Raw genomic sequence first — 102715 nt, 5'->3', positions numbered from 1 at the left:
CAAAGCCGAATTTAATGATGTTTCTTGTGATTTATGATACTTCTATGATACTTCTTGTAAAATAAACGAAAAAGTATCATTCTTGTATTGTGCAGTGTATCAGATGTTTATAAGGATATCGTACTAAATAATGATACTATGATACATTTTTCCGTAAAAAACATTTATGCGCAAGCAATTATTTTCAATTCATCTTTTCATGTTAAACAGAATTGTTCCACCCCCTCATCTATCCCTTGAAATCCCCTGTGTTTATCGGCGGTTCAGAGGATGAATGGCTCAAATCCACCCTTCATCATCCTTCAATTATGCAAGGTATAAACGCGGAGCCGCTTACCAAATCGGGTAAGCGGAACTCTGTATGGCTCTCATGTTAGAGCGAATCATTTTGTTTTTGATGAGATTAGGAGAAACTGTTTTTGCGTAATTTGCAGATAACTTGAAGGTTTCTTGCTGTTTTTTTTGTGTTTTCAAGAAAATAGCTTATTTTTGCATCACAATTCAGTTATACGTTTTAAAAGGAGATGGATATGAAACGGATAGAAGAACGATATATTAGCTTGCTTACCGATTTCGGTTTTAAGCGTATTTTTGGAACAAAGCCTAACAAGGATTTGCTCATCAATTTCTTGAATTCCCTGTTTGATGGTTTTCAGGTCATCAAGGATGTGAAGTACTTGAATAGTGAGCACGTTGGTGATGTCTTTGCCGAGCGTAAGGCCATCTTTGATGTATATTGCGAAAATGAACGTGGTGAAAAGTTCATCGTTGAGATGCAGAATGCTTATCAGAAGTACTTCAAGGATCGTTCTTTGTTCTATTCTACTTTTCCTATCCGTGAACAGGCTCCAAAGGGGGCAGAATGGAACTTCCAACTTGAACATGTATATACTGTTGCTCTGCTGAACTTCGACTTGGAAGAAGAGGCATTTGACAAGAATGATATCAATCATGATGTGGGCTTGCTTGACAAGAAGACTCTTAAGGTTTTTAATGACAAACTTTCTTTCAAGTATGTTGAGATAGCGAAGTTCAATAAGACAGAGGAGGAACTTGACACGCTTTATGATAAGTGGTTGTATGTGTTGAAAAACCTTTCCCGATTGGATGAGCGTCCTTCAGCCTTGAAAGAGAAAGTGTTTACTAAACTCTTTGAGGAGGCCGAGATTGCGAAGTTCACTCCAACAGAGTTGAAAGAATATGAGGATAGTTTGAAGGCTTATCGTGATATCAAGAACTCTATAGATACGGCTTTGGAAAAGGGGCGTGAGGAAGGTATGGCTAAAGGTATGGAAAAAGAAAAGATATCTACAGCCCGCCGCCTTCTGTCAATGGGCTTTTCTGAAGAGCAAGTATCAACAGCCACAGAACTTCCGCTGGAGGAAATCCAGAAATTGAGAAAATAAGTCTGAATCTGGTTGAACTTTTGGAAAACAATATAAAAATGAGGAATTCAAGTTTCTCAAGTAAGCCCCACACGCCCTGAACCAACGGTCACCGGCGCGTAGCGGAATTGAAAATCGCTGGCCGAAGGGTAAAGCAAAGGTAAATATTGATAATCAAGCCTTGAAATTCAAATTGAATCCCAAGGCTTTTTGTTTCTTATTCTCTGGCAGGGCTGTTGATGGGCATCAAACAGTCCTGTCTGTATTATTATTTGATAACCACCTTCTTGTTGTTGATGATGTAGATGCCATTGCTCAGGTGCAGCTCGCTCATTGAAGAGGCGGTTGCAATCTGGTTGCCTTGCAGGCTGTAAACCTTCACACCCTTGTTGCCGAATGATGTTGTGATGCTCTCAATACCAGCTAACTCACCATCGGTGTAGCCTAAAGAGAGAGTCTTTGCTTCGTAACCTTCAGGCAACTCCAAGTAGGCACCGAAAGCATTGGTAGTAGCTTCGGCATCGCCTTTCTTGAAGGTACAGTCGGAAGCAAGGTTATATTTACCTTCTACGTTGCCTGGAATGTAGGTTCCTACGAATGTTGTGCCAAGGCCATTGTTTGTGTTGACCACACCCTTGTCGGTGAAGGTGAACTCGGTGACAGCTTCGTTGTAGTTAGCGACGAATGGAACGTTGGCATCAACATGATCTGCTTTCTCGAAAGTAACGACAGAGTTATTGTCTTCTTTGTCTACGATTTCCTTATAGGTTGCGATGCTTGCAGCGTTCATGTCATCCTTGCTTACCCAGAAAGGCAGGCACATAGTGTTGTAGCCAGCGTTTACAGATCGTTTCAGGGTTACATTTGCTGCCTGAAAATCTTCATTGACCATGAAAGCCTTGGTGTCGTCGAGTACGAGTTTGGCGCATGTTCTGTCTTTCACCACGTTGTCAGCCTCGTAAGCTTCATCTGCATATACGAGAATATTGCTGTTGTCGCCTCGCATAGCATTAATATCAGCATCCTTTACGATGCAGCCTCGCATGTCAATATTGGCAGGCTTGCAGGAAAGTTTTGTTGCCAATGTGGCAAAGTCGTTGTATTCAACCCTTTGCCATTCGCCTTCAGTATTCTGACATTCTCCTTTCATCCAGGCACCCTCCAGCTTGATAACTCCCTCAAGCGAGTTGGGTTCTATCTTTGAGAGCAGCTGACCATTCACCGTAGTAGCTGGCTCTATCTGGATATTGTCGATATATACTTCTTGTTCTCCCACTACATCACCAGTCTGGGCAGTGATGGTCATGATGCCTGGATTGTCGAAGCTGCCGTTGTTGGTATAATCGAATATTACTTTCTGCCATTTTCCTGCCTCACTGTAATAAGATGCTACTTTCTTCCAGTAACCCTCTGAGCCATCAGTAGGGTCGGAGAGTTCTATCTGTATGTTTTCAGCCTGCGACTTCTTGATCATCAGAGAAACGCGGGTGCTGCCCTGTAAAGAGGGAGTCATCCACTCGCGGAAAGGCAGTTTCACAATCTTACGGTCGTTGGTCATCACAAACTTCAGACATTTCTCAGAAGTGTTGATGCCGTCCGTCTCTGGGTTAGCTACCACTTCGGGATCACCATCGGCCCAGAAGCCAATAGCCTCTTTACCCAATTCCTTGTCCTCACCATTCCAAAGAGTGGTTTGTGCGAATGTTGCTGCTGATGCCATGATGGCAACACATAGAGTAAATACTTTTTTCATTTTTGAATCTTTTAGTTTAACAATGTTCAGGTTTATTATTAAGAGAAGAGGAATATTGTTTTTTTGCTTTCCTCTAACTCTCAGCTTTTAGTTTTTTTTTATGATAATGCAAATGTACGATATTAAAGAAAAATTCAACACCAAAAATCGTTCTCTCTTTGAAAGATATGTTTCTTGCAATCATTTCATCCTATTTTGAAATGATATTTACTTAACTTTCTTGCAGTGTAAGTTGAGGGCGTTATGCGTCCTGTTACACTTATGACGCACCCTCACCTTCTGTCGTTATTGTTAAGTCTCAATAAAGCGCTTAAATCGTATCTGCCCATGGCTTTGGGCATCTTTGCCCATAACAATGGGCAAAGATGTTCATCGTTATGGGTAAACTTGCCCATCGTAGTGGGCAAGTTGTATAGTTGTACGTCAGTTTAGGCACTGATACTTATCCGAACTGTATAATATTTGAAGAAACGAAAAAAGAGGAGATATGTGTCTCCTCTTTTTTTGAATCCATCATACTGTTTTATATCTGCCAGTATAAATTCGATTTCTTATCTTCTTCGTCATCGTCTGCCCACAAATCAACGTCGTGGGGTTTGGAATGGAACTCTCCTTCGTATTCTCCTTCCACAATTTCTACCTTGATAGGTTCCGATCCTGCCAGCATCGTAGCTGTGGCACAATGACATATTGTGATAGCGGGGCTTATGTATGTTTGCTTTTTCATTTGATGATTACTTTTTTGTTGTTGATAATGTAGATGCCATTGTTCAGGTGCAGTTCGCTCATAGAAGAGGCGGTTGCAATCAGGTTGCCTTGCAAACTGTAAACCTTCACACCCTTGTTGCCGAATGATATTGTTGCGTCTTCAATACCTGTAGATTCACCATCAATGAAATCTAAAGAGAGAGTTTTAGCTCCGTTGCCTTCTGGCAACTCTAAGAAGGCACGAAAAGCTTTGGTTGTTGCACTAACGCCACCTTTTTGGAAAGTGTTGTTGGCTGTAAGACCATATTTACCTTTTGCGCTGCCTGGGGTATAGGTTCCTACGAAAGTTTTGCCAAGGCCTTCGGTTTTGGCAACTCCTTTGTTGGCGAAGGTGAACTTGGTGACAGCCTCGTTGTAGTTGGCGATGAATGGAACATTGGCTTCAACATGATCAACTTTCACAAATGTAACGACAGACTTATTCTCTGCTTTTTCCTTAAAGGTAGCGATGCTTTCAGCCTTCATGTCCTTCTTGTTTACCCAGAAAGGCAGACACATGGTGTTGTTGCCAGCATTTACAGTGCGATTTAGAGTGACATTTGTTGCCAGGAAGCCTTCGTTGGCCATGAATGACATGGATTCGTCGAGTACGAGATTGGCGCAAGTTCCGCCTTTCACCACATTTTCTGCATCATCGTTAGCTTCATCAGCATACACGAGAATATTTTTGTGGTCGCCTCGCATAGCGTTAATATCTTCAGCCTTAACGACGAAACCTCGTATGTCTATATTGGCTGGATTGTCGGAAATTTTGGATGCCAAAGTGGTAAAGTCATTGTATTCAACCCTTTTCCACTCGTCGTCAGCGTTTTGGCATACTCCCTTCAGCCAAGTACCCGATGGTTTGATAACTCCCTTAAGATTCTTGTCTGTTATTGTAGATAGTACAGTGCTGTTTACTTTCGGTGCTTCCTCTATCTGGATATCATCAAGGTAAATGGTCTGCTCTCCATCAACTGCGTCTGTGGTAGGGAAAATAGTGATTTCTGTTGGATTGCCTTCTACCCCATTGGTCGAAAAGTCGAAATAGAGTTTTTGCCATGTTCCATTTCCACCGTACCAAGCTGCCACTTTCTTTATGACGTCATTACATTTTATTTCAATCCTTACATTGCTGTTCTTGTCCTTCTTTATCATTAAGGATATACGCTTGCTTTCGAAAGAAGAAGTGCTGAGACCTATTGCGGCAGAACCATTATTCCACTCGTTGCCGGTAATCTTAAACTCAAGGCACTTGTCAGATGGGTTAACGTCGTTCTTTTGAGGGTTTACTACTACACTTCGATTACAACGTTCCCAGAAACCGCCATCGGTACCTTCGTTGCAATTCTCACCATCCCAAAGCGTGGTTTGTGCGAATGTTGCTACCGATGCCATGATGGCAACACATAGGGTAAATACTTTTTTCATTTTTGAATCTTTTAGTTTTATAGGTTTATTATATAAGAAGAGAAATGTCGGTTTTAGCATTTCTCGAACTCTTAGTTTTTTAGTTCTTTTGTAACTATAATGCAAATGTACGATATTGTAGAAAAGTGTACGACCAAAAATCGTTCTCTCTTTGAAAGATATGTTTCATGCAATCATTTCGTTCTATTTTGAAATGAAATTTACTGAACTTAATCTTTGTATGTACGGAAGTTATAGAAGATAAAGGAGTTAAGATGTATAGAAGTGTATCGCGCGTACCTTATTATATATGCTCTTTTACTTTTTCAGCTTCCGTATATGAGGAAACTAAAGTATATTTATACGGTATATTTATTCCATAATTGCCAAAAATCGGGCATCCAACTGGGAAATAGAATCCACCTAACTGGGAAATAAAAATTTCCTAACTGGGAAAAAATATTTCCATAGTTAACTCTTGTCCAGTAACGAATATATATGCATAAGGGTGAAAACTACATTTCTCGCTCTTTCCGACATGGCAGAAGGTAAAAAGTCATCTGGTCTTGTAGCGGCAATAGATAAGTCCTTTTTGTCTTCAAAGATGACTGCGTGCAGGAATCATTTTCTTCAAAAAACAGTTCCAAAGATGAGAAAAATGTTTCTTGTAACATATTTAGCATGTAATGAACGAATATTGCGTGGAAGAATCAGATATGTTTGATAATTTTGCAATCGAAAATACCAATAATGCATTTAAAAACAAAACCCAATAACAAAGTAATGAGAACAATCAGAAAAACTGTGTTGAGCATGATGCTCCTGTTGGCTGGTATGACAGCCTCAGCCCAGGAAACTCAATTCCTGAGTAACAACCATTGCCTCTATCGTATTCACCAGAGTGAGAAATATCTCCTGATACCTGTTCAGGAGAGTGCCGAACTGAGTCATGTCAAGGTGATAGCCAACAACCAGCAGTTGAAGACTTTTAATGTCCGCCTTGCCAATACGCACGTAGATTATTACGTGCCTCTCGACTTGGAGGCTTACAAGAGCCAGAAGGGACTGATGCTCGATATTCATGTCGACGGACAGGCTCGTAACGATGGCGGTATTGCCAACTTCGGATGCTGGAAGGGAATGAAGTTCTCCGACAGCTTCGACATGAAGAACCGTGAGCAGTATCGTCCTCTCTATCATCATACTCCTGCCTATGGCTGGATGAACGACCCTAATGGTATGTTCTATAAGGATGGCGTATGGCATCTTTATTTCCAGCACAATCCTTATGGGTCGCAGTGGGAAAATATGACATGGGGACATTCTACCTCTACCGATTTGGTAAATTGGAAGTTTGAGGGTGAAGCTATCGAGCCAGATGTGATAGGAACGATATTCAGCGGCTCTGCTGTTGTCGACAAGAAGAATACCGCTGGCTTCGGCGAGGGTGCTGTCGTAGCTCTCTATACCTCGGCTGGTGAGAACCAGACCCAGAGCATGGCCTACAGTACTGACAACGGAAAGACCTTCACCAAGTATGAGGGCAACCCTATCATCACAAGCAACGTGCCCGACTTCCGCGATCCTCACATGTTCTGGAACGAGGATATCAAGAAGTGGAACATGATTCTTGCTGCCGGTCAGCAGATGAACATCTATTCTTCTGACAACCTGAAAGACTGGACTTACGAGAGCTCTTTCGGTGCAGAGTACGGCAATCATGGCGGTGTGTGGGAATGCCCAGACCTGATGAAATTGAAGGTTCGCGGCACCGACAAGGAGAAGTGGATGCTTCTCTGCAACATCAATCCTGGCGGTCCTTTCGGCGGTTCTGCCACACAATACTTCATTGGTGAGTTCGACGGACACAAGTTTACTTGCGAGAGCAAGCCCGAGGTCACCAAGTGGATGGACTATGGTAAGGATCATTATGCCACCGTCACTTTCGACAATGCTCCCGACGGACGCCGTGTGGCAATAGCATGGATGAGCAACTGGCAGTATGCCAATCAGGTTCCTACCCTGCAGTACCGTTCTGCCAACTCTATAGCCCGTGACTTAGGACTCTTCGAGTACAAGGGCGAGACCTATTGCAGTGTGACTCCTTCTCCCGAGATGACAGCTGCACGCAGCAAGAAGACATCAAAGGCTCTCTCAGAGGCTTGCGAGGCTGTGGTCAATGTGAAGGGCAATGCCACTATCACCCTGAGCAACGACAAGGGCGAGAAGGTGGTGATGACCTATAATGCCAAGGCTGAGACCTTCGAGATGGACCGTACAAAGAGCGGCAAGACCGACTTCAGCAACGAGTTTGCTGCTGTCACTAAGGCTCCTACCTATGGAAAGATCAGCCAGTTCAGAATCTTCATCGACAAGAGCAGTATCGAGGTCTTGGATGCTGAGGGCAAGATGGCGATGACCAACCTCGTGTTCCCAAGCAAACCCTATAATAAGATTGTTGTGAAAGGAAAGAGAAAGGGTAAGTATCAAGTTTACAAACTTGGAAAATAACAGCTAATATTCACTTCAAAAAAATAACAAACAAGATATGAATAAGTCTATGAAATTGACCCTTATCCCTGTGATGCTTTGTTTCTTCGCAATGGGATTTGTGGATTTGGTGGGTATAGCCTCCAACTATGTGAAAGAAGACCTCAACCTGAATGATGCTACAGCCAACCTGTTCCCATCATTGGTTTTCTTCTGGTTCCTGATTTTCTCTGTGCCCACGGGCATGTTGATGAATAAGATAGGTCGTAAGAAGACCGTGCTGCTCTCACTCTTGGTGACAGTCATCTCTCTTCTTCTGCCTTTGTTTGGCGAAACCTTCGGCATCATGCTTGTATCGTTCTCCCTCTTGGGTATCGGTAATGCGCTGATGCAGACATCGCTCAATCCGCTGGTTTCTGCCGTCACATCCGGTAAGAATTTGGCTTCAACATTGACATTCGGTCAGTTTGTGAAGGCTATTGCTTCCTTTATGGCTCCATATATTGCCATGTGGGGTGCAGTGGCAAGCATTCCTGAGTTTGGATTGGGCTGGCGTGTGCTCTTCCCCATCTATATGATTATCGGTGTGTGCGCAACGCTGTTCCTGGCAGGAACTCCTATTGAGGAGGAGAAGACCGAGGGCAAGGCCTCTGGCTTTGTTGACTGTTTGGCTCTCTTGGGCAAGCCTATCGTGCTGCTTTCCTTCATCGGCATCATGTGTCATGTAGGTATCGACGTGGGCACCAACACCACCGCTCCAAAGATTCTGATGGAGCGTCTGGGCTGGACACTCAACGAGGCTGCCTTTGCTACATCGCTCTACTTCATCTTCCGTACCATCGGATGTTTCACAGGCACCGTCTTCCTTCGTATGATGAAGCCCCGTGTGTTCTTCACCATCAGCATCGTGATGATGGCGCTGAGTATGGCAGGTCTCTTCTTCGGCGAGAGCAAGATGATGCTTTATATCGCTATTGCCCTGGTGGGTTACGGCAACTCCAATGTGTTCTCCATCATCTTCTCGCAGGCTCTCCTCTCTGTACCTGAGAAGAAGAACGAGGTGAGCGGTCTGATGATCATGGGCTTGTTTGGCGGTACGGTGTTCCCGCTCATTATGGGTGTTGCCAGCGATGCCATCGGACAGATTGGTGCCGTGCTGGTGATGTCAGTAGGCGTGCTCTATCTGTTCTCTTATATTAATAAGGTTAAGATGTAAACTTCTGAACTTGCAAAACTTGAATTAAAAACACAAAGATTATGAAAATAGAAGATTTGGACAAGAAATATTGTGTAGGTTTGGGCGAGATCCTTTTCGATGTGCTGCCTACAGGTTCTCAGTTGGGCGGTGCTCCTGCCAATTTTGCCTATCACGCCGGTCAGCATGGCTTGCAGTCAGTAGCAGTCAGTGCTGTAGGCAGCGACTTGTTGGGCGATGAGGCTCTCCGCCTGTTGGACGAGAAGCACCTCAAGTACGTGATGCCACGTGTGGACTTCCCTACTGGAACCGTACAGGTGGAGCTTGATGCAGAGGGTGTGCCTACTTATGACATCAAGGAAGGTGTGGCATGGGACAACATCCCCTTCACCGACGACATCAAGGAGGTGGCTGCCAATGCTGGAGCTGTATGCTGGGGCTCTTTGGCTCAGCGCAACGAGGTAAGCCGTAAGTCTATCTATCAGTTCCTCGACCATACTCCCGAGGACTGCCTGAAGGTTTTCGACATCAACCTGCGTCAGAACTTCTATACCAAAGAAGTGATTTGTGAGAGTTTGAAGCGTTGCGATGTGTTGAAGATCAACGATGAGGAATTGATTACCATCGGCCGTCTCTTCGGTTATCCCGGTCTTGACATCGAGAACAAGTGCTGGCTCATCCTCGGTAAGTACAATCTCGACATGCTCGTGCTCACCTGTGGTGTGAACGGCAGCTATGTCTTTGCTCCAGGCTTCAAGTCGTTCCAGGAAACTCCAAAGGTAGAAGTTGCCGATACTGTAGGAGCAGGCGACAGCTTTACTGGTACTTTCTGTGCCAGCATTCTGAAGGGCAAGAGCATTGCCGAGGCTCACAAGCTGGCAGTAGAGGTAAGTGCATATGTGTGCACCCAGCATGGTGCTATGCCTGTGCTTCCTGAGAAATATACGAAGTAAGTTTCGTTTTTAGTATTTGGTAGTTGATATTTTGATAAAGGACTTCGCTTTACCTGGGCATGATTTCCAAGGGCGGCGAAGTCCTTTTTGTGTGTCTTTGCTATTAAAAGATATTAATTTTTATTTGTCTTATTTGTGGGTTTTCATTTTTGTTTATATTTTTGCATATTGCTACTGCGTAAACAAAAACGATACAAAAATGAAAACCGGAAAGAAGCACATTATATTATATGTAGTCCTTTTGTTGCTCGTCTTGGTGGTGGCTCCCAGTGATGTCAAGACTGTTGCGCCAGCGATAGAGCGTGCCTACCGTGCCGGTATTCCCGTCATTCTTTACGACCGCATGTTCTTGGAGCGGTTTAAGAAGGCAGCCAAGTTGCATATCGGTGACGCCAACCTTCGTATGGACGACTTGGGCTCAGAACTGAGTCTTAGCAAGGTGCAGATGTACCGCAAGGTGAAGGCGCTTACCGGCAAGACTCCTGCCGAGGTGCTCAGAGAGATGCGTATGCAAAAAGCCTATTCGCTCCTGAAGCAAACCGACAAGACCATCAGTGAGGTGGCTGCCGAGGTGGGCTTTGCCATTCCTGGTTACTTCTCAGCTTGTTTCAAGAAGCAGTTCGGCATCAACCCGACAGAGTTGAGAGACTGACATAGAGAAGTTAGGGGGAAGTTAAAGAAGTTATCACTCCCTTCGGTCGTTCGGGAAGTTAAGGGACAATAGTCTTTTGGGATAAGATACATGAACAGACATATCTTTGACTTTCGTCAAAAAAAGGCATGCTATATCTTTGACTTTTGTCAAAAAACGATTGATTATATCTTTGCTTTTTAGCATTTTTAGCATCTAAAGCATTGATTATCACGTAAAAATAGTTATCTTTGCAGCGGTATAGTCATAAAAGATAAAAGTAATCAATCAAAGTTGGCAAAAATGGAAGACAAGAAATACTTTAGCAGACAGATAGATGAATCATTAATGGCGTGGAAAAACAGCGCACGCCACAAGCCTCTTTTACTCCGAGGAGCCAGACAGGTAGGCAAATCTTCTTCCGTTCGCCACTTGGCGAAACAGTTTGACTATTTTGTTGAAATCAACTTTGAACGCAAGCCTGCATACCTTGAGATATTCAAAGGCGATCGAGATGCAAAGCATATTGTAGAGATGATTAAGTCGATAACAGGTGAACCTATTGTTCCAGGAAAGACTTTGCTTTTTTTCGATGAGATTCAGATGTGCCAGGAAGCCATTTCTTCTTTGCGCTTTTTCTGGGAAGACATGCCTGGGCTGCATGTGATAGCTGCAGGTTCTCTCTTAGAGTTTGCACTCAGCGAAATCCCTACTTTCGGTGTAGGTAGAATCCATTCCATGTTTATGTATCCCATGTCATTCGATGAATTTCTGAATGCTCTTGGCATGTTTTCATTACAGAAATATAAGCGAGAAGCTTCTCCAGAGAAACCTTTATTATCCGCTTTGCATGAACAGTTGGTTTCCTTGTTCCGTACCTATTTGATGGTAGGCGGAATGCCGGAATCTGTAAGTACATGGGTTGATACCCATAGTTACGTGGAATGTCAGGCTGTGCAAAAGGAAATCGCATATACTTACGAGGTGGATTTTGCAAAATATAAGAAACGTGCCAATACCACTCTGTTGCGTCAGACCTTACATAGTGCCGCACACCAGATAGGAGGCAAGTTTGTATATAGTCAGGTGTCTCGTGATTTCAGGTCGTACCAAATAAAGGAAGCTCTGAGTTTGCTCACGCTTGCCGGATTGCTCGTCCCAGTATGCAATACGGCTGCCAACGGATTTCCTTTAGGTGCAGAGGCTGATGAAAATTGCGTAAAATACCTATTCTTAGACAGTGGATTGTTGCTTGCCATCTTGGGTATGGATTTCGGCAATATCACCTCCATATCAGAAGATATATTGATAGGCAATGCAGCTGACCTTGTCAACAAAGGGCACATCACGGAGATGGTGGCAGGATTGGAAATCATCAAGAACCAACAACCTGATAATGTTCCTTCTCTTTATTTCTGGATGCGTGAGGCCAGAGGGGCCTTGGCAGAAGTCGATTACATTCTGGCAAAGGATATGAAAATCTTACCCATCGAGGTCAAAGCTGAAGTAAAAGGAGGCATGAAGAGTCTTTATTCTTTTGTCGAAGCGAAAGGCATCACGCATGCTGTTCGTACTTCGCTCGAAAATTTTGGACGATTCACAAAGGGGGATTGCGTCATAGATATTTATCCTTTATATGCTCTCCGGAATCTTGTTGGAACTTGAAAGAATTGTTTCCTACCATTATTCTAACTTGTGCTGATTATTCTAACTCTCTGAAAAACAAAAGTCATATAAATGAACGAAATACTATAAAAATTGTTGCATGTAACATAATTGCCATGTGATGAACGAATTTTTCTCTGTTGTTAATAAGAGATTTGCTATCTTTGCTGCCAGAAATTTGAATAAACAATAAATAGAATTACTATTAACAAAACCTTTATTTACATGGAGAAAATGAAAACTCTCTTGATGAGCATATGCTTGTTGCTCGTCAGTGCGGTATCATTCGCCCAGGTCGAAGAGGCAAGTGGAAATGTTACCGACAACAGTGGAGAACCAGTTATTGGTGCCACTGTCACCGTAGTGGGGGGACAAGGAAATGCAGGTACTGTTACTGATATTGATGGTAACTTTACGGTGCAGGTTCAGTCCGGTTCTAAACTTTCTATCTCTTTTATGGGGTATAAGACTCAGGTGGTGAAGGCTGCCAAGGGTCTGCGCATCGTTCTCGAAGAAGATGCCAAGTTGCTCAACGAGGTAGTTGTTACTGGTTATACCACTCAGCGCAAGGCCGACCTGACAGGTGCCATCTCGGTAGTCAGCGTTGACGAGATAGCCAAGCAGAACGAGAACAACCCTATCAAGGCTCTTCAGGGCCGCGTTCCTGGTATGAATATTACAGCTGACGGTTCTCCTTCAGGAACTGCCACCGTACGTATTCGTGGTATCGGTACGCTGAACAACAATGATCCTCTTTATATTGTTGATGGTGTGCCAACCAAGTCTGGTATGCACGAACTCAATGGTAATGACATCGAGAGCATTCAGGTGCTCAAGGATGCTGCTTCGGCTTCTATCTATGGTAGCCGTGCTGCCAATGGTGTCATCATCATCACTACCAAGAAGGGTAAGGAGGGCAAGGTGAAGGTAGACTTCGACGGCTCTATCTCGGTTTCTACTTATGCTCATAAGATGGATGTCCTCAATGCAAAGGAGTTTGGTCAGGTGATGTGGCGTGCCTATATGAACGATGGTATGGATCCTAATACCAATGGTCTGGGCTACAGCTACGACTGGAGCTATAACGAGCAGGGCAACCCTGTGCTCAACGGCATCAGTATGAAGAAGTATCTCGACGATGCGGGTACAACACCTGCTGCTGATACTGATTGGTTTGATGAGACAACTCGCACAGGTGTAGTACAGCAGTATAACGTATCTGTTAGTAAGGGTTCAGACAAGGGTAGCAGCTTCTTCTCTTTGGGTTACTACAAGAACTTGGGAATTATCAAACATTCTGATTTCAACCGCTTCTCAGCTCGTATGAATACAGAGTACAAACTCTTGAAGAATAATTGTCTTACTGTAGGCGAGCACTTCACTGTCAACCGTACTTCTGAGGTTGCAGCTCCTGGTGGCTTCTTGCAGAATGTGTTGCAGTTCAATCCATCTCTGCCTATCTATACTGAGGATGGCAACTATGCAGGTCCTGTAGGAGGTTATCCAGACCGTAATAACCCTGTAGCAGTGTTGGAACGCAACAAGGACAACCGTTATACCTACTGGCGTATGTTTGGTGATGCTTATGTAAACCTCAACCTCTTCAAGGGCTTTAACATCCGTTCCACCTTTGGTCTCGATTACTCACAGAAGCAGCAGCGATTCTTTACTTATCCTATTACCGAAGGTAATGTGGCTAACGACAAGAATGCAGTAGAGGCCAAGCAGGAACACTGGACCAAGTGGATGTGGAATGCTGTGGCTACATATAATAAGGAGATAGGTCAGCATCGCTTCGACCTCATGGCAGGTATGGAGCTTAATCGTCAGGACGACATCTACTTCTCTGGTTACAAGGAAGGTTTCGCAGTACTCAACCCCGATTATATGTGGCCTGATGCAGGTACTACCGGAGCACAGGCTTACGGTGGAGGATCTGGCTATTCGCTCGTGTCTTTCTTCGGTAAGGCCAACTACAACTATGCCGACAAATATATGGCTTCGTTCACCATCCGTCGTGACGGTAGCTCTCGTTTCGGTAAGAACAATCGTTATGCCACCTTCCCATCTGTATCTGCAGGCTGGCGTATCAATCAGGAGAACTTCCTGAAGAAGGCTTCTTGGATTGACGATTTGAAGATACGTGCTTCTTGGGGACAGACTGGTAACCAGGAAATCGACAACTTGGCTCGCTATACCATCTTTGTTAGCAACTATGGAGTGAGCGAGAATGGTGGTCAGAGCTATGGTACCTCTTACGATATCGCAGGAACCAATGGCGGAAGCACATTGCCTTCAGGTTTTAAGCGCAACCAGATTGGTAACGACGACATCAAGTGGGAGACAACCACACAGACCGACTTGGGTCTCGACTTCGCCTTCTTTGGCAATACTCTCTATGGTAACTTCGACTGGTACTTCAAGAAGACCAAGGACATCTTGGTTTATATGCCAGGTATCGCCGTTATGGGTGAGGGAAGCTCACAATGGATTAATGCAGGCGAGATGGAGAACCGCGGTTTCGAGTTCAACATCGGTTATCGCAATAAGACCAACTTCGGTCTGAAGTATGACATCACAGCCAATATCTCTTCTTATCGCAACGAAATTACAGCACTGCCTACTACTGTAGCAGCTAATGGTACCTTTGGTGGTAATGGCGTGAAGAGTGTTGTCGGTCATCCTATGGGTGCACAGGTAGGATATGTATGCGATGGTATCTTCAAGAGCCAGGAAGAAATCGATAACCATGCCACTCAAGAAGGTGCTGGTCTTGGACGTATGCGCTGGAGAGACCTCGACCATGATGGTAAGATTACTGAGCTTGACCAGACTTGGATTTACGATCCGGTGCCCGACTTCACTTATGGTTTCAACATCTACTTGGAGTACAAGAACTTCGACTTCACAGCTTTCTTCCAGGGTGTGCAGGGTGTAGACATCATCTCTGACCTGAAGCGTGAGACCGACATCTGGGCTGGTCTTAACATCGGCTTCTTGAACAAGGGACATCGTCTGTTGAATGCATGGTGTGTGGACAATCCATCCAGCAATATTCCTGCAGTTACCCTTTCCGACAATAATAACGAGAAACGTGTATCTACTTATTGGGTAGAGAATGGCAGTTATCTGAAACTGCGCACTATCCAGTTGGGTTACAATTTGCCACAGAACATAGTCTCTAAGCTATCTATGCAACGTCTGCGTATGTATGTCAGCGCACAGAACCTGTTCACCATCAAGAGCAGTAGCTTTACTGGTGTAGATCCTGAGAATCCAAACTATGGATATCCTATACCACTTAACATTACATTTGGTCTTAACGTAACATTCTAAAAGAGTCAAAATATATGAAAAAGATATTATATTCAGTCCTTACCGTTCTTGCTTTGGTGGGTACGACAAGTTGTTCTGACTTCTTGGATGACCAGAAACCGCAGGGCGTGCTCGACAGCGATATGGTGAAGGAGCCAAGCAATGTGGATAATCTTGTTATCTCGGCTTACGCTGTCTTCACAACAGCCGAAGATGTCAACTCTTCCTTCTCGATGTGGAACTTCGATGTTCGCAGCGATGATGCCTATAAGGGTGGCAACGGAACCAGTGATGGTGACGTATTCCATCAGTTGGAGATAGAGCAGGGTGTGCTTACTACCAACTGGAATATCAACGATATGTGGGTGCGCCTTTACAACTGTATCTCACGTGTCAACTCAGCCATCTCTGTGCTTGAGACCACCAGCGACAGCTATCAGCTCAAGGATCAGCGTTTAGGCGAGATGAAGTTCTTGCGTGCCTACGCCCACTTCCTGCTGAAGCGTCTCTACAAGAACATTCCTTTCATCATGGATGCCAACCTGAAGCAGGAAGACTACAATACCCTTTCCAACACTGAGTTCAACAACGATGAGGGTTGGCAGCAAATTATCAACGATGTGGAGTATGCCTATAGTGTGCTTCCAGTGAAGCAGACCGATAAGGGCCGTCCTTCCAAGGCTGCAGCTGCAGCCTTCCTCACCAAGGCTTATCTCTATAAGGCTTATCGCCAGGACGATCCTTCATCCAATCAGGTGACCAGCATCAACAGAGAAGACTTGCTAAAGGTCATTGAGTATAGCAATCCTGACATCTATAGCGCAGGTGGCTTCGATCTCGAGGCTGACTTCCACAACAACTTCCGTCCTGAGACACAGTACGAGAATGGTGTGGAGAGCATCTGGGCCATGCAGTATTCTATCAACGACGGTACCAAGAATGGTAACCTGAACTGGAGCTATGGTCTTATCGTGCCTAATATCCCTGGTGTTACCGATGGAGGTTGTGACTTCTACAAGCCCAGTCAGAATCTTGTGAACGCCTATCGTACCGATGCCGACGGTCATCCTTTCATTGACACCTTTAATAATAAGGACTACGATTTGACACAGGATGCTGACCCACGTCTGTTCCTCACTGTAGGTCTGACTGGTCTTCCATACGAGTTCAACAGCAAGTACATGATGGATGCCAGCTCCACATGGAGCCGTTCTAATGGACTTTATGGTTATTATGTAACCTTGAAGCAGAACGTAGATCCTGATTGTGGTTACATGGTAAAGGGCTCTTGGTGGGGTACACCAATGAACCGCATCGTGTTCCGTTATGCCGACGTACTCTTGGAGCGTGCTGAGGCTTATGCGCAGCTCAACGAGACGGGTGAGGCCATCAAGCTGGTCAACAAGATTCGCCTGCGTGCCAAGCAGAGTACAGGTATGATAGCTAATTATCCTTCTGACTATGGCGTGAAGTTCAATATCTCTACCTATAATGGTTCTTACAGCCAGGAAGATGCTCTGAAGATTGTGAAGATGGAGCGTCGTTTGGAGATGGGTATGGAGAGTGAACGCTTCTTCGACCTCGTGAGATGGGGTGAGGCAGAGAAGGTGCTCAACAAGTACTTTGCTGAGGAGACCAACAACTGCTCTATCTATGGAGAAGCTCACTTTACAGCCAACAAGAACGAATATCTGCCAATACCTTTCTCACAGGTAGCGGCTTCCGACGGACATTACACACAGAACATAGGAGGATGGTAATATGAAGAAATTATTATTTATATTGATGGGCATTCTTGCCCTCACAGCCTGCAGCGAGGATAATGTGTCCGACCTGCAGCTCACAGGAGGCTGTTCTGTTACTGAACTGGCACTCGATGATTATGAAGGAACAGTAGACAAGGCTGCACGTACCATTACCGTACGCGTGCCTGAGACCTACGACATCAGTCAGATGACCTTGAGCAAACTCACACTCAGCGATGGTGCTGTGTGTGATGCCAAGGTGGGCGACAAGATGAATATGCTCCTTGCACAGACCTTGCGCGTGAAGAATGGCGATGTGTTCCTCGACTGGACTCTCGTTGCCAAGCGCGATGAGGCAAAGATTCTCTCTTTCAAGGTGAATGGTATCTATACAGGAGTCATAAACGAGAGCAACAAGACCATTAACATTAATGTGCCAAAGACGGTGGACATCACCAAGCTGATACCTTCTATCAAGGTGAGCGAGAATGCTACTGTCGCACCTGTTTCGGGTGCACCAGTCGACTTCACGAATCCTGTGGTCTATACCGTAACCAACAATACGGCTACAAGCACTTACACCGTAACCGTCAATCAGATAGGCAAGCCTACTGCTGTATTCGCAAGCTTGGCTCTGACGATGGACGAACTGGTGCCTGAGGAGAAGGCTGCCTGCGAGTGGATGCTCGCGAATGTGGACAACTCTATCTATGCTTCGTTTACTGATATCAAGAATGGCAATGTAGACTTGAGTGAGTGTAAGGTGATATGGTGGCACTTCCACAAAGACGGTGGAGTGGACGGTAAGGCAAAATTCGAGCAGGCTGCTCCTGAGGCTATTGCCGCACAGGCTGTGCTGAGAGACTACTATAAGGCTGGTGGTTCCTTCCTCTTCACACGTTACGCTACCAATATGCCTGGTGAGTTGGGTATCGACAAGAACGGATTGGCACCTAATAACTGCTGGGGACAGGTGGAGAATGATGCCGAGACTTGTGGAGGTCCTTGGGAATTCAAGATGGGCAATGATGCTGCAGGATATCATTCTGACCACGCCCTCTATCAGGGACTGGTGAAAGGTGATGACGCCAACAGTGTATACACTACTGATGCCAACTACCGCATAACCAACTCTACAGCTCAATGGCATATTGGAACTGACTGGGGTGGTTTTGACAACTATGCCGTATGGAGAGAGAAGACTGGTGGTGTCGATCTTGGTTATGGTGGCGATGGAGCCATTGTTGTCTGGGAGTACCCAGCAACAGGTACTTCTGGTAAGACGCTCTGTATAGGTACTGGTTGCTACGATTGGTACAGCGTAGGTCCTTTCACAGAGAAGTTCCATGCTAATGTGGCCCTCATGACCAAGAATGCATTTAATTATCTTATGAACCATTAACAATAAACAAAAATGAAGACAATGATAAATTCTATAATATTGGCATCATGCCTCGCTTTGCCTCTCGCTTCATGCAGCGACAGCGATGCTGCCCCCGAGCAGAAGGACTGGTCTACCACCACTTATTTCAACTCATCCGATGCTGCAGCACAGGATACTTATTACAAGCCTGCTGTGGGCTATGTGGGCGACCCTATGCCTTTCTTCGATCCAGTGGCTGGCGATTTCAAGGTGTTGTATCTGCAGGACTTCCGTCCTAATCCTGAAGGAACTTACCACCCCATCTGGGGTGTAAGTACCAAGGATGCTGCCCACTATACTGCTTTGGGTGAACTGGTTTCTTGTGGCACCCTGAAGTCGCAGGATGCTGCCATCGGTACTGGTTCTACCATCTATGATGAGGCAAGCAAGCTTTACTATACATTCTATACAGGTAATAAGTATAAGCCTACAGGTGACGAGAGCGCACAGGCTGTGATGGTAGCAACTTCTGCTGATTTCAAGACCTGGACCAAGGATCGTACTTTTTTGATCAAAGGTCAGGACTTCGGCTACGATAAGAACGACTTCCGCGACCCATTCGTGTTTAAGGGTGATGATGGCAAGTTCCACATGCTTGTCTCCACCAAGAAGGGTGGCAAGGGTAGCTTAGCTGAGTTCGTATCTGATGACTTGAAGAACTGGACTGACAATGGTGTGTTCATGACCATGATGTGGGACCGTTTCTACGAGTGTCCTGACCTCTTCAAGATGGGCGACTATTGGTACTTGGTGTATAGCGAACTTCATCATGCTGTACGCAGAGTGCAGTATTTCAAGGGAAGAACACTTGACGAGTTGAAGGCTTGTACCGCCAACGATGCGGCAAGATGGCCTGATGCTCACGAAGGTTTCCTCGACAGCCGTGGTCTTTATGCCGGCAAGACTGCCAGCGATGGTACCAACCGCTATTTGTGGGGCTGGTGTCCTACTCGAAGCGGTAAGGACAATACTGCTGTGGGTGCTTCGCCTGCAGAGCCAGAGTGGGCTGGCAACTTGGTTTGCTATAAGCTCATCCAGCATGAGGACGGTACGCTGACACTTGGACAGATTGATGCTGTGAGCGAGAAGTACAACCAGGATGTTGCCGTAGAGGTGAAGGAGAGCCAGAATATGACCGAGGCAGATGGCACTTATACGCTTGCAGGCAATGCCGAGCAGCCTGATGCCTACATGCTGATGGGCCGCTTGGGCAGTCACAACAAGATCAGCTTCACCGTCACCACTTCCAACAAATGGGATAAGTTTGGTATCTCTATGGTTCGTGGCTCTGACTCTAAGAAGTATTACACCATGGTTGTCAACCCTGAGAACGAGAACGTCCGCAAGGTAAACTTCGAGGAACAAGGCGTAGAGGGTAAGGGCTTCATTGCCGGAATCGATGGTTACGTGTTTGCCCGTCCTGCCGACAATGTGTACAACATCACTATCTATACCGACAACAGCATCTGTGTAATGTACATCAATGATGTCTGCAGCTATACCAACCGTATCTATGGCATCCAGAAGAACTGCTGGAGTATCAATAGCTATAATGGCGCCAACGTCAAGATTAGCAATCTGAAAATTAGTCAGTATTAATTGAGAAAGTAGATCAGACACATCGTTTTTCAAAACACCATAACTTTGCGAGGCTCATCTCCCTTTTTGGGGGATGGGCCTTTTTCGTTTTTTTAGGAATCTTCCCCATTTACGAAAATGAGAATGAAAAAATACAGCTACATGAACTCATATTCGGAAGGTTAGGAGCAGAGTTCTGAATGGACTTCAATCAATACGGGGAACTACTCATCCCATTCCTCGAATTCCAATTCCAGTTCCTTGTACTCGGGTTTGTGGGTGCTGTTCTCACGGTCTTCTTTCTTGGCTTCTTCGCTTGTGGCATTGCTCACTGAGAGGCCAATGAGGCGGATGGGGTGGGCGGAGGAATACTCCACCTGCTTGAGCAGAAGTTTGGAGAGAGGCAGTATGTCGGCCTTGCTCTTCAGAATCTTGTCTTGCGAGATGCTTCTTGTTATCTGGGTGAAGTCGGCAAACTTGATTTTCAGGGTGAGGGTGCGGCCTTCGAACTCGCTGCGTTCTATGCGGGTAAGCAACTCCAGGACGGTGTGATAGAGTTGTATGATGACGGCAGAGGGAGTGTATATATCCTCTAAAAAAGTCTGCTCGCATCCCACAGACTTCCTTTCGCGATACGTAACGACGGGGCGATTGTCGATGCCACGTGCAAAATGGTAGAAGACATGACCAGCCTTGCCAAAAACCTCGACGAGATGCTGTTCTGAAACCTTACGCAGGTCGGCTCCGCGGTAAATTCCCATGTAGTGCATCTTCTGCAGAGTCTTCTTGCCTACGCCCCAAAAATCTTCCACGGGCAGTTGAGAGATAAAGTCGAGAGCCTTGTCGGGGTGAATGGTGCAGATGCCGTCGGGCTTACGATAGTCGGAAGCCACCTTGGCGAGAAACTTGCAATAGCTGATACCTGCCGATGCGGTGAGTCCTGTCTCGGCTTTGATGCGTGCCTTGATTTCGCGTGCCACATCTACAGCCAGCTCTATACCTTTCTTATTATGGGTGACATCGAGAAAGGCCTCGTCGATAGAGATAGGTTCTATGAGGTCGGTATAATCCTGAAAGATGTGGTGAATCTGCTGCGACACCTCTTTATAATGTTCGTGTCGGCAAGGTACGATGATGAGGTCGGGGCAGAGGCGTTTTGCCTGTGCGATAGACTGTGCAGAATGTACGCCGAAGCGACGTGCCTCATAGCTGGCTGTTGACACCACACCCCGTGGACCGTCGAAGCCTACCGCAATGGGTTTGCCCCGAAGTTCCGGATTGTCTCTTTGCTCTACTGCCGCGAAGAAGGCATCCATATCAATGTGAATGATCTTTCTATTCTCCATTCTCATGCAAAAATACAAATAAATCCTTGTTTATGCAAATTTCATTTCTATCTTTCTCAACTTTCGCTGGGTTCAGAAGTTATAGATGTTAGAGAAGATATCACTCTCTTCGGACGTTAGAAGTTTTAGCCATCAGACGTCGTTTTCGCATCCCTATAGGGACGAGGCTTCATCCCTATAGGGACTGAGGTCAATCTTCCATACGGAATGGTGCCGTAAACGTTGTTTCTTTCATTGCTCCATACGGAATGGTGCCGTAAACGTTGTTTCTTTCATTGCTCCATACGGAATGGTGCTGTAAACGTTGTTTCTTTCATTGCTCCATATGGAATTGTGCCGTAAACGTTGTTTCTAACAGCACGCCTGTAGGAAGGGAAGAAGCTCTTAGCCCGTACTTAAACCACTTGCGAAACTTGAGTAAATATAGAAAAAAGAATCGAATAATCCAAGTGTTTTAATAAAATTGTTATCGCAATAGGGGTTTACCTAACATTGTCTTTGACTTCTCAAACTTTCGAAACAAGCGAAAGTTCTCATACTTAAATAGAGAATTTTGTGATAAAATAATTAATGGCAGCCAGCAATTCGTCAAGATTATTTTTGATAACGTCTAATACAATATCTCCGTCAATATCAAAATAGCCATGTGCAATATGGTTACGAATGCCTATGACATCTTGCCAAGGTATTTCTGGACGTTCATCTAACAAACGGGATTGGGTTAATTTATCTATCTGTTTAACCCCTTCTCCAATAGCCTCTATAAGCATACAACTGGCTGCAAGATTTTTCATGCCTTCTGGCGTACTATAGTAATCATCTACATTTTGTATATCCTTATTCCAATCTTGCAATTGTTCTATAGCTTTTTTTATTTGCAATAAGGTACCTGCTATTCTATTTGATAATGTATATTCCGTCATGTTCTATTTCTTTAAGAAGGTATGGATTGATACGTTTGTGTATTCTTACTATATCGACTGAGCATTCCAGTAAGTTTTCTAAAAAGCGCTTAAGTCTAACAACAAGAAACATTTTCGGTTCCATATCTACACATATATCAACATCGCTACCTTCTTTCTGTTCATTTCTGGAAACAGAACCAAAGAGACGTAATGATTTTACTCCGAAGTTACTTTTTAGTTCCTCGGCGTGAGATAATATCAGCGAAATGTAGTATTCTCTTGACTTCATAATCATTGTCTTTTTATTCAGGTATGGATAATGCAAATCGAATCTTTTTGTTTTTACTCTTCTTCATAATCTTCAGTTATAATATAAGCACGCTGCAAATATAGAAAAAAGAATCGAATAATCCAAGTATTTTAATAAAATTGTTATCGCAAAAGAGGTAACTTTCAAACTAAACCTGAAGGTTGACGATAAGGTAGCTGTTAATATAAAAAAAGGTGTGCCACAAATCCATGGCACACCCCTTATGTAAAGATAAGTGTGATTTTACTTCTGGCACTCCTTGCAAGGTGTCCAGGGTTTCAGCTGCTTGAAGAAGTCGTTGCCCTTGTCGTCTACGAGGATGAATGCAGGGAAGTCTTCTACGGTAATCTTCCAGATAGCCTCCATGCCGAGCTCAGGATACTCTACGCACTCGATGCTCTTGATGGAACTCTGAGACAGAACGGCAGCTACACCACCGATAGTACCGAGGTAGAAACCACCATGCTTCTTGCAGGCCTCTGTCACGATGTCGCCACGGTTGCCCTTGGCAATCATGACCAAGCTGGCACCATGATCCTGGAACTCGTCAACGTATGGGTCCATACGATTGGCTGTGGTAGGACCCATAGAGCCACATGGATAACCCTCTGGAGTCTTGGCAGGACCAGCATAGAGGATAGGGTGGTTCTTGAAGTACTCTGGCATCTCCTCGCCAGCATCCAAGCGAGCCTTGAGCTTGGCATGAGCGATGTCACGAGCCACGATGATGGTTCCCTTCAGGTTGACACGGGTGCTGACAGGATATTTGCTCAACTCAGCGCGTACGGCGTCGATACCCTTGTCGAGGTCGATCTCGATACCCTTGGTACCCTCACCTGGGTTGCGGAGTTCCTCAGGAATCAACTCTGTTGGGTTCTCGTCCATCTTCTCCAACCAGATACCGTCCTTGTTGATCTTAGCCTTGATGTTGCGGTCGGCAGAGCAGCTTACACCCATACCGATAGGGCAGCTGGCACCATGACGAGGCAGACGGATGACACGGATGTCGTGAGCCAAGTACTTACCACCAAACTGTGCACCCAAGCCAATCTTGTGAGCCTCATCGAGGAGCTTGTTCTCCAAGTCTATGTCGCGGAAGGCACGACCAGTCTCATCACCTGTTGTAGGCAACTCATCATAGTACTTGATAGAAGCCAGCTTCACGGTAAGGAGGTTCTTCTCGGCAGAAGTACCACCGATAACGAATGCGATGTGGTAAGGAGGACATGCTGCTGTACCGAGGCTCTTCATCTTCTCAACGAGGAATGGGAGTAATGTACCCTCATTCTGGATAGTGGCCTTGGTCATAGGGTAGAAGTAGGTCTTGTTGGCAGAACCGCCACCCTTGGCAACCATCACGAAGCGATACTCGTCGCCCTCTGTAGCCTCGATATCGATCTGGGCAGGCAGGTTGCAACGGGTATTTACCTCATCATACATGTTGAGAGGAGCATTCTGTGAATAGCGAAGGTTGTCCTGTGTGTATGTGTTGTAAACACCCAAACTCAAAGCCTCTTCGTCCTCGAAGTCGGTCCATACACGCTGACCCTTCTCGCCATGAATGATGGCAGTACCTGTATCCTGGCAGAATGGGAGGATGCCCTTCACGGCAGTCTCTGCATTGCGGAGGAACTGGAGAGCTACGTATTTGTCGTTCTCAGATGCCTCTGGGTCGGTCAAAATCTTAGCTACCTGTGCATTGTGCTCACGACGGAGCATGAACTCTACGTCGTGGAAACCCTGCTGTGCGAGCAGGGTAAGTGCTTCCTTTGAAACCTTGAGGATTGTTTTTCCCTCGAATTCTGCTGTGCTTACGCCTTCTTTTGAGATAAGGCGATACTCTGTCTTGTCCTCTCCAAGCTGAAACATTGGAGCGTACTTAAAATCTGGAGCTTTTGCCATAATGTTTTTTGTTGTTATTATACTGTTGAAATATTCAAGTTGTTTTGTTTTGTCAAGAATTTGAGAATTAAAGAATTTTTCCTTCCCCTTATCTGTTGAATTATTGAGAAAGAAGTTCGCACAGCGAACAGACTTCCTGCCAATCTTCATTCTTCCTAATGATTAGCCTTGGAATATTCTTAAATTCTCAAATTCTTGATAAAAAATCAGAATCCGAAGATCTCTTCCTGAGAGAGGCGCTTGATAGGCGCAATCTTCTCGAGGCTCTTCATGTCGAGGTCTTTCTCGTTGCCGAGGATGACCATGCGGTAAGGCTTGCCTACGATATTCTGCTTCTCGAAGTTAGTGATGTCCTGAAGTGTCACGTTCTGGAGCGCCTCATAGAGTTTCTTGTTGGGATCGTAGTCGAGTCCCTTCAGCTTGGCATTGAAGTAAGCGTAGAGCACATTGTCCTTAGTGGTACGCATACTCTGCAGGCTCTTGATGAGGCTCTGCTTAGCCAGGTTGAATGCAGCCTCGTTCTGTGGCAGGTTGTTGATGATCTCGTTGAACACGTTGATGCAGTCCATCATCTTGTCGCTCTGCGAGATGATATGAGTGAAGAAGTATTCTGTATCGTTCTTACGACCAGGGCGTACATAATAAGAACCTGCGTTGTAAGCCAGACCTCTTGTTTCGCGGAGTTCCTGGAAGACGATGGCGTTCATGCTTCCGCCAAAGTACTCATTGAAGAGTCCTACTACGGCAGCATTGTCGTCGGTGAAAGTCTTACCCTCGTTCTGGTACTGGCGCAGATAGATGTTCTTAGCCTCGTAGGGAGCAATGAGAATCTCGTTGCTCTGTGGCTGCTGCTTGGTGTACTCCTTGCCCTGTGGAGCAGGGATGAGTTTCTTGCCAGTCTTATGTTCTTTGGCGAGGAGGCTGTTGAGCTGTTTCTCGCTGTAAGGACCATAATAGAATACGGTGTGCTCGATATTGTCGAGTGCGCCCAGAAGGTTGATCAGCTCCTGTGGATCCATCTTGCGAAGGTCGGCAGGGAGAATCTGATTGCGGCTTGGATTGTAAGGACCATATACGCAATAGTCCCACAAGCGTGAGAAGTTGGCCTTCTGGTTGGCCTTCATGTCGTTGCCATTCTTCTCTACGAGGTCCACATACTGGTTCCATGAAGTCTTGTCGGCTTTGGCATGATGCAGCAAGTCCTCCAAGAGGCTGAGTGCCTTAGGAAGGTTCTCGTTCAGACCATTGATGTTGATGCTGAGGCTCTTGGTGCCCTGAGCCACACTATAGTTGCAGGCAATGTTATAGAAAGCCTGTTTGATTTCAGAGACGGTCTTCTTGTCGGTACCTATGTAGCCGAGATAATCAGCAGCATAGCTGTAGCGCAAGTCATCCTCGTCGCCCAACTCATAACGGAAGGAGAGGTTGAAGAGGTCGTCCTGTGTGTTCTGTTTGTAGAGCAAAGGCAGCTTTTTGCTGGTCTTGGTGACGGTGAGGTCTTTCTTGAAGTCGAGGAACTCAGGCTGTATAGGAGCCACTTCTGCGTTCTTGATTTCTTTGACGAAATCGCTCTCATACTCGCGGTTGGCAGGTATAGGAGTGATGGCAGGCTTCTCAATCTTTTTGAGCGTCTTGTCCTCGCCGATGCGCTTGTATACACATACGAAGTTGTCGGCACGCAGATGCTTGTTGGCAAAGTCGATGATATCTTTCTTGGTCAACTTGCTCTGGCGGTCGAGCTGCTTGGCTACGTCTTCCCATTTCTGATCGTTGATGAAGGCGTCCACCATGATGCTGGCTCGGTTCTCGTTGTCGTCGAGTCCTTTGTAGAAGTTGAGCTTCTTGTTTGCCATGACAGCAGGAAGCAATTCGTCGGCAAACTCGCCACGGCGCAACTTGTCCATCTCGTCAAGTACGAGGGCACGTGTGTCTTCGAGCTTTTGTCCCTTGTTGGGCAGTGCCTGAACGATGAAAGCGGTGTAGTCGTGCAGACCATAGTTGAAGGCTCCTGCAGAGGCGAGTTTCATCTTCTGTTCCAGGTCTACCTCGAAGAGTCCTGCCTTGCCGTTGGCGAGCAGGTCGCTGATGACATCGAGGGTGTCGTTCTGCTGGTCGTTGACGCCCTTGAAGAGCCATGCCAGCATCATGTTTTCCTGCTCCTTACCGACAACCGTGGTGTCCTTTACTGCTGTGATGGCAGGCTGTGCCTCGAACTCAGGGCGTGACAGGTTGTCGCTCTTCTTCCATGAGCCAAAGTACTGGTCGATGAGAGCTATGGTCTTGTCGGGGTCAAAGTCGCCAGCCATGACGATAGCCACATTGTTTGGCACATAGTAACGGTGGAAATAGTTCTGTATGTTGATGATGCTTGGGTTCTTGAGGTGCTCCTGCTCGCCGATGGTAGTCTGTGTGCCATAAGGATGGGTAGGAGTGAGGAGGTTCCAGAGAGCAGCAAACTCCTTGGTGGCATCGCTTGCCATGGAGATGTTCTTCTCCTCGTACACAGCCTCCAGCTCTGTATGGAAGCCACGGATGACCATGTTCTGGAAGCGGTCGCTCTGTACCTTGGCCCAGTTTTCTATCTCATTGTTTGGGATGTTCTCCACGTAGCAGGTGACATCATTGCTGGTATAGGCGTTTGTTCCCTCGCTACCGATGCTCGACATGAGCTTGTCGTACTCGTTGGGGATGTTGTATTTGGCAGCCAACTGTGAGATGGAGTCAATCTCGTGGTAAGCCTGCTTGCGCTGTGCTGGGTCGGTGAGCTTACGATAGGTTTCGTAGCGGCGGGTTATCTCGTCGAGGTATGGCTTCTCCTTGGCGGCATCGATGGTGCCAAACTTCTTGGTGCCTTTGAACATCAGGTGCTCCAGATAGTGAGCCAGACCAGTAGTCTCGGCAGGGTCATTACGCGAACCTGTTTTTACAGCGATGTTGACCTGCAAGCGAGGCTTCTCCTTGTTAACTGACATGTATACCTTCAGACCATTGTCGAGAGTATAGATGCGTGTTTGCATTGCATCGCCTGGTACGGTGGTGTAATGATAGTCTTTTGCGCTGGCACAAAGCGCACCCGATGTGAAGAGTGCCGCCAGCATGATAGATTTTAAACTCATACTTTTATGATTTTATGTTGTATAAATGATTTTCTTTGTTGGACTTTTTATGTGGCAGGACTGATGGAGTTGGCAAAGTGCAGGAAGGTGTCTTCGTCCACATCGCCCAAGTCGTATTCCTTCTGCGCATCTTTTCTGATGGCTTCGGTCCATAGCGATTTTGCCTCGTCGGCTCTGGTTTCGATCAGAGAGAAGGCTGCCGGTGTGGCTTCTTCGTAGAGCTGTCGGATGAGGCTGAAGGCATAAGCTTGATTGAAATCGGCATAATGGCTGTGAGCCTCGGACAATGCGTTGATAACAGACTCAATGTCTTCGGTTGTTCCGTCGATGATGCCTTCGACGAGCTGATTCTCCAAAGCCTGCGGCAGGAGCAGCCCACCCAGATCGGTCCATGCTTCTTCGCCATTGTGGATGGCCTGTTCGGACAGTGGGGTATATTCATGTCCTTCTTCTTCTGCTGCTTCAGGAAGCGTGGCCTTCTTGATGACTTGACCTAAGTAGAGACTGATGAGCATGTCGTAGAAGCGGATGCCGGAAAGGAGTGAGCTGCGCGGAATGGTGAGTCCCTGATAGTGGTATTCCTGGCATTGAGTTCCGCAAGTGGTGCAGAGCTCTTGCAGAATGCGCCTTCCTTCTGTCGCCTTGCTGATGACAAAAGGCGAGAGCCACTCTTGGTTGATGATGCTCTTGCGGTGCTCGGCTGGTCGTAGGTCGCGCTTGGGCCACTTGTTGATGTCGCGGTAAAGTCCTACAGTGACAAGGTTTCTGCCAGGGATGAGTATGGTCTTCTCTCCCTCGCCAATAATATAGGAGAAGGGGAAGGAGGTTGTGTCGGGATGAGCCATGGTCTTGCCAAGACATACGGAGTAAGCACCGATGTGGGCAGGCAGGAAAAGGTAGGAGCCGCTGGCTGTCTTGGTGCCTCTCTCCAGGATGCCCCAGTGGATGGGACCCATCTTGTAGGCATGGTTGCTGAAGTTGGTGGCAGAACCGGCATTATAGAACGAAACCTGGCTTCCGATGATGAGCGAACTCTTGTGATGAGAGGCTGAGAACGGACCGCAGAAGGCGGCACATGCTTCGCCATTGCTCATTACCGAGTTGGCAAAGAATACCGATGCCGATGCGGTGAAGCTGTTGTTTATCTGGCAGGCTTCTCCCACGAAACAGTCTTGCAGGTTGGCTCCGTTGGTGATGCTTGCCCCATGGTCGATGATAGTGTTTTCGGCTATGACACCCGTTCCTATATAAACGCTGCTGGTAGCATCTCCCAGGAGGGTGCAGTCACTCAGCCGCTCTGCTCCGTTCACCTCGCAGTAGTCGTTGATGATGCAGTTGATAATCTCCTTGGTGTTGGCTATCTTCACATTGTTGCCTATCAGTCCGCGTTCGGGCAGTCGGCTGCTAACATATGCTCTGACGAGCTGGAAAAGTGTCTCACGGAACTCCTTGTTATGAGAATGCTTGAGCATGAGTGCTGCCAACTGACTGCTCAGTTCGGAGAAAGAGATGATGTTCCCATCGCCAGCCTCGTTGAGTACACTGATGACATTGGCTTCTCCATAGGTAGCTCCCTCTGTAGTCTCTATTGTGGATACGTTGGACAGGTAGCACTCGTCACCGATGGTATAGTTATTGATGAATCCTCCTATGTTCTCGATGAGGCAATCGTCTCCGATGATGACATTGTGCAAGGTGGCATTGCGGATGCCCGAGTGCTTGTGAAAGCCCGGACTTACCTCGATGCTCTTGTCGAAGCTGCCTATGCAGACTTCTCCGTAGAGCATTACCTGACGCATGTGTTCGGGATTGAAGTCTTCTGCGACGTTGACGGAAGTCCAGTCCTCAGCCCAACAGCCATTCTGTTGCAGCTGTTCTATCTCTTCGGTGGTAAGCGGTCGGTAATCGTTCATAGTCGTTGTTTTTTATTCGTAGTCCTGATACAGGAAATCATTATAGGGATACTTCTGTACGTGCAGCTCGCGCACTTTCTTGTACAGAATGTCGCGGAACTCGTCGATGTTCTCCTTGTTCTTGGCAGAGATGAAGAGACAGTCGTCGTGCAACTTCGCCATCCATGTGCGCTTGAGTTCGTCGAGGGTGATGTTTTCTTTCTGTATAGGAGTAAGGTCGTCTTCCTCCTTCTCTACCCAGGAGTAGTTGTCTATCTTGTTGAAGATGATCATCGATGGCTTGTCGGCGCAGCCCAGTTCCTTCAGGGTCTTCTCCACCACCTGTATCTGCTCCTCGAAATCAGGATGCGAGATGTCGACAACATGCAACAGCAGGTCGGCCTCGCGTGTCTCGTCGAGGGTGCTTTTGAAAGAATCTACCAGGTCGGTAGGCAACTTGCGGATAAATCCTACTGTGTCGGCCAGGAGGAAAGGCAGATTTTCCACCACGACCTTTCGTACGGTGGTGTCGAGAGTGGCGAAGAGCTTGTTCTCGGCAAAGACCTCGCTCTTGGAGAGCAGGTTCATAATGGTGCTCTTGCCCACGTTGGTGTAGCCGACAAGGGCCACACGGATGAGTCGGCCGCGGTTCTTGCGCTGAGTGGTCTTCTGCTTGTCTATCTCGGCCAGGCGTTCTTTGAGCAAGCTCATGCGGCCGAGGATGATACGACGGTCCATCTCAAGCTGGGTTTCACCAGGACCACGCAATCCTACAGAACCTTTACCGCCACCCGAGCCAGAACCACCGCCCTGGCGCTCAAGGTGAGTCCAGAGTCGTTGCAGACGAGGCAACATGTATCTATACTGTGCCAATTCCACCTGTGTCTTGGCGGCAGCAGTCTGGGCGCGCATGGCAAAGATGTCGAGAATAAGAGATGTGCGGTCGAGAATCTTTACCTGTAGCTCTTGCTCAATATTGCGTATCTGCTTGGCAGACAGCTCGTCGTCGAAGATGACCATTCCGATCTCGCGGTCTTCTTCCTCTTCTTCCTTAATGTATTGTTTGATTTCCTCGAGCTTTCCCTTTCCTACATAGGTGGTCTGATTGGGAGCGACAACCTTCTGCGTGAATCGCTTGACGGTTACAGCTCCTGCCGTATCGGCAAGAAATTCCAGCTCGTCGAGGTATTCCTTGGTCTTGGCTTCGTCCTGCTCCTTGGTGATAAGACCCACGAGAACGGCAGTCTCTGCCTTGACTTCTGAGATGACAAATTCCTTCATTGATTAGCTTGTTATTATATAAATAGGTGCAAAGTTAATAAAAAAAGCTATTTCTATGGAATACTAACTGCATAATTTATGCTTTTTTAAAGAAAAAGGCTTGTTGGGTAACTGCTCAGAATAGAAAAGGCTCGAAATATGAAAGCGGCTTCGATAGTCAATGAAGCCTATTTCGTAGAGCAATGAAAGCGGCTTCGTAAGCAGTTGAAGCCTATTGCATGATTCTGATAGAAGCTATAAAAATTACCTTGTTGGGTACGCAAAAAGAGAAGCAAATACCGCAAACGTTTACGTGATTTTTTGCGTAAAAAAAGAGATATATTTGATTTAAATCAATTATTTGTATTATATTTGCACTCGAAAAGAAACACAAACTGATTTTCAAAAAGATCATAACTACATAAAAAACACAAAACTGCTGAAACATTCAAAAACGTAAGAATTGCCCCGACGAGATGTCGGGGCATTTTTTTTGTCCTTCTTTTTATGCTTTCTGTATCGTCTTTTTGTGTATGTGTTTGCTGGTTTTACAGATGTTTAAAAGTCTGATGTTCAGCGACGATTCTTCTTAAACGTGTACTTGCATGAGTTTGGGAAACAAGTGAAGATGGTGATGCTCTCGTTAGTCTTTGTGTGCTTTCCGCCAGTTTGTGTTGAAAGAACTTTCTTTTTCCGTGTTGTAGAGCAAAATAATATTATCTTCTTTATTTATTTGTAGGTTGCTGTCATCTATTGCTGGCTGTCAGTCTTGAATCGGTCGTCTGTCTGCTGGACGGTCATTTCTTTAACTTCCCCGTTTATGAAACTTCAGTTTATGTAACAAAAAAAGGTGTGTCATGAACTTATGACACACCCTCTTAACTTATGATGGTTCAACTTACGCAAGTGGCGTAGTTGTTTCTCTTTCTGTCATTAACATTACTTGTTCTCGAATAGCAATCCGCCTTCCTTGGTGTGGTCGATGGTGATAGGTTTCTCACGACTGACTTCCTCGGCGAGGATCTTCTTGCTCAAGTCGTTCAATACATAGTCTTGTATTGCGCGCTTTACAGGGCGTGCGCCAAACTCTGGATCGTAGCCCACCTCTGCCAAATATTGGATGGCGGCAGGAGTCCAGCGAAGTTCGAAGCCCTGAGGAGCCAACATCTTCTTGACTCTGTTCATCTGAAGCTCAACCACCTGGCCAATCTGCTCTTTGGTGAGAGGCTTGAAGGTGATGATGTCGTCGATACGGTTCAGGAACTCCGGACGGAAGGTCTTCCTCAACATATCACGGCTTGCGTTGGAAGTCATGATGATGATGGTGTTCTTGAAGTTTACTACACGGCCTTTGTTGTCGGTCAGTCGTCCGTCGTCCAATACCTGAAGCAGGGTGTTGAAGACATCGGGATGAGCCTTCTCAATCTCATCGAAGAGAACCACACTGTATGGTTTGCGACGAACAGCCTCTGTCAACTGTCCACCCTCATCATAGCCTACGTATCCTGGAGGCGCACCTATCAGACGGGTGACGCTGAACTTCTCTTGATATTCACTCATATCGATACGTGTCATCATCGACTCGTCATTGAAGAGATATTCTGCCAAAGCCTTGGCAAGCTCAGTCTTACCCACACCGGTTGTGCCGAGGAAAATGAAACTTGCGATAGGACGTTTCGGGTCTTGCAAGCCGGCACGTGAGCGGCGTACAGCATCACTCACTGCGGTGATGGCCTCGTCCTGACCGATGACTCTCTTGTGGAGTTCTTCCTCCAAATGGAGCAGTTTCTCACGCTCACTCTGCATCATACGGCTTACAGGTATTCCTGTCCAGCGGCTTACCACCTCGGCAATATCGTCGGCAGTAACCTCTTCGCGTATCATGGCCTCGCCACCTTGAGTGCTCTTCAGTTGCTCCTGGATGCGCTTGATGTCTTCTTCGAGAGCAGTCAGCTTAGAATATCTGATCTCAGCCACGCGCTCGTAGTTGCCTTCACGTTCCATGCGCTCAGCCTCAAACTTCAGGTTCTCAATCTCCTGCTTGTCTTGCTGAATTTTATTGACGAGGTCTTTCTCTCCTTCCCATTTTGCACGGAAGTCGCGTTCCTTGTCCTTCAACTCGGCAATCTCCTTGTCGAGTTGCTGAATCTTAGGCTGGTCGTTCTCGCGTTTGATGGCCTCACGCTCTATCTCCAACTGCTTTAGGTGACGTGTGATTTCGTCCAGTTCCTCAGGCACGGAGTCGCGCTCCATACGGAGCTTGGCTGCTGCCTCATCCATCAGGTCGATAGCCTTGTCTGGCAGGAATCGGTCGGAGATATAACGTTCAGAAAGTTTGACAGCTGCGATGCAGGCATCGTCCTGAATACGAACCTTATGATGGTTCTCGTAACGCTCTTTGATGCCTCGGAGAATGCTGATGGCGTCCACCTCGTCTGGCTCGTTGACCATTACGGTCTGGAAACGACGTTCCAAAGCCTTATCCTTCTCGAAGTATTTTTGATATTCGTTGAGGGTGGTGGCACCGATGGCTCTCAACTCGCCACGTGCCAATGCAGGCTTCAGAATATTGGCAGCATCCATGGCGCCTTCTCCACCGCCGGCACCTACCAAGGTGTGAATCTCGTCGATGAAGAGGATAATCTGTCCGTTGGCATTGGTCACTTCCTTGATGACGCTCTTCAGTCGCTCTTCGAATTCGCCTTTATATTTAGCACCAGCCACCAGTGCGCCCATGTCGAGCGAATAGAGCTGCTTGTTCTTCAAGTTCTCCGGAACGTCGCCACGTACGATTCTTTCGGCAAGTCCTTCAACGATGGCGGTTTTACCAGTACCAGGCTCACCGATAAGGATTGGGTTGTTTTTCGTTCTTCTTGATAAGATTTGGAGCACGCGACGTATCTCCTCGTCACGTCCGATTACGGGGTCGAGCTTTCCACTTCTGGCTTGTTCAACCAAGTTCTTGGCGTATTTCTCCAGACTCTGATAGTTTTCGTCTGCACTCTGGCTCTTCACGTTCTGTCCCTGACGAAGAGCCTGGATGGCAGCGAGCATGTCTTTCTCGTTGGCGCCGGCATCTTTCAGGATGCGGGCTGCTGTAGAGTTGCCTTTCAGGATGGCGAGCAGAATAGGCTCTACGCTTACGAACTCGTCGCCCATCTTCTTGGCAGTATCCTCGGCGTTGATCAATATCTGATTGGTGTCATTGGAGAGGTATGGCTGTCCGCCACCCTGTACGCGGGGAAGATGCTGCAATTCCTGCTGCAGGAGCATGGAGATCTGTCCTCCGTTCATGCCCAGCTTCTGGAAGATATAGTTGGTCACATCAGGTGCTTTCTCGATGATTCCGCTGAGAAGATGCACCGGCTCGATGGTCTGCTGACCATTTCGTTGCGCTGTGTTCACAGCGGCTTGCACCGCTTCTTGCGCCTTGATTGTAAATTTGTCGAATGTCATATATTTCTCCTTTCTTGTTTTATTTGTTTCGTTATGTTATTTGTTGCTTGCCAACCGTTGAAGCGAAATGTGTGCCGAGGTGCAGAGTGCTGACATTCTGTCTTGTTTTTCGTTGTTTTTTAGACTTTTATAGTTGAAAATGCTGTCAATGTGTCGGTAGTCGGGTGCTTGATGGGAGACGAGTTTTGTACTTTGTGAATGATTCTCTTTGGTCTTAATAGACGACCGGCTTTGGTCTTAATAGATGACCGGCTTCGGTCTTAATAGATGACCGGCTTTGGTCTTAATAGATGGCAGAAATGGCTTTTAGGGTTAACTCAGGTCAAGAAACATCGTTCTTGCGTTAAAAAGCTAATAATAACACGAGTGATTTTTGGTGGGCTCAAATATTATTTGTACCTTTGCACCATTATTTCAAATAAGTAGAAATCAATGGCTGAAACAAAGAAAATCAAGACAGCTTTAGTGTCTGTCTTTCACAAGGACGGCTTGGATGAACTCCTTGCCAAGTTGAATGAAGAGGGTGTTAAATTCTTGAGCACCGGTGGTACACAGAAGTTTATCGAGTCACTCGGTTATGAATGTCAGAAAGTGGAGGATGTAACCACTTATCCATCCATCCTCGGTGGACGTGTGAAGACTCTTCATCCAAAAATATTCGGAGGTATTCTTGCACGTCGCGACAATGAGGGCGATCAGGAGCAGATGAAGGAGTATGAGATTCCAAGCATCGACCTCGTGGTAGTAGACCTTTATCCTTTCGAGCAGACTGTGGCAAGCGGTGCAAGTGATGCCGATATCATTGAGAAGATCGATATAGGCGGAATCTCTCTGATCCGTGCCGGAGCCAAGAACTTCAAGGATGTTGTTATCGTGCCCAGCAAGGCTGAGTACAGTGTGCTGCTCGATATCTTGAAGAAGAAAGGTGCTGAGACAGATATCGAGGATCGCAAAATGTTTGCAGAGCGTGCCTTTGGCGTAAGCTCACACTACGATACAGCTATCCACGCTTGGTTCGCTAAGTAATGTGCGTTAAGCTTTAGTGCTGGCGTAGATATTTTAAGCTTAAAATAAACAATTAGTAATTACAAAAGAAAATGGGATTTTTTTCATTTATTCAGGAAATCGCAATGGACTTGGGAACAGCCAACACCATTATTATCAGCGATGATAAGATTGTGGTGGATGAGCCCTCTGTTGTAGCCCTCGACCGCCGTACAGACAAGATGATTGCTGTAGGTGAGAAGGCTAAGATGATGTACGAGAAGACTCATGACAATATCCGTACTATCCGTCCTTTGCGTGATGGCGTGATAGCCGACTTTACTGCATGCGAGCAGATGATGCGCGGTCTTATCAAGATGGTGCATACAGGAAGCCGTCTTTTCTCTCCCTCACTCCGTATGGTAATTGGTGTGCCTTCTGGTTCTACCGAGGTGGAGCTCCGTGCTGTACGCGATTCTGCCGAGCATGCCGACGGACGTGATGTTTACTTGATTTTTGAACCTATGGCAGCAGCTATCGGTATCGGTATCGATGTGGAGGCGCCAGAGGGAAACATGATAGTTGATATAGGTGGCGGTTCCACCGAGATTGCTGTCATCTCACTTGGCGGTATTGTGAGCAACAACTCCATCCGTACAGCCGGTGACGACCTGACTGCTGATATCCAGGAGTACATGAGCCGCCAGCACAATGTGAAGGTTTCTGAGCGTATGGCCGAGCGTATCAAGATACATGTAGGTTCCGCTCTTACCGACCTGGGTGATGAGGCTCCAGAAGACTTTATTGTTCATGGTCCTAACCGCATCACAGCTCTGCCTATGGAGGTGCCTGTATGCTATCAGGAGATAGCTCAGTGCTTGGACAAGACTGTGGCAAAGATCGAGAATGCTGTGCTCTCAGCACTTGAGAACACTCCTCCTGAGCTCTATGCTGATATCGTGAAGAATGGTATCTGGCTCTCTGGTGGTGGAGCTTTGCTCCGTGGACTCGACAAGCGTCTCACAGCCAAGATCAACATTCCTTTCCATATTGCCGAAGACCCATTGCACAGTGTGGCTAAGGGTGCCGGCATCGCGCTGAAGAATGTAGACCGCTTCTCGTTCTTGATGAGATAATTGAAAATCTGAATTTCAGAGAAACTATAGCGTATGCACAACCTTACAGAGTTTCTGGCGAAACACAACCACTGGTTTGTGTTCCTGGTGCTTGAGGTAGTGAGCATGGTACTGCTCTTCAGATACAACAGTTATCAGGGCAGTGTGTGGTTCTCGTCGGCCAACGCCGTTACGGGCAAGGTGTATGAGTGGGATTCGGCTGTGGAGAGTTTCTTCTCGCTGTCAGGCGTCAACAGTCAGCTCACTCAGCGCAATGCTTTCCTGGAACAGCAGGTAAGAATGCTGGACGACAGTATCGCCCGCCTTACCCGCAGTCAGGAAGCTGCAGTGACACGCTTGTCAAGCATGGTCCCCTTCCAGGGATGCAGGCTTATTCCGGCAAAAGTCGTCGCCAATATGGTGAACAGATACGACAACCTTATCACTATAGATAAGGGCTCAGCCGATGGAGTGAAGCGCGATATGGGCGTGGTTTGTGGCATGGGCGTGGTAGGCATTGTCTACTTGGTGTCTGAACATTACAGCATCGTCATCCCAGCTCTTAACAGCCATTCCAATATCAGCTGTACCATACAGCGCCGTGGCTATTTCGGCTATCTGCGCTGGCGAGGTGGCTCCTCACAGCTGGCTTATCTCGAGGACGTGCCAAGACATGCTCACTTCAAGTTGGGCGACAATGTGGTGACGAGTGGATATTCATCGGTCTTCCCTCCAGGAGTCATGGTGGGAAAGGTTCTGCATGTGTTCAATTCGGCAGACGGACTGTCATATCGTGTACAGGTTAAGTTGTCTACCGATTTTGCCCGCTTGCGCGATGTGTGCCTTGTTGATGATTCTGCCTTGCAGGAACGTATCGACCTGATGCGGGCAGCACAGGATTCCATCAAGCCACAGTAATGCACTCTGCCGTTTCGCAGAAACAAAACAGATTTTAAAGACAACACTTTTTCAATTCTTTTTGAAAAATGAGTATAGATATAGTAAAGCGATGGGGAGTATTCTTTGTTCTCCTGCTGGTGCAAGGACTGGTGTGTAACCATATACATCTTTTCCATTGCGCCACACCGCTTCTGTACATCATGTTCGTGCTCCACTTTCGTCGTAACACGCCTCGTTGGCAAATGTTATTGTGGAGTTTTGCCCTGGGACTGGGAGTCGACATCTTCGCCAACACTCCGGGTGTGGCTGCTGGCTCTATGACGGCAATAGCTCTCTTGCAGCCTTATCTGCTCGAGCTGTTCCTGCCCCGTGACAGTTCTGACGACTTGCTTCCTGGCGTGCGCACGCTTGGAAGTTCTTACTTTTGGTATTCGCTCATCATCGTGGTGATTTATTGCCTGCTCTTCTTTACACTCGAGACTTTCAATTTCTTCAACTGGTTGCAGTGGATAGAATGTATCGTGGGAAGTGCTGCTCTCACCTATGTGTTGCTGATGGCCATAGAGAATGTGCGCAAGTAGTTTTTTCTCTTTCGCCTTCTCTCTACGAAATTGACGGAGAACGAATCATACTCTATGCATGCATAGAATGATACATATATATATAATAAGGTATATATAATAATAAGGTGTAAGGGTAAAATATATTAAAAAATAGGGCATATTATATAAATAGGTATTATGATCGATTATAATCTCGAAAAACGTAAGTTTGTGATAGGTGGAGTGGCCATAGGAATTGTGACCATTTACATCATTCGTCTCTTTACGTTGCAGATTATGAGCGACGACTATAAGAAGAATGCCGACAGTAATGCCTTCCTCAAGCAGGTGGAATATCCGTCACGTGGAGCCATCTACGACAGAAACGGCAAACTGATGGTGTACAATCAGCCGTCTTATGATATCATGGTGGTGATGAACGAGGAGAGTGGAAGACTCGACACGATGGACTTCTGCAACTCGCTTGGCATTACGAAAGAGTTCTTTATCAAGCGAATGAACGATATCAAGGACCGTTCCAAAAATCCCGGTTATTCGCGTTACACCCAGCAGCTCTTCATGGGACAGTTGTCCGATAAGGACTTCAGTGTGTTCCAGGAAAAGATGTTCCGTTTCCCAGGTTTCTATGTGCAGAAGCGAAGCATACGTGAATACACCGGTCCCTATGCTGCCCATGTGCTCGGAGATGTGGGAGAAGTTTCGGAGAGCGATATAGAAGATGACAGCTACTATCAGCCAGGCGACTATATCGGTAAACTCGGTGTGGAGAAATACTATGAGAAAGAGCTCAGGGGAGAGAAGGGTATCAAAATCAAACTTCGTGATGCGCACGGACGAATACAGGGAAGTTACCAGCGTGGCAAGTTCGATCAGCGTCCTGTGGCAGGCAAAGACCTTACTCTGGGCATCGACCTGAACCTGCAGGCTCTTGGTGAGCGACTCCTTCAAGGAAAGATAGGCAGTATTGTAGCCATTGATCCCAAGACGGGTGAAGTGCTTGCCATGGTGTCGTCGCCCTCATACGATCCACGTAGGTTGGTAGGAAAGATGCGCGGAAAGATGCACCGTTACCTTTCGCACGACCCCTGGAAACCGTTGCTCAACAGAAGTATCATGGGTCAGTATCCACCGGGTTCAACCTTCAAGACTACTCAGGCGCTCACATACCTCACCGAAGGAATCATCACGCCGGGTACAGCTTTCCCCTGTCATCATGGATTCTCTTATCGCGGACTGCATGTAGGCTGTCATGGACACCCTTCTCCTATAGCACTCGTCGATGCCATCAGTACCTCCTGCAATGGCTACTTCTGTTGGGGACTCTATTATATGATGGGCAACAGGCGCAAGTATCCCAATGTGCAAGTGGCTATGAATACCTGGCGCGACTATATGAAGAGTATGGGATTCGGATACAAACTTGGTATCGACCTGCCTGGCGAGAAACGAGGACTGATTCCTAATGCCGAGTTCTACGACAAGGCTTACCGAGGGTCATGGAACGGACTCACCATTATCAGTATCTCTATCGGACAGGGCGAGGTCAACCTCACTCCTCTGCAGATAGCCAATCTTGGAGCCACTATCGCCAACCGAGGATATTATTATGCGCCCCATGTGGTGCGCAAGGTGAAGGGTGAGCCGCTCGATACACTCTATACTCGCCGTCATTACACCATGGCTTCGAAAAAGGCATACAACTATGTTGTGGCAGGTATGCGCAGCTCTGCCTTGAAGGGAACCTGTAAGATGCTTGCCCGTTATGACTTTGAACCATGCGGCAAGACTGGTACAGCTCAGAACCGTGGTCACGACCACTCTGTGTTCATGGGGTTCGCACCGATGAACAATCCTCAGATAGCCATCGCAGTATATGTTGAGAACGGTGGCTGGGGAGCCGACTATGGTGTGCCTATTGGTGGACTCATGATGGAGCAATATATCAAAGGCAAGCTGTCGCCAGCTTCTGAGGCTCTTGCCGCACAGATGCAGGCACGAAGAATTGCCTATGGCTCAAGCAGCAGATAGAAATATCAGGGAGATGGGCGCTTCATCTTAAGCAAAAGGAAGCGCCTCTTTTCTTCAACTTTTAATAACCCAAACTCGCTCGATTTGCGATATTTGAATAAGTAATATGGTTCAATCAGATAACAGACAACAAGGTGTGCTTCGTTCGCTCGACTGGTGGACGATAGGCATTTATCTGGCGCTTCTCACCTTTGGATGGATAAGTGTCTGTGGTGCCAGCTATACCTATGGCGACAATGATATTTTCAGTCTTGGTTCTCGTTCGGGAATGCAGATTATCTGGATAGGAACCTCCATCACGCTCGGTTTCATTATCTTGTTGCTCGATGACAGGTTCTACGACACCTTCTCTTATGTCATCTATGCCGCCTTGGTACTGTTGCTCTTTGCCACCATCTTCAATCCGCATAGTATCAAGGGTTCCCGTTCGTGGCTTGTGCTTGGACCTTTGCGTCTGCAGCCAGCCGAGTTTGCCAAGTTTGCTACGGCTCTTGCCATTTCCAAGTTTATGTCGAGCTATGGCTTCAATATTCATCGCATGAAAGACTTCTTTGCTGCAGCCTTTATCATTATCCTTCCGATGATATGTATCGTGGGACAGCGCGAGACGGGTTCTGCACTTGTCTATTCTGCCTTCTTCCTTATGTTCTATCGTGAAGGAATGCCTGGCAGTATTCTCTTTACTGCCGTTGCCATGGTGGTTTACTTCGTGGTGGGTGTGAAGTACGAAAATGTGATGATGTGGGATGGACAAACGTCGGTAGGCGAGTTTATTGTGCTCTTACTTGTGCAAATCTTTTCTACGGGCATGGTGAGCACCTATATTCACAATGGGCGGCAAACGGTACAGATGCTTCTCTATACTGTCGGCATCACTTTGGGATGTATGCTCTTCTCTGTTTACGTCATTCCTTTCGATGTGACCTATGTTCAGTTGATTGTAAGTTTCGTGCTCATTGGATTCCTGTTCTATCAGGGCTTATCCGCACGCATCAGAAACTATTATTTCATCGCCTTGTTTGCCTTAGGGTCCTTGGCTTTCTTCTATTCTGCCGACTATGTGCTCAACAATGTGATGGAGCCTCACCAGCGTGTGCGTATCAATGTGCTTCTCGGACTGGAGGAAGACTTGGCTGGTGCGGGTTATAATGTGCACCAGAGTGAGATTGCGATAGGTTCTGGAGGTCTTCAGGGAAAGGGCTTTCTCAATGGAACTCAGACCAAACTGAAGTTTGTGCCCGAGCAGGACACCGATTTCATCTTCTGTACCGTAGGTGAGGAGGAAGGATTCTTAGGCTCAGCAGGAGTGTTGCTGCTGTTCTTGGCTTTGATCATCAGGCTGATTATTCTTGCCGAGCGACAACCCTTCAAGTTTGGGCGAGTATATGGTTATAGTGTACTCAGTATCTTCCTCTTTCACGTGTTTATTAATGTCGGTATGGTATTGGGTCTTACTCCTGTTATCGGCATCCCGCTTCCATTCTTCAGTTATGGAGGCTCATCGCTCTGGGGCTTTACCATCCTTCTCTTTATCTTCCTCAGAATCGATGCGGGAAGAAATCTGGTAAGAACCTAATCTACGATTCATCGACAAGAAAAATATATATAAACAACAAAAGCGACTTCATCCTATGAAGTCGCTTTTGTTGTATGATTTTGTGGGTCTTTATCTTGCCATCCTATGTAACCCATATTATGGCTACCCTATAGCCTCAAAAAATGAAGATACTTGCGTTTTTTTACCCATTTATTCACCTATGTGGCTCATCTTGATTCCGATGTCGCTGATACCCGGAAGAATCTCACGCTTCATGTTATGCTTGACGGTGATGTGGATGGAGTCGCCGGAAGCAAAGCGATAGGCATTGATGGGAAAATTGTATTGGTAATAACTGATACCTTGTCCCTTGGTAGTTCCACTCTTGTCTATCAGGTCGCATTGTATGGTATCCGATTTCTCTATTTTCTCCATACTCTGAACTTTGCCTTTAGGAAAGATACTCTGATTTACTATAAGCGTAAGACCCATGAAGGGGTAGACTCCTGTCACCCTGAGCCCTAATTGTTGCTCGTATGTGCCAGAAGTCTTCAGAGGTGGAATGTCAAATGACAGAATGTCGTTCTTCTCCCAACCGGCAATAGGGGTGTGCTCATATTTGTCGTACACCAGAGTGTCGCTGCACGAGTGGAAGAGCATTACAGCCCCCATGATTATCCATATGGTATAAGCCCATCGCTTCATTTTTTCTTTCTCGAAAGTTATAGCTTCTGTGGCTCATGTTTTAAGCCACAGAATGCTTCATCAGTTATTCATTGTTGGGAGCCTTGTTTTCTCCGCTCTTGTTTCCATTGCCCTTATTGGCTTCGCCTTTGTTTCCTTCTCCTTTGTTGGCTACGGCCTTGTTGGTTTCTGCTTTATTGGCCTCTCCCTTATTGTTTTCTCCCTGTTGTGGGCGAGGACGGTTGTTGTTGCGTCTGCGGTTGTTTTGCTGACGGTTGGGACGGTTGTCTCCTTGCTGTCTGTTTTCGTCTTGACGGTTTTCTCCCTGCTGTTTGTTTTCTGCGCGGTTGTCTGCTTGCTGGCGGTTGTCACCTTGTGCATTACGCTTACGGTTGTTCTGGCGATTGTTGTTCTTCTTTTTCTTCTTCGCCTTGTCAAAACGGCTCAAGTCAGCTTCTGCCAAGAGGTCGCTGGACTTAGGAGCAGGTTTTGCCTTACCATTCTCGATGAGGCTCAGAGGCTTCTCGCCAGCCTTGTTCATCTTGATGATTTCCCAAGCACGTTCTGCGCTGATGGTCTCCAGATTGGAAGCCAAGTTCTTGTCGGTAGAATAGGTGATAAGACCTGCCAGAATGTCAACCTTGAACTGATGGTATTCTCCATCGGCAGTCTGTAGGAGAGCATCCTTAGGAGGCAGCTTTTTGCTTGCTTCCACATAGTTGTCAACCTCGTAGTTAAGGCAGCATTTCAGTTTGGCACACATACCTGCCAACTTCTGTGGGTTGAGCGAGATGTCCTGGAAACGTGCGGCATTGGTGCCTACGCTGACAAAGTTCTTCATCCAGGTAGCGCAGCAGAGTTCTCGCCCGCAAGGTCCTGTTCCGCCTATGCGTCCGGCTTCCTGTCGCGCACCAATCTGTTTCATCTCTATACGTACATGGAAAGTATCCGCCAACACCTTGATCAGCTGTCGGAAGTCTACACGTTCGTCGGCGATGTAATAGAAGATAGCCTTGTTGCCGTCACCCTGATACTCCACATCGCCAATCTTCATCTTCAGTCCCAAGTCTTTGGCTATCTGTCGGCTCTGAATCATGGTTCCGTGCTCACGGCTCTTTGCCTCGTCCCATTTCTCGAAGTCCACGGGCTTGGCTATGCGGTAGATACGCTTGATGTCGTCGGCAGAACGGAGGTTGGCTTTCTTGATTTGAAGTTTCACCAGTCTTCCTGTCAGTGTCACCACGCCAATATCGTGTCCAGGATTGGCCTCTACGGCTACAACGTCGCCCTTCTTCAAGTCCAGGTTGTTCACGTTGTGGTAGTAACCCTTTCGTGTGTTCTTGAATTGCACCTCCACGAGGTCTGTGCTCTCGGCATTGCCAGGTACGTCGGCAAGCCAGTCGTATGTGTTCAGCTGGCGGTCCTGTCGGCCTACTGCACATCTGCAGAGTCCTCGGTCGCAACCATTGAACATTCTGAATTTCATATTCTTGTAATCCACGATGATCTAATTATTATAATGTATATAGTTTATGTTTGTATATATTGGTAAGGCTTGCGCCTTTTGTTGCTTTTTTGTTTTACTTCCTCTTATTTTCTGATGAGCATAACGATGATGTTCAGTACCATGTCGAAGAAGATAATCTTGGCATTGGCATTCTGGTTGATCATCGCCTTGCATTCATCGAAAAGGTGGAAAATATCGATAATGTTGGCCTCGTTGATGAAGCGGGCGAAGTTCTTGGCGAAGTTTTCCTCTTCCTGTGTCATATAGACGAGTTCTTCCTGATGGAAGTTGTACATAAAACTCTCTCTGAGCATGTGGGTGAAGTAGTCGAGCATGCGCTTCTGCTTTTCGCGGTTGAATGCCGCCACGATGTCGCACCATTTCTTCAGGTCGTGTATCTTGCGCATGTACGCCAGTCGCATCAGCATGATAAAGAGGTCGAGGAACTGCTGGTTTTCGTTTCCTGCATTGAGTTCCTCCAGCGCCTTGTTCCAGTTGCCATTGGCAATTCTTGCCATGCGGTGTGCTGTGTCCCTGTCGAGTCCCCGTCGCTCAATGAGTGCCTGCTCAAGTTCCTGAGTAGCTATCTTCTTGAAGTCGATACGCTGGGTACGGCTTCTGATGGTTTCGAGCAACAGCTCGGGCTGTTCGCTTACCAGGAGGAAAAGGGTTTGTCTTGGTGGTTCCTCCAAGAGCTTCAGCATCTTGTTGGCGCATTGTATGTTCATGCGCTCGGGCAACCAGATTAGGCTGATTTTATAACCTCCTTGGCTCGACATCAAGCTTATGTTGTGGCTGATGGCTTCGCTCTCTTCCACCGTGATGATGGCTTGCTTGTTGCCGTCTTTCTCGCTGCTTGTCTTGCCCATTCGGCTTATCCAGTCGTTGATTTGCGGATAGGAAGCTTCGCTGAGCAACATCTCCCGCCATTCCTTGACGAAGTCGAGACTCACGGGTGAATGGTCGCCCATGCTGGCAAGTTTAATAGTAGGATAGGTGAAATGTAGGTCGGGATGTTCCCATTTGCGAAGCATGGAGGTGGCACGTCTGGTCTGTGGAGAGTCGTCTTCAGCATCCTCCTCTCTTTCTCCCAACAGGTAGCTGGCAAAGGCAAGTGCCATGGCCATCTTGCCGCAGCCTTGTGGACCGCAGAAGAGCAGGGCATGGGGCACACGATGTTCTGCCACCATCTGCATCAGACGGTTTTTCACGTCCTGCTGTCCTATCACTTCGCTGAATTTCATCTATATTTTTTTATGGTTGTTTACTTAAAACAGGATTTTAGCTATCTGCTTTACGCTTTCTACAGCCGATACGGTGAAAAAATGTACATGACTGTAGCCATGCTCGAAGAGGTCTTTCACCTGAGTGGTTGTCCACTCTATGCCGAGTGCCTTTGCATCATCGTCGGTCTTGCACTTCAGCACCTCCTGTGCCAGTTCTTCCGGTATGTCGCAGTGGAAGGTCTTGGGCACCATGGTAAGTTGTGAGAGTTTGGCGAAGGGCTTGATGGCTGGAATGATAGGCATCGTAATTCCCATTTTGCGGGCTCTCTCCACGAAGTCGTAGAACTTCTGGTTGTCGTAGAAGAGCTGGGTTACGGCATAGGATGCACCGAGGTCTTGTTTCTCTTTCAGGTGCTGGAGGTCTTGTTCCAAGTTGGGCGCCTCCTCATGCTTCTCTGGATAGCATGCTACTCCACAGTAGAATTTCTCGCCAGGGTGCTTGATGGGGGTTCCGTCCATGAAGAATCCCTCGTTGAACTGGCTGATCTGTTCCAGAAGGTCGGTGGCATGGGCGTGTCCGTTGGGGGTAGGGGTGAACTGTCGGTCTTCTTTGGCTTTGTCGCCACGTAGCACGAGCACATTGGATATTCCCAAAAACTGGAGGTCGAGCAACTCATACTCGATGTCTTCCTTAGAAGCTCCGCTGCAGATGATATGAGGAATCACAGGAATATCGTATTTGTTCTGTATGGCTCCTGCAATGGCGATGGTACCTGGACGTCTACGCACACGCTGACGGGTCAGCAGACCGTTCTCGAGTTCCTTGTATACGTACTCGCTGTGGTGCGTCGTGATGTTGATGAAGCGTGGGTCAAACTCCTTCAAACTGTCGATGGTGCGGAACAGAGCTGCTGTTCCGTTGCCCTTGAGTGGGGGCAGTACCTCGAAGGAGAATCCTCTCTTTTGTCCTTCCTTATTTAGAAAATCTGCTATGTTCATGTTGTGTAAAGTCTAATTTGGTTGCAAATTTACGAAAAAAGTTGGGGAAAAAGGCAGATTATACGTAATATTTATTGAGAAAATGCGTATTAATAGAGTAATAATGTCACAAAACCTAATAAAAAATGGAACAAAATCAAAAGGGCTCTAAAGCCTATCTTATCTCAATCGTGATGGTCGCCGTTCTCGGTGGCTTGCTTTTCGGTTACGATACCGCCGTGATATCGGGAGCCGAGAAGGGATTGCAGGCATTCTTTAAGGGTGCTAATGATTTCGAATACTCCGATTTTATGCACGGATTCACTTCTTCAAGTGCATTGATAGGATGTATCATTGGAAGTTCACTGTCTGGACTCTTTGCCAGCAATTTCGGTCGTAAACGTTCGCTTATCTTTGCGGGCATTTGCTTCTTCCTCTCTGCCTGGGGATCCATGGAGCCTGAAAGCTATATCCTTCCTCAGGGACAAGCCGACTGGACCTTGCTCGTAGTGTTTAACTTCTATCGTGTGCTCGGTGGTATCGGCGTGGGAATGGCTTCTGCCATTTGTCCTATGTATATTGGCGAAATTGCACCAAGTAATGTGCGCGGTATGTTGGTTAGTTGGAACCAGTTTGCCATTATCTTCGGTCAGTTGGTGGTTTACTTCGTCAACTTCCTGATTATGGGTTCTCATGCCAATCCTATATACGATGCGGCCGGTGCCATTGCCAATATGGTGGATGCTCAGTGGACTATCGAGAGTGGTTGGCGTTATATGTTTGGTAGTGAGATGGTGCCTGCAGGCTTGTTTACTTTCCTTATCTGTTTCGTGCCAGAGACTCCCCGTTATCTTGTCATGGTGGGTCAGGACGATAAGGCCTTCGGAATCCTCTCCAAGATCAATGGTTCGGAGAAAGCCCGCGAGATTATCCACGATATCAAGAATACTGTAACTGTGAAAACCGAGAAGCTTTTCTCTTATGGTTTCATGTGCATCTTCGTAGGTGTTATGCTTTCTGTATTCCAGCAGGCTGTAGGTATCAATGCGGTGCTTTACTATGCTCCTCGTATCTTCCAGGATATGGGTATGGGCAATCCTATGGTTCAGACGGTTATCATGGGTGTAGTCAACATATCGTTCACACTTGTGGCAGTCTTCACTGTAGAGAAGTTGGGACGCAAGCCTCTGCTCATTTTGGGCTCTATAGGAATGGCTGTAGGTGCGCTTGGCGTGGCTCTTACCTTTGGTAATGCTGCCTTGAGTACAGTCACCATGATTAGTATTATGGTGTATAGTGCCAGCTTCATGTTCTCATGGGGTCCAATCGCTTGGGTTCTTATTGCCGAGCTCTTCCCCAATACTATCCGTGGTGCTGCAGTGGCTATTGCCGTCGCCTTCCAGTGGATATTCAACTTCATCGTCAGCTCTACTTTCGTGCCTATGTTCAATATGCACCTTACTCCTGGCGACGATTTCGGTCATTGGTTCACCTATGGCCTCTATGGCACCATCTGTATCCTTGCAGCTATCTTCGTATGGAAACTCGTTCCTGAGACAAAGGGAAAGACCCTCGAGGATATGAGCAAGCTCTGGCGTAAGGAGTAATCAACTCTTGTAATCTTTATTCCTCGATTAGATTGCTGGTCGAGGAACACATAAAAGAAGGGCGCATTCGACGATATTTGTCGATGCGCCCTTTTCCGTTTCCGGAACGTTTAATCATTCAGAGAGTACTTCTTTTTCAGAAGAGTAATATCTTTTAGCCTTTTCCTCGTTTTCTTAGTTCTGCTTGTCGGTAGTAAACTGGAAAATAGGAGGGAAGTCTGTGTTGTTGAATCTGTTAGCTTTCAGCAGGTTTGTCTGTGTACCATCAACATAGATGTAAGCAGGTTGCATATAGAAGCAGAAATACTGTTTCTTAGTGCTGTTGTTGGTCTGATAGCCACCTACGCAATAGTTGTTGTAGAACTTCACGGTAACCTTCTTGTATTCCTTCTCTGATGTTACGATGTTGCCGAGCTCCAGGTCATAAGAGTTGGCGATGAATGTCTGTGTACTATACAGATAAGGTATGAGGTTTACCTTTATGTCAACCTTATCCATCTCTGCAATCTTTGCAGCCAACTTGTCGTCATCAATAAATTTACTCAGGATAGAAACTGGGAATTTGAAAGAAACAGAAGCATACAGGTTCTTGATGTTGCCATCTTTGTCCTTGTTGGTTTCTGAAGTGATTCTTGCAACTATGTCAGGAATGGTGTCGAGTACATCCTTGGTGTTCAGTTTGTTCTCGTTGTAGTAAACCATTCCGCCCACCTGTGAGTAGCCGAGCATATTGATCATGGACTGCTGCTGATCCAGTGTTGGAGCGCTGTAAGAATCGCCACCAGTATTGCACGATGTGAAAGAGAAAGCAGCCATCAGGGCTGCAACGAATGATAAGATAGTGAACTTCTTCATTGTTTTGTTATTGTTTTTAATGATTAATATTATTATCTTGCTATTATCGTCCTCCTGTCGGCAAATGGTATTTCCCTCATATCTTTTGCTTGAAGGATTGCGCCGTTGTTGCCTTGATTGTGACTTTTTTCTATGTTTAAAACGAAATAGAGAAGAAATCTTGCATGATAGGTTGTTAATAAACGCAAAAAAAACGAGAGGTATAAGCTGTTGCTTAATGACCTCTCGTCTTTTATGTCGGGATTACTGGACTCGAACCAGCGACCTCGCGCCCCCCAGACGTGTGCGCTACCAACTGCGCCAAATCCCGATTGCTTATGCTCTATTGAACATTTGCGGTTGCAAAGGTATGATATTATTTTGAAATGAACAAATATTTAATCGTTTTTTGCAGTTTTTTCGCATACATCTTTGCTTTTTTAGCGATTCTTGATGGACATTCTGCTCTTTTACCTTATTATATTAGGTTAAGGAGTTAAGAAGTTAAGACAAGTGTTTTATTGCTGGGTATGCAGTTCACCGCTTAATGTTCACCGCTTGCTGTTCCTCGCTTAATGTTCAATGTTCTGTATTTAACGTTAAGGAATACACCATAGAAAAGACTTTCCTTGCCTCATCATGAGAATTTCAAGTCGAGTTCTACAGGGCAATGGTCACTGCCCATGAAGTCGGTGAGGATAGAAGCCTCGCTGATCTTTTCCTTCAGACGTTCGGAAACAAGGAAATAGTCGATACGCCAGCCTGCATTCTTCTCACGGGCACGGAAACGGTACGACCACCATGAATAGGTGACGTCTTCCGGATGCTTGTAGCGGAAGGTGTCTATGAAACCAGCTTCTAATAACTGTGTCATCTTTTCGCGCTCCTCATCGGTAAAGCCAGCATTGCGTCGGTTTGTCTTCGGATTCTTGATATCTATTTCCTGATGAGCCACGTTCATGTCGCCGCATACGATGACGGGTTTCTTGGCATCGAGGTCTTTGAGAAACTTGCGGAAGTCTTCTTCCCATGTCATTCTGTAGTCGAGCCGACGCAATTCATTCTGAGAGTTTGGAGTGTAGACGGTAACGAGATAGAAGTCTTCGTACTCTAAGGTGATGATGCGTCCCTCGTGATCGTGTTCTTCGATGCCCATGCCGTAGCTTACTCCCAATGGCTTATGCTTGGTGTAAATAGCTGTGCCAGAATAGCCTTTCTTCTCGGCATAGTTCCAGTAACTTTCGTAACCGTCAAAGCTTAAGTCGAGTTGACCTTGCTGCATCTTGGTTTCCTGCAGACAGAAGAAATCGGCATCGAGCTGTTTGAACTGTTGTTCAAACTCTTTACCGACACAGGCGCGCAGGCCGTTCACGTTCCACGAGATAAATTTCATCATTGTGTTTAGTGTTTAATGTTTAGTATTTCGTGTTTAATGTTAGCATCCATAAGTACAAGCTAAACATTAAACACGGAACACTATATTTAGATTCTCTTGCTTTCACCTCTCAGGAGGTTCATGAATTCCTGCCGGGTGTTGAGAGAGTTGAATACACCACTATAGTCGCTTGTTGTCGTGATGCTGTTCTGCTTTTCCACACCTCTCATCTGCATGCACATATGCTTGGCTTCTATGACAACCATCACGCCCTGAGGTTTGAGGGTTTCCTGTATGCAGTCCTTGATTTGCTGTGTGAGGCGCTCCTGCACCTGAAGGCGATGGCTGTAGATGTCCACCACGCGGGCTATCTTGCTCAGTCCTGTGATGTGTCCGTTGGGGATGTATGCCACGTGAGCCTTGCCATAGAAAGGCAGCATGTGGTGTTCGCACATCGAGAAGAAGTCGATGTCCTTGACGATGACCATCTGGTCGTATTTCTCGGCAAAGAGTGCGTCAGTCAGGACCTTGTGAGGGTCTTGTGTGTATCCGCGTGTAAGCACCTGCATGGCTTTGGCCACTCGCATCGGTGTCTTGACGAGTCCCTCACGCTCAGGGTCTTCGCCCAATAGTTTGAGTACTTCTTTGTAGTGTACGGCCAGTTCGTCGAGGCCTTCGCGAAATTCTGTTTCTGGATTCATGATTTTACTTTAGTGTGCTTAATCTTAATATTGTACTGTGATTTTTCCCTTCACCAGACAGGCTTGTCTGTAGCCCATGGCCTTTACCTTGGCAAGCATCTTCCGTGCCTCTTCGAGAGAGCGGAAGTTGCCCACGCGGCAGATCCATCTTGGTGAATAGAAATGTACGTATACGGGCTGGTCGGGATAACGCATTTTGATGGCGTTTCCTATTCGTTCTGCCTTCAGTCGGTCGTTTCGTGAGTTGCCTCCGGCATAAGCCTGTACTCTATATCCTGTAACCTTGTAGCTTCCACGCATCACTTTCTTGTGCATGTCGACTGCAGGTGTATCTGTTTCTTCGTTATTTTTGCCCTCTGTATTGCTGTGTTCAGCTTTCTTGGCAGTATCGGGTGTTTGTTGTTTCTTTACCGAGTCGGGAGCGGGCTTCTTGTTTTGTCCCTCTTCGTGATGCTGAGGGTTGGCCTTTTGCGACGTTTCTGTCTTCTGCTTGTCTGCCTGTGGTTTTGCAGCCTTGCCATTGACCAATTCGTCGATTTCCTTGCTCTGTTTCACGGTAACAGTTCCCTGTCCTGGGGTTCGTTGCTGCAAGTGGTCGAGATACTTCTGCGCATGAGCCATAGTGGCAGAGCAGAGTGCTGCGATAAGTACGATGACGAATTGCTTCATGATGATTTTAATGTTTTTGATAAAAATGGAAATATCAGCTATAGACTTTCTGCTGCCCCGTATTTGATGCGAGGCAGCAGTAGCCCATGCTGACAATATGTAATGATTCTGTTAGCTTTTCAGAAATTACTTCTTCCAAGCGTCGATGATGCCCTTGAAGTCAGCTGCCTTCAAAGAAGCGCCACCAATCAAACCGCCGTCGATATTTGGCTTAGCAAAGAGCTCTGGAGCATTGCTTGCCTTGCAGCTTCCGCCATAGAGGATAGATGTTTCCTCTGCAGCCTCGTTGCCATACTTTTCTGCTACGATAGAGCGGATGTAAGCCAACATTTCCTCAGCCTGGTCGGATGTGGCAGTCTTGCCTGTACCGATAGCCCAGATTGGCTCGTAGGCGAGGATGATGTTCTTCCAAGCCTCTGCGTCGAGGTGGAATACTGAACCCTCAAGCTCTGCCTTTACAACCTCGTTCTGCTTCTCAGCCTCGCGCTCCTCGAGAGTCTCGCCGCAGCAGAAGATTACCTTCAAGCCGTTCTTCAGAGCCAACTCTACCTTCTCTTTCAAGATTTCTGCAGTCTCACCATAGTACTGGCGACGCTCTGAGTGACCGAGAATGACATACTGAGCACCTGTGCTCTTTACCATTTCTGCTGAAACTTCACCGGTGTAAGCGCCTTTCTCCTTGTCTGCGCAGTTCTCTGCACCAAGACCTACTACCTCTGCATTCAAGACCTGAGCTACTGAAGCCAAGTGGATGAATGGAGTGCAGATAACAACGTCGCAGTTTGGTTTGTCTGCTACCAAAGCCTCGTTGATTTCCTTAGCGAGAGCTACACCATCTTGCAGGTTCATGTTCATTTTCCAGTTGCCTGCTACAATTTTCTTTCTCATTTTCTTTTCTTTTTTGTTAAAAGTTGATATTATCTTGTTAGCATTCTCTTTCTTCTTTTTCACCCATGTTGTCCAAGCCCATAGTCTGTCGGCGATGGCGAGGAGTGTGAGGGGCAGCACAAACCACATGAGCATGAGCAGGATCTTGCGTGGTATGCTGTCGGATGGCATCTTGCCCAATGCGCTTTTCTCCAAGGGCTGATTGAGTTCCTCGGGCTGTGGCAGCTTGTTGTGGCTCCATTTCTGTATGATGGTTCCATGGTGCAGGAGCATCAGTCCGGGGTTGCTTCTTATCATCGTCTTCAGGGTTGTGGCATCGGTAGTGTAGAAGGGATATTCTGCTCCTGTGATGTCCTGCCATTTGGCGATGTCCTTGTCTGAACTTGCCGTGAGACAGATGAACCGATAGCCATAGTCTTGTGCAAACTCGTATATCTGGTCTATTCTGCCGAAGTTGGAATCGTCGGCGTAAGCCAGGGTGGGCGAGATGAGCAGGAAGGTGTAACCTGTATCGTTCAGCACCTCTTGTGTAATGTCTTCACCCGTTTTGTTGTCCTGTATGCTGAAGTCGTGTATCGGTGGCACGTATCCTTCGGCTGTCTGCACAGTTTTCGAGTCGACGAAAGTCCATGTGGAGTCTGGATAGTTGTCGAGGGTGAATTCCTTTTGCTGACCGTTCTTCTCGAGTATGAATGTGGTCTCGAACTGCGGTTGTGGCGCACCTTGTGGAATCTTCATTCCCTGTGCTATGTTGGCTCCCACGTGGTAGGGACGGAAATCGAACGGGGGTAAGTCCCACAGACTCCATGCGCTGAGTGCCAAGGCGAAGATGACCGTATAGTTGATGACGATCCATTGTGTTTTCTTCGATACGAACCTCACCATGCTTGTAGGCCATTTCTGCAGCATGAGTGCTATGGCGAGCAGGATGATGTTCTTGATGAAGGTCTGTCCGTTGCTCAGTACGACTGCATCGCCGAAGCATCCGCAGTCTTTCACGGGGTTGGCGATGACTATCCACAGGGTGAGCAGGGTCATGATGCTCATCAGCGCGAGTACAATCTTTGAGACGAGGTGTCTTCTGATGGCAAACAACAGGAAGATGCCCAACGAGAACTCCAGCGCAGCCAGTAGAACTGCTCCAACGAGCAGCGTCCATTCGGGCAGAAAACTCCCGAGCCCCATTGCCTGCAGGTAGTCGGCGAGTTTGTATTGTGTGCCCAATGGGTCGATGGCCTTCACGTATCCGGAGAAGATGAAGGTCGCCGCCATGAGCAGCCGCCCTATGTTGACTGCCGTGTTCCTGATGATTTGTGTTGCCTTATTCTTCATTCCTCATTTCTCAGTCGTCATTCTTTACTCTTCACTCATCTTGATGACTCCGAAAACGGCATAGTTGATGATGTCCATATAGTTGGCATCTATGCCTTCCGAAACGAGTGTGTCGCCCTGAATGTCTTCTATTTCCTTTACTCGCTGTATCTTGGTGAGGATGAAGTCGGTATAGCTGCTCACTCTCATAGAGCGCCATGCCTCGTCATAGTCGTGGTTCTTCCGTGTCATGAGCTGCAGAGCCTCAAGGGCATACTTGTCGTATAGTTGCAATGCTTCGTCGGAAGTGATGTCCACCTCGTCCACATAACCTTTCTCGAGCTGTATGATGCCCACGATGCCGTAGTTGATGAGGGCGATGAATTCGGGTCGGATGCCTTCGCCCACGAGCGACTCCTTCTTTATTTCAAGTGAGCGGATGCGCTTTGCCTTGATATAAAGCTGGTCGGTAAGCGAAGAGGGACGCAGGATGCGCCATGATGCGCCGTAGTCGTGCAGCTTCTTTTGGAAAAGCGTTCTGCACTCTGTCAGGACGTCCTTAAACTGCTGCTCTGTTTTTGCTGAATCTGCCATAATATTTTCGAAAATCGCTGCAAATTTAAGCATTTCTGATGAAATAGCCAAATATATTGTATAAAAATAAGTGGCGAAACATTTTGTATTGTCTTCGATTTGCAGTAACTTTAGATAAGTTACGCTGCATCTCAACAATAAAAACAAAAAAATCCTTTTTTATTTTGTATTGTCTTCGATTTGCAGTAACTTTGCAGTCTGAAATTATATAGAAATGAGAAATCTATCCAATGCCGAACTGGCAAAAATACTTGATAAAGACATTTTTCATCTTATATCACAGGCAGCAGACAGCTTGGGACTGGAATGCTATGTGGTAGGCGGATATGTGAGAGACCTTTTCCTGGAACGGCCTTCCAATGATATTGACGTTGTGGTGGTGGGAAGCGGCATACAGGTGGCTTCTGCTCTTAAACAGAAACTGGGCAGGAAGGCTCATCTGTCTGTATTCCGCAACTTTGGCACTGCACAGGTGAAGTATCGTGATATAGAGGTCGAGTTTGTCGGTGCACGTAAAGAGAGTTATAATCACGATTCGCGCAAGCCCATTGTGGAGGATGGAACGCTCGAGGACGATCAGAACCGTCGTGACTTTACCATCAATGCGCTGGCTGTTTGTCTCAACAGCAATCGCTTTGGTGAACTGGTTGATCCCTTTGATGGAGTCTATGACCTGGAAGACGGAATTGTGGCAACACCACTTGATCCAGATATTACCTTCAGCGATGATCCTTTGCGCATGATGCGTTGTGTGCGCTTCGCCACTCAGCTCAACTTTCAGATAGAGGACGAAACCTACGAGGCACTCTCGCGCAATGCCGACCGACTGAAGATTATCAGCGGTGAGCGCATAGCCGACGAGATGAACAAGATTATGCTTTCGCCTCATCCCAGTTGTGGATTCTATTATCTCAAGGATACAGGGCTTCTGCAGCTCATCATGCCCGAACTTTGTGAACTTGACAAGGTGGAGACACGTTGCGGTCGCTCGCATAAGAACAACTATGACCATACGATGGAGGTGCTCGAAAATGTTTGCCGTCAAACCTCTAACCTCTGGTTGCGTTGGGCTGCCTTGCTTCATGACATAGGTAAACCACGCAGCAAGCGATGGGACAATCAGGCAGGCTGGACTTTCCGTAACCATAATGTCGTGGGAGCCAGAATGATTCCTTCGATGTTCCGTCGCATGAAGTTGCCCATGGATGCCAAGATGAAATATGTGCAGAAACTCGTAGAGTTGCACATGCGCCCTATTGTTATTTCCGACGAGGAAGTGACCGACAGCGCTGTGCGTCGACTTCTGAACGATGCCGGCGATGATATTGACGACTTGATGACACTTTGCGAAGCCGACATTACCAGCAAAAACCAAGTGCGCAAACAGCACTTCCTGGATAATTTCCGCTTGGTGCGCGAAAAGATTGCCGACTTGAAGGTGCGCGACTACAAGCGACTGTTCCAGCCTTGTATAGATGGCAGGGAAATCATGGAAATGTTCCATTTGGGCTCCTGTCCTGAGGTAGGAGCGCTGAAGCAGACTCTCAAGGACGCTGTGCTGGACGGCAAGGTGGCCAATGAGCGTGAGCCCCTTATGGAATTGCTTATGCAGAAAGCCAAGGAGCACGGACTGATAGAGTAACTGGCTTTTCCGTAAGAGATAGTTGGAAAAGAAAATTTCCACAGTTGGAAAAATAAAAAAGCAGGAAATGCCCCTCGTCTTCTGTTACTGAGCTTCGTCACCTATAAAGACCAGACTTGGCCTTAATAGATGACCAGACTTGGTCTTAATAGATGACCAAGCGCGGTCATAATAGACGACCGGTGTTGGCCTTAATAGATGGCAAGATTAGGCTTAATAGGCTCCTTACATGAGGAAAACTCTAAATACAAAATAATTAATGTTAAAATACACTTGGCAAATGTACAATATTGCTATAATATTAGTAATTTTGCACCGCCTTTAAAAACTCTATTGATATTTTGAGTTTTCGACATAAGAAAGTCAGATTACTTGTAAAAAGGCAATGACAATGTGCTGTAGTGGCATGTTGAATAACAGATTAATAATAACAATTGTATTTAAATAAATAGGTATGAAGATTAAAAACGTTTTGTTTGTTGCAGCTCTTGCAGCTCTCGCAACTTTAACATCATGTGGCGGAAGCAAGAAGGGCGGTCTGCCTAACTTCGGCGATGATGAGTTTGCTGTAGTGACTATAGGAACTACCAGCGCCGCTTTGCAGACTACTTATCCTGCTACAATTAAAGGTATTCAGGATGTAGAGGTTCGTCCGAAAGTTTCGGGTTTCATAACAAAGGTGTTTGTACATGAGGGTCAGACTGTTTCTGCAGGTCAGCCTCTTTTCTCTATCGACAGCGAGACTTATCAGGCTGCCGTTCGCTCTGCTGCAGCAGCTGTGAATACAGCGAAGGCACAGGCTAACACAGCTAAGTTGACTTACGAGAACAACAAGAAGCTCTTCGACAGCAAGATTATCGGTCAGTATGAACTTTCTACTGCAGCCAACAGCTATGCTACAGCTAAGGCTCAGGTAGCGCAGACTGAGGCGGCTTTGGCTTCAGCTCGCGAGCAGTTGACTTGGTGTACTGTTACCAGTCCTTCTGCAGGTGTTGTTGGCAGCTTGCCTTTCAAGGTAGGTGCTTTGGTAAGCGCTTCAGGTCCAGCTCTTACTACAGTTTCCAACATCAGCACCTTGGAGGTGTTCTTCTCTCTCTCTGAGTCTCAGATTTTGAATATGTCTAAGACCAATGGCAGTATTCAGGCTGCCATTGCCGCATTCCCTGCAGTTAAGTTGCAGTTGGCTGACGGCTCTGTCTATAATCACCCAGGTAAGGTTGTCAAGATGAGTGGTGTCATCGATGCTGCCACTGGTTCTGTATCTCTTATCGCTCATTTCCCCAACCCAGAGAAGCTGTTGAAGAGCGGTGGCGCCGGTTCTATCATTGTTCCTAACGACAACAACAGCGCTATCGTCATACCTCAGGAGGCTTGCTCACAGGTTCAGGACAAGATCTTCGTTTACATCGTCACCAAGGACAACAAGGTGAAGTATTCTGAGATCAAGGTGAATCCACAGGATGACGGCAAGAACTATATCGTAACTTCTGGTCTTCACATAGGCGACCGTGTGGTAGTAAAGGGCATTACCAAGTTGACCGATGGTCAGCAAATCAAGCCTATCACCGTAGAACGTTACAATCAGAAAATTGCTGAGGCTGCCAAGATGGCTGAGTCGCAGGATAATGCACATGAGTTTGCAAAAACCATGAGCGGTAAGTAAATTATAAATAATCAACAAGAATAAAAGAATGAACGTGTGTGATTCCTGCAACGGAAGAATGCATGATACATTATAATTTATAATTTAAAACAAGATTATGACATTTACAAACTTCATAAAGCGCCCAGTGCTTTCGACGGTGGTTTCCATCTTCTTCGTCTTGCTGGGTACCATTGGCTTGATATCGCTGCCTATTGAGCAGTACCCGAATATCGCGCCGCCTACCATCTCGGTGTCTACCACCTATCAGGGTGCTGATGCTCAGACGGTATTGAATTCAGTCATCGCTCCTCTGGAGGAGAGCATCAACGGTGTGGAGAACATGACCTATATGACATCTTCTGCGTCAAACTCAGGTTATGCCAGCATCACCGTTTACTTCAAGCAGGGCTCCGACCCAGATATGGCTGCGGTCAACGTGCAGAACCGTGTGTCCCAGGCACAGTCATTGCTGCCAGCCGAGGTTACCAGGGTGGGTGTCACCGTTACCAAGCGTCAGAGCTCCAACGTGATCATGTTCGCTCTGACCACAGACGATGGCCGTTACGACGACCAGTTCGTTACCAACTACGCCTTGATCAACGTCGTTCCTCAGTTGAAGCGTATCAATGGTGTGGGTGATGTGCAGAGTCCTTCTACCCGTAACTACTCTATGCGTATCTGGCTGAAGCCAGAGAAGATGAAGGAGTTCGGATTGGTTCCTTCTGATATTTCGCAGGCTTTGGCAGAGCAGAACATCGAGGCTGCCCCCGGTAGCTTTGGTGAGAGCTCTGATATGCAGTATGAATATACTTTGCGTTACAAGGGTCGTTTGAAGACTCCTATCGAGTATGAGAATATCTTGATCAAGAGTAATACATCTGGTCAGACTCTCCGTCTCGGCGAAGTTGCCAAGATAGAGTTGGGCGGTTTGCAGTATAACGTCAACTTGCTCAATGATGGTCAGCCCGCTGTGATGGGTATGGTTCAGCAGATTGCCGGTTCCAACGCTACCCAGATTGCAAGCGATGTGAAGAAGACGTTGGATGAACTGGAGAAGAGTTATCCTCCAGGACTGAAGAACGTCATCCTGATGGATGTTACCGAGTTCTTGTTCGCATCTATCGAGGAGGTTATCTTCACCTTGATCATCACCTTGGTATTGGTGTTCATCGTGGTGTATATCTTCTTGCAGGACTTCCGTTCTACGCTGATTCCTATGATTGCCGTGCCAGTGGCTTTGGTTGGTGCGTTCTTCTTCCTTTGGGTATTCGGATTCTCCATCAACTTGCTGACGCTGTCCGCCCTGCTGTTGGCTATTGCGATTGTGGTCGATGATGCCATCGTGGTAGTAGAGGCGGTTCATGCCAAGCTCGATCAGGGTTACAAGAGTGCCCTGACAGCATCTATCGATGCGATGAACGAAATCTCTGGCGCCATCATCTCTATTACATTGGTGATGTCTGCCGTGTTCGTTCCTGTATCATTCATCGGTGGAACATCTGGTTACTTCTATCGTGAGTTCGGTGTTACCATGGCGGTGTCAATCGTCATCTCTGCTGTCAATGCGTTGACTTTGTCTCCTGCTCTTTGTGCGGTGTTATTGAAACCACATGATGATGAGCATGGCGAGAAGAAGTTGTCGCTTATCGACCGCTTCCATGCTGGGTTCAACTATCAGTTTGATAAGATTACCAATAAATATAAGAAAGGTGTAAAGTGGGTTATCGGTCATGGCATTATCGCTGGTAGCTTGGTGGCTGTCAGCATCGTGGGCTTGGTTGCCCTGATGGGTACTACCAAGACTGGACTTGTGCCAGATGAGGATACTGGTACAATCTTCGCTTGTATCTCTACCGCTCCTGGTACAACTCAGGAACGTACCGCCCAGGTGGTACAGCAGGTGGACAAGATGCTGGCTAACAACCCTGCCATCGCAACCCGTAATGCCATCATGGGTTATAGCTTTATTGGTGGTACTGGTTCTAACCAGGGTACTATCATCGTCAAACTGAAGCCATTCGAGGACCGTCCTGGCGGATTCTTCCATCGTATTAAGGAGGCTTGTACCGGTGGCGGTATTGAGGCGCTGTTTGTTAACCCTATGGAATATTCTTCTGTGTTGGGTATGATCTACAAGCAGACTGCCACGATCAAGGATGCACAGGTTCTGGCCTTCGCTCCACCTATGATTTCCGGTTTCTCAGTACAGAATGGTATTACCATGACTATGCAGGATAAGACGGGTGGCGATCTGAACAGATTCTATACCAACGTGAAGGCTTTCTTGAAGGAACTGAATGCCCGTCCTGAGATTCAGACTGCGCAGACACAGTACAACCCTAACTATCCTCAGTACATGGTGGATGTGGATGTTGCCAAGACCAAGCAGGCCGGTATTTCTCCATCTTCAGTGTTGGCTGTGATGCAGGGTTACCTCGGTGGACTTTATGCATCCAACTTCAATGCCTATGGTAAGCTCTACCGTGTCATGATTCAGGCTGGACCTGAGAACCGCATGCATCCAGACGACTTGAATAAGATTTATGTACGTTGTGCTGATGGAACTATGTCTCCAGTGAGCGAGTTCGTGAACTTGAAGAAGATTTATGGTCCATCCAACATCACACGTTTCAACCTCTTTACCTCAATGGATGTGTCTGTAACTCCTAACAGCGGCTATTCTACCGGTGACGGTATGAAGGCTATTGCCGAGGTGGCTAAGCAGACATTGCCAGAGGGTTATGGTTATGAATACTCTGGTCTGACACGTTCGGAGGCAGAGTCAAGCAACTCTACTGGTCTTATCTTCGCACTCTGTATCGTATTCGTTTACTTGATTCTGAGTGCTCAGTACGAGAGTTACATCTTGCCTCTGTCGGTAGTGTTGTCTATCCCATTCGGTTTGGCAGGTGCTTTCGTCTTCACCAACCTCTTCGGCCATTCCAACGATATCTACATGCAGATTTCGTTGATTATGTTGATCGGTCTGTTGGCAAAGAACGCCATCCTGATTGTGCAGTTTGCCCTTGAGCGTCGTCGTACGGGTATGGCTATTAAGTATTCTGCCATCTTAGGTGCCGGAGCCCGTCTCCGTCCTATCTTGATGACCTCTCTGGCGATGATCATTGGTCTGCTGCCTCTGATGTTCGCTTCAGGTGTAGGCAAGAATGGTAACCAGACTTTGGGTGCTGCCGCTGTAGGTGGTATGTTGATCGGTACAATCTGTCAGATCTTCGTCGTCCCAGCTCTCTTCGCCGTCTTCGAGTGGTTGCAGGAGAAGCTTACTCCTTTGAAGTTTGAGGACGAGTTCAATGCCGAGGCTGTCTCAGAGTTGGAGCAGTATGCCAATGCTGCTCATCGCAGAAAAGGTATCGAGAAGAAGTAATAACGTTGTAACTTCAAACGAAACAATGAAAAAGAATTTAAATATTATCATATTGGGTCTCGCAGCGCTCTCATTGAGCAGCTGCAAGACTCTCTACGGAAAGTATGAGCGTCCTGATGTGAAAACTAATGGTATCGTACGCGATTCAGCTTCTATATCCGATACGTTGGCTGTGAAGGATACTACATCATTTGCCAATATTCCTTGGCGCAGCGTTTTCACCGATCCGCAGTTGCAGACTCTTATCGAGAAGGGACTTGCCAATAACGCCAATCTCCTCAATGCTGCTTTGAACGTAAAGATGGCTGAGGAGCAGTTGAAGTGTGCCAAGTTGGCTTTCATACCTTCTTTTACATTTACCCCACAGGGAACCATCTCTTCTTGGGACGGTAACAAAGCGACAAAGACCTATAGTCTGCCAGTGAATGCGTCATGGAGTGTTGACCTCTTTGGCAATCTTCTTTCACAGAAGCGTGGTGCTCAGATGGCCCTGTTGCAGATAAAGGACTACCAGGTGTCTGTACAGACGAACCTCGTTGCGAATATTGCCAATATGTACTATTCGCTCCTCATGCTCGACAAGCAGCTTGAGATAGTGAACGATATGGAAGGTCTTACCAAGGACACATGGCAAACAATGCAGTTGCTCAAGGATGCCAAGATGGGTTATCGCTCAACATCGGTGCAGGCAGCAGAGTCTAACTATTACTCTGTTCTTGCACAGAGAGCAGACCTGAAGCGGCAGATTCGTGAGACAGAGAACTCGCTCAGCCTTCTTCTTGGCGAGCAGGCTCATGCCATCGCACGGGGCAAACTTGATAATCAGAGTCTTCCTGCCAACTTCTCTACAGGAGTAGGTTTGCAGTTGCTCAACAATCGGGCTGACGTACATGCAGCCGAGATGAACTTGGCGCAGTGCTTCTATGGAGTGGAGACTGCCCGCAGCAAGTTCTATCCTTCTATCACTATTTCTGGTGCTGGTGCCTTTACCAACTCAGCTGGAGCTGGTATTGTAAATCCTGGAAAGTGGCTTCTCTCTGCTGTGGGTTCACTTGTTCAGCCTATCTTCCAGAATGGAAGACTCATTGCTGGACTCAAGGTGGCTAAGATGCAGTACGAGCAGGCTTACAACACTTGGCAGGATGCAGTGTTGAAGGCTGGCAGCGAAGTAAGCAATGCCCTCGTACTCTATAACTCTTCCGACGAGAAGGGAAGAATCGAGGCACAGCAGATTGAGGTGCTCAAGCAGAACGTAGAAGACACCCGTAAGTTGATGGGCGAGGCTGGTGGTTCTTATCTTGAGGTTATCCAGGCACAGTCATCATTGCTCAATGTACAGCTCTCCAAGGTGGCTGACGACTTCTACAAAATGCAGGCTGTGGTCAACCTATACTATGCATTGGGTGGTGGAGCCAAGTAATGTTAAGTGTTAAATGTAAAATGTTAGATTATTATGGCAAGTATAATCAGTCCAAAGGCAGAGGTTTCTCCAAAGGCTAAGATAGGAGACAACTGCAAGATATATCCATTCGCCTATATTGAGGACGATGTGGTTATCGGTGACAACTGTACCATCTATCCATTCGTGAGCATCATGAATGGAACTCGCATGGGTAATAATAATAAGGTGTTCCAGGCTGCCGTTATCGCTGCCCTCCCACAGGATTTCAACTATACTGGTGAAGAGAGTGAAGTAGTGATTGGCGATAACAATACTATCCGTGAGAATGTGGTTATCAACCGAGGTACTCACAAGGGTGGTAAAACAGTGCTTGGCAACAGCAACTTTCTTATGGAAGGTGCCCATATCTCTCACGATACCGTGATAGGCAACAGTTGCGTGTTCGGTTATGGAACCAAGATAGCTGGCGACTGTGTGATAGGTAATGGCGTCATCTACTCTACATCTGTAGTAGAAAATGCCAAGACCAGAGTTGGCGACTTGGCGATGATACAGGCAGGAACAACTTTCTCCAAAGATATTCCACCTTATATTATTGCGGGTGGTAAGCCTGTGAAGTATGCGGGTCCTAACAGCATTATCATGGAGGCTGCCGATATAGACGTGAAGGTTCGCAAGCATGTAGCTAATGCTTATCGACTTGTCTTCCACGGTCAGACATCTCTCTTTGATGCCATCAATCAGATCAAGGATCAGGTGCCAGACGGAGAAGAAGTGCGCAATATCATCAAGTTCCTCGAAAGTACAGAGAAAGGTGTCATCACCAAGATGTAAGTTGCGAAAGTTATAATAAACGATTTTTTCTTTATACACAAAGGGAGGGTTGCCCCATGGGGTGACTCTCCTTTCTTGTGTTAATGTCTATTAAACTTTCGTTTATTCGCACATTTTTTTGTTACTTTGCACCAAATTTGGAATATTATACCCTTTTGGTAAATGAGAAAGAAACAATATAAACCCAGCAGTCACCGAGGATTGCAGGTGGTAACTCTATGTATAAGCACCGCCATGGTGCTCGTGTTGCTCGGACTGGTCATATTCTCCGTACTTATGGGAAGAAATCTCTCCTCCTATGTGAAGGAGAACCTTGTCGTGTCCGTGATGCTTGAACAGGATATGACCAATTCTGAGGTCGTTCAGATGTGCAAACAGCTGAAAGCCAAGCCTTATGTCAAGTCAATCAACTATATTTCGAAGGCGAAGGCTCTTAAGGAGGCTACTCACGATCTTGGAGTAAACCCCAGTGAGTTTGCCGGAGTCAATCCTTTCCAGCCTTCTATCGAGTTGACAGCACAGGCCGACTATGCCAATAATGACTCTCTGAAATGGGTGGCCAAGGAACTGAAAGCCTATCCACGTGTTACAGAGGTGTCTTACCAGCATGACCTGATAGAGCAGGTGAATCAAATGCTGACCAAGATAAGCATAGGATTGCTCATCGTGGCGGCTCTCCTCACGTTTATATCTTTCTCGCTGATCAACAATACCGTAAGGCTCGGCATTTACGCCCGACGTTTCTCGATACACACGATGAAACTTGTTGGAGCCTCTTGGGGATTCATCCGACGTCCCTTTGTGAATAGGGCCATACTGATTGGATTGTTGTCGGCATTGATTGCCAACGGCTTTTTGGGAGGCAGTCTTTATGCATGGTATGTGCATGAGCCAGAACTGCTCATGGTGATGGGATGGCAGGAACTTGCCATAACGGGTGGTTCAGTTTTCCTTTTTGGAGTCATCATTACTGCCATCTGTGCCAGCATCTCTGTCAACAAATTCCTCAAGATGAAGGCTGGCGACTTGTATAAGATTTAGAATATCGAACATTACACATTATTAATATATATATAATAAATGGATAAGAAGAATTTAGCATTCGGCAAAGTAAACTTCATCCTCTTGGCTGTGGGGATGGCTATAGTCATCATCGGTTTTCTCTTGATGAGCGGATCTGGCTCAGACGAGCATACTTTCGATACCGATATCTTCAGCACACGCCGTATCGTAGTAGCACCAGTAGTTACTCTGTTTGGGTTTCTTTCTATTATTTATGCTGTCATTCGTAAGCCAAAAGACAATAAGTAATATTTATATCCCGATACATACACATTATTCAATAATAAAAAATAGTATTTATCAATGAATTGGTTTGAAGCCTTGGTGTTAGGTCTTATTCAGGGACTTACAGAATATCTGCCAGTTAGTAGTAGCGGTCATTTGGCTATTGGTGCCTATATGTTTGGTATTGACGGTGAGGCTAATCTGGGTTTTACTATCTTGGTGCATGTAGCAACAGTCATGAGTACTTTGGTAGTACTTTGGAAAGAAATCGACTGGATTTTGAAAGGACTCTTTAAGTTCCAGATGAACGAGGAGACTAAGTATGCGCTTAATATTGTAGTCTCCATGATTCCTGTTGGCGTCGTTGGAGTCTTCTTCAAGGATGAAGTAGAAAAAATCTTCGGTTCTGGACTGCTCATAGTAGGATGCATGTTGCTCGTAACTGCTCTGGTCCTTGCTTTCTCTTATTATGCTAAACCACGTCAGCGTGAGAACATAAGCCTTTGGCATGCGTTTGTCATTGGTCTGGGCCAGGCTTTGGCTGTTTTGCCAGGTCTTTCCCGCTCAGGTACAACCATCGCAACAGGTCTTCTGTTGGGCAATAAGAAGGAGAAGATGGCACAATTCTCTTTCCTCATGGTCATTCCTCCCATACTTGGCGAGGCGTTGCTCGACCTAATCAAAGGACTGAAAGGAGAGGAAACACTTGGAGGTGTTGACACCTTGCCTATGATTATTGGCTTTGTGGCTGCCTTTATTTCAGGCTGTCTTGCCTGCAAATGGATGATCAATATTGTTAAGAAAGGCAAACTCATTTACTTTGGCGTCTATTGTACCATAGCAGGTTTAGCCACCATTCTTTTCTCTCTTCTTTAATAAGTAACGACAAATCTTTTGCCAGACATGAATTTCCAGACAGGAGAAATCATTGCCATCGACAAACCTTATCGTATGTCAAGTTTTGGGGCTTTGGCACATATCAGATACGTACTTTCTAAGTTTTTGCACCATAAGGTGAAGATAGGACATGCAGGTACGCTCGACCCTTTGGCTACAGGCGTGCTCGTGCTTTGCACAGGAAAGAAGACCAAGGAGATAGAACAGCTGCAGACTCATACTAAGGAGTACACGGCGACACTTCAGTTGGGAGCCACGACAGCCAGCTATGATCTTGAACATACGGTCGATCATACTTATCCCACCCGTCATATTACTCGACAGCTCATAGAGGAAACGTTGCCTCAGTTTGTCGGTGACATTCAGCAGGTGCCGCCTACTTATAGTGCTGTCAAGGTCAATGGCGACAGAGCCTATGCCTTGCGCAGGGCGGGAGAGAATGTGACGCTCAAACCAAAGAGCGTTCGTATAGACGAGATAGAACTTACCCATTACGACGACGAGACCAAGCAACTCGGTTTGCGCGTAGTATGTGGTAAGGGAACTTACATACGCTCCTTGGCTCGCGACTTAGGTCGGGCACTTGGAAGCGGAGCCTTTCTTACTGAGTTGAGAAGAACCCGAGTGGGCGACTTTACTGTCGACAACTGTGTGAGTTTCGAAAATTTCAGGGAATGGCTCGAACAACAGGAAATAGAAGACATCCATCAAGTTTGATATTTCCAGAATAGTAATAGAATATAATTAGTAACCATTAGAAAGGAGACAAATATAACATGAAACTGTCACAATTCAACTTTAAGTTGCCTGAGGCACAAGTGGCGCTTTATCCCCACAAGACCAAGCGTATCGTCAAGACATCTACCGGAGAGGAACGTACCTTTGAGGTAACCCGTCGTGATGAGGCGCGTATGATGGTTCTACACAAAAAGTCGGAAACCATAGATATGTACCGCAAGGATGCTAACGGAAATCCTATCGAAGGCGAGTTTATTGAGTTCAAGGACATCGTCAACTATTTCGATGAGGGAGATACGTTTGTATTCAACAACACCAAGGTGTTCCCTGCACGACTCTATGGTACCAAGGAGAAGACCGATGCCAAGATTGAGGTGTTCCTGCTCAGAGAGTTGAATGAGGAGATGCGACTCTGGGATGTGCTCGTAGAACCAGCCCGTAAGATTCGTATAGGAAACAAACTCTTCTTTGATGATGTCAACGAGATGGTGGCTGAGGTAATCGACAATACCACCAGCCGTGGACGTACTCTTCGCTTCCTCTATGACGAGGACGGTCAGCACGATGTTTTTAAGCGCTCACTTTTTGCATTGGGCGAGGCTCCATTGCCACGTTATATTATTGACAATCGCGAGGTACACCATGCCACAGAGGAAGATATGGAAGACTTTCAGTGCGTGTTTGCTGAGAAGGAAGGTGCTGTAACAGCGCCAGCCACAGGGCTTCATTTCTCGCGCGAGCTCATGAAACGTATGGAAATCAGAGGCATCAACTCTGCATTTATTACCTTGCATTGTGGATTGGGCAACTTCCATGAAATCGAGGTGGAAGACCTTACCAAGCACAAGATGGACTCCGAGCAGATGCATATCGGCAAGGAGGCTTGCGCACTGGTCAACGACACCAAGCGTGCCGGTCATCATGTTTGTGCCATCGGTACAAGTGTGGTCAAGGCTACAGAGACTGCGGTGGGTACAGATGGAATGATGAAGGAGTTTGACGGATGGACCAATAAGTTTATCTTCCCTCCTTATGAGTTCGGACTGGCCGATTGCATGGTGGCCAACTTCTATCATCCAGAATCTACACTGATGATGAGTACTGCTGCATTTGGAGGTTACGACCTTGTATATGAAGCCTACATGAAGGCTTTGAAGAATGGCTATATGTTTGGTTGCTTCGGCGACTCTCTGCTCATTCTCAACGACTAATCTTTGTGATAGTCGAGGCTGTTAATGACTTCGTTTCCTTTTAGGCGAAGCATCGTTCAATAACATATTTATGTATACATGCATAGAGTATATCTGAGTCTCGGATCCAATTTAGGCAACCGCAAGCGTAACATCCGCGAGGCTCTTGAAAAGATAGGAGAGCTGATTGGTGACGTAGATCGCCAGTCAGCTCTATACGAAACTAAGCCGTGGGGCTATTCTTCGCCCAACGACTTTATCAATGCATGTGTCTGTGTGCTCACTCCTTTGGCGCCTCGCCAGTTGCTTGAGGCTACTCAGAAGGTGGAGCAAGAGATGGGCCGTACGCTCAAGTCGGTGAATGGTGAATATCACGACCGGATTATAGATATTGACATTCTTCTGTATGATGATCTTCACATCGATCAGCCCGACCTGAAAATTCCTCATCCCCTGATGGAGGAAAGAGATTTTGTCATGATTCCTTTAAGGGAAATCATGTCTCTGTAATAGAATTACCATAGGAAAAATATTAAAATAGGAAGATATATGGAAGAGACTAGTAAATTGCAAGTGTTGAAATGCCCGGCATGCAATGCTAAGCTAACATACTTCTTTGAATTTGAGCAGGTTATAACATGCCCTGTTTGTCATAACCGTATGAATAGCCATGTACTTCAGACGGTTGAAGCGCACATGCCTTTGCGTTATGTGTCGCCTACCATTGATGTAGATGGTTTTAAGCACTTGATGGCGCAAACTTTGGTTGATATCGACTTTGTTCCATGCGATGTTTTCCAGGCCATCGATGCCAAGGAGGTATTCTGTATCTATCTGCCTATGTATCTTTATGAGGGTACCTATCAGGTGGCTTGGAGCGGAATTGGTCCAGATCAACAGCAACTTAATGGGAATGCTAAGGGTAAGTTGGCTTATTTATACTTAGCCAATGATAGAAAAGGTGATCTTCCAAAGGAACTTCGCGATTTTACCACTTGTTTGCCTTACGATGCTGAGGCTTTGAGTTCTTTCGAGGCTGGGCACATCGATGCAACTGATAGTCATGTTCTCGCAACCTTGTCTACAATTACTGCTGAGGCAGTGTGGAAGAAGTGGGGAACGAAATTAACAGATAAGCTGGCAAAAAGTACGGTGCATGACCAAATAGGTAACCAAAAGGTTCGCAAGTTGAAGATTTCTCCCACTGTTGAACTGACCAATCTGGGAGAGCCTCTCTTTGTACCTTTCTATTTCTCTTATTACACATATAACAATCGTCGCTATTGTTTTATAGCTGACGGTCAGGGTAAGCACCTGTCTTATAATAATCCCATTGATAAGCGTGAGAGTAGTTATGCGAGAAACTGTAAGGTTCTCATGCTCATCGTAAAATGGATGTGGATGTTGGCAGTGTTGGTATGGGCTGTTTACGACTATCGTTTAGCCATGGGGTATTTGGTAGCTTGGGCTATATGTAAGGTTGTTGTTGATAGGGTGCTGAAACTGCAAATAGCCCGTAGATTAAAACGCTCCAAGGAAACACGTCAGGCTGATGCAGACCTGTTTTTAGGAATATAGTCGCTAATTATCTAATTAGGGCTTCTATGTTTATGGGTGTGCGAGTCTTAGATCCCTTTCATTTGCTTCTTCCAAAGTGGCATGACGTGAATGTCGTTAATATCTTTGCAAGATTCTTGTTAATATTATATGCTGTTGGTTGAAATATTGGTGTATACTTTCAGGTTTCCTTTATAGGGGAAAGAAAATGATTGAAAATTTCCTTTATAAAGGAAACTTTAGTGTGGAGTCTTCTTTATAGGTGATGCCCTTTTGTTTCCCCAATAAGTATTTTTATGCTTGAAAGGATGACTAAAACTTGTTTCTTCTTGTCATTCTTTTCTTCTTTTCTACTATTCTTAACAACTCATATCATCTAATGCATAAACACATCTGTTTTTATCTTTTTTGAAAAATATTTTGGAAAAAGTTTTGAAGTTCCATTTATTTCTTGTACTTTTGCACATATATCCCATGCCGATAGCTGTAGAATGCATGAATAATGCAGGGGACAGCAAGGGAGTGGGACAAATATAAATTTGGAAGGGCGTTTGCTACGCGCTTGTTCATGACAAACTGAAACCTGAGAAATTTCAAATCATCGTCAAGAACATGGCAACTGGCAGATGTCACGTTGTGTGATTATATCATGATGTATATAATTCATATCGGCGTGGGGTCTGTGGTTGCTCGTTCAGCGATGATGGGTAATCTCAGGACCTCAGTTTGTAGAACGGGTAACTAGGCATGATCCCCGCTTTTTCTTTTTTATGTTATAACTGTTCTAAATCTATGCCTAATAATAAAAGGCCTGTCTCTTTGTTTAAAGGACAAAACAAAGGAGTTAACTCTCCTAAAAGTGGCATACAAAATGTAGCCATGTCTCCCTATAATATACATAATGGGGTGACCCCTACTTATGTTTCAAAGCAGAGTGCAAAATGCTCTATAGACAATATAAAAACCGCCTCTTCTGCAGCAAATGTGGAAGAGGCGGTTTGGTTTTTGATGAGGGCTGCGTATGGACAAGAGAAGAAAGCAAAGGATTTTTTGGAGGCGAAAGGAATTGAGGTATTCTTGCCAATGCAGGAAAAATGCTTTGTGCAGAATGGCAAGCGCAAATGTAAGCAAGTTTCCCTAATCCCCAATTTCTTGTTTGTGAAGAGTACGGAGGCGGAATTGAAAAAGTTTGTGGGTAGAGGCGAACTTGACTTCTTGCATCATTATTATGTACCACACAAAGATGAAAACGGAAAAATGATAGGCAAGAAAGGCATCAAGCCATTGATAATACCAGAAAAACAAATAAGTCTTTTTGTCAAGTGGAATGCAGTAGAAGAAGAGGATAAGTTGTTTGTTCCTGATGACAAGTTCAACTTTACGAAAGACGACAAGGTGAAAATTACGAAAGGAAAGTTTGTTGGCTTCGAAGGTAAGGTTTGTCGAATCAAGGGACAAGCAAGGGTAGGTTTGATAATAGAAGGAGTAGGAACTATATTTACAACTTATATCCCAAAAGACTATTTGGAAAAGTGTACTGATTATTAACAATATTCAAAATCTAACTTTATGAGAAATTTAAGACATCTATTCTTTTTGGTTACCGTCTTGCTGTCTCTGCCATTGTGTGCACAGACTGAAGATGATGCAAGAAATGCTGCAATGAACTTCTTGCAGAAGAGAAAAGCGGTATCTAATGTTAAGTTGACTTCTGTAACGGTCAGCGAGAGTGGTAATTATGCAAAATCTATTGGAGGTAATAGCGCAAGCTCTTCGCAAGAGTCAAGTGTCTATGCTTTCAATGCTGAGGGAGGTGGTTTTGCTTTGGTTTGTACAGGCAATGGCAATACTACTATCGCTGGTTATTCTGATACAGGAAGTGTGGATGCTGCCAATGTACCAGATGCAATGAAAAGTTGGCTGAAGGGGTATCAGCAGGCTATGGCTAAATCTACGACTTTGGGTACAAAAGAACCTTCTTGGGACGGACCAACAGTGAAGCCTGTAGCTCCTTTGCTTAAGACACAATGGGGACAATCTGCTCCATTCAACAGTAAGTGTCCTTCCAATGGTAAGCAAACAGCGTTAGTAGGTTGCGTGCCTGTTGCTTTGGCGCAAGTTCTCAATTACTATCACCAAGACAGAAAAGGTGGAGGAAGTCTTTATTATGCACATCTCGATTCGGAGACGGAATATGATATAGACTATTCTACAACAACCTATGATTGGAAGAATATGCTCAATACTTATGATGACAATGCTACAAAAACCCAAAAGGATGCTGTCGGCAAATTGATGTTGGAGTGTGGCATTGCAAGTAAGGCTACTTATGGGTATACCTCGACATCTGCAAACATTCCATTTGTGGCACTCAATAAATACTATAACTTTGACTGTATGTTTGTGCCTCGTGATTATATTTATTCTTGGGATATGTTTACGGAGAGTGATTATTATATCTCAACGAAGAAATGGATGAGTATGATTCAGGAAGAGTTGGAGGCTGGTCGTCCTATCATCTATTCTGCCACAGACTTGGAGGGAGGTGCTGGAGTCATAATTGACCCTCGAACAAGTCATTGCTTTGTATTGGATGGTATTGATGAACAAAATTATGTTCATGTCAATTGGGGATGGGCTGGATCTATGGATGGATATTATGATGTAGCTATTCTCAATCCTGGAATTTCCTTTAATTATGAGCAAGGATTTCGTTGTCAGCACGAAATGATTATTGGCATTCAGCCTCGTTCGACAGATTACAAGGAAGTAGTCTATCAAGCTTTTGTTCCTTATGATTGGGTGACCAGTCGAGGAGATGCGGTGGAAAGTAAACCAAACACAGGCTTGGCAACATTGTCTTCTGCGGACGTCTCTGCTCAAAGTTCTACCTCTGATGTCATTACCTCTAAGTCTAAGATGTATTATCATCTGATTCGTAATTCTTATGACAGCAAGCAAACGTATTTTACTACAGTTTTGACCAAGGATGGTAATATCGTGAAAATATTACCTGGAGGATACTACAATCAAAGTGTTTCTGGTTTCCCTAATATTAACCGATGGAATCTGGTGCATGGCTTTAGTAAGGTGCCTGTTGGATTGGATGATGGTGTATATGACATTCGTGTTGCCTATCAGGACGAGAGCGGAAAAACTCTCTTGTGTCCAGCTCCAAAGCAGATTATTCCAACGATGGAGATTGTCAACAATGGCGCAGGAATGATTATTCGTGGAATAGAGGGTGATGATATTGATGGCTCTTTGACAATACAGAATATTGCCCCTGCAAGTGAGATTTATGCAAAGACCGCTTTCTACCTTAGTCTTACAGGAAAGGGCTATTCCAATGGTACTACTTTGTATTTCAGAAATGTAGAGACAGGAAAACTTTATAAGAATTCAGAGGCTTCTTCTTTCCATCATATTTATGATGATTATACTTCTACTATCATTACCAAGTGTGTGCCTAAGAATGTGGACAATAGTTTCTCAATGCCTGCTGGTCGATACAAAATAGAGTTGCCGGAAGATGAAAAAGATGTAACCTTGGCAGGAAATTTCTATATTGATGTACAAGAGCAACCTGCTTATCCTATCCTTGATGGCAACAATTTGGCTTATGCAAGTTATTCTACCTATAAGGCAGACGATGTGAAGGCTCATGGGTGCAACTACATTCCGAACAATACACTGTTGAAATTGATTACTCCTCAATATAGTTATGCAAATAAGAATGAAGATCCTGTGAGAATGAATGTCTATATGATTAACAAGGATACTGGTGATGAGAAATTGCTTGCTGTAGACAATGAATGGGTGCCAAAACAGAGTATCACCTTGAATCGCTTCTTCTTCCCACTTACAGGTAATTATGAATTTAGATGCAGATATGTAACTCCTAATGGAGAACGTGTAGGTTTGATGCCATCTGAGTATTATAAGCACGACGATGCGCACAGCTATACATTCTATTATGAAGATAAAAATATAACAGATTATTTCCAGTTGGTTTCAGCTAAGGTTGCAAGCAATTCTACGAGAAGTTCTGGCTTGGCTCTTCAGTTGGGCTTGAAGAGTTTTGGCAGTTATATGGTCTCTGGAGCAACATTGACAGGTTTGTTCTATAATGAGAAGTCTGGCGAGTTGATTTCTGAAACCTTGGAAAATATAGACATACCAGCAGGAGAGACCGCAAATGTGGTGTTGTCTTCAAGTCTTGACCCAAATGAAAAATATGAAGTAACCCTTCTTTTACAAAAATATACTTGGCAAGGAAGGGGCTATTTACTGAATGAAGATTTAACGATAGCTCGTTTGTCGCTTCAAGGTAATACACTGACGGGTATTGATAATGTAAAGGCTTCAGGTGCTAATGGCATATTTAAGGATGGAGAGCTTATTACAGTTTATGATTTGAGTGGTAAGGTTATCCAAAAAGTCATAGCTTCAGAACAATGTCTGCCAAAATTGATGTCTCAGATTCCTTCAGGAACTTATATCTTGAAGTCTGCATCAAAGACCATAAAGTTTAGGAACTAATTTAACTAAAGTTTCCTTCCCCTATGAATTATAGGGGGTGGGAAACTTTAGGTAACGTATATTTTGTATTTGATGGAAAAACAATCTTTCCAAAATATCTATAAGCATCAAGGGATAAGCGAGCAAGTTAACTTGCAGCGAGAAGAGGAAGAAATTCATGTCTCTTCTTGTCCGAATTGTGGGGGGATGATAAGCTCGGATATGCGCTTCTGTGAAGAGTGTGGCTATTCACTTCTTGCAAGAGACTGTCCTTGTTGTCATAAACCTGTAAGTGCAGGAATGGCATTGTGTCCGCATTGTATGCACCCGGTCAATGCAACTCGTTGTTCTTTTTGTGGAGAACCGAAAGAGGCAGATGACCTCTTTTGCCCTAATTGTGGAAATCCGTCAAAGGGTATCGAGTGCCCTCAATGCAAGACCTTGAACTTTAGAAGCTTTTGTAGAGTATGTAATACTCCTCTCAACGAGATGGCACGTCAGGCTATTGAGGAGGCGAAGAATGATCCTCGTATGCAAAAGGTATGGAAGTTGGCGATGGAGTTGGCGGATATGCAAGATAGCATTTTGTTTGCATCAGAAAAGGATGAGATGGATGATGGGGCTATCGACGTGCTAAGCGATGATGATAAGGAACTTTTGAATAAATATCGTAATCTGTTTTCTCATTTAGGAAAAGCGCCCATTTCCAACAATGATAAACCAATCCTCGAAGAGCATAGTGCCCCAAAAATAAAGAAGCCAAGTCCTAAACTGCATAAATGTAGTCCTTCTGTGGAGGATTTGCGTAGGAAAATAGAAGAAATGAAAGCTGCTATGGCATCCATTTTTCCGGATACTAATGCCACTCCAGAAGTGCAACGTAATTTTATCTGTGCAAGAAAAATACAGATAAGTGAAAAAGTAAAGAGTTGTTGGGTTTGCAACTATTGTGGTTGTAGGCATAACCAACCATCCGAGTGCGTAAGAGAGGAACTTGGTGGAGAGTGGGAGTATCGAACCAAAATCACAGAAGCAGAAATCTTGACTTGATAATTACTAATCTTTAAGCATAATTAAAATGAATCCTTCGAATGAAATGAACACGATGGTGCCAGGTGCTACAGCGATACCTGACGCAACCTCAGTGCCAGAAACTACGGCGATTCCTGAAGCAACAGCAGTCCCAATGTCGGAGACTGCTATTCCTAATGCTACAGCCGTTCCTAATGCGACGGCTGTTCCAGGTGGAACAAGTGATGTTGTTCCTACGGCTCCAAAGGAAGAACCAAAGTTTGAAACGATAGAATTGGTGAGTATGGGACAGGATAGTCCCAAGCAGTATACGTATGAAAAGTTGTTGTCTGCAAGTTCAGGCGAAGCTTTTGTCTATTTGGTAAAGCGAAAAGACGAATTTTTCGTATTGAAGATATATAAGCCTAATCGCCATCCTAATCATGATGTGTTGGAAGAGATTATGACTAAGACAAGAGGAGCAGACAGCCCTCTCGTTGGCATTTATTCCCATGGCTTGTGGACAGACCCTAAAACGGGTTGGACACATGACTTTGAGGTGATGCAATATTGTGAAGGTGGCTCGTTGGCTGAGGTAAGCTTTAAGGGAAAGGAAGACGAGTTTAAGCGTGTTGCTTTGGAAATGGCAATCGCTATAGACTTCTGTCATCGCCATCATATCTTGCATCGGGACGTAAAGCCTGGCAACTTCTTGTATGTGGACAAGGAACACAAACACTTGGTCTTGGCGGATTTCGGTATAGCCATGATGCTGGATGATGAAGGAAATATGATTTATGACAAGCGTCGCCAACTTATAGAGGAAGCTCGCTCGGTAGTCTATGCTGCTCCTGAAATGTATATGCAGATGCAGAGCTTTTCGCCAGTGGTGACCACTAAGGCTGACTTCTATTCCTTGGGTATGACACTTGTCGCCCTGTGGAAAGGTGAAGGCTTCTTGATAGGAAAGGAGCAGGAACTTGTGACTATGAAGCAAGAGAACAAACTTCCTTATCCTACTCTTCAGGAAATATCCGAGCACACGCTTTCGCTTATGATGGCATTGACACGTAATAATGTGAAGGATCGTGCAGGTATGGCTGAGATTGAGGAATGGGCAAAAGGCAAGGTAATATTCCAAATCAATCCTAACGGACGTACCGATTTCCGTATCCCGTTCAATGTAAAAGAGGGATTGGTGGCAAATAGCTTGCAGGATTTGGCAAAGATGATGGGTGAGAACCCAGATTTGGCAAAACGTTATCTGTATCAAGACCAGATAGGCAGTTGGCTGAAAGAATACGATATGTTCCCTGAGGCTGCGAGATTAGAGGAGATAACGGAAAACATTTATCCTGACAATAGAGATTCGGGATTGTATGCGGCACGGTTGGTTATAGACCCAGATACTCCTTATGTAGGTAAGGAGGGAAAGGTTGTGCCTCTGAGTCAAATAGGTGAGGAAATATATGCTCATTTTGCGGAATACTGCGAGGAACTTAAAGATGAGCAGCATATCTTGTGGGTATATTTGCATACTGTTGTGGGGCAGGACTCTTTGCCTTCTTCGCCAGAGGATGTTTTGGAAAAACCTTTGGTATATACAGCATTGCTGATGTATCGCTTGACACCTGGTCTTCCTTATCTGCTGTATCGCTTACCTCCAGAACTCCCTGTTCTGGAAAATCCGAATGCCGAAAAGGTAATCGAAATCAATAGTCTTGACGAACTCTTGTCAAAGGTAAATGACTTAACGACCGAAGAAGCGAAAAGGTTGCTCGAACCTGATTTTATGGCTTGGTTGTCAGAACGAGACTTGGCGAAGTTCATGATGGTTAAGAGTAAGTTAAGTGAATATGAGAACGCTGCGGATTCCGTCAAAGGATGGTTGATGCTTTATACGATAGCGTTTGACTGTGGCTTTGACTTCAAGAAAGTAAATGAAGGATCGGAACTGGTGACACCTTCTGATTTTGCGGAGCTATTGGTAAAAGAATATGATAATCAAGACGTTCTTTTTGTATGTAACTATGAGGGACAGCTTATTAGTCATATAGATGAGAAACGCTTGGACGCTTATTTCTATTCTCGTCCAAAATATGCAAAGTATCCTAACTATATTTGCGAGTGCCTGGACTTAAAGTCTGCGTCAAATTCTAAACGTTATGGTCCTTATAATGAAGAATTGGCAAGAATGAAGGCTGTTACGGGTATATCTGGAAAGGTGCCTACGATAACTGTTGCTAAAGTGAAGTTTAGCTCGTTGAATGATATAGATAGTCACTTTATGGATGTGTTCAATATGTCGGAGAAGGAGCAGAACAGGTTGGCAGATTGGTGCGCTTTGTTCTTCCAGGAGGATCCTTTTACAGATTATAAGAAACGTTCCTATTATGACTTGACATGGGATTATTACAAGTTTATATCTTCCAAACTAACGAGTAGCAAGTATTACAAGCAAGGTTTGCTTGCTGATTCGAAAGTGAATGGTGCAAAAGAACGCATGGAGAGGCAATGGGATAAACTGGAGCCTCTCAAGAAGATAACGAAAAATTTTTGCATTTTGCCTCTTGTGGTTATCAGTATTGTCTTTGCTGTTCTTTCTCTTTATGCAGGCAAGTCATTCTTTGATGTGGTCATGGTCGATGTCGGTGAGGGAGTGGGCTTTATCGCTGCGATTATCGTAGGTATCATTGGACTGTATCTTGCAAGTTGGCCTGGTGGCTTGATCGGTGCTCTCTTAGGTTACTTTATCATTTCATGGTTCTGTAGGACATTCGGTTTCTTGTTCCCATGGGTGATGGTGGCTTATTGTTGGTACTTGGCATACCAAGCATACCACATGGTCAAGAATGGATTTGTAAAAGATATTGATCCTGACGACGCAAAACTGATAGATGCAGGAAAACGTGTGATAATGGGAGAAGCTTTCGACTCTAAGAAAAAACTCTTGGGCGATAGTGAGGACTATCCTGTAAATGTGTATCGTGAAAGTGCCAATGTTGCGGAGAGTAGCCGTCCTAAGTTGTATAAGAAAGCAATGGTATTGTTCGCTTTGGCTCTTGGTTCGTTACTATTATGCTTCGTCATTGGAAGTAAGGCTGTGCAAAAGCATAGTCATGACAAGTATGTGGCAGAAATGGAGGCAAAGGCGGAAGCAGAGAATGCCGAGAGCCTTCAAGATACTCCTTATAACGAGGCTGAGGATAAAGTGGAAGCTGAGAAGGAAGAAACTTCTACTTTGGGGGAAGAAATGTTCTTGCAGAGAATGTGTGGAACCTATGAATTTCAAAATGACGGCAAATATACACTTGTTGTTGATATTACTGACGATAGGAAGAAAGTCTTGGCAGATTTGACGATAGAGGGGGACGAGACCACATCCTATAAATTGCAGGCAGAGGTCAACCCAGATGACAAAGAAAATTATATATTCTATGTCTTGGATGAAAATGGAGCAAAAATGGACAATGACTATTATGAGATGAAGTTCTATGAGCCAAAGGAAAGCAATATGACTATAGAATATAACCACAAGAAAGATGGTGTTGAGACCAACAGTGGAATACTCTCTAAAGTGAAGGATCCGCAAGGTAATAGCGTGGAGTAAAACTCTTTTGGAAAAGTAAGATGAAATGTACTAAATGCAATAAAGATAATCGGTCAATTGCTCGTTTTTGCAAATGGTGTGGGGCTGCTATCATTGTACCAGATGAACAGGTGGCTATTGATAGTAAGCCAAATCGCAAGGACGAGGAATTTGGTTTCGATTCTCTGATAGGCAAAAGCGAGATAGTGCGCTTATTGCGGGATGTTGTAGGTAAGGCTCGCTCCATGGATGTTAGATGCCGTCGTTTCAATATGAAACAAAGGATGAACTTGAGCTTTGTTGTCACGGGTGAGTCTGGAACTGGCAAGTTGACGGTTGCTAAGACAATTGGATATGAATTGTATCATAATGGGCTTATATCCAAAGAAGCCCCTGTCGTTATATCACCTGTTGATTATCCGCAGTTTATAAAAAACTTGGATAAGAATGAGGAAACGTATGGAGCATGTGTAATCATTGTTAAGGATGCGCATAAGTTGGTGAATGATATTGGTGGAAAGCAAGTTGAGCAGATAGACAGTATCTTGAAATATGTAAGGAGTTGGCGTGAAGACCCTACTAAGCCTGTTGTGGTATTCACAGGGTTGGAAAGGCTGAAGGAGTTTTTCGACAATAACCCTGCCACAGCTGCCGAGATAGACTACTTCTATGACTTGCCTTCGCTTCGTGCCAAGGATATGGCTGACATAACGGCTTTTCTTCTGAAACATAAGTATCATTTAGCTATGACAGAGGAGGCTAAGGAGAAGTTGTGTCGTATCTTCAACAATGATTTGCGCCATCCAAATGAACAGTTACGTCCACAAGGCCATAATGCTGCATCGAAAGCATACGAGATAGATTTGGCTGCTTGTCAGTTGGGGTTCCATGTGAAGGAGGTTGATGTGAATCTCGTAGAGGGCACAGAATATTGTCCGAAGACGTATGAGGACATTAAAAAAGAGTTCGAGAAATATGTTGGGATAGAGGAAGTGAAAAAAGCTGTTGAGGAGATTGCTTATAATATAGAGGAGCAAAGGCGCATGAGAGGCGAAGATGCTGTCATCAAACTCACAGATCATTACCAGTTCCTTGGAAATCCTGGCACAGGAAAGACGACAATGGCTCGTCTTTTTGCGGAGGCTCTTAATGCATTGGGGGCATTGCCTATAGGTCAACTTGTAGAAGTAAGTCGTGCGGATTTGGTTTCTAATTATGTGGGTGATACGGCAAAGCGTGTGATGGCAAAGTTTGATGAGGCTATGGGGGGAGTGCTTTTCATAGATGAGGCTTACTCGCTAAAGAATTCAGAGAATGATAATTTTGGTCAAGAAGCTATAGATACAATTATCACTTGTGCCGAGAATCGTCGAGGAAAATTGGTCGTTATTATAGCTGGTTACACCAAAGAAATGGGTGAGTTCATGGAAGCTAATTCTGGATTAGCTTCGCGTTTCAACAAGGTCGTCAATTTTCCAGATTATAATGGAGCGCAGCTGACTCAGATATTTAAGGGTATGTTGAAGCATTCGGAAGAACATTATGTATTGTCTTCTGATGCAGAAATCCAAGTAGGCAACTTCTTTGACAGAATGTATCAAGGGAGAGTGAGAACGTTTGGAAACGCTCGTGAAGTGCGAAATGTTTTCAATAGAGCTGTCTCTTCTTTGCACTCACGTATGGTCGAGGCAAGGAAAAACGGAAGTTATCATGAGGGTGAGGAGAGAATCATCACAATGAATGATATTGAAGGCGAGGAGACAGGTAAGATTCTTAGTGTAGATGAGGTGTTGGCTTCTTTGGATGACATCATTGGTATGGACCAAGTCAAGGAACAGTTGAAGTCTATTGCTAAAAAAGTAAGGAATGAAAGAAGACGTGCAGAAATGGGAGCAGGAAATGCCTCGCTTACCAATATCCATATAGCAATAACTGGTAACCCTGGAACTGGTAAGACGATGATTGCCAAACGTTTGGGTCAAGTGTTCCGAGCTATGGGTATTCTCTCTAAAGGTCATGTCGTGGAACGTGAACGCAAGACTTTGCTCAATAGTTATGCTAATTCGGCAGGTATCAATATGGACAAGGCGGTGGATGAGGCTATGGGCGGTATCTTGTTTATTGATGAGGCTTATAACTTGATTCCAATGAACACGCCAGGACAGAAAGATGCCGACGGTGTTGCTGCTGTAGAAGCATTGATGACTCGTATGTCTAATGATGCAGGTAAGTTTGTCACGGTTATTGCAGGATATAAGCAAGAAATAGAGGAGTTTATAGCTAATGCAAATCCAGGCTTGTCTCGGCGTTTTACCCATCGCATCCATATAGATGACTATTCTGCAGATGATTTAGTTAAGATATTCAAGCAGCAAGTTGATAAGGGACAGTATCATCTGACACCAGATGCCGAGACTTTGTTGACGAGAAAAATAGAAGAGATGGTTACGACTAAAAGCAAAAATTTTGGTAATGCTGGCACCATCATATCTTTGTTTAATGAAACAATCAGTCGTCAGGCAGACCGATTGCCTTATGATGCTACGTTGGAACAACTTGCTACAATAGAGGCGGAAGATATACCTTACAATCCACCAAAGAAAGTGGATATGTCTGAATGTATGAAGGAGTTGGATTCCCTTGTGGGACTGAAAGCGGTGAAGGAAGCCGTCAGAGAAATGGCGGACACTTTGGTAATAGAGCAGATGAGGGCAAAGGAAAGTGGAAAGTCTGTCAAAATCAACTTGGATCATTATTTATTTGTTGGTAATCCTGGTACGGGAAAGACTACTGTGGCTCGTATCATGGGCAATATATTCTATTCCTTGGGACTATTGCCGTCTAACAAGGTTGTGGAAGTGACAAGTAAAGATTTGATAGCGCAATATGTCGGTCAAACTGCCGAGAAAACGGCTCAACAGATAGAGCGTTCCTTGGGTGGTATCTTCTTTATTGATGAAGCTTATTCCCTTTGTGATAGTGGATTTGGCAAGGATGCGATGCCTGTGCTCTTAACCAAGTTGCTTGATTATAAAGGACGTTTCGTTAGTATTGCTGCTGGTTATCCTAAAGAGATGAAACAGTGGCTGGCAACAAATTCAGGTTTGGAGTCTCGTTATACGAGAACAATTCACTTCGAGGACTATACTGCGGAAGAGTTGGCGGAAATTTTTAGGAAAATTGTGCTGAAGAATGAGATGCGCATGACGCAGCAGGCTGATGATGCGATGTGCAGATACTTTTCTGATTTGGTATATAATAAGACTGCGCACTTTGCTAATGCTCGTGAGGTAAACAACTATTATGATAGAGTAAAACTCAATCAAGGTAGGCGGTTGCGTAAACGTATATATCTACCAAACTTTGATAGAGCGGATTTGCATGTCTTTGAAGCGGATGATATGTTGGTAGAAGATTAATGATATAAAGTTATAAAAATGGCTAAATGTTATAAATGTGGTGCAGATATAGATTCTGATAGTCTGTTCTGTGACCAATGTGGGCAAGTACAATATGTCTGTCCTAATTGTCATATCGTTGGTAAGGGTCCAGGCAAGTGTTGTGGAAAATGCGGTAGTAAGTTGGTTGAAGCTACTAAAAGGGAGAGTGTAGTCCAAGAGGTTGTTCAACAGGATACTACATCTGCTTATTCAAACACAGTGGCATCACCGACTCCTTCTGTTCAGCAACCAACTTGCCTGTTTTGTCGTGCAGAGAATATCAAGTTACCATTGTTGGATGGTGGCGTTATAGGTAGAACAAATGGCAATTATGTGTCAGCCCTCTCTAAATGTATATACATATCGGGAACTCATGCAAGATTAAGAAAACTATCTGATAGTAGATGGGAAATCACAGACTTAGGTTCTCGAAATGGAACCAAGGTTAATGGGATGCCATGTTCGCCAGTGGGAACTTTCTGCATGGGGGATTTAGTTAGAATTGCTTCCTATTATGACTTTATGGTAGAATAGAAAGTAAGAGTCGTTCATTTTTATATTGTGATTTAGATGAAGATAAAGTATGAGGTCGTTAGCGATAAAGGATTGTTGCGGTCAAATAATGAAGATATGGCTCTTGTGTTCGGCGAACTTATAAGAGATAACTCAGTGTCATTTACTTTTGAATTGACACCGAATATTCCCTTTGCGGCAATTGTGGCTGATGGGATGGGAGGAATGAATGGAGGAGAAGTTGCCTCAGAAATGGCTGCAACTTCTTTTAATGATTTCGTGGAGGTGCTTCCTATGGACTTGGACGACAATGCTGTAATTGTGCGTTTAAAAAAGTGGGCAAGAGACGTCGATGCCGAAATAAAGCAAAAAGGCGAGCGAATCTCTTCTTTGCAAAATATGGGAACTACTTTTACGGGATTGTTGGCTTATGGTAATAGCCTCTTTGTCATGAATGTGGGTGACAGTCGAACTTATCGTTATCGGTATGAATGTATGAAACAATTGACAGATGATCATTCCGAAAGAGCAAGGTTGGGTGATGACAGCATCCCAAGTAATTTTATCTATAATGCATTAGGAACAGGTACGGCGTTCATGGATGTAAAGTCTATGAAGTTAGTCGTTGGTGATCGATATGTAATTTGTTCAGATGGCTTGTCAGACTTGGTTTCTAATGAAAGTATCCATGAATTGTTGAAGAACAGCTGTGGGGCACGACAGTATGTCCAAGCTGCTTTGCAAGCTGGTGGTAAAGATAATGTCACGGTTGTGACGGTGGAAGTAATATAACAAAATCATAGTTATTTTTTATGAGTAATTATCTATTTAGTTTTCCAAGAGGACTCTTCGTGGTGTTGTTCTCTTTGTTATGTACTTGTTCTTGGGCAGGACCGAGAAGTTATTTGCAAGCCAAGGCTATTGCCGAGAAAAAGGCGGCTGAAATGGGCTTGCAAGTTGTGGACGATGGAACACAAGGAAACCTTGCTAAGGGGATGTCGGGTGTTGTGGAGAAACAAAGCCCATACTATGTGTTCTCCAATGCTGAGGCTAAGGGCTTTGTCATCGTCTCTGGCGATGATAGATTTCCTGAGATTGTAGGCTATTCTGACCAAGGCACATACGATGAAGCACAGTTGCCTGATAACTTCAAAAGCTACATGAATGCTTATCAATCTATGGTGGAGGCTGTGAATAAAGGCAATGTTGCAGCGACTCGCCAGTTGAAGGAAGTGGAAAGTTTGCGTTCGTCAGTAACATCAACGGCGGTTTCTCCTTTGTTGGGAAATATCGCTTGGGGACAAGGTGGTCCTTACAATGACTTTTGTCCTCGTGATGATAATGAGAGTTGTTATACGTATCCTGCAGGATGCGTGGCAACGGCGATGGCGCAAATCATGAAGTATTATAGGTATCCTGCGGCTTTGCAAGCCGATATACCTTCCTATACGACTAAAACCTTAGGACTGTCTATTGCAGGAAGAAGTAAGGAGGACGAGACCTACAATTGGGATGAAATGTTAGATAGATATGTTAGTGGCGAGTATACTTCTTCTCAACGTATAGAAGTGGCTTCTTTGTTGATAGATTGTGGATTTGCTGTAAAAATGGACTATACACCGTCTGGCTCTTCTGCGAACATTACGCCTTATGTGTTATCCCACTACTTTGGTTATGATGCGGACTTGATGCAGGATGTCAGCCGTTCCAGTTTTACGCAAGCACAGTGGAATGCGCTTATAGACAATGAATTGGCGGAAAAACGCCCGATATTATATTCTGGGCAGTCTTCCACAGGCGGACATGAATTTATTTGTGATGGCTCTGATGGAAATGGACTGTATCATATCAACTGGGGATGGAGTGGTAGTCTGAATGGCTATTTTGACTTGACTGTACTGAATGCCAACTATGAAGGTGCTTCGTCAAGTACTTCTACTGATGGTTATAATCGTGATTGTAGTATGATTATAGGCATTCAACCAGACAATGGGGTAAAGGATGAACCTTTGACTGTGTTTGCTCCGATTACCTTATATGATTACAAGGGAAAAGTGACCCTATCTATCACTTCGGATACCCGAAACTATGTTTCGGATGCTTTTATAGGAGAGGTGACATATTGTTTTGGGAATTTGAGTTCTGATGATTTCGCAGGGTATTTGGCTTTGGGCGTGAAGGATAAGAATGGAAATATCCAGTTGGTATCGTCTTCTGCAAAGGTGAATATTCCTGGTGTTACAACAGAGGGAAGAGGAAGCTTCGCTCTTTGTCCTTTGGATTTCAACTATGCTTTCCCTATTGGTAATACGACCATTTATGGTATATATAGTAAGGACGGCAAGCAATGGGATATTTGTAGTAATGCAGCTCATGGGGCTTTTGTTGTGGCTGCTACTGCTAATAAGTTGACGAGAATGTCTTCCCCTTTTACTGTAAGTGTTGAGTTGGGGGAGGAAAACGACAAGTTGGTTAGTGCTACGGAAAATGTCTTCAATGTGGTGATAACAAACAATTTGGACTATGAATATGATGGCTTTGCCGATGTTTATAGCAATAGCACTAACGAGTGTCCTACGATGAGTATGACAAGTTTGTATGTCACAATTCCTGCTCATGGCACAATCACTCGCAAAGTTGTGGTTACGCCAACAGCTGGTTCGCTTTATTTTTGGGTAAAGGATGCTGATTATGGTAATCAACTACTTGTTGATGCCAAGTCATTCACAGTAGAGCATACTTCAACCCCAGTCTTGTATCTGATAAGTTCCACAAGTAATGCTGATGACAACGACTTGGAGACGGAGAAGTCTTATCAGAACGGTTGCGATATTATAGCTACTCCACGAGTTCATGATGATAAGGTTACATTTTCTTTTGGAATCAAGAATACGGGGGCAACAGCAACCTTGCGATATGTAGCAGGTGGTTGGTGCAGTGGTTATAAATGGCCTCAAAAGTCTCTTCACATGAAGGATATAGAGTTTCCTGGCGATGGAGCGGTTACTTACATCCAAGAAACCTTTACGCTTGATGAAGTAGGAGAAAACTTTATGTATGGAGATATTGAAGTTTGGGATGGTGGTGGACATAATGTCTTGAGTTATGATAAATGGCCTGTAAGGCAATATTGGTATGTTACCAAGAAGTTCTGGTTTGATGGCTATAAAGGTCGAGTCTTGGTTTATCTGACAGGAGAGTCATCTTCTATTTCTTCTGTTGAAGTACAGAATGGTTGCCAAGTAGAATGTGGCAAGGGCTTTATTTCGGTATTGTCTGCAAAGGTAGAGAAGTTAAGTGTTCATGCCTTGGATGGTCGCTGTGTGAAGACTTTCCTTACAGAACCTAATGTTCGTCAAACGATTAGTCTGCCTTCTAGTGTCTATATAATAAAAGGTAAGAAAGTCGTTGTACGATAAAAAATATACAAAATTTCCTTTATAATGGAAAGAAAATAGCAAAAAGTTTCCTTTATAGGGGAAACTTTTAGTGAAAATCCTTCCTCTATAAAGGAAATATATAAAGAAAATATACGAAAAAATCCCATCGCTCGTGAGAGTGATGGGATTTTAAAATGCCTTTCAGCAAAAATTGCTCAAGATTACTTGCGGAGACCGAGGGCCTTGATGATGGCACGGTAGCGATTGATATCGCGGTCGTACAAGTAGTCGAGCAAAGCGCGACGCTTTCCTACAAGCTGTGTCAATGCACGTGTTGTAGTATAATCTTTACGGTTCTGCTTAACATGTTCCGTCAAATGAGCAATACGGTATGAGAACAATGCTATCTGGCTCTCAGCAGAACCAGTATCAGAGTTAGACTTTCCGTACTTGCTAAAGATCTCTTCTTTTTTTGCTTTGTCTAAATACATTGCTTAAAAACTTAATAATTGATTGAATAAAATATTGTGCATTTTAAAAATGCGGTGCAAAGTTACAACTTTTTTGTTATTCATGCAAACTTTTCCGATATTTTTTGTAATTTTGCACCCAAATTCATAAAGTACTTAAGGTAAAAAAATGCAAGACATTAGAAACATTGCAGTTATTGCACACGTAGACCATGGTAAGACTACCCTGGTAGACAAGATGATGCTCGCTGGCAAACTCTTCCGTGATGGCCAGGATAACAGTGGCGAAGTTCTCGACTCCAACGACTTGGAGCGTGAGCGTGGTATAACCATTCTTTCAAAGAATGTGTCTATTAATTGGAAAGGTATTAAAATCAATATTCTCGATACTCCTGGTCACTCTGATTTCGGTGGCGAGGTAGAGCGTGTACTCAATATGGCGGACGGCTGTCTGCTTCTTGTCGACGCTTTCGAGGGTCCTATGCCTCAGACTCGTTTTGTGCTGCAGAAGGCTTTGCAGTTGGGTTTGAAGCCTATCGTTGTAGTTAATAAGGTGGATAAGCCTAACTGCCGTCCTGAGGAAGTTTACGAGATGGTGTTCGACCTGATGTGCGACCTCAACGCTACTGAGGAACAGCTCGACTTCCCTGTAGTCTATGGCTCTGCCAAGAATGGCTGGATGGCTGAAGACTGGAAGACTCCTACTGACAACATTGACTATCTGCTCGATAAGATTGTAGAGGTCATTCCAGCTCCTAAACAGTTGGAGGGTACACCTCAGCTTCTCATCACCTCTTTGGATTACAGCTCTTATACGGGTCGTATTGCAGTGGGCCGCGTACACCGTGGTACTTTGAAGGATGGTATGAATATCACTATCTGCCATCGCGACGGAACTCAGGAGAAGACTAAGATCAAGGAACTTCACACTTTCGAAGGTATGGGACACCAGAAGACCGACCATGTGGATTCAGGTGATATCTGTGCCGTTGTCGGTCTGGAGAAGTTCGAGATTGGCGATACCATCTGCGACTTCGAGAATCCTGAGCCTCTTCCTCCTATTGCTGTCGATGAGCCTACCATGAGTATGCTCTTCACCATCAACGACTCACCTTTCTTCGGTAAGGAAGGCAAGTTCTGTACCTCCCGTCACATTCAGGACCGTCTGAACAAGGAGTTGGAGAAGAACCTTGCCCTTCGTGTTCAGCCTTACGAGGATACTACTGATAAGTGGATTGTCAGCGGACGTGGTGTGCTCCATCTCTCTGTGCTTATCGAGACAATGCGTCGCGAGGGCTATGAGCTTCAGGTAGGTCAGCCACAGGTTATCTATAAGGAGATCGACGGTGTGAAATGTGAGCCTGTAGAGGAGTTGACCATCAATGTTCCAGAGGAGTTTGCCTCTAAGATGATTGATATGGTGACACGTCGTAAGGGCGATATGACCTCTATGCTCAACATGGGTGACCGTGTGGATATCGAGTTCGATATTCCTTCACGTGGTATCATCGGTCTTCGTACCAATGTGCTGACAGCTTCGCAGGGCGAGGCCATTATGGCACACCGCTTCAAGGAGTATCAGCCTTATAAGGGCGAGATCAGCCGCCGTAGCAACGGTAGCATGATAGCTCTGGAGACAGGTACCGCCTATGCTTATGCCATTGATAAGCTGCAGGATCGTGGTAAGTTCTTCATCGACCCTGGTGAGGAGGTTTATGCAGGCCAGGTAGTGGGCGAGCATGTTCACGAAAACGACTTGGTCATCAATGTTACTAAGGCCAAGCAGTTGACCAACGTACGTGCGTCTGGTTCTGATGACAAGGCTCGCGTGATTCCTAAGACCGTGATGAGTCTTGAGGAATGCCTTGAGTACATCCGCGAGGACGAGTATGTGGAGGTCACACCAAAGAACATGCGTATGCGCAAGGTTATCCTTGACCACTTGGAGCGTAAGCGCAGCAACAAAGATTAAGCTATAGCTTTAATATAAATGGAGTTAAAAAATCCTCTTGAAGTCAGCCTTGGTTGACCAAGGAGGATTTTTTTCTTTTCGCTAAAACATGTCCGTATGATGAAGGTGTTTTCGTTTTTCAGGAAGTTTGCTTTGCCCTGTTCCCTTGTCTTGGGTGCCTTGGGGTATTTGATTTTTGCCAATGTTCCTTTCTTGCAGCCATTGGGTGACGCGGTGGGTCCACGCCTTGTTGAACTCATGCCGGTGGTTCTCTTTGCTCTTCTGTATGTTACCTTCTGCAAGATAGAGATTAAGGAGATGAAGCCTAAGATGTGGCATTTCGTGTTGCAGCTCATCCGCACTTCCTTGGCATTGCTGATGGTGATAGCCATCTCTCTTTTTGGTAAGAATTATGAGACGAAGGTCATCCTCGAAGGAGCCTTTATTTGTTTCATCTGTCCTACGGCAGCTGCCGTGGCGGTAGTGACCGAGAAGTTGGGAGGCAGCATAGGTTCCCTCACCACCTATACCGTGATAGCCAATATTTTCACAATGATTATTATTCCTTCTCTTTTCCCGATGGTAGAGAAGGGAGCCGATGTGTCATTTCTCTATATGAGTATGATGGTGTTCCGCAATGTCACCACCGTGCTGGTGGTTCCCTTGTTGTTTGCCCTGCTGAGTCGCAAGTTCCTGCCCCGTTTTGTTGATAAGGTGAAGAGTGTGAAAGACTTGGGATTCTATATGTGGTGTTTCAACCTGACGATTCTGATGGGCGAGACAGTACGCAATATTCTGCATGCCACGGTTTCCGGCAGGATACTTGCCTTGTTGCTCTTCGTGCCGCTGCTTGTTTGCCTCATCCAGTTTGCCATAGGTAAGGCTGTGGGGCGCCATTGGGATGCGAACATCAGTGGCGGTCAGGCTTTGGGTCAGAAGAATACGATTGTGGGTATCTGGCTCACCCTTACATTCCTCAATCCGCTTGCTGCCGTGGCTCCTGGTGCTTACGTGGTGTGGCAAAACTTAGTCAACGGTTGGCAACTATGGTATAAAGAGAAGTATGGTCACCTGAAATGGTGATGGGGTTATCAAAAAGAGTTATTGTCGAACAGTTAGCTTATAACCCTGAGTAAGGTAACTGTAATCCACAGATTAGTTATATGAGGTCTTCGGTTTTATTACCTCCTATAACCGCACATCAACTGTTGTGCGGCTGCATATCAATTGTTGTGTAGTCTTCCGACAGTTGTTGTACTCCTTTCCATCAGTAGTTGTGCAGAGTCTTCGGTCTTTGTTAGCAATATGGTCTTTGATTGTTAGCCATTGAATCAAGTTTTGTATTTCTTTTGTTTTTTGCTGCATATTTTTCTCTTTAGAGGTATGAAATAGATCGAAATCTTTACAGTTTCGTGTTTTATAGTGTTTTTCGATGATAATCCACCATGAAAAGACGATAATCCACATATGAAAAACCATTTATCACTACTTTTGCCGCAGCTTTTCAATATACAAACAAGAGATAACTAATAATTAAAACATTCATCAAAAAACTAAATCATGTACAGAATGACAAAACGTTTATGCCGCATGATGCTTGTATTGTTGGGCTTGATTGTTGCTTGCCCGTCAATATGTGTGGCAGCTCAAACCGTAGTGGCATCATGGGGCTTCTCACAAGGATGGGAAGCATCGAGTAATGGAAGTGTAGTAACTTATACACCAGATGGTAGTGGGTGGACTGCACTTACAAATACCGCATGGAAAACTAAGCAACCCGTATTTTTGCCAAATACTTGTAATGGTGTTTTGGATCAGTACAAACTTACGCTGAAGACCAGTGATGGAAAGTGGGAGGTGAAGCAAAGCAAAGATAGTTACTTGTTGCGCCTTAACACAGCATCTATCAATAAGTTTACCTCCAAGGCCGACTATCATGATGCTTCTAAGCACGATCAATACTTTGAAGTGAACTTTCCGACAGTAAGTCTTCATAATGTGAAGTTGAACTTCTCGATAGGGGATGGGTCGAGTAGTTCTACACCCTTTGGCGTAGCTTATTCAGTGGATGAAGGAGTCACATGGAAAATTCTCGACGACTATGTGAGTGGAAGCCATTGGAATACCTATGTAGATGCGAAATATGACCTCGATGCTGATGATAAGGAGAGCGTGATAGTTCGTCTTTTCATTACCAAAGCAACGAAAAACAGTAACTACAATCTGAAATACGTGAATATTCTTGCCGATGACCATGAGGCTCCAAAGTTTCAAACAAGTCGTCCTGCTGATATGCAGACTCATGTAGCTACGAAAGGTTTTATAGTAATCGACTTCAATGAGAGTGTGCAACTGGCAGAGGGTGCGATGGCAAAACTCACTAACGTTGCAACCAATAAGACGACAGCGATAGAACCCATTGTTAATGGTAATAGCTTGCGTTTTGCCTATTCTTCGCTTGCTAAGAGTAGTACGTATCGTTTTGAGTTGCCTGGGAATACAGTTATTGACCTTTCTGGTAATGTAAGCGGAGAAGCCGTAAAGTTCAGCTTTACCACAGCAGATACCGATCCTATTGCAGCTCCTGTTATTGAGAGTAAAAACCACTTATGGTATAACAAACCTGCTGGTTATTGGGAGGAAGCACTCCCATTGGGAAATGGTCGTCTTGGTGTTATGCATTCGGGTAGTGTAGCTTGTGACACACTGCAACTCAATGAAGACACCTTCTGGGATCAGGGACCTAACACCAATTACAATTCCCATGCACTGGGAGTGTTGAAGCAAGTACAACAAGGTATTTTCAATAAAGATTATGCTTCGGTGCAGAATCTTGCTATCACCAATTGGATGTCACAAGGGTCTCATGGAGCAAGCTATCGTGCGGGTGGTGTGATGCTTATCGGATTCCCTGGTCAGCGCTTCGATGATATGGAAGGAGCCCAAACCGAGAATGCTGTTGATGCACAGGGCTATGTACGCTATTTGGACATGAATACAGCCACGAGTCATGTGGAATATCATATAAAGAATGTGGGATATAAGCGCACGGTGTTCACATCGTTTAAAGATAATGTGACGGTAGTACGTCTTGAGGCCGACCAGGCAGGAAAACTCGATTTCAACGTATCTTATGCAGGTTGTAACAAGACGAATATCGAAAAACTTATTTCCAACGAACTGTATGACCGTCGTACCATCAAGGCAGTGATGGGTCCAGCTCGCAACCAATGCGAAAATGTGGATAACAAGTTGCAACTCTGTACATATATTCGTGTGATAGATTGTGATGGTAGTATCGATGACGACCTGACTACTATCTATGGACAAGGTACGGCAGGTGCTGCAACCAATGCTCCCCGATTGAATATCACAGGAGCCACCCATGCTACCATCATTATATCGCAGGCAACAAACTTCAAAAAGTACAATGATGTGAGTGGTGATGCAAACGCTGCAGCTCTCACCTATTTGCAGGATTACGAGGCAAGTGGGAAGGATTATGCTACGACACTGGCCGACCACAAAGCTATATATAAGAATCAGTTTGACCGAGTAGACCTTACTCTCCAAGGCAATGCAGTACAAGAGGCTAAGGATACAGAACTTCGCATCAAGGAATTTCACAAAACGTCCGATCCGCAGCTTGCTGCTAACTACTTCCAGTTTGGGCGTTATCTTCTTATTTCCTCTTCGCAGCCAGGTACGCAACCTGCCAACTTGCAGGGAATATGGAATCCTGATGCACGCCAATACCCTGCCTGGGATTCCAAATATACCTCTAACATCAATGTGGAGATGAATTACTGGCCTGCAGAGGTTACTAACCTTGCAGAATGCCATGAGCCATTTGTAGAGATGGTGAAAGATGTAAGTGTGACAGGAGCCGAAACCGCACAAAAGATGTATGGCGCACGTGGATGGGCACTGCATCATAACACCGATATTTGGCGTACTACGGGTGCTGTAGATAATGGTACGGTAGGAGTATGGCCAACCTGTAATGCTTGGTTCTGTTCACATTTGTGGGAACGTTACCTTTTCTCTGGAGACAAACAGTATCTTGCTGAGGTGTATCCATTGATGAAAGGCGCTGCCGAGTTCTTCCAGGATTTTCTTGTGAAAGATCCCGAAACAGGTTATATGGTAGTCTGTCCAAGCAACTCTCCAGAAAACCATCCAGGCATTGGCAAATTCACCAAGAGTGATGGAAACACGGCAAGTATAGCTCTTTTTGGTGGTGTGGCAATGGATAATGAAATGGTGTACGACCTCTTGAAGAATACGGCTCTTGCAGCTCGTGCTTTGAATAAAGATATCTCTTTTGCTGATGCCCTCGATGATTTGAAATCGAAGATTACCCCATGGAGAATAGGTAAGTACGGACAGGTGCAGGAATGGCAGGAAGACTGGGATAAGGAAACGTCATCCCATCGTCATCTCTCACATCTCTGGGGTGCCTATCCTGGCAATCAGGTATCTCCTTACGAGAATCCTACGCTCTATCAGGCTGTTCTTAAGAGTCTTATAGGACGTGGAGATGCAGCTCGTGGCTGGTCCATGGGATGGAAAGAGGCCATGTGGGCTCGTATGCTTGATGGCGACCATGCCATGAAGATTCTGAAAAATCAGCTTGTTTTGCTCGATCCTAATGTCACTATAGCTTCTTCGGATGGAGGATCTTACGCCAATATGTTTGATGCTCACCCTCCATTCCAGATTGATGGCAACTTCGGTGCTACTGCTGCCATTGCTGAGATGCTTGTACAGTCGCATGCGGGATTCTTGCACATCCTTCCTGCCTTGCCTTCTGAATGGAAAGCTGGTGGTGAGGTTAAGGGCCTTCGTTCACGTGGTGGATTTGTGGTGACCGACCTTCAATGGGCTGATGGTAAAATTGTGAAGTTGACGATTAAGTCTACCATTGGCGGAAATCTTCGCCTGCGTTCAGCATCACCTCTTTACAAGACCGGTGGTGTTGCTCTTAAGACAGCAGAAGGTAATAATACCAATGTGTTGATGCAGCCTTATGGAATGCCAGAACCTATCGTGAAAGATAAGAGTAAGATTCCTGCAACCCTGCTTGAAGATACCTATCTCTATGATATCCCAACTCGGGCTGGAGAGGAAATCATGCTTGTGAGTAGCACTACAGGTATTGTAGATGTATCAGTCGATAAGCCTTTTCCTGGTAACCGTCATGCCTGCTATAACCTCAGCGGTCAGCAAGTAGACAAAAGTTATCATGGTATTGTGATAAAAGATGGGATTAAATATGTGCAGTAAAGCAAAGATAAGGGTCTCGTGCAATACGTCACATATTTGATGGCTAAGTAAGCTACTTATCTATCATATAGGGAGGATGCTTCAAAGAATAATGGCTTTGAAACATCCTCCCTTCTCTTTTGATGCTTAATGTTGGTATAGCTGCGGATAGTTCAGTCCATTCTTATTTCGGATGGAGTTACTCCCATGGCTTTTTTAAAGCAACGGCTAAAATATTTAGGATCAGAGAAACCGCAACGATAGGCTACTTCTGATACGTTGAGGCTCTTTTTTTCAAGGAGCATTTGGCGAGCTGCGTTCAATCGGATGTCAAGAATGAAGTTGTTGGGGGTGCAGTCCAACTCTTTCTTCATAATTATATATAAAGAGGAGCGACTCGTACACATTTCCTTGGCAATGAAATCTACATTCAGGTCGGCGTCGGATAAGTGTTCGAGGACAATTTTTTCCACTTTAGATCTGAAGGTAGATGACTCGATGGAATCTGTGTTTGCGGGTTCTTTAGCATTGTGGTCTATCATGTCTGCCACTCTCACCTTGATGTATTCCATCTTTTCGCCAGCAGAGAGTTTCAGAGTTTTTATCTCATTCTGCAATCGCTGTATGTATCTATATAGTCTGAATGAAAGTACGCATGCAATAAGTATGAGTCCTCCATAAAGCATCCAGGCTATAGGACGTTCGTTGAAATAAGGAGTGCGGTGAATAGTGACAAATGTCTCATTGTCACACCAGATTCCGTCTCCGTTAGTCGACTTGATCTTTAGGCGGAATGTACCTGCAGGGATGTTAGAGAGATTAATATGGTTCTCGGTTGTATACATCCAGTGGGTATCTACACCTTCAAGCATATATGCATATTGTATATGCTCATTCTTGTTAAGATCGATGGCAGCAAACGAAATTCTCAGACTTTTCTCTTGGGGCGATAGTTCTATATGAGAAGGAACGTCAAAAAGTATTTTGGGCACGAAGTTACTTTTTCTTATAGTCTTTTCATTGATAGTCAATGCGCCTTGTGTTGTACCGAAGAATATCGTATGGCTTTCTGAGACGTAGAGAGGTTTTGCTTCAGAGAAGGAGAAATGGCCCGTGAAGAGACTTTCTGAATAGTTGGTGAACGAACGTTTCTTGGGGTTATACTTCATCAGGCAGTATTCTGATACCAGCCATATCATGCCTTGTGCGTCCTCACACATGTTGAGTACCACGTCAGACATCATACCATTTTCGGTCGTTAGTGCAGAAAATTTGAGATGATGAGTGTGAAGGCTTTCCTTTTCTATTATATTTAAGCCCCCGCCATAAGTTGCTACATATATCGTTCCGTCGTTAGAACGTAGTAGTGCCATAGCTTGATTGTTGCTGATAGACAGAGGGTCGGCAGGTATTCGCTTGTTTTGTAAAAACCGAATCTTTTGTACATTTTTATCTATATGAGCAGTAAAGATACCATGATTGGTGGCAAGTAGTAATGTACTGTCTGGAGTCAGAAGCATGTCGTATATGGAATTTGCCTCCTTGGGGAATTGTAAACCATGATTTCTATTGATGAACTTAGGACTGTCGCTCCACGGATTCTCGATAATGTTGAGTCCACCATTGAATGTTCCCACGAGGATTCTGCCTGATGGGTCTTCTTTTATAGCATACACATTGTTGCAACTGATGCTGTTAGAGTTGGCTTTCTGAGTAAATGACTTTACAGAGAAACTTCCGTCTTTTGATACTCTTAGTCTGAGAAGTCCGTTAGGCTTTGTGCCAATCCATAGAAAACCATGTGAGTCTTGCAACATGGAATACACACTTGCACCGAATGACATTCTTGTCTTCGATATATTCCCATTCTTGGTAAGGTAGCCTATTGGTAAGCCCTTTGTGGTACATATCCTGACGAAACCATTCTTGTCGGCTATGAATATGCGGTTTCCTTTGTCGCAGAACAAGGATCGTATCACCTCCTCTCCATGATGGCTAAACTTGGTAGGACCTACTTTTTCCTTTCCGAAAATGAGTCGATCGAGTCCTCGGTGGGTGTATATCCAATAGCCTCCTTGTCTGTCTTTATACAATATGCGTGTTTCTATATCCTTGTATTCGGGTAGAGAACTGATGATTGCTGTCTGTTGTGGGGTGGGGCGAAAGCGATCACCTTTGTCTGTCTTCTTGTTTTTTAGTGCAACAAACTTCTTTTCGTTAGTCTTGAATAGATAATAACCGTCGGGGCACTTGCATAGGATGTCTCCTCCTTTCGTTTCGCGAATAAAGTAGATGCGATTAGTGATTAGTGGACAATTATCTCCCTGTCTGGCCTTGAAATTGGAAAAGGAGTATCCATCGTATCGGCTCAGTCCGTTCCATGAACTAATCCATATATAGCCTTTACTATCTTGAGTGACGCAAGTGATGAGGCTTTGGGGTAGTCCGTCGCTTTCTGTAAAATGCTTTATGCTTGTCGATGCGTTTACATCAACAAGCATAAGTGAAAGGATAAGCGTAATAAAAAATATATGTATTCTCATGTTTTTTTGTGTTTCCATTTTGGTGTCGCAAGTTTAGAAGTTGTTGTTAAAGAAGATATCTAACTTCCACATTTGCGAAAGATGTGTTTATGATTATAACACAAGAAGTCTACTCATGGTTCTTTGGAAAGGTTGTGCCCAATGGAAGTGTTTATTCCTGAGTAGGATAAATGAGGTTTTCTTCCTTGATGCAGTTGAGTACTTCCTGCAAGTATTTCCTTGACTCATATTTTGCCATAGGAAGGTCGTGGAGCAGATAGTTGCCGCAGTCTTTTGCAGCCTGACCGGGAATCTCTCCCTCAAAGTCGGCAATGAACTTAAAGGTGCGCTTCATCAACTCTACGATGTCCTTGCTCTCCAGGTCGCCACGTATCAGCAGGTAGTTGCCTGTAAGGCAACCCATTGGTCCCCAATAGATAATACGGTCTTTCCACTCTTCGTCATTGCGAAGATAAGTAGCAGCCAGATGCTCTATGGTATGAATGGCACCATTGTGCAGACAGGGTTCCTGGTTGGGAACCTTCATGCGGATGTCGAAGGTGGTTACTGTTTCTCCGCCTACCTCGTCTTTGCGGCTGACGTAGATGCCGCGGAGCAATTTGTTGTGATTGATAGTGAAACTGGGTATCTTGTTCATTTCTTTTTAATGTTTGGTATTTAATGTTTAGTGTTTAATTTCAAGTCCACAAAGGCATCTGTCTTAACTCCTTAGCTCCTTAGCTTCAGAAAAATCTTCTTATAATCTTTCCAGGAAAGCCTTGGTGACTTGGAAGGAACCTTCAGCCATTTTGGCCCAGAAGTCGAAGTACTGCTGAGCCTTGGTGTCCTTGAGAGGCACATCGCTGATGATGCGGAAGGAGATGAAGGGAGTCTGATAGATATGGCAGGTCTGAGCGATGGAACAGCTTTCCATATCCACAGCCATAGCCTGTGGAAAATGGTCGAGGATAGAGCGCATCTTCTCCTTGCTGTCTACAAACCACTCGCCGCTGACTATCTGTCCGGCATGAATCTTAGGGTGGATGTTGCCCGGATCGTCATTGACAGAGAGTGCTTTCTCTACATATTCAGATGGTGTGGCAAAGGTGGCAGGCATACCGAGAATCTGTCCGAAGGCACATTCCTCACCACAGTAGGCGTCATGGTAGACACATTCGGTAGAGACCACTACCTCTGTAACGTTGAGGCTGATGTCGGCTCCACCAGCCACACCCGTCGAGATGACGAGGTCGGGATGATAGCCGTCTATCATCTCTACGGCACCTATGGCACTGTTCACCTTTCCTATGCCGCATTGTTGCATGATGACTTCGTTGCCTCCGATGGTGCCTGTCACGAAGTCTTTATGGTTCCTGTGCTCAGTCTTGCTGTCGCTGAGCAGCGTCTTGAGTTGCGCGAACTCCTTGTCCATCGCAACGATAATTCCTATTTTCATACTGTAAAAATGCTATTTGGAACAAATTAGGATGCAAAAATACAAAAAATATCTTATCTGTGGCATTCCTTATAAGAGAAAATTACTATCTTTGCACGAGAAAATATAAACGTTTATATAAGATAATGAAATTTTTGAAGAAATATCTGCTTGACATTTTAGCAGTGGTCATGTTTGCGGTTATCTCTTTCGTGTATTTTATGCCAGCCGACATAGATGGCCGCATCCTGTATCGTCATGATGCCTCAGCCGGTGTGGGCGCAGGACAGGAGAGATCGCAGTTCGAGAAGAAAACCGGTGAGGAAACACGTTGGACCAACTCCATCTTCGGAGGTATGCCGACCTATCAGATGGCACCTTCCTATAAGAGTGGTGTGGTGCTGAAACAGGCTTCCAACTTCTATCATCTGTGGTTGCCCGAAAATGTGTGGTATGTCTTTGCCTATCTCTTAGGATTCTATATCCTGCTGAGGGCTTTCGATTTCCGACAGTCGTTGGCAGCCTTGGGTTCCATCATCTGGGCATTCTCGTCCTACTTCTTTATCATCATTGCGGCAGGACATATCTGGAAGGTCATGGCTTTGGCCTATCTGCCTCCGATGATAGCCGGTATCGTGTTGGCTTACAGGGGAAAATACCTTTGGGGTCTGCTCGTTACCGCCATTTTTACCGCCTTCGAGGTCTATGCCAACCATGTGCAGATGACCTATTATTACCTCTTTATCATCCTCTTCATGGTGATTGCCTTCTTGGTGGATGCCATCCGCAAGAAGGAGATGGTACGTTTCGGCAAGGCTACAGCGGTTTGCTTCGCCGGTGCTGCCATAGGTATCTGTCTCAATCTGTCCAACCTGTATCATACATGGCAGTATGGGCAGGAGACCATGCGAGGAAAGAGTGAGTTGGTAAAGAAGAATGCTGCCAATCAGACCGACAGCGGACTTGACCGCGACTATATCACACAGTGGAGTTATGGTATCGACGAAACCTGGACGCTCCTCATCCCTAATGCCAAGGGCGGAGCCTCTGTGCCTTTGAGCCAGAGCCAGACAGCCATGGAGAAAGCCGATCCCAACTTCATGCAGGTATATCAGCAGTTGGGCCAGTACTGGGGCGACCAGCCAGGTACCAGTGGCCCGGTATATGTAGGAGCCTTTGTGATGATGCTCTTCATTCTGGGACTCTTTATCGTGAAGGGTCCTATGAAGTGGGCACTCTTGGCAGCCACCATTCTGAGTATTTTCCTCTCTTGGGGTAGGAACTTCATGCCGTTTACTGATTTCTTCCTCGACTACGTGCCGATGTATGCCAAGTTCCGAACCGTGGCTTCCATCCTCGTGATAGCCGAGTTTACCATTCCTCTTCTGGCCATGATGGCATTGAAGCGCATTGTGGATGAGCCCGAGCTGCTTGCCAAGAAGATGAAGCTCGTATACGTCAGCTTCGGACTGACAGCCGGTTTCTGTGCCCTTTTTGCCTTGATGCCTGGCACTTTCTTCAGCGACTTTGTGTCGGCTGGCGAGTATCATGCCCTGCAGCAGATTCCTGAGGAGTATCGCATACCATTGATGAGCAATCTGACAGAGATGCGGCAGGCAGTCTTCTCTGCCGACTGTTGGCGCTCGTTCTGGATCATCGTCATCGGTACAGCCTTCCTCTTCCTTTACAAGATGAGAAAAGTGGGTGCCGAGGTGATGATAGCCGGTATTGCCATCCTGTGCCTCGTAGACATGTGGTTGGTCAACAAGCGTTACCTTTACGACGATATGTTTGTGGAGCAGACCGTACGCAATGCTCCTCAGCGCATGACCGAGACCGACAAACTTATCCTGCGCGACAAGTCGCTCGACTACCGTGTGCTCAATCTCGCATCGAATACTTTCAATGAGAACGAGACCTCTTACTATCACAAGAGTATCGGAGGCTATAGCGCTGCCAAGCTGCGCCGCTATCAGGAGATGATAGATGCCTATATCGCCAACGAGAAGAACAAGGTATGGAACAGCGTGGCTGAGGCTGGAGGCGATATGACCAAGGTGAAGGGCGACAGCCTCTTCCCTGTGCTCAATATGCTCAACACCAAGTATTTCATTATGCCTCTGCAGGCAGGACAGACGGTGCCTGTGCAGAACCTTTATGCCTACGGCAACGCATGGTTTGTTGACAAGGTGAACTATGTGAACAATGCCAACGAGGAGATAGCCGGTGTGGGCAAGTACAACCTGCGTCATGAGGCTGTGGCTGATGCCAAGTTCAAGGAGCAGTTGGGACAGAGTGTTCCTCAGGACGATACATCTATTGTCAGACTGACACAATACAAACCCAACAATCTGGTCTACGAGGTCAACTCCAACAAGGGTGGAGTCGTGGTGTTCTCTGAGATCTACTATCCCGGATGGACAGCCACTGTCGACGGACAGACCGCAGAACTGGGACGTGTGAACTATATTCTCCGTGCCCTTCAGGTGAAGCCTGGCAAGCATACGGTGGTGCTCGACTTCCATCCCGCTTCGCTCCGTAAGACCGAGACGGTGGCTTATGTAGGGTATGGCATCCTCGTACTCCTTATTATAATAGGTATAGTAGTGGAGATGAAGAAGAGAAAGAAGGAAGATGCTGTTTAGGACAGAGGTAGATATAGCGAAGGCCGACTTCGAGATACAGCCGGCAGAGCGTATGCTCTTTGTGGGCAGTTGCTTTGCCGACCGCTTGGGGCATCGCTTCGTGGAGAACCGCTTCCGGGCTACGGTCAATCCCTTTGGGGTGATGTACAATCCGGCAAGCATCCTGCATACGGTAGAGAAAAGTCTGCAGGTCAGTCCGCGCGTGGCGGTCTTCACCTTAGGCACCAACCATGTCTATGTGCTCAAGGAGACGGGCGAGATAGTGGACAATTGCCAGAAGCGGCCGCAACGCCTTTTCGATGAGCGCGAGCTTTCGGTAGACGAGTGTGCCGATTACCTGCAGCAGGCTGTCGACTTGCTGAAGGATGCCAGGCAGAAGAGCGGGCAGAGTGGGGAAGACCTGAAGGTCGTCATCACCGTGAGTCCCATCCGATACGCCAAGTATGGTTTTCATGGCAGCCAGCTCTCCAAGGCCACCCTGCTGCTTGCCGCCGACCGGTTGGTGAGGCAGAATCCAGGCATCGTGAGCTATTTCCCAGCCTATGAGCTGATGAACGACGAGCTGCGCGACTACCGTTTCTACGAGGAAGACATGCTCCATCCTTCCAGTCAGGCGGTGGAGTTTATCTGGCAGCGCTTCCGTGCCGCCTATTTCGGCAGGGCTGCAGAACAGTTCCTCGAAGACTGGCGCCCCATTCGAGAGGCTCACGGTCATAAGCCCTTCCATCCCGACAGCGAGGCGCATCAGCGCTTCCTTGCCAAGACGGAGGAAATGGAAAGAAGATTTAATGAGAAATATTTTAATTCATAGAATATGACATATACTATTGAAAAGGTAACCACACTGATAGGTGCGCGTCGTTATGGTGATAGAGACGGCAATGTAGGATTTATCCTTACCGACAGCCGTTCGCTCTGTTTTCCGGAGGAAACTCTGTTTTTCGCTCTCAAGTCAGAGCGTAATGACGGTCACAACTATATTCCAGAGTTGTATCGCCGTGGTGTTAGAAATTTCGTAGTTTCCCAGGTACCTAAGGGATATGCCTCCGATTATCCAGAGGCCAACTTCCTCAAGGTGGTCAACACGTTGGAGGCTCTCCAGCGCCTGGCAGAACGTCATCGTGATGAGTTCAACATTCCTATTGTGGGCATTACGGGTTCCAATGGCAAGACGATGGTCAAGGAGTGGCTCCATCAGCTGCTCTCGCCCAGCATGTTTGTCACACGAAGCCCACGCAGCTACAATTCCCAGATAGGTGTGCCCCTCTCAGTATGGTTGCTCAACGAGCAGACTCAGGTGGGAGTCTTCGAGGCTGGTATCAGTCAGCCCGGCGAGATGTTGGCGCTTCGCGACATCATCCAGCCCACCATTGCTGTGCTTACCTACTTGGGCGCAGCCCATCAGGAGAACTTCGAGTCGTTGGAGGCAAAGTGCCGTGAGAAGATCATCCTCTTCCACGATGCCGATACCATCGTCTATAATGGCGACGACAAGACGGTGAGCGGAGTGGTCAACGAGTATAAGGACTATAAGGGCGAGAAGCTCTTCTGGTCGTTCCGTGACACTAAGGCTCCTTTCTTTGTGAAGAATGTGGAGAAGAAGGGCAACCTCTCTATCATCACCTATATATATAAAGGTGAGGAAGACAGTTATTCGCTGCCTTTCATCGATGAGGCTTCCGTCACCAACTCTATCATTGCCGCTGTCGTCTCACGCCGCCTGGGTCTTTCGGCCGAGGAACTCGACAAGCGCATGGCATTGCTCGAGCCTGTCGCCATGCGATTGGAGGTGAAGGAGGGACAGCATGGCTGCACCCTTATCAACGACAGCTACAACTCGGATATCAACTCGCTCGACATCGCGCTCGATTTCATGAGCCGCCGTCCCGACCATAAAGGCCGCCGACATACCTTGATACTGAGCGATATCTTCCAGAGTGGAGAGTCGGCAAAGGACCTGTATCACGAGGTGAGCGATCTTTGTCGCAAGCGTGGTGTGGTCAAGTTTATCGGCATCGGTCCTCAGCTCTGCTCACAGAGCGATGAGATTCAGATATCAGAGAAGTTCTTCTTCAGCAATGTGGAGGAGTTTATCGACAGCGAGGTGTTCAAGTCTTTGCGCGATGAGGTCATCCTGCTCAAGGGCGCACGTCAGTTTGGTTTCGACCAGCTCACCGAGCTCTTGGTACGCAAGGTGCATGAGACCACGCTCGAGGTGAACCTCAATGCTGTGGTAGCCAACCTGAACTACTATCGCTCGTTTATGAAGCCCGAGACCAAGTTGGTCTGCATGATCAAGGCCGACGGCTATGGAGCGGGAGCAGTGGAAATAGCCAAGACCCTGCAGGATCACCGTGTGGACTATCTTGCCGTGGCTGTTGCCGATGAAGGTGTGACGCTTCGCAAGAACGGTATCACCAGCAATATCATGATCATGAATCCAGAGATGACCGCCTTCAAGACCATGTTCGATTATGATCTTGAGCCCGAGGTTTACTCTTTCCGTCTGCTCGACGCCCTTATCAAGGCTGCCGAGAAGGAGGGAGTCACTGGTTTCCCTGTGCATATCAAGTTGGATACCGGCATGCACCGCCTGGGCTTCGATCCCGAGAACGATATGGAGGAGCTGATAGGCAGACTGAAACATCAGAACGCCATCATCCCTCGCAGCGTGTTCTCTCACTTCGTGGGAAGCGATGATGACAGCTTCGATACGTTCTCTGCCCATCAGTTCGAGCTCTTCGACAAGGGCAGCAAGCAGCTGCAGGCTGCCTTCGACCATAAGATATTGCGTCATATCTGCAATTCGGCGGGTATTGAGCATTTCCCAGAGCGCCAGTTGGATATGTGCCGTTTAGGATTGGGACTCTATGGCATAAACTCTTGCAACAATGAGACCATCAACTGCGTGAGCACGCTGAAGACCACCATCCTGCAGATGCACCACATCAAGGCTGGTGAGAGCGTGGGTTATAGCCGCAAGACGATTCTGGACAAGGACAGCGTCATCGCTGCCATCCCTATCGGCTATGCCGATGGCTTGAACCGCCGTTTGGGCAACCGTCATGCCTTCTGTCTTGTCAACGGACAAAAGGCAGAGTATGTAGGCAACATCTGTATGGATGTGGCGATGATCGATGTGACGGGCATCGACTGCAAGGAGGGCGACAGCGTGGAGATCTTTGGTGAACATCTGCCTGTCCAGACTCTCAGCGATATCCTGGAGACCATTCCTTACGAGGTGCTGACCACCATCAGCAATCGTGTGAAGAGGGTATATTATCAGGATTAACTTCCCCATTTGCGAAAGTAGAATAAGGTATAAAAAGGTTGAGGAGCATGTCGAAAGGCATGCTCCTTTTTTGTGTGTCGGGCATGACACTAACCTAACTGGTTTAACTCCAGTCGCAGGTATTTA

General features: G+C 45.7%; 68 protein-coding genes and 1 tRNA gene. 43 read left to right on the top strand and 26 right to left on the bottom strand.

Translation table 11 applies throughout. The annotated features are described in order from the left end of the window. Positions 1–524: 524 nt before the first annotated feature. Complete coding sequence (locus tag F7D20_RS05410) at positions 525–1406, top strand: Rpn family recombination-promoting nuclease/putative transposase (protein WP_158463165.1); 882 nt, start codon at positions 525–527, stop codon at positions 1404–1406. Between the two features lie 247 nt (positions 1407–1653). On the opposite strand, the gene F7D20_RS05405 is transcribed toward F7D20_RS05410, so the two are convergent. The 3 genes from F7D20_RS05405 to F7D20_RS05395 all read right to left on the bottom strand — a co-directional run bounded on the left by F7D20_RS05405 (position 1654) and on the right by F7D20_RS05395 (position 5316). Continuing rightward, positions 1654–3138: a hypothetical protein gene (locus F7D20_RS05405; protein WP_158463164.1), complete on the bottom strand. Its 1485-nt coding sequence runs from the start codon at positions 3136–3138 to the stop codon at positions 1654–1656. 523 nt (positions 3139–3661) lie between these two features. Further along, positions 3662–3865: a hypothetical protein gene (locus F7D20_RS05400; protein WP_158463163.1), complete on the bottom strand. Its 204-nt coding sequence runs from the start codon at positions 3863–3865 to the stop codon at positions 3662–3664. Continuing rightward, entirely contained in the window at positions 3862–5316 is a 1455-nt protein-coding gene (locus F7D20_RS05395; protein ID WP_158463162.1) for a hypothetical protein, read from the bottom strand. The genes F7D20_RS05400 and F7D20_RS05395 overlap by 4 nt, the downstream gene beginning before the upstream one ends. A 762-nt stretch (positions 5317–6078) precedes the next feature. Between F7D20_RS05395 and F7D20_RS05390 the strand changes: the two genes are divergently transcribed. From F7D20_RS05390 to F7D20_RS05350, 9 genes are all read left to right on the top strand, one after another. Next, positions 6079–7806 carry a DUF4980 domain-containing protein gene (locus tag F7D20_RS05390; protein ID WP_158463161.1) on the top strand — a complete coding sequence of 576 codons (1728 nt, stop codon included), beginning with the start codon at positions 6079–6081 and terminating at the stop codon, positions 7804–7806. 37 nt (positions 7807–7843) lie between these two features. Next, entirely contained in the window at positions 7844–9001 is a 1158-nt protein-coding gene (locus tag F7D20_RS05385; RefSeq protein WP_158463160.1) for an MFS transporter, read from the top strand. 41 nt (positions 9002–9042) lie between these two features. Next, positions 9043–9933, top strand: coding sequence for a carbohydrate kinase family protein (locus F7D20_RS05380; protein WP_194253501.1), 891 nt, complete (start codon positions 9043–9045; stop codon positions 9931–9933). A gap of 199 nt (positions 9934–10132) precedes the next feature. Beyond that, on the top strand, positions 10133–10585 hold the full coding sequence (locus tag F7D20_RS05375; RefSeq protein ID WP_158463159.1) for a helix-turn-helix domain-containing protein: 453 nt from the start codon (positions 10133–10135) through the stop codon (positions 10583–10585). A gap of 282 nt (positions 10586–10867) precedes the next feature. Then, positions 10868–12229 (top strand): ATP-binding protein, encoded by a 1362-nt coding sequence (locus tag F7D20_RS05370; protein ID WP_158463158.1) that lies wholly within the window; start codon positions 10868–10870, stop codon positions 12227–12229. Between the two features lie 225 nt (positions 12230–12454). Then, the gene (locus F7D20_RS05365; RefSeq protein WP_158463157.1) at positions 12455–15565 is read left to right on the top strand and encodes a SusC/RagA family TonB-linked outer membrane protein; all 3111 of its coding nucleotides are present in this window, start codon (positions 12455–12457) and stop codon (positions 15563–15565) included. Positions 15566–15579: 14 nt separating this feature from the next. Next, positions 15580–17304 (top strand): RagB/SusD family nutrient uptake outer membrane protein, encoded by a 1725-nt coding sequence (locus F7D20_RS05360; protein ID WP_158463156.1) that lies wholly within the window; start codon positions 15580–15582, stop codon positions 17302–17304. 1 nt (position 17305) lies between these two features. Further along, entirely contained in the window at positions 17306–18691 is a 1386-nt protein-coding gene (locus F7D20_RS05355) for a DUF4960 domain-containing protein (protein WP_158463155.1), read from the top strand. Positions 18692–18703: 12 nt separating this feature from the next. Further along, positions 18704–20311, top strand: a complete 1608-nt coding sequence (locus tag F7D20_RS05350; RefSeq protein WP_158463154.1) for a glycoside hydrolase domain-containing protein — start codon at positions 18704–18706, stop codon at positions 20309–20311. 203 nt (positions 20312–20514) lie between these two features. Here the strand turns inward: F7D20_RS05350 and dinB are convergent, their stop codons facing one another. From dinB to clpB, 8 genes are all read right to left on the bottom strand, one after another. Beyond that, positions 20515–21636: a DNA polymerase IV gene (dinB, locus tag F7D20_RS05345; RefSeq protein WP_158463153.1), complete on the bottom strand. Its 1122-nt coding sequence runs from the start codon at positions 21634–21636 to the stop codon at positions 20515–20517. A 539-nt stretch (positions 21637–22175) separates the two neighbouring features. Next, positions 22176–22559, bottom strand: a complete 384-nt coding sequence (locus F7D20_RS05340; RefSeq protein WP_158463152.1) for a HepT-like ribonuclease domain-containing protein — start codon at positions 22557–22559, stop codon at positions 22176–22178. Continuing rightward, a complete protein-coding gene (locus F7D20_RS05335; RefSeq protein ID WP_022252671.1) occupies positions 22534–22830 on the bottom strand; it encodes a nucleotidyltransferase family protein in 297 nt (98 codons plus the stop codon). Before F7D20_RS05335 ends, F7D20_RS05340 begins: the two co-directional genes overlap by 26 nt. A 264-nt stretch (positions 22831–23094) precedes the next feature. Next, the gene (locus tag F7D20_RS05330) at positions 23095–24753 is read right to left on the bottom strand and encodes a fumarate hydratase (protein WP_158463151.1); all 1659 of its coding nucleotides are present in this window, start codon (positions 24751–24753) and stop codon (positions 23095–23097) included. A 206-nt stretch (positions 24754–24959) separates the two neighbouring features. Continuing rightward, the gene (locus tag F7D20_RS05325) at positions 24960–27869 is read right to left on the bottom strand and encodes a M16 family metallopeptidase (protein WP_158463150.1); all 2910 of its coding nucleotides are present in this window, start codon (positions 27867–27869) and stop codon (positions 24960–24962) included. Positions 27870–27916: 47 nt separating this feature from the next. Beyond that, positions 27917–29782 carry a DUF4954 family protein gene (locus F7D20_RS05320; RefSeq protein ID WP_158463149.1) on the bottom strand — a complete coding sequence of 622 codons (1866 nt, stop codon included), beginning with the start codon at positions 29780–29782 and terminating at the stop codon, positions 27917–27919. 12 nt (positions 29783–29794) lie between these two features. Continuing rightward, on the bottom strand, positions 29795–31042 hold the full coding sequence (hflX, locus tag F7D20_RS05315) for a GTPase HflX (RefSeq protein WP_022251865.1): 1248 nt from the start codon (positions 31040–31042) through the stop codon (positions 29795–29797). A 918-nt stretch (positions 31043–31960) separates the two neighbouring features. Beyond that, complete coding sequence (gene clpB, locus F7D20_RS05310; protein WP_158463148.1) at positions 31961–34477, bottom strand: ATP-dependent chaperone ClpB; 2517 nt, start codon at positions 34475–34477, stop codon at positions 31961–31963. 432 nt (positions 34478–34909) lie between these two features. Between clpB and F7D20_RS05305 the strand changes: the two genes are divergently transcribed. From F7D20_RS05305 to rodA, 6 genes are all read left to right on the top strand, one after another. Then, positions 34910–35503 (top strand): phosphoribosylaminoimidazolecarboxamide formyltransferase/IMP cyclohydrolase, encoded by a 594-nt coding sequence (locus F7D20_RS05305; RefSeq protein ID WP_022251800.1) that lies wholly within the window; start codon positions 34910–34912, stop codon positions 35501–35503. Positions 35504–35574: 71 nt separating this feature from the next. Further along, positions 35575–36597, top strand: a complete 1023-nt coding sequence (locus tag F7D20_RS05300) for a rod shape-determining protein (RefSeq protein WP_022251801.1) — start codon at positions 35575–35577, stop codon at positions 36595–36597. Between the two features lie 33 nt (positions 36598–36630). After that, the gene (mreC, locus tag F7D20_RS05295) at positions 36631–37494 is read left to right on the top strand and encodes a rod shape-determining protein MreC (RefSeq protein WP_158463147.1); all 864 of its coding nucleotides are present in this window, start codon (positions 36631–36633) and stop codon (positions 37492–37494) included. 68 nt (positions 37495–37562) lie between these two features. Further along, positions 37563–38057 carry a rod shape-determining protein MreD gene (gene mreD, locus F7D20_RS05290; protein ID WP_022251803.1) on the top strand — a complete coding sequence of 165 codons (495 nt, stop codon included), beginning with the start codon at positions 37563–37565 and terminating at the stop codon, positions 38055–38057. Positions 38058–38216: 159 nt separating this feature from the next. After that, positions 38217–40067, top strand: coding sequence for a penicillin-binding protein 2 (gene mrdA, locus F7D20_RS05285; RefSeq protein WP_158463146.1), 1851 nt, complete (start codon positions 38217–38219; stop codon positions 40065–40067). A gap of 106 nt (positions 40068–40173) precedes the next feature. Next, positions 40174–41643: a rod shape-determining protein RodA gene (gene rodA / locus F7D20_RS05280; protein ID WP_158463145.1), complete on the top strand. Its 1470-nt coding sequence runs from the start codon at positions 40174–40176 to the stop codon at positions 41641–41643. 171 nt (positions 41644–41814) lie between these two features. Here rodA and F7D20_RS05275 read toward each other — a convergent pair whose 3' ends face one another. From F7D20_RS05275 to metF, 4 genes are all read right to left on the bottom strand, one after another. Continuing rightward, a complete protein-coding gene (locus tag F7D20_RS05275) occupies positions 41815–42309 on the bottom strand; it encodes a gliding motility lipoprotein GldH (protein ID WP_158463144.1) in 495 nt (164 codons plus the stop codon). A 64-nt stretch (positions 42310–42373) separates the two neighbouring features. Further along, positions 42374–43774, bottom strand: coding sequence for a PSP1 domain-containing protein (locus tag F7D20_RS05270; RefSeq protein ID WP_158463143.1), 1401 nt, complete (start codon positions 43772–43774; stop codon positions 42374–42376). Between the two features lie 104 nt (positions 43775–43878). Then, complete coding sequence (locus F7D20_RS05265; protein ID WP_158463142.1) at positions 43879–45039, bottom strand: ATP-binding protein; 1161 nt, start codon at positions 45037–45039, stop codon at positions 43879–43881. A gap of 24 nt (positions 45040–45063) precedes the next feature. Next, positions 45064–46020: a methylenetetrahydrofolate reductase [NAD(P)H] gene (metF, locus tag F7D20_RS05260; RefSeq protein WP_158463141.1), complete on the bottom strand. Its 957-nt coding sequence runs from the start codon at positions 46018–46020 to the stop codon at positions 45064–45066. Positions 46021–46145: 125 nt separating this feature from the next. Between metF and xylE the strand changes: the two genes are divergently transcribed. Beyond that, positions 46146–47606 (top strand): D-xylose transporter XylE, encoded by a 1461-nt coding sequence (xylE, locus tag F7D20_RS05255; protein ID WP_158463140.1) that lies wholly within the window; start codon positions 46146–46148, stop codon positions 47604–47606. Positions 47607–47780: 174 nt separating this feature from the next. On the opposite strand, the gene F7D20_RS05250 is transcribed toward xylE, so the two are convergent. The 7 genes from F7D20_RS05250 to F7D20_RS05220 form a co-directional block, all read right to left on the bottom strand. Next, positions 47781–48461 (bottom strand): hypothetical protein, encoded by a 681-nt coding sequence (locus F7D20_RS05250; RefSeq protein ID WP_158463139.1) that lies wholly within the window; start codon positions 48459–48461, stop codon positions 47781–47783. Between the two features lie 237 nt (positions 48462–48698). Continuing rightward, positions 48699–48771 (bottom strand) — tRNA-Pro (locus F7D20_RS05245). A 306-nt stretch (positions 48772–49077) separates the two neighbouring features. Then, positions 49078–49833 carry an exodeoxyribonuclease III gene (locus tag F7D20_RS05240; RefSeq protein ID WP_158463168.1) on the bottom strand — a complete coding sequence of 252 codons (756 nt, stop codon included), beginning with the start codon at positions 49831–49833 and terminating at the stop codon, positions 49078–49080. Positions 49834–49922: 89 nt separating this feature from the next. Then, positions 49923–50516 carry a GTP cyclohydrolase I FolE gene (gene folE / locus F7D20_RS05235; protein WP_022251815.1) on the bottom strand — a complete coding sequence of 198 codons (594 nt, stop codon included), beginning with the start codon at positions 50514–50516 and terminating at the stop codon, positions 49923–49925. Positions 50517–50540: 24 nt separating this feature from the next. Beyond that, positions 50541–51185 carry an SPOR domain-containing protein gene (locus tag F7D20_RS05230; protein ID WP_158463138.1) on the bottom strand — a complete coding sequence of 215 codons (645 nt, stop codon included), beginning with the start codon at positions 51183–51185 and terminating at the stop codon, positions 50541–50543. Positions 51186–51311: 126 nt separating this feature from the next. Further along, positions 51312–53405, bottom strand: coding sequence for a BT_3928 family protein (locus F7D20_RS05225; RefSeq protein ID WP_158463137.1), 2094 nt, complete (start codon positions 53403–53405; stop codon positions 51312–51314). Between the two features lie 24 nt (positions 53406–53429). Then, positions 53430–53978 carry a DUF1599 domain-containing protein gene (locus F7D20_RS05220; RefSeq protein ID WP_228114108.1) on the bottom strand — a complete coding sequence of 183 codons (549 nt, stop codon included), beginning with the start codon at positions 53976–53978 and terminating at the stop codon, positions 53430–53432. 214 nt (positions 53979–54192) lie between these two features. Between F7D20_RS05220 and F7D20_RS05215 the strand changes: the two genes are divergently transcribed. The 20 genes from F7D20_RS05215 to F7D20_RS05120 all read left to right on the top strand — a co-directional run bounded on the left by F7D20_RS05215 (position 54193) and on the right by F7D20_RS05120 (position 85048). Beyond that, positions 54193–55620, top strand: coding sequence for a CCA tRNA nucleotidyltransferase (locus tag F7D20_RS05215; RefSeq protein ID WP_158463135.1), 1428 nt, complete (start codon positions 54193–54195; stop codon positions 55618–55620). 454 nt (positions 55621–56074) lie between these two features. Then, the gene (locus F7D20_RS05210; RefSeq protein ID WP_158463134.1) at positions 56075–57283 is read left to right on the top strand and encodes an efflux RND transporter periplasmic adaptor subunit; all 1209 of its coding nucleotides are present in this window, start codon (positions 56075–56077) and stop codon (positions 57281–57283) included. A gap of 97 nt (positions 57284–57380) precedes the next feature. Then, positions 57381–60650, top strand: a complete 3270-nt coding sequence (locus F7D20_RS05205; RefSeq protein ID WP_158463133.1) for an efflux RND transporter permease subunit — start codon at positions 57381–57383, stop codon at positions 60648–60650. A 25-nt stretch (positions 60651–60675) separates the two neighbouring features. After that, a complete protein-coding gene (locus F7D20_RS05200) occupies positions 60676–62070 on the top strand; it encodes an efflux transporter outer membrane subunit (RefSeq protein WP_158463132.1) in 1395 nt (464 codons plus the stop codon). Between the two features lie 33 nt (positions 62071–62103). Next, positions 62104–62886: an acyl-ACP--UDP-N-acetylglucosamine O-acyltransferase gene (gene lpxA, locus F7D20_RS05195; protein WP_022251823.1), complete on the top strand. Its 783-nt coding sequence runs from the start codon at positions 62104–62106 to the stop codon at positions 62884–62886. Positions 62887–63048: 162 nt separating this feature from the next. After that, complete coding sequence (locus F7D20_RS05190) at positions 63049–63927, top strand: cell division protein FtsX (RefSeq protein ID WP_158463131.1); 879 nt, start codon at positions 63049–63051, stop codon at positions 63925–63927. 39 nt (positions 63928–63966) lie between these two features. Next, complete coding sequence (locus F7D20_RS05185; RefSeq protein ID WP_022251825.1) at positions 63967–64197, top strand: DUF3098 domain-containing protein; 231 nt, start codon at positions 63967–63969, stop codon at positions 64195–64197. Positions 64198–64251: 54 nt separating this feature from the next. Then, positions 64252–65049 (top strand): undecaprenyl-diphosphate phosphatase, encoded by a 798-nt coding sequence (locus F7D20_RS05180; RefSeq protein ID WP_158463130.1) that lies wholly within the window; start codon positions 64252–64254, stop codon positions 65047–65049. A 27-nt stretch (positions 65050–65076) separates the two neighbouring features. Further along, complete coding sequence (gene truB / locus F7D20_RS05175; protein ID WP_158463167.1) at positions 65077–65787, top strand: tRNA pseudouridine(55) synthase TruB; 711 nt, start codon at positions 65077–65079, stop codon at positions 65785–65787. A 59-nt stretch (positions 65788–65846) separates the two neighbouring features. Further along, positions 65847–67019, top strand: coding sequence for a tRNA preQ1(34) S-adenosylmethionine ribosyltransferase-isomerase QueA (gene queA / locus F7D20_RS05170; protein WP_158463129.1), 1173 nt, complete (start codon positions 65847–65849; stop codon positions 67017–67019). Positions 67020–67097: 78 nt separating this feature from the next. Beyond that, positions 67098–67508, top strand: coding sequence for a 2-amino-4-hydroxy-6-hydroxymethyldihydropteridine diphosphokinase (folK, locus tag F7D20_RS05165; protein WP_158463128.1), 411 nt, complete (start codon positions 67098–67100; stop codon positions 67506–67508). A 150-nt stretch (positions 67509–67658) separates the two neighbouring features. Further along, positions 67659–68576, top strand: a complete 918-nt coding sequence (locus tag F7D20_RS05160; protein WP_158463127.1) for a hypothetical protein — start codon at positions 67659–67661, stop codon at positions 68574–68576. A gap of 771 nt (positions 68577–69347) precedes the next feature. Further along, on the top strand, positions 69348–70103 hold the full coding sequence (locus F7D20_RS05155; protein WP_194253500.1) for a UpxY family transcription antiterminator: 756 nt from the start codon (positions 69348–69350) through the stop codon (positions 70101–70103). Positions 70104–70124: 21 nt separating this feature from the next. After that, the gene (locus F7D20_RS05150; RefSeq protein WP_158463125.1) at positions 70125–73097 is read left to right on the top strand and encodes a thiol protease/hemagglutinin PrtT; all 2973 of its coding nucleotides are present in this window, start codon (positions 70125–70127) and stop codon (positions 73095–73097) included. Positions 73098–73169: 72 nt separating this feature from the next. After that, positions 73170–74126 (top strand): zinc ribbon domain-containing protein, encoded by a 957-nt coding sequence (locus F7D20_RS05145; protein WP_158463124.1) that lies wholly within the window; start codon positions 73170–73172, stop codon positions 74124–74126. A 28-nt stretch (positions 74127–74154) separates the two neighbouring features. Then, positions 74155–77697: a protein kinase domain-containing protein gene (locus F7D20_RS05140; RefSeq protein WP_158463123.1), complete on the top strand. Its 3543-nt coding sequence runs from the start codon at positions 74155–74157 to the stop codon at positions 77695–77697. 110 nt (positions 77698–77807) lie between these two features. Further along, complete coding sequence (locus F7D20_RS05135; RefSeq protein WP_194253499.1) at positions 77808–81095, top strand: AAA family ATPase; 3288 nt, start codon at positions 77808–77810, stop codon at positions 81093–81095. A gap of 18 nt (positions 81096–81113) precedes the next feature. Further along, positions 81114–81650, top strand: coding sequence for an FHA domain-containing protein (locus tag F7D20_RS13210; RefSeq protein WP_158463121.1), 537 nt, complete (start codon positions 81114–81116; stop codon positions 81648–81650). A 36-nt stretch (positions 81651–81686) separates the two neighbouring features. Continuing rightward, positions 81687–82421: a PP2C family protein-serine/threonine phosphatase gene (locus tag F7D20_RS05125; protein ID WP_158463120.1), complete on the top strand. Its 735-nt coding sequence runs from the start codon at positions 81687–81689 to the stop codon at positions 82419–82421. A gap of 20 nt (positions 82422–82441) precedes the next feature. Then, on the top strand, positions 82442–85048 hold the full coding sequence (locus tag F7D20_RS05120) for a C10 family peptidase (RefSeq protein ID WP_158463119.1): 2607 nt from the start codon (positions 82442–82444) through the stop codon (positions 85046–85048). Between the two features lie 182 nt (positions 85049–85230). Here F7D20_RS05120 and rpsO read toward each other — a convergent pair whose 3' ends face one another. Further along, a complete protein-coding gene (gene rpsO / locus F7D20_RS05115) occupies positions 85231–85500 on the bottom strand; it encodes a 30S ribosomal protein S15 (protein ID WP_022252939.1) in 270 nt (89 codons plus the stop codon). 148 nt (positions 85501–85648) lie between these two features. Here rpsO and typA point away from each other — a divergent pair, with 148 nt between their 5' ends. The 3 genes from typA (at position 85649) to F7D20_RS05100 (ending at position 92716) form a co-directional block, all read left to right on the top strand. Next, on the top strand, positions 85649–87451 hold the full coding sequence (gene typA, locus F7D20_RS05110) for a translational GTPase TypA (protein WP_022252940.1): 1803 nt from the start codon (positions 85649–85651) through the stop codon (positions 87449–87451). 99 nt (positions 87452–87550) lie between these two features. After that, positions 87551–88513 carry a bile acid:sodium symporter gene (locus tag F7D20_RS05105; RefSeq protein WP_158463166.1) on the top strand — a complete coding sequence of 321 codons (963 nt, stop codon included), beginning with the start codon at positions 87551–87553 and terminating at the stop codon, positions 88511–88513. A gap of 486 nt (positions 88514–88999) precedes the next feature. Next, positions 89000–92716, top strand: coding sequence for a glycosyl hydrolase family 95 catalytic domain-containing protein (locus tag F7D20_RS05100; protein WP_194253498.1), 3717 nt, complete (start codon positions 89000–89002; stop codon positions 92714–92716). A gap of 152 nt (positions 92717–92868) precedes the next feature. On the opposite strand, the gene F7D20_RS05095 is transcribed toward F7D20_RS05100, so the two are convergent. The 3 genes from F7D20_RS05095 to F7D20_RS05085 all read right to left on the bottom strand — a co-directional run bounded on the left by F7D20_RS05095 (position 92869) and on the right by F7D20_RS05085 (position 96673). After that, on the bottom strand, positions 92869–95238 hold the full coding sequence (locus F7D20_RS05095; RefSeq protein WP_194253497.1) for an AraC family transcriptional regulator: 2370 nt from the start codon (positions 95236–95238) through the stop codon (positions 92869–92871). A 151-nt stretch (positions 95239–95389) separates the two neighbouring features. Continuing rightward, the gene (locus tag F7D20_RS05090) at positions 95390–95875 is read right to left on the bottom strand and encodes an S-ribosylhomocysteine lyase (RefSeq protein WP_158463116.1); all 486 of its coding nucleotides are present in this window, start codon (positions 95873–95875) and stop codon (positions 95390–95392) included. Between the two features lie 99 nt (positions 95876–95974). After that, the gene (locus F7D20_RS05085) at positions 95975–96673 is read right to left on the bottom strand and encodes a 5'-methylthioadenosine/adenosylhomocysteine nucleosidase (protein ID WP_158463115.1); all 699 of its coding nucleotides are present in this window, start codon (positions 96671–96673) and stop codon (positions 95975–95977) included. 125 nt (positions 96674–96798) lie between these two features. Here F7D20_RS05085 and F7D20_RS05080 point away from each other — a divergent pair, with 125 nt between their 5' ends. Genes F7D20_RS05080 through F7D20_RS05070 form a run of 3 tightly spaced genes read left to right on the top strand, consistent with a single transcriptional unit; the run spans position 96799 to position 102589 of the window. After that, positions 96799–99297 (top strand): YfhO family protein, encoded by a 2499-nt coding sequence (locus tag F7D20_RS05080; RefSeq protein WP_158463114.1) that lies wholly within the window; start codon positions 96799–96801, stop codon positions 99295–99297. Next, entirely contained in the window at positions 99287–100108 is an 822-nt protein-coding gene (locus tag F7D20_RS05075) for a GSCFA domain-containing protein (RefSeq protein ID WP_158463113.1), read from the top strand. The genes F7D20_RS05080 and F7D20_RS05075 overlap by 11 nt, the downstream gene beginning before the upstream one ends. Positions 100109–100111: 3 nt before the next feature. Then, the gene (locus F7D20_RS05070) at positions 100112–102589 is read left to right on the top strand and encodes a bifunctional UDP-N-acetylmuramoyl-tripeptide:D-alanyl-D-alanine ligase/alanine racemase (protein WP_158463112.1); all 2478 of its coding nucleotides are present in this window, start codon (positions 100112–100114) and stop codon (positions 102587–102589) included. Positions 102590–102715 lie beyond the last annotated feature (126 nt).

This window comes from Segatella copri (genome assembly GCF_009495355.1).
Classification (GTDB): domain Bacteria; phylum Bacteroidota; class Bacteroidia; order Bacteroidales; family Bacteroidaceae; genus Prevotella.
This window is presented reverse-complemented; position numbering and strand designations above follow the sequence as displayed.

Coding starts and splice junctions, on each gene's coding strand:
- F7D20_RS05220 (WP_228114108.1), bottom strand. CDS start 53,978: ATGGCAGATTCAGCAAAAACAGAGCAGCAGTTTAAGGACGTCCTGACA.
- F7D20_RS05385 (WP_158463160.1), top strand. CDS start 7,844: ATGAATAAGTCTATGAAATTGACCCTTATCCCTGTGATGCTTTGTTTC.
- xylE (WP_158463140.1), top strand. CDS start 46,146: ATGGAACAAAATCAAAAGGGCTCTAAAGCCTATCTTATCTCAATCGTG.
- F7D20_RS05240 (WP_158463168.1), bottom strand. CDS start 49,833: ATGAAATTTATCTCGTGGAACGTGAACGGCCTGCGCGCCTGTGTCGGT.
- F7D20_RS05305 (WP_022251800.1), top strand. CDS start 34,910: ATGGCTGAAACAAAGAAAATCAAGACAGCTTTAGTGTCTGTCTTTCAC.
- F7D20_RS05190 (WP_158463131.1), top strand. CDS start 63,049: ATGAGAAAGAAACAATATAAACCCAGCAGTCACCGAGGATTGCAGGTG.
- F7D20_RS05390 (WP_158463161.1), top strand. CDS start 6,079: ATGAGAACAATCAGAAAAACTGTGTTGAGCATGATGCTCCTGTTGGCT.
- F7D20_RS05230 (WP_158463138.1), bottom strand. CDS start 51,185: ATGAAGCAATTCGTCATCGTACTTATCGCAGCACTCTGCTCTGCCACT.
- folE (WP_022251815.1), bottom strand. CDS start 50,516: ATGAATCCAGAAACAGAATTTCGCGAAGGCCTCGACGAACTGGCCGTA.
- F7D20_RS05395 (WP_158463162.1), bottom strand. CDS start 5,316: ATGAAAAAAGTATTTACCCTATGTGTTGCCATCATGGCATCGGTAGCA.
- F7D20_RS05330 (WP_158463151.1), bottom strand. CDS start 24,753: ATGGCAAAAGCTCCAGATTTTAAGTACGCTCCAATGTTTCAGCTTGGA.
- metF (WP_158463141.1), bottom strand. CDS start 46,020: ATGAACATAGCAGATTTTCTAAATAAGGAAGGACAAAAGAGAGGATTC.
- F7D20_RS05265 (WP_158463142.1), bottom strand. CDS start 45,039: ATGAAATTCAGCGAAGTGATAGGACAGCAGGACGTGAAAAACCGTCTG.
- F7D20_RS05335 (WP_022252671.1), bottom strand. CDS start 22,830: ATGAAGTCAAGAGAATACTACATTTCGCTGATATTATCTCACGCCGAG.
- mreD (WP_022251803.1), top strand. CDS start 37,563: ATGAGTATAGATATAGTAAAGCGATGGGGAGTATTCTTTGTTCTCCTG.
- F7D20_RS05155 (WP_194253500.1), top strand. CDS start 69,348: ATGCCTAATAATAAAAGGCCTGTCTCTTTGTTTAAAGGACAAAACAAA.
- typA (WP_022252940.1), top strand. CDS start 85,649: ATGCAAGACATTAGAAACATTGCAGTTATTGCACACGTAGACCATGGT.
- mreC (WP_158463147.1), top strand. CDS start 36,631: ATGCACAACCTTACAGAGTTTCTGGCGAAACACAACCACTGGTTTGTG.
- rodA (WP_158463145.1), top strand. CDS start 40,174: ATGGTTCAATCAGATAACAGACAACAAGGTGTGCTTCGTTCGCTCGAC.
- F7D20_RS05085 (WP_158463115.1), bottom strand. CDS start 96,673: ATGAAAATAGGAATTATCGTTGCGATGGACAAGGAGTTCGCGCAACTC.
- F7D20_RS05095 (WP_194253497.1), bottom strand. CDS start 95,238: ATGAGAATACATATATTTTTTATTACGCTTATCCTTTCACTTATGCTT.
- F7D20_RS05150 (WP_158463125.1), top strand. CDS start 70,125: ATGAGAAATTTAAGACATCTATTCTTTTTGGTTACCGTCTTGCTGTCT.
- F7D20_RS05375 (WP_158463159.1), top strand. CDS start 10,133: ATGAAAACCGGAAAGAAGCACATTATATTATATGTAGTCCTTTTGTTG.
- F7D20_RS05185 (WP_022251825.1), top strand. CDS start 63,967: ATGGATAAGAAGAATTTAGCATTCGGCAAAGTAAACTTCATCCTCTTG.
- F7D20_RS05365 (WP_158463157.1), top strand. CDS start 12,455: ATGGAGAAAATGAAAACTCTCTTGATGAGCATATGCTTGTTGCTCGTC.
- F7D20_RS05145 (WP_158463124.1), top strand. CDS start 73,170: ATGGAAAAACAATCTTTCCAAAATATCTATAAGCATCAAGGGATAAGC.
- mrdA (WP_158463146.1), top strand. CDS start 38,217: ATGATCGATTATAATCTCGAAAAACGTAAGTTTGTGATAGGTGGAGTG.
- F7D20_RS05205 (WP_158463133.1), top strand. CDS start 57,381: ATGACATTTACAAACTTCATAAAGCGCCCAGTGCTTTCGACGGTGGTT.
- F7D20_RS05100 (WP_194253498.1), top strand. CDS start 89,000: ATGACAAAACGTTTATGCCGCATGATGCTTGTATTGTTGGGCTTGATT.
- F7D20_RS05275 (WP_158463144.1), bottom strand. CDS start 42,309: ATGAAGCGATGGGCTTATACCATATGGATAATCATGGGGGCTGTAATG.
- F7D20_RS05410 (WP_158463165.1), top strand. CDS start 525: ATGGATATGAAACGGATAGAAGAACGATATATTAGCTTGCTTACCGAT.
- F7D20_RS05350 (WP_158463154.1), top strand. CDS start 18,704: ATGAAGACAATGATAAATTCTATAATATTGGCATCATGCCTCGCTTTG.
- F7D20_RS05120 (WP_158463119.1), top strand. CDS start 82,442: ATGAGTAATTATCTATTTAGTTTTCCAAGAGGACTCTTCGTGGTGTTG.
- F7D20_RS05070 (WP_158463112.1), top strand. CDS start 100,112: ATGACATATACTATTGAAAAGGTAACCACACTGATAGGTGCGCGTCGT.
- F7D20_RS05200 (WP_158463132.1), top strand. CDS start 60,676: ATGAAAAAGAATTTAAATATTATCATATTGGGTCTCGCAGCGCTCTCA.
- F7D20_RS05210 (WP_158463134.1), top strand. CDS start 56,075: ATGAAGATTAAAAACGTTTTGTTTGTTGCAGCTCTTGCAGCTCTCGCA.
- F7D20_RS05225 (WP_158463137.1), bottom strand. CDS start 53,405: ATGAAGAATAAGGCAACACAAATCATCAGGAACACGGCAGTCAACATA.
- F7D20_RS05080 (WP_158463114.1), top strand. CDS start 96,799: ATGAAATTTTTGAAGAAATATCTGCTTGACATTTTAGCAGTGGTCATG.
- F7D20_RS05270 (WP_158463143.1), bottom strand. CDS start 43,774: ATGAAATTCAGAATGTTCAATGGTTGCGACCGAGGACTCTGCAGATGT.
- F7D20_RS05250 (WP_158463139.1), bottom strand. CDS start 48,461: ATGAAGAAGTTCACTATCTTATCATTCGTTGCAGCCCTGATGGCTGCT.
- F7D20_RS05140 (WP_158463123.1), top strand. CDS start 74,155: ATGAATCCTTCGAATGAAATGAACACGATGGTGCCAGGTGCTACAGCG.
- F7D20_RS05090 (WP_158463116.1), bottom strand. CDS start 95,875: ATGAACAAGATACCCAGTTTCACTATCAATCACAACAAATTGCTCCGC.
- F7D20_RS05180 (WP_158463130.1), top strand. CDS start 64,252: ATGAATTGGTTTGAAGCCTTGGTGTTAGGTCTTATTCAGGGACTTACA.
- hflX (WP_022251865.1), bottom strand. CDS start 31,042: ATGAAGGAATTTGTCATCTCAGAAGTCAAGGCAGAGACTGCCGTTCTC.
- F7D20_RS05320 (WP_158463149.1), bottom strand. CDS start 29,782: ATGAACGATTACCGACCGCTTACCACCGAAGAGATAGAACAGCTGCAA.
- F7D20_RS05300 (WP_022251801.1), top strand. CDS start 35,575: ATGGGATTTTTTTCATTTATTCAGGAAATCGCAATGGACTTGGGAACA.
- F7D20_RS05355 (WP_158463155.1), top strand. CDS start 17,306: ATGAAGAAATTATTATTTATATTGATGGGCATTCTTGCCCTCACAGCC.
- F7D20_RS05340 (WP_158463152.1), bottom strand. CDS start 22,559: ATGACGGAATATACATTATCAAATAGAATAGCAGGTACCTTATTGCAA.
- F7D20_RS05075 (WP_158463113.1), top strand. CDS start 99,287: ATGCTGTTTAGGACAGAGGTAGATATAGCGAAGGCCGACTTCGAGATA.
- folK (WP_158463128.1), top strand. CDS start 67,098: ATGCATAGAGTATATCTGAGTCTCGGATCCAATTTAGGCAACCGCAAG.
- truB (WP_158463167.1), top strand. CDS start 65,077: ATGAATTTCCAGACAGGAGAAATCATTGCCATCGACAAACCTTATCGT.
- F7D20_RS05125 (WP_158463120.1), top strand. CDS start 81,687: ATGAAGATAAAGTATGAGGTCGTTAGCGATAAAGGATTGTTGCGGTCA.
- rpsO (WP_022252939.1), bottom strand. CDS start 85,500: ATGTATTTAGACAAAGCAAAAAAAGAAGAGATCTTTAGCAAGTACGGA.
- queA (WP_158463129.1), top strand. CDS start 65,847: ATGAAACTGTCACAATTCAACTTTAAGTTGCCTGAGGCACAAGTGGCG.
- F7D20_RS05105 (WP_158463166.1), top strand. CDS start 87,551: ATGAAGGTGTTTTCGTTTTTCAGGAAGTTTGCTTTGCCCTGTTCCCTT.
- dinB (WP_158463153.1), bottom strand. CDS start 21,636: ATGGAGAATAGAAAGATCATTCACATTGATATGGATGCCTTCTTCGCG.
- F7D20_RS05360 (WP_158463156.1), top strand. CDS start 15,580: ATGAAAAAGATATTATATTCAGTCCTTACCGTTCTTGCTTTGGTGGGT.
- F7D20_RS05160 (WP_158463127.1), top strand. CDS start 67,659: ATGAATAGCCATGTACTTCAGACGGTTGAAGCGCACATGCCTTTGCGT.
- F7D20_RS05215 (WP_158463135.1), top strand. CDS start 54,193: ATGAGAAATCTATCCAATGCCGAACTGGCAAAAATACTTGATAAAGAC.
- clpB (WP_158463148.1), bottom strand. CDS start 34,477: ATGACATTCGACAAATTTACAATCAAGGCGCAAGAAGCGGTGCAAGCC.
- F7D20_RS13210 (WP_158463121.1), top strand. CDS start 81,114: ATGGCTAAATGTTATAAATGTGGTGCAGATATAGATTCTGATAGTCTG.
- F7D20_RS05370 (WP_158463158.1), top strand. CDS start 10,868: ATGGAAGACAAGAAATACTTTAGCAGACAGATAGATGAATCATTAATG.
- lpxA (WP_022251823.1), top strand. CDS start 62,104: ATGGCAAGTATAATCAGTCCAAAGGCAGAGGTTTCTCCAAAGGCTAAG.
- F7D20_RS05405 (WP_158463164.1), bottom strand. CDS start 3,138: ATGAAAAAAGTATTTACTCTATGTGTTGCCATCATGGCATCAGCAGCA.
- F7D20_RS05400 (WP_158463163.1), bottom strand. CDS start 3,865: ATGAAAAAGCAAACATACATAAGCCCCGCTATCACAATATGTCATTGT.
- F7D20_RS05380 (WP_194253501.1), top strand. CDS start 9,043: ATGAAAATAGAAGATTTGGACAAGAAATATTGTGTAGGTTTGGGCGAG.
- F7D20_RS05325 (WP_158463150.1), bottom strand. CDS start 27,869: ATGAGTTTAAAATCTATCATGCTGGCGGCACTCTTCACATCGGGTGCG.